The sequence below is a fragment of the Streptococcus sp. 27098_8_186 genome (assembly GCF_041432055.1).
Classification (GTDB): domain Bacteria; phylum Bacillota; class Bacilli; order Lactobacillales; family Streptococcaceae; genus Streptococcus; species Streptococcus dentalis.
Map to the genome: position 1 here is coordinate 1 of NZ_JAPVYV010000004.1, position 115,343 is coordinate 115,343.

At 41.5% G+C, this 115,343-nt stretch carries 113 protein-coding genes, 3 tRNA genes, 1 pseudogene and 1 riboswitch (1 of these 118 running past the window's edge); of the genes and pseudogenes, 41 read left to right on the top strand and 76 right to left on the bottom strand.

The features are described from left to right. The 19 genes and pseudogenes from O3602_RS05060 to O3602_RS05150 form a co-directional block, all read left to right on the top strand. A pseudogene (locus O3602_RS05060) lies at positions 1-253 on the top strand (ABC transporter ATP-binding protein); the annotation flags it as partial. Further along, complete coding sequence (locus O3602_RS05065; protein ID WP_151379372.1) at positions 243-1,070, top strand: ABC transporter permease; 828 nt, start codon at positions 243-245, stop codon at positions 1,068-1,070. The pseudogene O3602_RS05060 and the gene O3602_RS05065, both read left to right, overlap by 11 nt. A gap of 18 nt (positions 1,071-1,088) precedes the next feature. Further along, on the top strand, positions 1,089-2,519 hold the full coding sequence (locus O3602_RS05070; RefSeq protein ID WP_371611278.1) for a zinc-ribbon domain-containing protein: 1,431 nt from the start codon (positions 1,089-1,091) through the stop codon (positions 2,517-2,519). 108 nt (positions 2,520-2,627) lie between these two features. Further along, complete coding sequence (gene ylqF / locus O3602_RS05075) at positions 2,628-3,479, top strand: ribosome biogenesis GTPase YlqF (protein ID WP_371611279.1); 852 nt, start codon at positions 2,628-2,630, stop codon at positions 3,477-3,479. Beyond that, positions 3,466-4,233 (top strand): ribonuclease HII, encoded by a 768-nt coding sequence (locus O3602_RS05080; protein WP_371611280.1) that lies wholly within the window; start codon positions 3,466-3,468, stop codon positions 4,231-4,233. Before ylqF ends, O3602_RS05080 begins: the two co-directional genes overlap by 14 nt. A 3-nt stretch (positions 4,234-4,236) precedes the next feature. Then, a complete protein-coding gene (locus tag O3602_RS05085) occupies positions 4,237-5,166 on the top strand; it encodes an ROK family protein (protein WP_371611281.1) in 930 nt (309 codons plus the stop codon). 61 nt (positions 5,167-5,227) lie between these two features. Continuing rightward, complete coding sequence (dprA, locus tag O3602_RS05090) at positions 5,228-6,076, top strand: DNA-processing protein DprA (RefSeq protein ID WP_371611282.1); 849 nt, start codon at positions 5,228-5,230, stop codon at positions 6,074-6,076. A gap of 86 nt (positions 6,077-6,162) precedes the next feature. Further along, a complete protein-coding gene (gene topA / locus O3602_RS05095; RefSeq protein WP_003001546.1) occupies positions 6,163-8,244 on the top strand; it encodes a type I DNA topoisomerase in 2,082 nt (693 codons plus the stop codon). Between the two features lie 202 nt (positions 8,245-8,446). Continuing rightward, a complete protein-coding gene (gene trmFO, locus O3602_RS05100; protein WP_371611283.1) occupies positions 8,447-9,781 on the top strand; it encodes a methylenetetrahydrofolate--tRNA-(uracil(54)-C(5))-methyltransferase (FADH(2)-oxidizing) TrmFO in 1,335 nt (444 codons plus the stop codon). A gap of 93 nt (positions 9,782-9,874) precedes the next feature. Further along, positions 9,875-10,702, top strand: a complete 828-nt coding sequence (locus O3602_RS05105; protein ID WP_003010927.1) for an alpha/beta hydrolase — start codon at positions 9,875-9,877, stop codon at positions 10,700-10,702. Positions 10,703-10,740: 38 nt separating this feature from the next. Next, a complete protein-coding gene (locus O3602_RS05110; protein WP_003010966.1) occupies positions 10,741-11,481 on the top strand; it encodes an esterase family protein in 741 nt (246 codons plus the stop codon). A gap of 21 nt (positions 11,482-11,502) precedes the next feature. Then, on the top strand, positions 11,503-12,669 hold the full coding sequence (locus tag O3602_RS05115; protein WP_371611284.1) for an acetyl-CoA carboxylase biotin carboxylase subunit family protein: 1,167 nt from the start codon (positions 11,503-11,505) through the stop codon (positions 12,667-12,669). A 219-nt stretch (positions 12,670-12,888) separates the two neighbouring features. Further along, entirely contained in the window at positions 12,889-13,857 is a 969-nt protein-coding gene (locus O3602_RS05120) for a thiamine pyrophosphate-dependent dehydrogenase E1 component subunit alpha (protein WP_371611322.1), read from the top strand. A gap of 16 nt (positions 13,858-13,873) precedes the next feature. After that, entirely contained in the window at positions 13,874-14,866 is a 993-nt protein-coding gene (locus O3602_RS05125) for an alpha-ketoacid dehydrogenase subunit beta (protein ID WP_003011072.1), read from the top strand. A gap of 333 nt (positions 14,867-15,199) precedes the next feature. Next, on the top strand, positions 15,200-16,243 hold the full coding sequence (locus O3602_RS05130; RefSeq protein WP_371611285.1) for a dihydrolipoamide acetyltransferase: 1,044 nt from the start codon (positions 15,200-15,202) through the stop codon (positions 16,241-16,243). Between the two features lie 41 nt (positions 16,244-16,284). Then, positions 16,285-17,991 (top strand): dihydrolipoyl dehydrogenase, encoded by a 1,707-nt coding sequence (gene lpdA, locus O3602_RS05135; protein WP_371611286.1) that lies wholly within the window; start codon positions 16,285-16,287, stop codon positions 17,989-17,991. Between the two features lie 68 nt (positions 17,992-18,059). Then, complete coding sequence (locus O3602_RS05140) at positions 18,060-19,049, top strand: lipoate--protein ligase (RefSeq protein WP_371611287.1); 990 nt, start codon at positions 18,060-18,062, stop codon at positions 19,047-19,049. 170 nt (positions 19,050-19,219) lie between these two features. Beyond that, complete coding sequence (locus O3602_RS05145) at positions 19,220-20,110, top strand: C39 family peptidase (RefSeq protein ID WP_003011015.1); 891 nt, start codon at positions 19,220-19,222, stop codon at positions 20,108-20,110. Between the two features lie 115 nt (positions 20,111-20,225). Further along, positions 20,226-20,867, top strand: coding sequence for a hypothetical protein (locus O3602_RS05150; RefSeq protein ID WP_003011454.1), 642 nt, complete (start codon positions 20,226-20,228; stop codon positions 20,865-20,867). Between the two features lie 85 nt (positions 20,868-20,952). Here O3602_RS05150 and xerS read toward each other — a convergent pair whose 3' ends face one another. From xerS to O3602_RS05210, 12 genes are all read right to left on the bottom strand, one after another. Continuing rightward, positions 20,953-22,023 carry a tyrosine recombinase XerS gene (gene xerS, locus O3602_RS05155; protein WP_003011152.1) on the bottom strand — a complete coding sequence of 357 codons (1,071 nt, stop codon included), beginning with the start codon at positions 22,021-22,023 and terminating at the stop codon, positions 20,953-20,955. Positions 22,024-22,216: 193 nt separating this feature from the next. Then, positions 22,217-23,200 (bottom strand): acetylxylan esterase, encoded by a 984-nt coding sequence (locus O3602_RS05160; protein ID WP_024055637.1) that lies wholly within the window; start codon positions 23,198-23,200, stop codon positions 22,217-22,219. Between the two features lie 106 nt (positions 23,201-23,306). After that, positions 23,307-24,074 (bottom strand): alpha/beta hydrolase, encoded by a 768-nt coding sequence (locus tag O3602_RS05165; RefSeq protein WP_024055636.1) that lies wholly within the window; start codon positions 24,072-24,074, stop codon positions 23,307-23,309. A 65-nt stretch (positions 24,075-24,139) separates the two neighbouring features. Next, positions 24,140-25,711: a signal recognition particle protein gene (gene ffh / locus O3602_RS05170; RefSeq protein ID WP_371611288.1), complete on the bottom strand. Its 1,572-nt coding sequence runs from the start codon at positions 25,709-25,711 to the stop codon at positions 24,140-24,142. A 17-nt stretch (positions 25,712-25,728) separates the two neighbouring features. Continuing rightward, on the bottom strand, positions 25,729-25,944 hold the full coding sequence (locus O3602_RS05175; RefSeq protein WP_037615282.1) for a hypothetical protein: 216 nt from the start codon (positions 25,942-25,944) through the stop codon (positions 25,729-25,731). Between the two features lie 2 nt (positions 25,945-25,946). Continuing rightward, entirely contained in the window at positions 25,947-26,279 is a 333-nt protein-coding gene (locus O3602_RS05180) for a putative DNA-binding protein (RefSeq protein WP_003001435.1), read from the bottom strand. Between the two features lie 80 nt (positions 26,280-26,359). After that, complete coding sequence (locus tag O3602_RS05185) at positions 26,360-27,304, bottom strand: 3-oxoacyl-[acyl-carrier-protein] synthase III C-terminal domain-containing protein (protein ID WP_151379348.1); 945 nt, start codon at positions 27,302-27,304, stop codon at positions 26,360-26,362. 12 nt (positions 27,305-27,316) lie between these two features. Next, positions 27,317-28,582: a F390 synthetase-related protein gene (locus O3602_RS05190; RefSeq protein WP_151379347.1), complete on the bottom strand. Its 1,266-nt coding sequence runs from the start codon at positions 28,580-28,582 to the stop codon at positions 27,317-27,319. Then, positions 28,548-29,375, bottom strand: a complete 828-nt coding sequence (locus tag O3602_RS05195; RefSeq protein ID WP_371611289.1) for an MBL fold metallo-hydrolase — start codon at positions 29,373-29,375, stop codon at positions 28,548-28,550. The genes O3602_RS05190 and O3602_RS05195 overlap by 35 nt, the downstream gene beginning before the upstream one ends. After that, positions 29,350-30,327 (bottom strand): NAD-dependent epimerase/dehydratase family protein, encoded by a 978-nt coding sequence (locus O3602_RS05200; RefSeq protein WP_371611290.1) that lies wholly within the window; start codon positions 30,325-30,327, stop codon positions 29,350-29,352. Before O3602_RS05200 ends, O3602_RS05195 begins: the two co-directional genes overlap by 26 nt. After that, positions 30,324-31,601 (bottom strand): glycosyltransferase, encoded by a 1,278-nt coding sequence (locus tag O3602_RS05205; protein WP_371611291.1) that lies wholly within the window; start codon positions 31,599-31,601, stop codon positions 30,324-30,326. Before O3602_RS05205 ends, O3602_RS05200 begins: the two co-directional genes overlap by 4 nt. Positions 31,602-31,831: 230 nt before the next feature. Further along, positions 31,832-32,530 (bottom strand): GntR family transcriptional regulator, encoded by a 699-nt coding sequence (locus O3602_RS05210; RefSeq protein ID WP_003001401.1) that lies wholly within the window; start codon positions 32,528-32,530, stop codon positions 31,832-31,834. A gap of 128 nt (positions 32,531-32,658) precedes the next feature. On the opposite strand from O3602_RS05210, the gene guaA reads away from it, so the two are divergent. Further along, a complete protein-coding gene (gene guaA, locus O3602_RS05215; protein WP_003012033.1) occupies positions 32,659-34,224 on the top strand; it encodes a glutamine-hydrolyzing GMP synthase in 1,566 nt (521 codons plus the stop codon). A 331-nt stretch (positions 34,225-34,555) separates the two neighbouring features. Here guaA and O3602_RS05220 read toward each other — a convergent pair whose 3' ends face one another. From O3602_RS05220 to ptcA, 4 genes are all read right to left on the bottom strand, one after another. Continuing rightward, positions 34,556-35,368, bottom strand: a complete 813-nt coding sequence (locus tag O3602_RS05220) for a hypothetical protein (protein ID WP_371611292.1) — start codon at positions 35,366-35,368, stop codon at positions 34,556-34,558. A 102-nt stretch (positions 35,369-35,470) separates the two neighbouring features. Continuing rightward, the gene (gene aguA / locus O3602_RS05225; protein WP_003011725.1) at positions 35,471-36,583 is read right to left on the bottom strand and encodes an agmatine deiminase; all 1,113 of its coding nucleotides are present in this window, start codon (positions 36,581-36,583) and stop codon (positions 35,471-35,473) included. 39 nt (positions 36,584-36,622) lie between these two features. After that, complete coding sequence (locus tag O3602_RS05230; RefSeq protein ID WP_003011838.1) at positions 36,623-37,981, bottom strand: APC family permease; 1,359 nt, start codon at positions 37,979-37,981, stop codon at positions 36,623-36,625. Between the two features lie 63 nt (positions 37,982-38,044). Continuing rightward, positions 38,045-39,058: a putrescine carbamoyltransferase gene (gene ptcA, locus O3602_RS05235; protein WP_013903610.1), complete on the bottom strand. Its 1,014-nt coding sequence runs from the start codon at positions 39,056-39,058 to the stop codon at positions 38,045-38,047. Between the two features lie 223 nt (positions 39,059-39,281). Here ptcA and O3602_RS05240 point away from each other — a divergent pair, with 223 nt between their 5' ends. Beyond that, the gene (locus tag O3602_RS05240) at positions 39,282-40,253 is read left to right on the top strand and encodes a response regulator transcription factor (RefSeq protein WP_024055560.1); all 972 of its coding nucleotides are present in this window, start codon (positions 39,282-39,284) and stop codon (positions 40,251-40,253) included. A gap of 158 nt (positions 40,254-40,411) precedes the next feature. On the opposite strand, the gene O3602_RS05245 is transcribed toward O3602_RS05240, so the two are convergent. The 10 genes from O3602_RS05245 to O3602_RS05290 all read right to left on the bottom strand — a co-directional run bounded on the left by O3602_RS05245 (position 40,412) and on the right by O3602_RS05290 (position 49,085). Further along, the gene (locus tag O3602_RS05245) at positions 40,412-41,422 is read right to left on the bottom strand and encodes a DUF1002 domain-containing protein (protein ID WP_371611293.1); all 1,011 of its coding nucleotides are present in this window, start codon (positions 41,420-41,422) and stop codon (positions 40,412-40,414) included. A 167-nt stretch (positions 41,423-41,589) separates the two neighbouring features. Beyond that, entirely contained in the window at positions 41,590-42,435 is an 846-nt protein-coding gene (locus tag O3602_RS05250; protein ID WP_003011780.1) for an alpha/beta hydrolase, read from the bottom strand. Positions 42,436-42,596: 161 nt separating this feature from the next. After that, positions 42,597-43,199 carry a lysozyme family protein gene (locus O3602_RS05255; protein ID WP_003001568.1) on the bottom strand — a complete coding sequence of 201 codons (603 nt, stop codon included), beginning with the start codon at positions 43,197-43,199 and terminating at the stop codon, positions 42,597-42,599. Then, positions 43,199-44,173, bottom strand: coding sequence for a nucleoid-associated protein (locus O3602_RS05260; protein WP_023918106.1), 975 nt, complete (start codon positions 44,171-44,173; stop codon positions 43,199-43,201). Before O3602_RS05260 ends, O3602_RS05255 begins: the two co-directional genes overlap by 1 nt. An 8-nt stretch (positions 44,174-44,181) precedes the next feature. Further along, positions 44,182-45,438, bottom strand: coding sequence for a serine hydroxymethyltransferase (glyA, locus tag O3602_RS05265; RefSeq protein ID WP_003012205.1), 1,257 nt, complete (start codon positions 45,436-45,438; stop codon positions 44,182-44,184). Positions 45,439-45,476: 38 nt separating this feature from the next. Beyond that, the gene (locus tag O3602_RS05270; RefSeq protein ID WP_371611294.1) at positions 45,477-46,088 is read right to left on the bottom strand and encodes an L-threonylcarbamoyladenylate synthase; all 612 of its coding nucleotides are present in this window, start codon (positions 46,086-46,088) and stop codon (positions 45,477-45,479) included. Further along, positions 46,075-46,911 carry a peptide chain release factor N(5)-glutamine methyltransferase gene (prmC, locus tag O3602_RS05275; RefSeq protein WP_371611295.1) on the bottom strand — a complete coding sequence of 279 codons (837 nt, stop codon included), beginning with the start codon at positions 46,909-46,911 and terminating at the stop codon, positions 46,075-46,077. The genes O3602_RS05270 and prmC overlap by 14 nt, the downstream gene beginning before the upstream one ends. Next, the gene (gene prfA / locus O3602_RS05280; protein ID WP_371611296.1) at positions 46,911-47,990 is read right to left on the bottom strand and encodes a peptide chain release factor 1; all 1,080 of its coding nucleotides are present in this window, start codon (positions 47,988-47,990) and stop codon (positions 46,911-46,913) included. The genes prmC and prfA overlap by 1 nt, the downstream gene beginning before the upstream one ends. Before the next feature lie 9 nt (positions 47,991-47,999). Next, a complete protein-coding gene (locus O3602_RS05285) occupies positions 48,000-48,479 on the bottom strand; it encodes a GNAT family N-acetyltransferase (protein WP_003001556.1) in 480 nt (159 codons plus the stop codon). 21 nt (positions 48,480-48,500) lie between these two features. Beyond that, a complete protein-coding gene (locus O3602_RS05290; RefSeq protein WP_003001444.1) occupies positions 48,501-49,085 on the bottom strand; it encodes a thymidine kinase in 585 nt (194 codons plus the stop codon). A gap of 114 nt (positions 49,086-49,199) precedes the next feature. Between O3602_RS05290 and O3602_RS05295 the strand changes: the two genes are divergently transcribed. After that, positions 49,200-49,382 (top strand): 4-oxalocrotonate tautomerase, encoded by a 183-nt coding sequence (locus O3602_RS05295; RefSeq protein WP_001117401.1) that lies wholly within the window; start codon positions 49,200-49,202, stop codon positions 49,380-49,382. Positions 49,383-49,443: 61 nt separating this feature from the next. Here O3602_RS05295 and ilvD read toward each other — a convergent pair whose 3' ends face one another. From ilvD to nox, 19 genes are all read right to left on the bottom strand, one after another. Further along, entirely contained in the window at positions 49,444-51,162 is a 1,719-nt protein-coding gene (gene ilvD / locus O3602_RS05300) for a dihydroxy-acid dehydratase (protein ID WP_371611297.1), read from the bottom strand. Positions 51,163-51,288: 126 nt separating this feature from the next. Further along, complete coding sequence (locus O3602_RS05305; protein WP_371611298.1) at positions 51,289-52,632, bottom strand: MATE family efflux transporter; 1,344 nt, start codon at positions 52,630-52,632, stop codon at positions 51,289-51,291. Between the two features lie 117 nt (positions 52,633-52,749). Further along, complete coding sequence (locus O3602_RS05310) at positions 52,750-54,012, bottom strand: nucleobase:cation symporter-2 family protein (protein ID WP_155171814.1); 1,263 nt, start codon at positions 54,010-54,012, stop codon at positions 52,750-52,752. Then, positions 54,012-54,593, bottom strand: coding sequence for a xanthine phosphoribosyltransferase (locus O3602_RS05315; protein ID WP_003001484.1), 582 nt, complete (start codon positions 54,591-54,593; stop codon positions 54,012-54,014). The genes O3602_RS05310 and O3602_RS05315 overlap by 1 nt, the downstream gene beginning before the upstream one ends. 90 nt (positions 54,594-54,683) lie before the next feature. Next, positions 54,684-54,779: riboswitch (purine riboswitch) on the bottom strand. Then, complete coding sequence (gene guaC / locus O3602_RS05320; protein ID WP_371611299.1) at positions 54,769-55,752, bottom strand: GMP reductase; 984 nt, start codon at positions 55,750-55,752, stop codon at positions 54,769-54,771. (Overlaps the previous riboswitch by 11 nt.) Before the next feature lie 182 nt (positions 55,753-55,934). After that, entirely contained in the window at positions 55,935-56,660 is a 726-nt protein-coding gene (locus O3602_RS05325) for an alpha/beta fold hydrolase (RefSeq protein WP_371611300.1), read from the bottom strand. A 36-nt stretch (positions 56,661-56,696) separates the two neighbouring features. Further along, entirely contained in the window at positions 56,697-57,269 is a 573-nt protein-coding gene (locus O3602_RS05330) for a hypothetical protein (RefSeq protein ID WP_176744615.1), read from the bottom strand. Between the two features lie 53 nt (positions 57,270-57,322). After that, positions 57,323-57,916 (bottom strand): hypothetical protein, encoded by a 594-nt coding sequence (locus O3602_RS05335; protein ID WP_371611301.1) that lies wholly within the window; start codon positions 57,914-57,916, stop codon positions 57,323-57,325. Between the two features lie 59 nt (positions 57,917-57,975). Continuing rightward, the gene (locus O3602_RS05340) at positions 57,976-58,443 is read right to left on the bottom strand and encodes a hypothetical protein (protein WP_151379084.1); all 468 of its coding nucleotides are present in this window, start codon (positions 58,441-58,443) and stop codon (positions 57,976-57,978) included. A gap of 49 nt (positions 58,444-58,492) precedes the next feature. Next, the gene (locus O3602_RS05345) at positions 58,493-59,242 is read right to left on the bottom strand and encodes a PoNe immunity protein domain-containing protein (RefSeq protein ID WP_151379083.1); all 750 of its coding nucleotides are present in this window, start codon (positions 59,240-59,242) and stop codon (positions 58,493-58,495) included. Positions 59,243-59,301: 59 nt separating this feature from the next. Beyond that, a complete protein-coding gene (locus O3602_RS05350; RefSeq protein WP_151379082.1) occupies positions 59,302-59,781 on the bottom strand; it encodes a toxin-antitoxin system YwqK family antitoxin in 480 nt (159 codons plus the stop codon). A gap of 21 nt (positions 59,782-59,802) precedes the next feature. Continuing rightward, a complete protein-coding gene (locus tag O3602_RS05355; protein ID WP_371611302.1) occupies positions 59,803-60,531 on the bottom strand; it encodes a PoNe immunity protein domain-containing protein in 729 nt (242 codons plus the stop codon). A gap of 437 nt (positions 60,532-60,968) precedes the next feature. Further along, on the bottom strand, positions 60,969-61,166 hold the full coding sequence (locus O3602_RS05360) for a twin-arginine translocase TatA/TatE family subunit (protein ID WP_003007243.1): 198 nt from the start codon (positions 61,164-61,166) through the stop codon (positions 60,969-60,971). Continuing rightward, positions 61,166-61,885, bottom strand: a complete 720-nt coding sequence (gene tatC, locus O3602_RS05365; protein ID WP_371611303.1) for a twin-arginine translocase subunit TatC — start codon at positions 61,883-61,885, stop codon at positions 61,166-61,168. Before tatC ends, O3602_RS05360 begins: the two co-directional genes overlap by 1 nt. After that, entirely contained in the window at positions 61,872-63,557 is a 1,686-nt protein-coding gene (locus O3602_RS05370; protein ID WP_371611304.1) for an FTR1 family protein, read from the bottom strand. Before O3602_RS05370 ends, tatC begins: the two co-directional genes overlap by 14 nt. Next, positions 63,535-64,740, bottom strand: coding sequence for an iron uptake transporter deferrochelatase/peroxidase subunit (efeB, locus tag O3602_RS05375; RefSeq protein ID WP_371611305.1), 1,206 nt, complete (start codon positions 64,738-64,740; stop codon positions 63,535-63,537). Before efeB ends, O3602_RS05370 begins: the two co-directional genes overlap by 23 nt. A gap of 5 nt (positions 64,741-64,745) precedes the next feature. Then, positions 64,746-65,618, bottom strand: coding sequence for an iron uptake system protein EfeO (gene efeO / locus O3602_RS05380; protein WP_371611306.1), 873 nt, complete (start codon positions 65,616-65,618; stop codon positions 64,746-64,748). 110 nt (positions 65,619-65,728) lie between these two features. Further along, positions 65,729-67,273, bottom strand: a complete 1,545-nt coding sequence (locus O3602_RS05385) for a ClC family H(+)/Cl(-) exchange transporter (RefSeq protein WP_270298286.1) — start codon at positions 67,271-67,273, stop codon at positions 65,729-65,731. 358 nt (positions 67,274-67,631) lie between these two features. Further along, positions 67,632-69,008 (bottom strand): H2O-forming NADH oxidase, encoded by a 1,377-nt coding sequence (gene nox, locus O3602_RS05390; protein WP_369087589.1) that lies wholly within the window; start codon positions 69,006-69,008, stop codon positions 67,632-67,634. Between the two features lie 224 nt (positions 69,009-69,232). Between nox and O3602_RS05395 the strand changes: the two genes are divergently transcribed. The 3 genes from O3602_RS05395 to O3602_RS05405 are packed head-to-tail and all read left to right on the top strand — an operon-like array spanning position 69,233 to position 72,041. Then, on the top strand, positions 69,233-70,156 hold the full coding sequence (locus tag O3602_RS05395) for an FAD:protein FMN transferase (RefSeq protein ID WP_371611307.1): 924 nt from the start codon (positions 69,233-69,235) through the stop codon (positions 70,154-70,156). A gap of 25 nt (positions 70,157-70,181) precedes the next feature. After that, positions 70,182-70,787, top strand: coding sequence for an NADPH-dependent FMN reductase (locus tag O3602_RS05400; RefSeq protein ID WP_003011564.1), 606 nt, complete (start codon positions 70,182-70,184; stop codon positions 70,785-70,787). Between the two features lie 18 nt (positions 70,788-70,805). Beyond that, entirely contained in the window at positions 70,806-72,041 is a 1,236-nt protein-coding gene (locus O3602_RS05405) for an NAD(P)H-dependent oxidoreductase (protein WP_371611308.1), read from the top strand. A 37-nt stretch (positions 72,042-72,078) separates the two neighbouring features. Here the strand turns inward: O3602_RS05405 and O3602_RS05410 are convergent, their stop codons facing one another. The 3 genes from O3602_RS05410 to brnQ all read right to left on the bottom strand — a co-directional run bounded on the left by O3602_RS05410 (position 72,079) and on the right by brnQ (position 74,839). Next, positions 72,079-72,642, bottom strand: coding sequence for a TlpA disulfide reductase family protein (locus tag O3602_RS05410; protein ID WP_024055504.1), 564 nt, complete (start codon positions 72,640-72,642; stop codon positions 72,079-72,081). Positions 72,643-72,663: 21 nt separating this feature from the next. Continuing rightward, on the bottom strand, positions 72,664-73,371 hold the full coding sequence (ccdA2, locus tag O3602_RS05415; protein ID WP_003007221.1) for a thiol-disulfide oxidoreductase-associated membrane protein CcdA2: 708 nt from the start codon (positions 73,369-73,371) through the stop codon (positions 72,664-72,666). A 151-nt stretch (positions 73,372-73,522) separates the two neighbouring features. Continuing rightward, the gene (brnQ, locus tag O3602_RS05420; protein WP_371611309.1) at positions 73,523-74,839 is read right to left on the bottom strand and encodes a branched-chain amino acid transport system II carrier protein; all 1,317 of its coding nucleotides are present in this window, start codon (positions 74,837-74,839) and stop codon (positions 73,523-73,525) included. A 195-nt stretch (positions 74,840-75,034) separates the two neighbouring features. Here brnQ and O3602_RS05425 point away from each other — a divergent pair, with 195 nt between their 5' ends. Beyond that, positions 75,035-76,057 carry a YdcF family protein gene (locus O3602_RS05425; RefSeq protein ID WP_371611310.1) on the top strand — a complete coding sequence of 341 codons (1,023 nt, stop codon included), beginning with the start codon at positions 75,035-75,037 and terminating at the stop codon, positions 76,055-76,057. 47 nt (positions 76,058-76,104) lie between these two features. Here the strand turns inward: O3602_RS05425 and O3602_RS05430 are convergent, their stop codons facing one another. Beyond that, complete coding sequence (locus O3602_RS05430; protein WP_061455550.1) at positions 76,105-76,659, bottom strand: GNAT family N-acetyltransferase; 555 nt, start codon at positions 76,657-76,659, stop codon at positions 76,105-76,107. A 95-nt stretch (positions 76,660-76,754) separates the two neighbouring features. Here O3602_RS05430 and O3602_RS05435 point away from each other — a divergent pair, with 95 nt between their 5' ends. Then, on the top strand, positions 76,755-78,098 hold the full coding sequence (locus O3602_RS05435; RefSeq protein WP_061455549.1) for an MATE family efflux transporter: 1,344 nt from the start codon (positions 76,755-76,757) through the stop codon (positions 78,096-78,098). 72 nt (positions 78,099-78,170) lie between these two features. Here O3602_RS05435 and O3602_RS05440 read toward each other — a convergent pair whose 3' ends face one another. Next, positions 78,171-79,841: a formate--tetrahydrofolate ligase gene (locus O3602_RS05440; protein WP_371611311.1), complete on the bottom strand. Its 1,671-nt coding sequence runs from the start codon at positions 79,839-79,841 to the stop codon at positions 78,171-78,173. 175 nt (positions 79,842-80,016) lie between these two features. On the opposite strand from O3602_RS05440, the gene O3602_RS05445 reads away from it, so the two are divergent. From O3602_RS05445 to O3602_RS05470, 6 genes are all read left to right on the top strand, one after another. Next, the gene (locus O3602_RS05445; protein ID WP_371611312.1) at positions 80,017-80,694 is read left to right on the top strand and encodes a phosphopantothenate--cysteine ligase; all 678 of its coding nucleotides are present in this window, start codon (positions 80,017-80,019) and stop codon (positions 80,692-80,694) included. A gap of 10 nt (positions 80,695-80,704) precedes the next feature. After that, a complete protein-coding gene (coaC, locus tag O3602_RS05450; protein WP_151379071.1) occupies positions 80,705-81,244 on the top strand; it encodes a phosphopantothenoylcysteine decarboxylase in 540 nt (179 codons plus the stop codon). Next, positions 81,241-81,801, top strand: a complete 561-nt coding sequence (locus O3602_RS05455) for an ECF transporter S component (protein WP_049484044.1) — start codon at positions 81,241-81,243, stop codon at positions 81,799-81,801. Before coaC ends, O3602_RS05455 begins: the two co-directional genes overlap by 4 nt. Positions 81,802-81,951: 150 nt before the next feature. Continuing rightward, the gene (locus tag O3602_RS05460; RefSeq protein WP_151379070.1) at positions 81,952-83,667 is read left to right on the top strand and encodes a phospho-sugar mutase; all 1,716 of its coding nucleotides are present in this window, start codon (positions 81,952-81,954) and stop codon (positions 83,665-83,667) included. Between the two features lie 46 nt (positions 83,668-83,713). Beyond that, on the top strand, positions 83,714-83,899 hold the full coding sequence (locus O3602_RS05465) for a hypothetical protein (RefSeq protein ID WP_371611313.1): 186 nt from the start codon (positions 83,714-83,716) through the stop codon (positions 83,897-83,899). A gap of 25 nt (positions 83,900-83,924) precedes the next feature. Beyond that, positions 83,925-84,272, top strand: a complete 348-nt coding sequence (locus O3602_RS05470; RefSeq protein ID WP_371611314.1) for a thioredoxin — start codon at positions 83,925-83,927, stop codon at positions 84,270-84,272. 27 nt (positions 84,273-84,299) lie between these two features. On the opposite strand, the gene mutY is transcribed toward O3602_RS05470, so the two are convergent. The 5 genes from mutY to O3602_RS05495 all read right to left on the bottom strand — a co-directional run bounded on the left by mutY (position 84,300) and on the right by O3602_RS05495 (position 89,060). Beyond that, positions 84,300-85,454 (bottom strand): A/G-specific adenine glycosylase, encoded by a 1,155-nt coding sequence (gene mutY, locus O3602_RS05475; RefSeq protein WP_371611315.1) that lies wholly within the window; start codon positions 85,452-85,454, stop codon positions 84,300-84,302. A 246-nt stretch (positions 85,455-85,700) separates the two neighbouring features. Further along, complete coding sequence (gene pta, locus O3602_RS05480; RefSeq protein ID WP_371605250.1) at positions 85,701-86,675, bottom strand: phosphate acetyltransferase; 975 nt, start codon at positions 86,673-86,675, stop codon at positions 85,701-85,703. Between the two features lie 21 nt (positions 86,676-86,696). Further along, positions 86,697-87,590: an RluA family pseudouridine synthase gene (locus O3602_RS05485; RefSeq protein WP_151379067.1), complete on the bottom strand. Its 894-nt coding sequence runs from the start codon at positions 87,588-87,590 to the stop codon at positions 86,697-86,699. Beyond that, positions 87,587-88,405, bottom strand: a complete 819-nt coding sequence (locus tag O3602_RS05490; RefSeq protein WP_303660007.1) for an NAD kinase — start codon at positions 88,403-88,405, stop codon at positions 87,587-87,589. Before O3602_RS05490 ends, O3602_RS05485 begins: the two co-directional genes overlap by 4 nt. After that, positions 88,389-89,060, bottom strand: a complete 672-nt coding sequence (locus O3602_RS05495; protein ID WP_003011877.1) for a GTP pyrophosphokinase family protein — start codon at positions 89,058-89,060, stop codon at positions 88,389-88,391. Before O3602_RS05495 ends, O3602_RS05490 begins: the two co-directional genes overlap by 17 nt. Positions 89,061-89,155: 95 nt before the next feature. On the opposite strand from O3602_RS05495, the gene O3602_RS05500 reads away from it, so the two are divergent. The 6 genes from O3602_RS05500 (at position 89,156) to O3602_RS05525 (ending at position 93,216) form a co-directional block, all read left to right on the top strand. Further along, positions 89,156-89,713, top strand: coding sequence for a CYTH domain-containing protein (locus tag O3602_RS05500; protein ID WP_371611316.1), 558 nt, complete (start codon positions 89,156-89,158; stop codon positions 89,711-89,713). A 72-nt stretch (positions 89,714-89,785) separates the two neighbouring features. Then, on the top strand, positions 89,786-90,742 hold the full coding sequence (locus tag O3602_RS05505; protein ID WP_003007186.1) for a ribose-phosphate diphosphokinase: 957 nt from the start codon (positions 89,786-89,788) through the stop codon (positions 90,740-90,742). 9 nt (positions 90,743-90,751) lie between these two features. Next, positions 90,752-91,864, top strand: coding sequence for a cysteine desulfurase family protein (locus O3602_RS05510; protein ID WP_371611317.1), 1,113 nt, complete (start codon positions 90,752-90,754; stop codon positions 91,862-91,864). 9 nt (positions 91,865-91,873) lie between these two features. Then, positions 91,874-92,221 (top strand): DUF1831 domain-containing protein, encoded by a 348-nt coding sequence (locus O3602_RS05515; RefSeq protein WP_003003501.1) that lies wholly within the window; start codon positions 91,874-91,876, stop codon positions 92,219-92,221. Position 92,222: 1 nt separating this feature from the next. Further along, positions 92,223-92,438, top strand: coding sequence for a DUF4649 family protein (locus O3602_RS05520; RefSeq protein ID WP_003011989.1), 216 nt, complete (start codon positions 92,223-92,225; stop codon positions 92,436-92,438). A gap of 130 nt (positions 92,439-92,568) precedes the next feature. Further along, positions 92,569-93,216, top strand: coding sequence for a redox-sensing transcriptional repressor Rex (locus O3602_RS05525; protein WP_003012279.1), 648 nt, complete (start codon positions 92,569-92,571; stop codon positions 93,214-93,216). Positions 93,217-93,268: 52 nt separating this feature from the next. Here the strand turns inward: O3602_RS05525 and radC are convergent, their stop codons facing one another. The 4 genes from radC to gyrA form a co-directional block, all read right to left on the bottom strand. After that, complete coding sequence (gene radC / locus O3602_RS05530) at positions 93,269-93,952, bottom strand: DNA repair protein RadC (protein WP_003011667.1); 684 nt, start codon at positions 93,950-93,952, stop codon at positions 93,269-93,271. 54 nt (positions 93,953-94,006) lie between these two features. After that, a complete protein-coding gene (locus O3602_RS05535) occupies positions 94,007-94,285 on the bottom strand; it encodes a hypothetical protein (protein WP_003003299.1) in 279 nt (92 codons plus the stop codon). Positions 94,286-94,464: 179 nt separating this feature from the next. After that, positions 94,465-95,208: a class A sortase gene (locus tag O3602_RS05540; RefSeq protein ID WP_003003401.1), complete on the bottom strand. Its 744-nt coding sequence runs from the start codon at positions 95,206-95,208 to the stop codon at positions 94,465-94,467. 13 nt (positions 95,209-95,221) lie between these two features. Next, complete coding sequence (gyrA, locus tag O3602_RS05545; RefSeq protein WP_371611319.1) at positions 95,222-97,678, bottom strand: DNA gyrase subunit A; 2,457 nt, start codon at positions 97,676-97,678, stop codon at positions 95,222-95,224. A gap of 199 nt (positions 97,679-97,877) precedes the next feature. Between gyrA and O3602_RS05550 the strand changes: the two genes are divergently transcribed. Further along, positions 97,878-98,864 (top strand): L-lactate dehydrogenase, encoded by a 987-nt coding sequence (locus O3602_RS05550; RefSeq protein ID WP_003011805.1) that lies wholly within the window; start codon positions 97,878-97,880, stop codon positions 98,862-98,864. A 93-nt stretch (positions 98,865-98,957) separates the two neighbouring features. On the opposite strand, the gene O3602_RS05555 is transcribed toward O3602_RS05550, so the two are convergent. From O3602_RS05555 to parE, 9 genes are all read right to left on the bottom strand, one after another. Further along, positions 98,958-99,029, bottom strand: a tRNA-Arg gene (locus O3602_RS05555). Between the two features lie 76 nt (positions 99,030-99,105). Further along, the gene (gene rpsA, locus O3602_RS05560) at positions 99,106-100,305 is read right to left on the bottom strand and encodes a 30S ribosomal protein S1 (RefSeq protein WP_003011990.1); all 1,200 of its coding nucleotides are present in this window, start codon (positions 100,303-100,305) and stop codon (positions 99,106-99,108) included. Positions 100,306-100,473: 168 nt separating this feature from the next. Next, a tRNA-Gln gene (locus O3602_RS05565) sits at positions 100,474-100,545 on the bottom strand. Between the two features lie 49 nt (positions 100,546-100,594). Continuing rightward, positions 100,595-100,675: transfer RNA gene (locus O3602_RS05570), tRNA-Tyr, on the bottom strand. 52 nt (positions 100,676-100,727) lie between these two features. Further along, the gene (locus O3602_RS05575) at positions 100,728-100,958 is read right to left on the bottom strand and encodes a DUF2969 domain-containing protein (RefSeq protein WP_003003589.1); all 231 of its coding nucleotides are present in this window, start codon (positions 100,956-100,958) and stop codon (positions 100,728-100,730) included. Between the two features lie 235 nt (positions 100,959-101,193). Continuing rightward, on the bottom strand, positions 101,194-102,216 hold the full coding sequence (locus O3602_RS05580) for a branched-chain amino acid aminotransferase (RefSeq protein ID WP_003011844.1): 1,023 nt from the start codon (positions 102,214-102,216) through the stop codon (positions 101,194-101,196). Positions 102,217-102,391: 175 nt separating this feature from the next. Continuing rightward, on the bottom strand, positions 102,392-104,845 hold the full coding sequence (gene parC / locus O3602_RS05585; RefSeq protein ID WP_371611320.1) for a DNA topoisomerase IV subunit A: 2,454 nt from the start codon (positions 104,843-104,845) through the stop codon (positions 102,392-102,394). A 172-nt stretch (positions 104,846-105,017) separates the two neighbouring features. After that, on the bottom strand, positions 105,018-105,836 hold the full coding sequence (locus tag O3602_RS05590) for an aminoglycoside 6-adenylyltransferase (RefSeq protein WP_270298354.1): 819 nt from the start codon (positions 105,834-105,836) through the stop codon (positions 105,018-105,020). Positions 105,837-105,891: 55 nt separating this feature from the next. Continuing rightward, positions 105,892-107,841 (bottom strand): DNA topoisomerase IV subunit B, encoded by a 1,950-nt coding sequence (gene parE, locus O3602_RS05595; protein ID WP_270298356.1) that lies wholly within the window; start codon positions 107,839-107,841, stop codon positions 105,892-105,894. 187 nt (positions 107,842-108,028) lie between these two features. On the opposite strand from parE, the gene plsY reads away from it, so the two are divergent. Beyond that, positions 108,029-108,673, top strand: coding sequence for a glycerol-3-phosphate 1-O-acyltransferase PlsY (plsY, locus tag O3602_RS05600; RefSeq protein ID WP_049473029.1), 645 nt, complete (start codon positions 108,029-108,031; stop codon positions 108,671-108,673). A gap of 57 nt (positions 108,674-108,730) precedes the next feature. On the opposite strand, the gene O3602_RS05605 is transcribed toward plsY, so the two are convergent. The 8 genes from O3602_RS05605 to O3602_RS05640 form a co-directional block, all read right to left on the bottom strand. Continuing rightward, complete coding sequence (locus O3602_RS05605) at positions 108,731-109,141, bottom strand: hypothetical protein (RefSeq protein ID WP_003011841.1); 411 nt, start codon at positions 109,139-109,141, stop codon at positions 108,731-108,733. A gap of 56 nt (positions 109,142-109,197) precedes the next feature. Further along, on the bottom strand, positions 109,198-109,563 hold the full coding sequence (locus O3602_RS05610) for a hypothetical protein (protein WP_003003707.1): 366 nt from the start codon (positions 109,561-109,563) through the stop codon (positions 109,198-109,200). Between the two features lie 108 nt (positions 109,564-109,671). Further along, on the bottom strand, positions 109,672-110,457 hold the full coding sequence (locus O3602_RS05615; protein ID WP_003012044.1) for an L-threonylcarbamoyladenylate synthase: 786 nt from the start codon (positions 110,455-110,457) through the stop codon (positions 109,672-109,674). A 96-nt stretch (positions 110,458-110,553) separates the two neighbouring features. Continuing rightward, on the bottom strand, positions 110,554-111,144 hold the full coding sequence (gene leuD, locus O3602_RS05620; protein WP_003011923.1) for a 3-isopropylmalate dehydratase small subunit: 591 nt from the start codon (positions 111,142-111,144) through the stop codon (positions 110,554-110,556). Positions 111,145-111,155: 11 nt separating this feature from the next. Next, the gene (gene leuC, locus O3602_RS05625; RefSeq protein ID WP_270298365.1) at positions 111,156-112,538 is read right to left on the bottom strand and encodes a 3-isopropylmalate dehydratase large subunit; all 1,383 of its coding nucleotides are present in this window, start codon (positions 112,536-112,538) and stop codon (positions 111,156-111,158) included. A gap of 24 nt (positions 112,539-112,562) precedes the next feature. Next, positions 112,563-112,841 (bottom strand): DUF1294 domain-containing protein, encoded by a 279-nt coding sequence (locus tag O3602_RS05630; RefSeq protein ID WP_003012117.1) that lies wholly within the window; start codon positions 112,839-112,841, stop codon positions 112,563-112,565. A 1-nt stretch (position 112,842) separates the two neighbouring features. Further along, positions 112,843-113,880: a 3-isopropylmalate dehydrogenase gene (gene leuB / locus O3602_RS05635; protein ID WP_151379055.1), complete on the bottom strand. Its 1,038-nt coding sequence runs from the start codon at positions 113,878-113,880 to the stop codon at positions 112,843-112,845. Positions 113,881-113,892: 12 nt separating this feature from the next. Beyond that, positions 113,893-115,343, bottom strand: the 3' portion of a protein-coding gene (locus O3602_RS05640; protein WP_270298371.1) for a 2-isopropylmalate synthase. Its footprint extends 112 nt past the window's final position; only the last 1,451 of its 1,563 coding nucleotides appear in the window; the start codon falls outside the window, past its right edge; its stop codon occupies positions 113,893-113,895.

A 115,343-nucleotide genomic window follows, 5' to 3' on the forward strand; every position in this document is an offset into this window, starting at 1 on the left:
AATCTTATGTGTCATCACGCATACGCCCGATCGTATTCGTCATCTCTTTGACAAGGTCATGGTGGTCGGAAAGAGTTCGGAAGGCTGTGGTAGACTGTGTTACTTTGGCTCCGTAGACAATGCGCTAACAGTCTTTGCTGCTCAGAGTTTAGAAGAAATCGTTCATAAAATTTCAGGTGCTGAAAATGCAGCTCTTGTTGACCAATATGTTCAATGGTTTGAAAATGAAAGGAGAGGTGGCCATGCTGGATAAGAAGCAAGTCTCGATTTATTTTAGAAAATTCCTTCGACTCCTCATCAACAAGAAATCTCTATTTTTTGTCTTAGAAGCGATTCTTCTTCCTTTCATCATTTCGATCGCTTTTGATGCCAATGAAGTTTTTGATAAATACCATATTACGAGAACTTGTTCCATTATGTTTATTTCTGCAGCACTCTGGATTGGTCTCTTTAATTCAGTGACCAGTATTTGTAATGAGCGTAAAGTTATCAAGTTTGAGTACCAAATTAAAGGCTTGTCCTTGCCTTCTTATGTGACGGCGCGCGTGCTAACAGAGTTGGTGCTTTGTTTCGCGGAAGCGATCTTAATGATTGGAACCATTGTTGTGCGCTATCCACGTATCCAAGGAAACAGTAGCCAGATATTCCTTTTTGGGATCACTTTGTTTTTGGTGATCTTTACTTCAGATATGTTGGCCTTATTGATTTCAGCCTTTGTTAAAAAATCATCCCAAGCGATGACAGCCATGCCGCTTGTATTGATGGTTCAATTGCTGTTTTCCAATTTCCTCCAATCCTTGGATGAGAAAATTCCATTTTTAGTCTGGATCTCACATGCGACCATTACGAGATGGGGAACAACAGCCTTCTTCCGGATTGCAAACATGAATAATATGGTCCCCTCCCAAGGTCATACTGACTGGCAAGTTTATCAAAAAGATGGGGTAGGAACCTATGATTTTGATCTACTTGCGATTCTTGGAAATTGGGGTGTCTTGCTTGCTTTTGCAGCTCTATTTATAGTCGCAACTTCCCTCGTATTGACTTCTGTCCGTAAGGACGCTCGATAAAAAATAAGGAGATGATTTATGAAAAACTGTACCAATTGCCAGGCACCTATCAATGCTGGTGATGCCTTTTGTTCTAAGTGTGGAGCTAAAGTTCAAGTAGCTGCCCAAGCTGAACCAAAAGCTGTTACGTTTCAACCAAAGACAGTGCAATTAGGGCCAACTCCCACTCAAGCCCCAGCACCTAAAAAAACCAAAAGAAACATGAAAGGAATTTTAGCAGGGATTTTTGTACTTCTTGCTATCATTACTGTTGCAGGTTATTTCTTTTTAAACCGTGGTAGTAGTGACACCATTAATTTAGAGGACTATGTAAAGCTAAAATTTGAGGGGAATGATGGTGAAGGCTATATTGTTGAGAAGTCAGTTAGTTTGAACAAGGAAAATTTAGATCGGGATATCAAGAAAAAGATAGAAGCAGAAGGCTTGAATACTGAGAGTTCAAACTACAATATCGATCAGCTTGTTTCAAAAGTAGAATTTAGTGTTTATAAAGGGGATGAACTGATCGATGTAAAAGAACGCAAGAACCTAAACAATCATGATAAAATTACAGTCAAATTACTTTACGATAAAAGCGATCTTGAAGACATGATACCTGGCCTTCACTTTACTGGTACATCTGTAACTCAGGAGGCAGATCTTATCCCGCTTGTAGGGATTGACCCCTTTAAGGGTTTTTATCCAAAAATCAAGGGCATTTCTCCAAATGGAAGTTTATCAAAACCATCTAAATTTGAAGGAAAAGATCTAGAAATTATTGCAAAAGCAACCGCTAACTATGGCTTCCCATTTGATTATTATCTGAACGGTAAAGAAGTTTCAAGTAATGATCCCATTGCAGTTGGAGATGAAATCGAAATTCGTCTCAATGAAAGTGGTAAAAATGCATTGAAAAAAGAAGGTCAAACTGTTGAGAAAGGAAAAGATAGCAAGAAATACAAGGTCACCTTGGCTGATTTTGAGGAAGGGGCTTATGTGACTTCCTTGTCAAAAGTGGATGAGGATACACAAGAAGCCATCTCTAAAAATGTAGAGGATGCAGCAAAGGCTTATGCGGCTGACCGCAATTATAAAGACCTTCCAAAATTTGAAGGGATGGCTTTTGCGGCAATCAAAGATGGGGTTGATTGGGGAGGGACATTTGATTCCAAAATTCCACAAATGGTCTATGTATACTCTATTACCAATACATCTTATGGTAAATCAAAAACAAGTTATTTTGTCATTTCAAAGATAGCGGTTATTGAACAGGTCGAAAATCATGGAAAAGCCAACGTTCATAAAAAACCTGGAAAAACCATTCAAACCTTTGAGAAAAATGCTAAGAAGTACGACTTCAAAAGCATGTCTGATGAGAATGACTTGAAGAACTACTTTACTAGAAATATCGACACCTATACCTATACAATGGACGATCAATTGAAATCGTTGATAAATTGGACAGAATAGAAGAAAAAGAAGTTACTTCGGTAGCTTCTTTTTAGTATTTTATTAATCACAGTGATTCCAGAAAACATGGTATAATAGAGGAGATTGAACTGGAAAGGAAGTGAGATTATGGCAACTATTCAATGGTTTCCTGGACACATGTCCAAAGCTAGAAGACAAGTACAAGATAGTTTAAAATTCGTGGATTTTGTGACGGTTTTGGTAGATGCTCGTTTGCCCCTATCAAGCCAAAATCCTATGTTAACAAAAATTGTTGGTGATAAGCCCAAATTAATGATTTTGAACAAGGGTGACTTGGCAGATCCTGTCGCAACAAAAGAATGGCAGGACTATTTTGAATCTCAGGGGATCAAAACCTTGGCGATCAACTCCAAAGAGCAATCTACGGTTAAGAAGGTCACAGATGCTGCTAAGAGTTTGATGGCTGATAAAATTGCCCGTCAAAAGGAACGGGGGATTCAGATTGAAACCCTTCGGACCATGATCATCGGGATTCCTAATGCTGGGAAATCAACTTTAATGAACCGCTTAGCAGGGAAAAAGATTGCTGTTGTTGGAAATAAACCAGGGGTAACCAAGGGGCAACAATGGTTGAAAACCAATAAGGATCTCGAAATTTTGGATACCCCAGGGATTCTCTGGCCTAAGTTTGAAGATGAAGAAGTGGCCTTAAAGCTCGCTTTAACAGGCGCCATCAAGGACCAGTTGCTTCCGATGGATGAAGTAACCATCTTTGGTCTCAACTATTTTAAAGAGCATTATCCAGCTGTTTTGCAGGAACGTTTTAAACAAATGGATCTGGAACAAGAAGCTCCTGAAATCATTATGGAGATGACCCAAAAATTAGGATTTCGCGAGGATTACGACCGCTTTTACCAACTCTTTGTCAAAGATGTTCGCGATGGGAAATTGGGACGGTATACGTTGGATCGCGTAGGGGAAATTGATGGCAACCATTAAGGAAATTAAAGAGCAATTAGCAAACATCCAGCGGTTAGACGATCCTTTATTGACTGAATTGGAACAGGATAGCCGATCTGGGGTGATCCAAGCGATCGCAAAGCAAAAAAGAGAGATCCAAAAACGGATAGATGAAGATGAGCGCTTGGAAGGAATGCTGGTCTATGAAAAAGAATGCTATGCACGTGGGATTGATCTTATTGCAGGTGTGGATGAAGTGGGACGCGGCCCATTAGCGGGTCCAGTTGTTGGAGCTGCTGTGATCTTGCCGAAAGCTTGTAAGATTCCAGGACTCAACGATAGTAAAAAGATTCCAAAATCCAAGCACAAGGAAATCTATGAGGCTGTGCTCCAAGAAGCTATTGCGATCAGCATTGGCGTCAAGGACAATCACGTGATTGACCAAGTCAATATCTATGAAGCTACGAAGCTAGCCATGATGGAGGCCATTGGTCAGCTAGAGCCTCAACCCCAGCATCTTTTGATTGATGCTATGAAGTTAGATCTTCCAATTTCCCAAACTAGTATCATCAAAGGGGATGCTAACTCCTTATCCATTGCTGCAGCATCCATCGTAGCTAAGGTGACTCGGGATCAGATGATGGAAGAGTTTGATAAAGAATATCCGGGTTATGATTTTGCGCAGAATGCTGGCTATGGGACAGCTAAGCATCTGGCTGGCCTCGACAAGCTGGGAGTGACTCCTATCCATCGGCGTTCATTTGAACCCGTCAAATCAATGTGTGAGGATTAGGCTATGCTATTTACTATCGATATCGGAGGGACCTTTATAAAGTACGGTCTGATGGACGCAGACTATCAATTGGTTCATACAGACAAGATCCCAACACCACCTACGATTGAGGAGTTTTGGCAAGGTTTAGAAGGAATCGTTGCTCCTGTACGTGAAGAAATCGAGGGGATCGCCATTTCATGCCCTGGTGAGATCCAAAAGAGCCTTGGCTTTGTCTTTAGGGGAGGTCTCATTCCATATTTACGCGGCATTCCTCTAGCAAGTAGACTCGAACAAACATTTCAAGTACCTGTCACCGTTCTTAATGATGGAGAAGCTGCTGGTTTAGCGGAAGCAAGGCTTGGTAATCTAAAAGATTGTCCTTGCGGTACGACCTTGGTCTTAGGGACAGGAGTAGGCCTTGCTCTTCTTTCTAACGGCGACCTATTGAGAGGATGGCAACTGACAGAATACATTCGGTCTTTTGATAAGGCAGAAAGAACACCAGAAAATCGCCGCTTTCATCGCGAACTCTTTTTGCAAGGCATTTCCAATCTTTTGGAAAACACCGGTTCAGCTGTTCAATTTGTTGAGAAGGCTAGTCACATCTTGAACCTAGAAAAGACAGATGGTATAGCTGTTTTCAAGGCTCTTGATCAAGGAGGCCATGAGGAGCTGATATCCTTGTTTCAGGCTTATTGTCACGATATTGCTATTCTGATCCTTAACCTTCAGTCTTTGCTCTTGCTTGAAAAAGTGACGATTGGAGGGGGTATTAGTAGTCAACCACTACTGATCGATGAGATCAGTCGACAATACCATAACCTACTCTCTCAAAAGGGGCATAAACAATTTGAGGCCTTGCCGATCCAAGCGGCTCGCTTCCACAATGAAAGCAACTTGATTGGTGCGGCATCTTACTTTTATTCTTCGACACATCAAAAAAAGTTCTAGAAATAGGACTTTTTTTCTTTTCTTTTTCGAATTAATAAGTGAGAGGAAGTGGAAGGTGACCATGGAGAAATTTGAAATCTTTAAATTAAAAGAAGCCGGTTTATCAAATGAGCAAGTATTGAGAGTCTTGGACTACTGTAGGAAAGACCAAGTATTACCAAGCTTAGAAGTGATAGCAAGGATCGCTCGCTGTCGCAGTATTATTCATTTTGTAGACAAATACAGGCAACTGGATGAAGACCATTTACACAAGGAGTTTGAACGGTTCCCGTCTCTATCCATTTTTGATCCTGAATACCCTGAGGAATTGCTACAGATCTACAATCCTCCTGTACTCCTTTTTTACCAAGGAAATTTGCAACTGTTAACCAGACCGAAGATTGCAGTTGTTGGAGCTCGAGAGACCACGCGAGAAGGGGTGCGATCTGTAGAGAAAATTATTAAGGAACTTGGGAATGAACTGGTCATTGTTAGTGGACTTGCTAAGGGAATTGATGCGACAGCTCATTATGCCAGTATACGAAATGGTGGCAAGACCATCGGAGTGATTGGAACGGGACTAGATGTCTTTTATCCAAAGAGCAATCAAAGACTACAGGTGCATATGGGAGAACACCATCTGATCTTGAGCGAGTATGGTCCAGGGCAGGCCCCACTTAAGTTTCATTTTCCTGAGCGAAATCGCATCATTGCAGGTCTCTGTCAGGCAGTGATTGTGGCAGAGGCGCGACTCCGTTCAGGGAGTTTGATTACTTGTGAGCGTGCTATGGAAGAAGGCAGAGACGTTTTTGCTATTCCAGGAAATATTTTAGATGGAAAATCTGCAGGCTGCCATCACCTGATTCAAGAAGGCGCAAAGCTTGTCACATCAGGCCAGGACATTCTTGATGAATTGAAATACGAATTGTGATTTTCCTATAGGAGAAGTTCCTAGTTGACATCTTTCTTAAAATGTATTAAACTCAATGAGATTTATACAATACAGAGGGATAAAACGTGGTAACAAAAAAGAAAAGCAGTACAGCCAAGAAAAATTTGGTGATTGTGGAGTCTCCTGCGAAGGCCAAAACAATCGAAAAATACCTTGGTCGTAACTACAAAGTCATGGCTAGTGTGGGCCATATTCGGGACCTGAAAAAATCAACCATGTCGATTGACTTCGACAATAACTATGAACCGGAGTATATCAATATTCGCGGAAAAGGTCCTTTGATCAATGATTTGAAAAAAGAAGCTAAAAAAGCCAAACAAGTCTTTCTCGCAAGTGACCCGGATCGCGAAGGAGAAGCTATTTCTTGGCATTTAGCGCATATTTTGAACTTGGATGCCAAGGAAAAGAACCGTGTGGTCTTTAACGAAATCACCAAGGATGCCGTTAAAAATGCCTTCAAAGAACCGCGCCAAATCGATATGGACTTGGTCGATGCCCAACAAGCACGTCGGGTCTTGGACCGGATTGTAGGGTATTCAATTTCGCCTATTCTTTGGAAAAAGGTTAAAAAAGGACTTTCTGCAGGGCGCGTGCAATCAGTTGCCCTCAAACTAATCATTGATCGTGAAAACGAAATTAATGATTTCAAGCCGGAAGAATACTGGACCATTGATGGTGTCTTCAAAAAAGGGACCAAACAATTCCAAGCCAGCTTCTATGGGATTGATGGCAAGAAGATGAAGCTCAACACCAATGAAGAGGTGAAAGCTGTTCTTGAACGCTTAGAGGGTAAAGATTTTACCGTTGAGAAGGTGGAAAAGAAAGAGCGTCGTCGGAATGCGCCACTTCCATACACCACCTCTTCTATGCAGATGGATGCTGCCAATAAGATCAACTTCCGTACGCGTAAGACCATGATGGTTGCCCAGCAGTTGTATGAAGGAATTAATATTGGCTCTGGTGTTCAAGGTTTGATTACCTATATGCGTACCGATTCTACACGGATCAGTCCAGTTGCGCAAAATGAGGCAGCGAACTTTATCGTGGATCGCTTCGGTGAGAAATATTCCAAGCATGGAAGCCGCGTGAAAAATGCTTCTGGTGCCCAAGATGCCCACGAAGCGATTCGTCCATCCAGCGTCTTCAATACTCCTGAGAGCATTGCCAAATACTTGGACAAAGACCAATTAAAACTCTACACTTTGATTTGGAACCGCTTTGTAGCTAGTCAAATGACAGCTGCTGTCTTTGATACCATGAATGTCCGTTTGGGGCAAAATGGGGTTCAGTATACAGCAAATGGGAGCCAGGTGAAGTTTGATGGTTATTTGGCTATTTATAACGACTCAGATAAGAACAAGATGTTGCCGGATATGGTAGAAGGCGATATTGTTAAGCAAGTCAATAGCAAGCCGGAGCAACACTTTACCCAACCACCTGCTCGATATTCTGAAGCGACTTTGATTAAGACCTTGGAAGAGAACGGTGTTGGTCGTCCTTCAACCTATGCTCCGACCATTGAGACCATTCAAAAACGCTATTATGTGAAGCTGGTAGCTAAACGTTTTGAACCAACGGAATTAGGGGAAATCGTCAATAAACTGATTGTTGAATTCTTCCCAGATATTGTCAACGTGACCTTCACAGCAGAGATGGAAGGGAAACTCGATGATGTCGAACTTGGAAAGGAAGAGTGGCAAAAAGTCATTGATGCCTTCTACAAACCATTCTCTAAGGAAGTCGCAAAGGCTGAAGAAGAGATGGAAAAAATCCAAATTAAAGATGAACCAGCTGGTTTTGATTGTGAAGTCTGTGGTAGCCCGATGGTGATTAAATTAGGACGTTTTGGTAAGTTCTATGCTTGTAGTAATTTCCCAGATTGTCGTCATACGCAAGCCATTGTCAAAGAAATCGGGGTGGAATGTCCTGACTGTCATCAGGGACAAATCATAGAGCGTAAAACCAAGCGCAACCGTATCTTCTATGGATGCAATCGCTATCCAGAGTGTGAATTCACCTCTTGGGATAAGCCGATCGGTCGGGATTGTCCAAAATGTGGCCACTACTTAGTTGAGAAAAAAGTTCGTGGTGGCGGCAAACAAGTCGTATGTAGCAATGGCGACTACGAAGAAGAAAAAGTGAAATAAGCTTTTAAATGATTCAATGTCTATTATAACGGCAATTTTTATAAATGTCTGTTATAATAGACATTCGTTGGACAGGAAGGAAAAGCCTCCCTGTCTTTTTACTTGGCTTTTTGGTATAATGGACCAAGTAGAAAATTAGAAAGATTTGTGGGTGTCTAACAGTTCAGTGAGGTGTTTTGATACCCAAAGAGGTATTAGTGTCATGTCTCAATCTTATATCAATGTGATCGGTGCGGGCCTTGCTGGCTCTGAAGCAGCTTACCAGATTGCCCAACAGGGAATTCCGGTCAAGCTTTATGAAATGCGGGGAGTGAAATCCACTCCGCAACACAAAACAGACAACTTTGCTGAGTTAGTGTGTTCCAACTCTCTTCGTGGGGATTCTCTCACCAATGCTGTCGGGCTCCTCAAAGAAGAAATGCGCCGTCTGGGTTCTGTCATCCTTGAAGCAGCAGAAGCGACTCGTGTACCAGCTGGTGGAGCACTGGCAGTGGACCGGGAAGGCTTTGCTAGTCGGGTAACGGAGAAGGTGTCCCAACACCCTCTCATTGAAGTCATTCGCGATGAAATTACGGAATTGCCGACAGATGCCATCACAGTGATCGCAACAGGGCCTCTAACCAGTGATGCCTTGGCAGAAAAGATCCATGCCCTTAATGGTGGCGATGGTTTCTATTTCTATGATGCAGCAGCTCCAATCATCGATGTCAATACTGTCGATATGAACAAGGTCTATCTCAAGTCTCGTTATGACAAAGGAGAAGCAGCCTATCTCAACTGTCCCATGACCAAACAGGAATTTATGGATTTCCACGAGGCCTTGGTCAATGCAGAAGAAGCCCCGCTCAACTCTTTTGAAAAAGAAAAGTATTTTGAAGGTTGTATGCCAATTGAAGTCATGGCCAAACGAGGCATCAAAACCATGCTTTATGGCCCTATGAAGCCAGTTGGACTCGAGTATCCAGATGATTACAAAGGGCCACGTGATGGGGAGTTTAAGACACCTTACGCAGTCGTTCAGTTACGCCAAGACAATGCGGCTGCCAGCCTCTACAATATCGTCGGCTTCCAAACTCACCTTAAATGGGGCGAACAAAAACGGGTCTTCCAAATGATTCCAGGTTTGGAACATGCGGAGTTTGTCAGATACGGCGTCATGCACCGCAATTCCTACATGGATTCTCCAAATTTGCTAGAACAAACCTACCGTTCTAAGAAACAACCGAACCTCTTCTTTGCAGGCCAAATGACAGGTGTAGAAGGCTATGTTGAGTCAGCGGCCTCAGGTTTGGTAGCTGGAATCAATGCAGCTCGCCTTTTCAAAGGGGAAGAAGCAGCGATTTTCCCTGAAACGACAGCTATCGGAAGCCTGGCTCACTATATCACCCATGCTGACAGCAAGCATTTCCAACCCATGAATGTCAACTTCGGGATTATCAAAGAGCTGGAAGGTCCACGCATTCGGGATAAAAAGGAACGTTATGAGAAAATTGCCGAACGTTCTTTACAAGATTTGGCTCAGTTTATGGAAAAATAACCCAATAAAGGAAAAAGTTTGGAGAAAATCCAGACTTTTTCTTCTAAAAATGGTATAATGAATAAAATTTAGAATATAGAGAGTTTTCTGACAATGAACAAATCCTATTTTTATTTAGATATGAAGACACACGAGTTGAAAGTGCCTTATACCGGAAAACTCCGTCGTGTGCGAGTCTTATTACCTAAGAATTATGAAACGGATACAGATAGACGTTACCCTGTTATTTATTTCCACGATGGGCAGAACGTTTTGTATAGCAAGGAAGCTTATGCGGGTCATTCCTGGAAAGTCATTCCAGCCATTAAGCGGAATCCTGATATTAGCCGCATGATTGTCGTTGCGATCGATAATGATGGTTTCCAACGCATGAACGAATACTCTGCCTGGAAGTACAAGGAATCTAATATTCCTGGCATGCAATTTGGTGGCAAGGGAGTTGAGTACGGCGAATTTGTTATGGAAGTGGTGAAACCTTTTATCGACCAAGAATACCGGACTCTTGCTGATCGAGAACATACGGCCATGATTGGTTCTTCCTTGGGTGGAAATATTACCCAATTCTTGGGCATAGAGTACCAAGATCAAATCGGTTGTTTAGGGGTCTTTTCATCCGCTAACTGGCTACACCAAGATGCCTTCAATCATTATATCGAACGCAAAAAATTATATGCAGACCAACGGATCTACATCTATGTGGGGACTGAAGAGGCGGATGATACAGATAAAACTTTGATGGCAGGAAACATCAAGCAAGCCTATATTGATTCATCTCTTCGTTATTATCACGATGTTATCCAACAAGGAGTTGCTTTAGAAAATATTGCCATTCGGATTCAATCCGGCGCTATTCACCATGAAGAAGCTTGGGCCGAACATTTACCTGAGTGCCTTCGTTTTTTGGCAGAAAATTGGGATTAATAGACTGTAAATAAAGAAATAAAGGAAAGAGGGAACTTATGAATATTGAACATTTAAGCCACTGGAGTGGCCAACTCAACCGTGAAATGTATTTGAATCGCTATGGACACGCAGGGATTCCTGTTGTTGTCTTTGCTTCATCAGGTGGAAGCCATAACGAATACTATGACTTTGGTATGATTGATGCTTGTGCTCAGTTTATCGAAGAAGGACGGGTTCAATTCTTCACCCTTTCCAGTGTCGATAGTGATAGCTGGCTTTGTAATTGGAAAAATCCTCACGATCGTGCCGAAATGCATCGTGCTTACGAACGCTATGTGATTGAAGAGGCCATTCCTTTTATCAAACACAAAACAGGCTGGTTTGATCCGATGATGACGACTGGTTGCTCTATGGGAGCCTACCACGCGCTCAATTTCTTCTTGCAACATCCAGATGTCTTCAACAAAGTGATTGCCTTGAGTGGTGTCTATGACGCTCGTTTCTTTGTTGGTGATTTTGGAGGCGATGAAGCCATTTACCAAAACTCGCCATCTGATTATATTTGGAACCAAAATGATGGCTGGTTTATCGATCGTTACCGTCAGGCTGAGATTGTCGTTTGTACCGGTCTTGGCGCTTGGGAACAGGATGGCCTACCATCTTTCTACAAACTGAAAGAAGCCTTTGATCACAAAAATATTCCTGCATGGTTCGCTGAATGGGGACATGATGTCGCCCACGATTGGGAATGGTGGCGCAAACAAATGCCATATTTCCTAGGCCAAATGTATCTATAAGTAAAAAGGGAGGAGAGCTCAATGAATTATATCGTTATTTCACCATATTACCCACAAAACTTCCAACAATTTACAATCGAGTTGGCTAATAAAGGGATCACTGTCTTGGGAATTGGTCAAGAGCCATATGAACAGTTAGATGAGCCTTTGCGCAACAGCTTAACAGAATATTTCCGTGTTGAAAATTTGGAAAATCTGGATGAAGTGAAGCGTGCAGTAGCCTTTCTCTTTTACAAACATGGTCCAATCGATCGTATTGAATCCCACAATGAATACTGGTTGGAATTGGATGCGGCGCTTCGAGAACAATTCAATGTCTTCGGGGCTAAGCCAAAAGATCTGAAGAAAACCAAGTTCAAATCTGAAATGAAGAAACTCTTCAAAAAAGCTGGAGTCCCAGTCGTTCCGGGTGCAGTGGTTAAAGCTGAAAAAGATATCGACAAGGCCGTGAAGAAGATTGGGTTGCCATTGATTGCCAAACCTGACAATGGAGTAGGAGCAGCAGCGACCTTCAAGATCGAAACGCCAGAAGATGTGGACCATTTCAAGGCTGAGTGGGATGGCCATACCGAGTACTTCTTTGAGAAATTCGTCACTTCTAGCGAGATTTGTACCTTTGATGGTCTGGTCGATCGTGATGGCAACATTGTCTTCTCCACTACATTTGACTATGCTTATACGCCGCTCGATTTGATGCTCTACAAGATGGATAACTCTTATTATGTTCTTAAAGAGATGGATCCAAAATTGCGTCAATACGGGGAAGCGATTGTCAAAGCCTTTGGCATGAAGGAACGTTTCTTCCACATTGAGTTCTTCCGCGATGGGGATGACTATATTGCGATCGAGTACAATAATCGCCCTGCAGGTGGCTTTACCATCGATGTCTACAACTACGCTCACTCGATTGATTTGTACCGTGGCTATGCTGCCATCGTAGCAGGAGAACCCTTCCCAGCTTCTGAATTTGAGCCTCTTTATTGCTTGGCAACTTCACGACGTGCCAATGCAGCCTATGCTCTGTCAGAGGAAGAAGTTTTGGCTAAATACCATGATCAATTCCGTGTCAAGAAAGACATGCCAGCGGCCTTTGCGGAACTTCAGGGAGATTACCTCTATATGCTTACTACACCTAGTCGTGAAGTATTGGAACAAATGATTCATGACTTTGGTCAACGCCAATCATAAGATGATGACCGGTAGGATAGGATCCTATCGGTTTTTTTATATGTATAGCAAAGTCATGAGTGATAAGTTTGTGAAATATTGTATTTGGATTTTAAAAAGCTTATAAAACCATCTTCCAAGGAATAAAGTTTGTGAAATCATTTGAGCATTATTTTTGACAGTGCTTTCATTTTTGGCTAGAATGAAAGAGAATGAATAAATGCTAAGAAAGGCGAAATGATGGCAACATTAGATAAAAGTCTCTTATTGGAAATGTTCCGTAAAATGGAAGAAATCCGTCGCATGGACTTAAAAATTGCACAGTTAGTAAAAAAAGGGAAAGTGCCAGGAATGACGCACTTTTCTGTTGGGGAAGAAGCGGCAAACGTTGGAGCAATGTTAGCTTTAAACGACGACGATTTGTTGACATCTAACCACCGTGGTCACGGACAAGCCATCGCTAAAGGAATCGATTTGAATGGCATGATGGCTGAGATCCTGGGGAAATATACGGGTACTTGTAAAGGGAAAGGTGGCTCTATGCATATCGCTGACTTAGATGCCGGAAACCTTGGCGCTAACGGGATCGTTGGTGGTGGTATGGGAATTTCAGTAGGTGCTGCCCTTACACAACAAATGAAAAAGACTGGTAAGATTGTCGTCTGCTTTTTTGGGGACGGCGCAACCAACGAAGGTGTTTTCCACGAAGCAGTGAATATGGCTTCCATCTGGAACCTCCCAGTTATTTTTTACTGTATCAATAACGGTTACGGAATCTCTGCCGACATCAAGAAGATGACCAATGTCAAGCATATCCACGAGCGTAGTGCTGCTTATGGCATTCCTGGAATGTTTATTCCTGATGGAAACAACGTTATTGATGTCTATGAAGGATTTAAAAAGGCTGTTGAACACGTCCGCTCTGGTAAAGGCCCTGTCTTGATTGAAAGTGTTACTTATCGTTGGCTTGGTCACTCTTCATCTGACCCTGGTAAATACCGGACCCGTGAAGAAGTCGAAGAGTGGAAGAAGAAAGATCCAATCGAAAACCTTCTCAAGTATCTCCTTGAAAATGAGATTGCGAGCGCAGAAGAATTGGATCAGATCCAAGAAGAAGTAAAAGAAGCAGTTGAAGCTTCAGTGAAATTTGCGGAAGAAAGCCCATTCCCTCCACTCGAATCAGCTTTCGAAGATATTTACGCAGACTAAGGGGGAGTAGAGAATTATGGAAACTAAATTAATGTCTTTCCGCGATACCATTATCCTTGCTATGTCTGAGGAAATGCGTCGCGATGAAAATGTATTGTTGATGGGAGAAGATGTCGGAGTGTTTGGTGGAGACTTCGGAACTTCTGTAGGGATGCTGGAAGAGTTTGGTCCAGAACGTGTCCGTGACTGTCCGATTTCTGAGGCTGCGATTTCAGGTGCAGCAGCAGGGGCAGCCATGACCGGACTTCGCCCAATCGTTGATATGACCTTCATGGATTTCTCAGTAATTGCCATGGATGCTATCGTCAACCAAGCTGCTAAGACTCGCTACATGTTTGGTGGTAAAGGGCAAGTTCCGATGACCATTCGCTGTGCTGCTGGTAACGGAGTTGGATCTGCAGCTCAACACTCCCAATCCTTGGAATCATGGTTTACGCATATTCCTGGTTTGAAAGTTGTTGCTCCTGGTACGCCAGCGGATATGAAGGGACTTCTCAAGTCATCGATCCGTGATAACAACCCCGTTATCATTCTTGAATATAAATCAGAATTCAACCAAAAAGGGGAAGTGCCAGTTGATCCCGACTACACGATTCCACTTGGTGTCGGAGAAATCAAACGTGAAGGAACTGACGTCACTGTCGTAACCTACGGAAAAATGCTTCGTCGCGTGATGCAGGCAGCTGAAGAATTGGCAGAAGAAGGCATCTCAGTAGAAGTAGTAGATCCACGGACTTTGGTCCCACTCGATAAAGAAATCATCATTAATTCTGTCAAGAAGACAGGAAAAGTAGTCCTTGTCAATGATGCCCACAAAACAAGTGGCTATATCGGTGAAATTTCAGCTATCATTTCTGAATCAGAAGCATTTGATTACTTGGATGCACCAATCCGCCGTTGTGCGGGAGAAGATGTGCCAATGCCTTACGCACAAAACCTTGAAAATGCAATGATTCCAACAGTTGAAAGCATCAAAGATGCTATTCGTAAAACATATAACAAAGAATAATACATAACATAAATTATGTAATATCATTTGAATTAGACGAGGAAACTTTGTATCTTTTTAGGTACAAAGTTCTCTGCGTCCTTAATATCTTAGATTAGAGCACGGGCTAAAGTCTGTGTGAAAAAGATAAACTTTCCTAGAAACTAAAGTTTCTTCGTCAAGTTTCCTATTTTCACTTTGACTTTTGACGCCCTTAGTATCTTATAACTGAATCCGGACGGAGGACTGTGAAAAAAAGATAGATTTCCTTGTGTTCATCGAACACAGCGTCAATCTCCTATTTTTTCTTTGTCCTCTACGTCCTTGATATCTTATAATAGAATAGGAGAGGTCATGGCTGATGATAAGCTAAGAGCGACTCCTGCGGCTAGAAAATTAGCGGATGATCTAGGGATCAACCTCTATGATGTTTCTGGTTCAGGCGCAAACGGTCGTGTCCACAAAGAAGACGTGGAAACCTATAAAGACACAAATGTGGTTCGCATTTCACCACTTGCAAAACGAATTGCTTTAGAACACAATATTGCTTGGCAAGAGATTCAGGGAACTGGTCATCGTGGTAAGATCATGAAGAAGGACGTCCTTGCTTTCCTTCCTGAAAATATTGAGAATGAGACCATTAAGTCACCTGCTGAAATCGAGAAAGTCGAAGAAGTTCCTGATAATGTGACACCTTATGGTGAGATCGAACGGATTCCGATGACACCAATGCGTAAGGTAATCGCTCAACGGATGGTGGAATCTTACTTGACAGCACCAACCTTTACTTTGAACTATGACGTTGATATGTCTCAAATGTTGGCCCTTCGTAAGAAGGTATTGGATCCAATTATGGAGGCCACTGGCAAGAAAGTCACTGTAACAGATTTGCTTTCTCTAGCAGTGGTTAAGACCTTGATGAAACATCCATACATCAATGCGTCATTGACGGAAGATGGCAAAACCATCATCACTCACAATTATGTCAATTTGGCGATGGCCGTTGGGATGGACAATGGACTGATGACACCGGTTGTCTACAATGCTGAAAAGATGACCTTGTCAGAGTTGGTCGTAGCCTTCAAGGATGTTATCGGACGCACCTTGGATGGTAAGCTTGCTCCAAGTGAATTGCAAAACTCAACCTTTACTATCAGTAACTTAGGAATGTTTGGCGTTCAATCATTTGGACCGATTATCAACCAACCAAATTCTGCCATCCTTGGGGTTAGTGCAACGGTTGAAAAACCAGTTGTTGTGAATGGTGAAATTGTCATTCGTCCAATCATGAGCTTGGGCTTGACCATTGACCACCGCGTTGTCGATGGGATGGCTGGTGCCAAATTCATGAAAGACTTGAAAGCCTTGATTGAAGACCCGATTTCAATGTTGGTCTAATCAACGAGAGAGAATAGAAACAAGAAGAAGAGGGAAATAAAATGGCCTTAGAAGTAATTATGCCAAAAGCCGGCGTAGATATGACCGAAGGACAAATCGTTCAGTGGAATAAGAAAGTCGGCGAATTTGTAAAAGAAGGAGAAGTTCTCCTTGAAATCATGACAGACAAAGTCAGCATGGAGTTGGAAGCGGAAGAAGAGGGTTACTTGATCGCTATCCTGAAAGGAGACGGAGAAACTGTTCCTGTAACAGAAGTGATTGGTTACCTTGGTGAAGAAGGGGAAAACATCCCAACCGCTGGAGCAGTAGCACCAGAAGCGAGTCCAGCACTAGCTGCAGTAAGTGCTTCAAACGATGACAATAAGAGCGATGACGCTTATGATATCGTAGTGATCGGTGGGGGTCCTGCTGGTTACGTATCTGCTATTAAGGCAGCTCAATTAGGTGGTAAGGTTGCACTCGTTGAGAAATCTGAACTTGGTGGAACGTGCTTGAACCGCGGATGTATCCCAACTAAGACTTACCTCCACAACGCTGAAATTATCGAGAATATTGGTCATGCAGGAAACCGTGGTATTATCATTGAAAATCCAAGCTTCTCAGTGGATATGGATAAGGTTCTTGAAACCAAGAACAAGGTCGTAAATACCTTGGTTGGTGGTGTTGCGGGTCTTCTTCGGAGCTACGGAGTGGATGTTCACAAGGGTATCGGTACCATTACGAAAGATAAGAATGTCTTGGTTAATGGTTCTGAATTGCTTGAAACGAAGAAAATCATCCTTGCTGGTGGTTCCAAAGTCAGCAAGATTAACGTTCCTGGTATGGAATCATCCCTTGTCATGACCAGTGACGATATTCTTGAAATGAATGAAGTCCCAGAAAGCCTCGTGATCATCGGTGGTGGGGTTGTTGGTATCGAACTTGGTCAAGCCTTCATGACCTTTGGTTCAAAAGTTACGGTTATCGAAATGATGGACCGCATCGTTCCAGCTATGGATGCGGAAGTATCTAAGAACCTTCGTTTGATCCTTGAACGCAAGGGTATGACCATCTTGACGGATACTAAATTGCAAGAAATCATTGAGGAAGATGGTAAACTCCGTATCAAGGTTGAAGGTAAAGATGATATCATCGCGAATAAAGCCCTTCTTTCAATCGGTCGTGTTCCAGACCTTGAAGGTATCGGAGATGTTGAATTTGAATTGGATCGTGGACGGATCAAGGTTAATGAATACATGGAAACGTCTGTTCCAGGTATCTATGCACCAGGTGATATCAACGGTACTAAGATGTTGGCTCACGCTGCCTTCCGTATGGGTGAAGTAGCAGCTGAAAACGCCCTTAAAGGAAACCATGCTGTTGCCAAATTGAACTTGACGCCTGCAGCTATCTACACCCTTCCAGAAGTGGCGGCTGTTGGTTTAACCGAAGAACAAGCTCGTGAGAAATACGATGTTCAAATCGGTAAGTTTAACTTTGCGGCGAACGGTCGTGCCATTGCATCTGATGCGGCTCAAGGTTTTGTTAAGGTTATTGCAGACAAGAAATACGGTGAAGTTCTTGGGGTTCATATCATTGGTCCAGCAGCTGCTGAATTGATCAACGAAGCTTCAACCATCATTGAGATGGAAATCACTGTAGAAGAAATGCTCAAGACTATTCATGGTCACCCAACCTTCTCAGAAGTGATGTACGAAGCCTTTGCGGATGTACTTGGCTTGGCAGTTCACTCACCTAAGAAGAAATAGTATTTGAAATGATAGAATGGCTGGACAGCAAATGCTGGACCAGTCTCTATCGTATATAAAGGAATCTTATGAAATACATTATTAATTATTCAAATGATACTGCTTTTAATATTGCTTTGGAAGAGTATGCCTTTAAACACCTTTTAGATGAGGATCAAATCTTCCTTCTCTGGATTAACAAACCATCCATTATCGTCGGTCGCCACCAAAATACCATCGAAGAAATCAATCGCGACTACATTCGGGAGCATGGGATTGAAGTGGTTCGCCGGATCAGTGGTGGTGGGGCTGTTTATCACGATTTGAACAACCTCAACTACACCATCATTTCAAAAGAAGATGAAAACAAGGCCTTTGACTTCAAGAGCTTCTCAACTCCTGTGATCAACACCTTGGCTCAACTTGGGGTTAAGGCTGAATTCACGGGTCGTAACGACTTAGAGATTGATGGCAAGAAATTCTGTGGAAATGCCCAAGCTTACATCAATGGTCGGATCATGCACCATGGTTGCCTTCTTTTTGACGTTGATTTGTCAGTCCTTGCCAATGCTCTCAAGGTATCTAAAGACAAGTTTGAGTCCAAAGGGGTTAAATCAGTCCGTGCTCGTGTGACCAATATCATCGATGAGTTGCCAGAAAAAATCACGGTTGAAGAGTTCCGGGACCTACTTTTGGACTACATGAAGAAAGAATACCCTGAGATGACAGAATATGTCTTCTCGGATGAAGAATTGGCTGAAATTAATCGTATCAAGGAAACTAAGTTCGGTACCTGGGATTGGAACTATGGAAAGTCTCCTGAATACAATGTCCGTCGTGGCACAAAATTCCCAAGCGGTAAGGTTGAAATCTTCGCTAACGTCATTGAATCAAAAATCCAAGACATCAAGATCTACGGTGACTTCTTCGGTATCGAGGACGTTGCAGCAGTAGAAGAGGTCCTTCGTGGTGTCAAATACGAACGTGAAGACGTCCTCAAAGCCCTTCAAACCATTAATCTAGGTCGTTACTTTGCAGGAATCACTGCAGAGGAAATTGCTGAAGCAGTGGTGGAATAAAGTCAAAAGAGATTCGCAGTAGCGGATCTCTTTTTTGAAACTAGTTTCACATAGAAATTATTGTTTTACTAAGGATTTTGTAGTATAGTAAAGGTGGAAAAGTGTATTTGCTAATCCCTGTATCCTAATTTTATTTAGTCTCGTGATCGTTTTCTTGAAGGAGAAAAATCATGAAAATAGTTCATTTATTTCTTGTACTTCTAACTTTGCTTGGTTTATCTGGCTGTAAAGAGACACCAAAAGAAAGCCAAACAAGTCCTTCCAGCTCTCGTAAGGTCACATCCTCTTCATCAACAACAGTTACTGTAAAAACAAAGGAGCGTACAGAACCTAATCCACCAATGCCAGCAGAGGTAGCAGAGCGATTAAAAATTAAGGAAGGCAGCACTGAAGCCGGAACTCAGCAAACTTTGCCATCTTCAACCCAGGAACAAGCTTCATTGAAAGAGAATACGCAACCTTCTCAATCGCTCAAACAAGAAACATCGTCCAAAGAGAATCAAGGAATCCGAAAACTATTGCCTATTTCTTTAAAACTTCAAGAAGAATGGTATTTCTGTGCTCCTGCGACAGTCCATATGATGCTGGCTAGTCGAGGGGTTAGCGTTTCTCAACACCAATTGGCTAAGGAAATGGGGACTTATAACCCCTATGGGACTCATAATCGAGATGCCATTCGCGTCTTGAATCAGAATCTATTTGGCTATCCAGAACCAAGTGGAAACCAAGCAGGTTATCGACTAGCTACTGTAATAGACGCTCGTCCAGATTCTGAAGATATCCGTCTCTTTAAAGAACGCGTGCGCAAAGATATTGATGATGGCTATCCTCTCTATTACACCTTCAATGTGGCACAAATCTATCCTGGAAAAAGTGGGGAACATAATGTGATTGGAGTAGGCTATGAATTGACAGCAGATGGCAAGGACATCTCAGCAATCTATTATCTAGACCCCGATACACATGTACAGGATCCAACCTATGGAGGCTTGAAGAAACTGACCCCAGAGGAGCTGTTAGCAGCCATGGCTACATGCGGTGAAAAAAATTATGCTTGGTGAGGTGATATCGTAATAAAACGAAAGTTAGTTCATGACACGGCCTCTTTTCTTGATATTCAAAAATAATGAGAGTAGAATATAGAGGAAATATGAACAAAAAAGGGGATCATATTCGATGATGAAAATTCCAGTTGAAAATCTTGGTCTATTTGAACAGTTAGATCGTATAGTAGTGGCTTTTTTTAGCAAGCAACAACCTTCCAGTCCTTATGATTTGAATGTCAGTATTACACAAGGACACCTTGACCAGAAAAAGCAAGAGCTCGAACCATTAGGCTATCAAGCTGTCCAACTACCATTAGGAATGGCTTTAGATAATATCATCCAGCAACCTCATTATCAAAACTTAATCATTGGTGGACTTGCTCCCGACGAAATTATAGTCAGCAAAGAAGAATTAATGCCTTTGAAAGATATTGTAGATAGTTTTTGTATTATGTACGCTGCAGCGAATAACAGACTGGAAAATAGTAAGGCTTATGAATTAATGAAAGATAAGACGGTTTATTTTATTGGTAAACTATTTACAGATTTTCCAAAAGCTGGTGATGAAATTGCTTATTTAGGAATTGATCGAATGGCGAGCGATGGTAAACCATATGAAGCAGTTAAATGCTTTCTAACGGAAGAGAGTGCAGAGAAGTACAATGGTGAAAAAAGACCGGTCACCCCTGCAAACTTGGCTTATCTAAAATCATTCTGGGGAAAACCAGTCATTATTGAGCCACACCGTAACTATTGGATCGAGTTTTTATAGAAAGAATAAAAGAGCGTAAGATTCCATATAAAAATCTACGCTCTTTTTCTAACACTAAAACATTACATAATTTATATTATGTATCTTACAAGCTATCCAAGGCATTTTTCTGTTCATCATTAACAATATGGGTATATAAGTCGGTAACTTGTGTGCTGGCATGTCCCAGTTGGTGGCTGACCAAAACCTGTGATTTGGTTGCATCATAGAGACGCGTTGCTAATGTATGGCGAAGTTTGTGGGGAGTCACACGGACTTTAAAATCTTCTGAATACTTAGCCACCATTTTTTCAACGCTAGAAGCATCAATCCGGTTTGGAACACCTCGATACAAGGTCAGAAAGAGAGCTGTATCAGTCTTTTCTGTCTTGTAACGTTTGTCTCGAATAGCGAGATATTGTTCTAAATAAGGTTTAGCAAAGGCAGCAACATTGACTGAGTCTCGTTTTCCACCTTTTCGAGTAACGTCAATGACCATCATCTTAAGATTAAGGTCACGAAGGTCCAAGTTGACTGCCTCAGATAAACGGACACCAGAGGCAAGAAGGAGTGCTATAATGGCTAAATCTCGCTCTTTATTCTTATTAAAGGAGGATAAGGCGCGATTTGAGAGTGTTTGAGGATACTCCTGGTCGATATAGTTAAGAAAACCTTCTGTTTCATCTCCTAAAAAGAGTTTTTGTTTGATATTTTCAGCTCGGGCTGCCAAGGTTTCTTTCTTTTTCTTGGTAGCAACCTTCTTCATGACGTTGCGATAGAAATAAGGTTCTCCTTGCTTATTTTCAACTTCCTCAGTCAAATACTTATAAAGACTAGATAATGCAGAAAGGGTACGGTTAATAGTTGTTTGGGAAACCCCGTTTTTCGTTGTATTGGCATTGAGCAGAGGACGTTCACGTAAATAAAGAATAAAGGATTCCATGTCTTTCTTGGTCATGTGCTCCAGAACGTCTAAGGGGATCTCGGCCATGGTGTCAGCATCCGATATACCAGATTCCAAGACCCAGGTGAAAAATCGATCGTATTCCTTTAAGTATTCGTACAAGGTTGTAAAACTGTATGGAACGGCCAATTTTGATTGGTAGTATTCCAATACGTACCAGGGCATGACTTGTTTGAGTTTATCAATCCGTTCTAATAAGATCTCGCGTTTCATGTTTTTCTCCAAATCTTTCTATACTAGTAGTATAGCATAGCCAGATATATTTTTCAAGAAAATTATAGTTTTTCGGAAAGATGTTATAGGGGTTCTTTAGGACTGTTTTGTATTCCTTTCTATTCTCTATACCTTTTAACCACAATAAAATCAGCAAATCTCATGGATTTACTGATTGTTTTTCTTCTCTAACTTATTTTTCTACATATCGAAATGGAATCTTGCTACCACAGAGCCAATTATAGACTCGGTCATTGACTTGAACATTCATAGCTTCATGGGCATATTCTGGCATGATTAAATGCTCTTTTGGACATTCTAATCGATTATAAATGGCAAACTGCGTTTCTGGATAACAAACATCATCATCTAGTCCTGTAATCATGTGAACTTGTCCTTTGATACGATGGGCAAAGTTTTTTACATCAATATAGGCCAATGTCTGCATCAAACGATCTTCGGTTTCGTGGAATGGATCATGGAACTTGAAATAACGGAAAAGCTCGTCATAGGCCTCACTGGTGTTCCCGATCTCTAATACTCGTCTGAAGTCTGATAAGAATGGATAAATGGCTACCGTTCGTTGTATACGAGGATTCAATCCAGCAGCAACCAGGGCCAAGGCACCACCTTGTGAGGCTCCATAGCTGGCAAGTTTGCTGTCATCTACTTGAGGGAGGCTGGCTACAATTTCAATTAACTGGTAAAGATCTAAGTAGACATCCTTATAAAAGAGCTCATCCGGACCTTCCACGGCTCCGCGGATAATCTGTCCTTTTACCGTATTACCAAGTGGTGATCGATTTCCGTCCGTTGAAAAACCTGACTGGCCTCTCACGTCCATAGATACAACACCATAGCCGGCTACTGTATAAGCTAACATATCAGCCCAATCCCAACAACGTCCCATATAGCCATGAAAATGGAAAATCACTGGAACCTTTTGATCCGTTTTTGGAAGGATCATTCTTGAATAAACAAGCCCATCTCGTGTTCCTTTAAAGGTTAATTCATAACATCGAACATTTGGAATGCTGAAATCTCGTTCTTCGAGCTTGTATTCAGGCAGTTCAGTCATCTTTGCTAGGGCTTGATCCCAAAAAGCATCAAAATCTGCGGGAACCTCATCCCGTCCCTTGTAATCTTTCATTGTTTCTAATAATTTGGGATCTTTCATAAAATTCTCCTTAAGTATGTGTAATCGCTACCAAAAATGTACCATATTAATTTAATGATTGCAAGAGACAAATAAAAAATTACATAACCGAAATTATGTAATTTACTTATAGATTCAAAAATAGACTTAATTGTTTCACTAGATCCGGATTAGTGGGTAAAGCTGAATGATGAGCCTTGCGTCCTTTTAAATTTACTTCTGTAAAGGCTTGTTTCTCAAAAATAGATTGTGCTGCTTGTGCACTAGAAAGGGGGACGATCCCGTCTGATTTTCCAGCAAAGCTACCGACAAAGTTAAGGACCTCTACTTCTTTATCTAATCGATGCTTCCATTTTTGAAAATCGTCATACATCTCTTGATTGAATCGGTATGGACTTCCAATAATAGCGAGCTTGCTTACGGTCAGCTTTTTCTTTTCTAAAAAGCCGCTTTCCAGTAAACCAGTCAAAACTAGTCCACCATTGGAGTGCCCGACTGCCTTGAACTCTGTAAAATAATAGTGATCAAGGAGGTAGGTGATGGCGATCTTAAGGGATTCGATTTGCTGCTTGATATTGCTGTAGCCATCTCGATTGTTCTCGAAGCCAATCACAATCATCGGATTCGGCTCTTTCGTATTTAGTCTTCCCTCCATTTCTATAGAATGATCTTTATTGACTTTTATTTTTAAAAGACTCTGTTTTTTTCTAGAAAAGCGATGGAGCATGCGGATGGTTCCGTTGAATCGCTGGATACTGGCTGAACTCCCAGGTACAAAGATGATTGGTCTGATCGGTGGTTTCTTTGACCCTTTAGGAAATTCAAAGGGCTTTCTGTGCGAAGAAAACAGTCTTACAAAGAAACGAATGACTTGTTGAAATAGTTTTTTTAACATCTTTCCTCTTGTAGTAGTTTCTAAAAGAACCCAGAACAGTGTGTTCCAGGCCCTCTTAGAAACGATTATTTCCGTTTTTTCTTATTTTTTCGCATTTGTTTGGCCATCTTGTTCATCGCCCGTTTCATCATAAATTCACCGGCTTTTCCTTTGAGACCACCACCGAACATTTGGCTCATATCAGGCATTCCAGCGCCTCCGCCAAGAGCTGACAAGTCAGGCATGCCACCTTGTCCCATCATCCCTTCAAGAGCAGACATATCAGGCATTCCACCAGGCATATTCTTCGGCATATTATTTGGATTGAGCCCCATTTGTTTCATCATCTTGTTCATATCGCCAGAGAGGACACCTTGCATCATCTGCTTGGCTTGGTTAAAGTCCTTGATGAATTTATTGACTTCGACAAAGCTATTTCCTGAACCAGCAGCAATCCGACGACGACGGCTTGGATTTAACAAATCTGGATTTTCCCGTTCAGCTGGTGTCATGGATGATACGATCGCACGTTTGCGAGCAATTTCTCGTTCATCGACCTTGAGGTTCTTCATGGCAGGATTATTAGCCATACCTGGAAGCATCTTTAGCAGATCTTCCATTGGTCCCATATTTTGTACTTGGTCTAATTGATCAATGAAATCGTTGAAATCGAAGGTATTTTCCCGCATTTTCTCAGCGAGTTCAAGAGAGCGTTTCTCATCGTATTCTTGAGAAGCCTTCTCAATCAGTGTCAGCATATCCCCCATACCGAGGATCCGACCAGACATACGGTCTGGGTGGAAGGTTTCGATATCGGTGATTTTTTCACCAGTACCAGTGAACTTGATTGGCTTCCCAGTAATCTGACGAACAGAAAGGGCCGCACCACCACGGGTATCCCCATCGATCTTGGTTAAGATGACCCCGGTCACTTCGAGTTGTTCGTTAAACTCACGCGCCACATTGGCTGCTTCTTGACCAATCATAGCATCGACAACCAAGAGGATTTCATTTGGCTCAGCAAGGGCTTTGACATCACGCAACTCAGCCATGAGTTTTTCATCGATTTGCAGACGACCGGCCGTATCGATCAAGACATAGTCATTGTGGTTGGCTCTCGCCTGCTCCAAACCTTGACGAACGATCTCTACTGCAGGGACTTCTGTACCAAGTGAGAAGACAGGGACATTGATCTGCTGACCAAGAGTCTTCAACTGGTCAATGGCTGCTGGACGATAGATATCGGCCGCAATCATCAAAGGACGTGCGTTTTCTTCCTTGACCAATTTGTTGGCCAATTTACCCGCAAAAGTTGTTTTACCAGCCCCTTGAAGACCGACCATCATGATAATGGTTGGAATCTTTGGAGATTTGATAATTTCTGCTGTTTCTGAACCCAAAATCGCTGTCAATTCTTCATCAACAATCTTCACGATTTGTTGGGCAGGGTTCAAGGTTTCGATGACTTCATGACCTACAGCCCGTTCGCGGACCCGTTTGATGAAGTCTTTTACAACAGGAAGGGCAACGTCGGCCTCTAAGAGGGCAAGACGAATCTCTTTGGTTGCCTCTTGGACATCCGCTTCAGAGATTTTTCCTTTCTTACGAAGATTTTTAAAGACGTTTTGTAAACGTTCGGTTAAACTTTCAAATGCCATTATTTTCTCCTATTTTTTCAATTCAGTGGATATCGTCCGAAATGTTGCAAACATTCTAGTTCTTCGGGTGTGACTTCTTTCATGATTTCATTTGGATATCCCCAACAGCTAAAACCTATTTGCATAGCTTTGGAGATATCATTGGGCGAGATAATCTGTAGTCGAGTAGGAAATACTTCCTCTGCGACTAATAGTTTGCAAGGTATTCCTTGATAAATGACGAGACTGCCCATAATCACTCCCGATTGTCAATGCTTGATAAAATTTCAACCTGCTCTTGTAGAAAAGTATCTTCCGGATAGCGTTCTAAAATCTGATCAAAAATCTGGCTGCGTACAATGTAATCGGAATACATATGGAGTTTCATTTCGTAATCTTCCAAAATCTTTTCTGTACGTTTAATATTGTCATAGACCGCTTGACGACTGACCCCGAACTCTTCTGCAATCTCAGCCAAGCTGTAGTCATCTGCGTAATAGAGCTCGATGTAGTTCATCTGCTTGTCCGTCAAGAGCGCTGCATAAAACTCAAAGAGCGCATTCATTCGGTTGGTTTTCTCAATTTCCATACCTTTCATTATATCAAAAAAGCCCGCTAAAGACTAGCGGGACTTAATGCTTTTTGAGCTTGAAATAAGAGTATCTATCATTAGAGTTTCAGTGCCAACATATTGACCGACATCCCTGCTGCAGTTCCCATCAAAAAGATGGTATCTCCTTCCTTCACATAGCCATGATCCAGTGCATAGGCTAGGCCGAAAGGAACGGCTACCGAAACCATATTACCATAATCACTGATAATATTGAGGTACTTGTCTTTGCCGACGCCCAATTTGTCCATGACAAGTGGTAAGGCACGGCTTGCTTGGTGAGGAATAATATAGTCTACAGCATCTTTAGAAATGCCTGATTTCTCTTGGAATTCTTGGAACATTTCTGGAATAACACGGGCAGAAAGCAAAAGGATTTTCTTCCCTTTCATGTCAAACATGAAATCAGTCTTGGTTGCTTCAGAGTACAATTTCGGATGATACGCTGTCAAACCACCACGAATCTCGGTATCATGGGCTCCCTCAGACCAGGTACGTTGCATGCTAGCAATGATTCCTTTGTCTTCATGTGTTGCTTCAAAGATAAAGGCTGCAGCTCCATCACTAAACAATTCAAAGCTTTCTTTTTGTTTGGGATTCAGCCCTAGACTTCCTACTTCACTAGATACAATCAGAACCCGACGGTATTCACCACCTTCAATCAGATAAGAAACAGTGCTTAAAGCAGATACAAAACTGGTACAAGTGGTATTGATATCCATAGCAGGAATCGTCAGTCCCTTGGCCACGCGCTCATGGATCAGAGCAGCTGTACAAGGGATGGGCTGAACACCAACCGCACTAGCCGAAACCAGGCAGTCGATGTCTGTCATCTCAAGTCCCGCATGGTTTAAAGCCGCTTCAATCGCACGCGCTGCAAGATCAATCTGTGTTTCTTCTCCTTCTTTCACGCGGTAACGAGTTTGGTCTTTGAAAGTCACGGTATGAGCTGGGAGCGCTGTTCCATAGCCTTTAATTTGCAAATGTCTTTTTACAGTAGTCATAGGATTCTCCTTTTATTGAAGTCGTTGAACACGTTTTAATTTACGTGTTGGGTCCCATTGGTAATCGATAAATTGAATACTTGGGAGAATGAATTTTTTTTGCTGAGCTAAGAGTTCAAATTGAGCAAAGATCGCTTGCTCCATAGAATCTGTCCGGTGACTCAAGGCAATGATAATGGATCCATCTGCCAACTGAGTTACTTGATAGTCCTGAATATTTTCGACAAAGAGAATGCACCGTCGAATAAAATCCGGATAGATCATCTGGCTACTGCCATCTTCTTTTTTGAAATAAAAGATATCATCTGATCGTCCTTCGATCTTTTCGATTCGAGTAAAGACAGAACCACAAGGGCAAGGAGACTTTTCTTCCACCAAAATATCATTGAGGCGGTAGCGATAGATCGGTTGACTGGTCCGTTTGAAATCCGTAATAATCGGATAAAAGCGGCTATCATCAAGATACTCTTTTTCGACAGACAAAATATCTTCGTTGAGATGTAGATTGCCTTCTGAACAGGTACAAGCTAAATATCCCTCTGTCGCTTGGTAGACCTGATCAACCTTGTCTAGTTGAAAAGCTTTGGCGATTGTCTGAGCATCTCGATCTTCTAGGATCTCTGCGACAGAAACAACCTTGACAGGTTGGATCGCAAGTTGCTGATTGCTGACATAGTTAGCCAACTCAATCAAGGTTGAAGCTGGTGCGACCACAATGGTTGGTTGATAGTCTTTGAGACGCTCTAAATGCTCCTTGCTATCCTTGAAAATATCAAAATATTCCAAGCGAATCAGGCCTGAATTAATGGTTTGATAGAGTTCATTGTCCGCTCGTAAGAAAAAGGCAATGCGATGACCAAACAGTTTTCCTTTCGGTAGCATCTTGGCTAGAATCGCTGCAGCCCACATACTTCTCTCTTTTTCTGTGGTGACAAAGACACCTCGGTGGCCGGAAGTTCCAGAAGATAAGCCTACTGCTACTTCTCCATTCATCTCAGTAAAATCTCGTGTTTGTTCTCCGCGAATCGCCATCTCTAAAGCCTGATCTCGATCCACCCCTAGGGTATTGAGTTCATTGAAATGTGTCATCATGAAGGTTTTATCCATGGTTCCAAAGGATTCGGGAGAATGGGTTTTAAAATAGGGGGACTGAGAAGTAATAAAAGCATGGTAGCGTGCCAATTGCTTATCTTGGTATCGCTTCAAGGCCTCTTTTGAACGGAATCGGTGGCACCATCTGGTTTCAATAAAGGTTTTCAGAAAGACTGTTTTTTTCATTTAAAATCCTTTCAATCCGATCTTGCGGGTCGTGGCTGACCACAACTTGAATACCATCTTGCAAGAGTGTTTCCAGCAAATCAGCTCCTTTTAAATAAGCCTTCTTATCATCCTGAACCAAGGATGGAATGAGACGCATTTGCCGTGTGTAAGGCAAGAGCTCTACTCCCCAAGAAAGATCTGCTCCGATGAAGAGTTTGAACTCATCCATATAAAGACAACCTTGCCCTCTCGCATGCCCATCGATGGACGAAACAAGGATGCTCCCATCACCAAAAAGATCCGCAGTCGGGCGATAGGGGAAAGCAGGATGCCTTTGATCTGCTTTGAGACAGGTCACCCGATCTTTGAAATCAGCTGGCAAAAACTCTTTAAAAATCAGATCTTTAAATTTCGGTTTTTGGTACACCTCATAGACTTCCTGGGTAACAAAGAAATGAGCATTTGGAAAAAGGGCTGCTCCGCCGAGATGGTCCGGGTGCAGATGCGAAAGAATCACATAAGTAATTTCTCCCGGATCAATCCCCCGCTCTTGCAATAAATAATCGATTTGGTCTTCTTTTTTCATCTGCATTGGGGTGGCTAGACGGTACCAGAAATACCGAGCTCTTTTCTTAATCTCGTAGTGATAGCCGGTATCGTACAAAATATAGCCTTTTTCACGGTGGTGAATCAAAAAGACACCTGCTGGAAATTGCATTTTTTCATTCGGAATCCCTTTGAATAAGAGACCAGAATGACTGCTACAATAGCCAGCTGGAAAATAATCAATGCGCTTGATCATGTTGGACATAGTTGTCAATCCCTTCTTCAATGGTCATTTTTGGATAGTAGCCAAGTTCAGTTTGAGCCTTTTGGATATCGAGGGTTTGGCTATATCGAAGGAGATAATAGGTATAGCGAGTCAATGGGGGTTCGGCTTTCAGATGAAAGAATCGATATACTTCTTCCAGGCTATAAGCCGCACCTGCTACTAGACCCGCTGGAAGTTTCCGATAGCGAATCGGCTCTCCCAATCCCTTTAGTGTGGTTTCAATCAAATACTTAAAGGTCTTTGGTTCCCCATTTGTAATATTATATACTTGTCCGTGTGCGTCTTTGGCTTCCAGAGCCAAGCGAATGGCTAGGGCAACATTTTCCACACAGGTCATATCCATGAGCTGCTCTCCTCCTCGAATCAAAGGAATTCCAATTTTTCGACTGAGGCGTAAGACACGAGGCAAAATACTGGTATCCCCTACACCAAATAATCCTCTAGGACGCAAGGTGATACTTGGCACATCTGGATAGTCAGAAAAAAGTTTTTCAGACGCCAATTTACTTCGGATGTAATTGTTGAGGTGATTTTCTGTTGGAGCATCACTTTCCTTGATGTTTAATTGATCTTTTCCAGCTGCGTAAATACTGGGAGAAGATACGTAAACCAAGCGTTTTACTGCATATTCACGGCACAAGTCAAGGACATTTTGCGTGCCAACCACATTAGCCTGATAGAAGGCTTTCCAAGGTCCCCAGGCAGTGGATAAAGCTCCTGCATGAACTACAGCATCAACAGACTGAAAGGCTTGTCTTAATTCCTCAATAGAGCTCAAATCCCCTTTGATAAATTGGACGCGCTCACTTTCCAGAGCCTTCCCAATTTTTTCGTTTCGGCCAAAGGCTACAATGGAATAATCGTGAGCCAACAACTCATCGATCACATATTTTCCAAGGAAGCCAGTCGCACCTGTTACAAGAATTTTCATAGTTTCCCATCCGTTCCACGTCTTAATAATCGTTGAATCTCAAACTCCAAGGTATCCAACGGCTTGTAGGTTTTTGAAAGTTTGTTTAGTCTTTCTAACTTTTCCCAAGATTCTTTTTCTAATAGGGCATTGAAACCTGCTTGAATCTCTTCGATGCGATTGCGATGAGCCTGAAAGGCAATTCCTGCTTCTACTCCTCGAATCGCATAGTCAAATTGGTCATAATCATGTGGCAAGATCAAGGCTGGTTTCTTAAATTCGATACACTGATAAAAGATTCCAGCTCCTCCATGGTGAATAACATAGTCCATCTGTGGAATGTATTCTTTGTAGGGCAGATAGGAGACGACCGTCACATTTGGTGCTACTTCTTCTTCAGAGAATTCCTTTGCCCCATCTCCTAGAGTGACAATAAAGTGACATTCTGGATGCTCTTTGGCCAACTGCTTAGTTTGCTCTAGCAAGTTCTCTTTTGCCCAAGGCAACTGGGTTCCACAAGTCACGAGGACCTTCGTCTTGTCCTCGTAAGGACTGAGATCTACTGGATAATCTTCAGCTTTCTCAAGAGAGGTTCCTAAAGGGCCCATCCAAGCATATTGATGAGGGAAATGTGTCTTCAACTCTAGCTCCATCATACCAATTCCAAAGATGGCATAAGGAGAGTAAATAGACTCTACTCCATTTTGATTGTACAACTTGAAATTGTAACGTTTTAAGCGTTTGTGTAAGAGGAAAGCCACGCAGTATTTCCCAATACGCGTCAGTTTACGACATAGTGCTTGGATCTTCTCTTCCTTCTTCGTGCGCGCGATTCCCATCCCTCCGAAGAAGCAAGGAGGACCATAAGGAGTTTCGATTGCAAATTGGGTTGCCATGGTGGTGATCCAAGGGATTTCTAACTCTTCTGCCACAAAACCCGCTGATAGAGTGATAAAATCAGCAATGACAATATCCGGACGATTGACGCGCCACTCCTCTAGCAATTGATCCGATACATGATTAATCAAATCAAGACTCTTGGACAATTGCCGATAAGCTGAAAAGAGATTGAGTTTCTTATCGTTATTCGCCGCACGTTCAAACTCTTCTACTTTGTCCTCTAGAATTGGAACGACCGTGAAGCCGAGACTTTCTGCAACGGCCTTTTTCTGAGGTCCTGTGAAAACCCGAATCTCCATCGAAGGATCATCTAACAAGGGTTTAACGAGATTTAAAGTTGGGTACAGATGCCCACTCAAAGGAACAGCTACCACATCGATTTTAATTTTTTTCATTTTTTTCCTGCCTTATATCTCTTATTAAGCTTTAAAACCTGCTTCTATCTATTAATTCGTAAAAAAAATCAAAAATTGAAGAAAAAATAAAATTTTTTTTAAATTTTTCAATGTTGCCTTTACTATCACTATTTAGAAAGAATGACTTCAACCTAAAAAAGCTCCCAAATGCCAAAGAGATTGAGTCTCTCAAACATTTGAAGAGTTTTCTATTTTTACGATTTGCGAGCTTAGTTATTTTCCAAATAAAATTCGAACCGCTCGCCGACATACTGACTTTTTACATACTCAAAAGCCGTCCCATCTTCAAAATAGGAAACCTGTGTTAGACCTAAAATAGCTTGTCCTTTTGAAATCTGTAAATAGTCCGCAATCTTATCTTTGGCCAATCGCGCATAGATGGTCTGGTGCGACTTTCCAATCTTATAGCCATGACGCTCCAAGGTTTGGAAGAAATGGCTGGTAACCTCTTCGCGATTGAAATTCTTAATAAATTTCTGTGGAATAGAGGCCACTTCATAAACAACAGGGATCCCATCAGCATACCGGACGCGTTCCATCCGAATGATGGTCTCTGTCTTATCAATGCCCAATTTGTCCACTTCTTGGAGGCTAGGAATGGTTTTCCGATAAGAAATCACTTGGCTAGAAGGTTCCTTGCCTTGCGATTTCATAATTTCTGTAAAACTGGTTGTTCCCCGCATTTTTTCTTGGACGCGCGTGCTAGTGATAAAGGTGCCACTTCCTACCCGTCTTTCAAGCACTCCTTCTTCAACCAAAAGGGTAATAGCCTGCCTCAGCGTCATCCGACTCACCTGAAATTTCTCCGCTAGATCGCGTTCGCTGGGAAGACGCTCCCCGATTTTCCATATTTTTTGATCAATCTCAGACTTAATCTGATCATGAATTTGAATGTAAGCTGGAATCATAACTTTGCTCTTTCTCTGTGTTATCTCTATTGTAGCGTAAAATTCCTAATTCTTCAATCAGAGATTGGTAAAGACAAGGCTTTTGTGTTAGAATAGAGGAAAGTAAATTTCTTTATGAAGGGGATAAGATGACAAACCTATCAACTGATTTGCATGATGTTGAAAAAATCATCGTGCTTGACTACGGTAGCCAGTACAATCAGCTTATTTCACGGCGTATTCGTGAAATTGGTGTCTTCTCAGAGTTGAAGAGCCACAAGATTTCTGCTGATGAAGTTCGTGCAATCAATCCAGTTGGGATCGTTCTTTCAGGCGGACCAAACTCTGTATACGAGGAAGGTTCTTTTGATATCGATCCTGAAATTTTCGAACTCGGTATTCCAATCCTTGGAATCTGTTACGGAATGCAATTGTTGACCCATAAATTGGGTGGGAAGGTCGTTCCTGCAGGTGATGCTGGTAACCGCGAATATGGTCAATCTGAATTGACTTTGACAGAATCTTCTGCTCTTTTTGCCGGCACACCAGACAAACAATTGGTCTTGATGAGCCACGGGGATGCTGTTACAGAAATTCCGGCTGACTTTATCCGCACTGGTACTTCTGCTGACTGTCCATTTGCATCCATTGAAAATCCAGACAAGAAAATCTACGGAATCCAATTCCACCCTGAGGTTCGTCACTCTGTTCACGGTTATGATATCTTGCGTAACTTTGCCTTGAACATCTGTGGGGCTAAAGGTGACTGGACCATGGACAACTTCATTGACATGCAGATCAAAAAAATCCGTGAAACCGTCGGAGACAAACGTGTCCTTCTAGGTCTTTCAGGTGGTGTTGACTCTTCTGTTGTTGGGGTTCTCCTTCAAAAAGCCATCGGCGATCAATTGATCTGTATCTTTGTAGACCACGGTCTTCTTCGTAAAGGAGAAGCTGACCAAGTGATGGATATGCTTGGTGGTAAGTTTGGTTTGAACATCGTCAAAGCAGACGCTGCTAAACGTTTCCTTGATAAATTGGCTGGTGTGTCTGATCCTGAGAAAAAACGGAAGATCATCGGTAATGAGTTTGTTTATGTCTTTGATGACGAAGCAAGTAAACTCAAAGATGTGAAATTCCTTGCTCAAGGTACACTTTATACAGACGTGATCGAGTCTGGTACGGATACTGCTCAAACTATCAAGTCTCACCACAACGTGGGTGGACTTCCTGAGGATATGCAGTTTGAACTGATCGAACCACTGAACACTCTTTATAAAGATGAAGTTCGTGCCCTTGGTACAGAGCTTGGAATGCCAGACCACATCGTATGGCGCCAACCATTCCCAGGACCAGGTCTTGCTATCCGTGTTATGGGAGAAATCACTGAAGAAAAACTCGAAACCGTTCGTGAATCAGACGCTATCCTCCGTGAAGAAATCGCCAAAGCTGGTCTTGACCGTGATATCTGGCAATACTTCACTGTCAACACAGGCGTTCGTTCCGTAGGTGTTATGGGTGACGGCCGTACCTACGACTACACTATTGCTATTCGTGCTATCACTTCTATCGACGGAATGACAGCTGACTTTGCGAAGATTCCATGGGAAGTCCTCCAAAAAATCTCAGTTCGTATCGTAAACGAAGTTGACCACGTTAACCGCATCGTCTACGATATCACAAGTAAACCACCTGCAACTGTAGAGTGGGAATGATTTATAAACATGATTTGAAGTGAAATGGTTGTTTTAACAGCACTTTAGGTTATTATAAAAGGTTAAAAATCAATCAAAATTGATTGGTTCCCCACCAAAAGCCCCACCAGAAATTGATCTGATGGGGCACTTTTGTTTTAAGGATGTAAAAGCGCAAATTATAGTTTCTTCACTATAAGAAGAATGAAAAAATTCATCGTATCTCGTTTTGAGACTGGGAAATTAAACAATAATGTAGTAAATTGTGTCATAGAAATAAATCCCTTATAGAGTAATGTTTCGCAATTCTACTATAAGGAATTTATTTCTTTTTATGTTTACACAACTTCTCCTACACCATCTTAACTTTTGTTATAGCTGTTTCTACTATTGTTCCATCATCAATTATCAACAATTCTACAAAAGAAATCGCTAAATAATTTATATCTAAATCATATCTTTTTTCAAGTTTATTAGTATAATCAATGTTATCCTTTAAGATCATTTTTCTTTCTTTATCGTATACATAAATACCAATTATAGCACTTTTAGAATTTCCATTTAATAAACAATCAATTGTGATTGCCGATTTATTAAATTTTTGTTTATTTTCTAATGTAACATTAAAATCATATACATGTAGTTTAGGAGTACTATAAATAATACTTTCCGAAATTTTGTCTAAGATTGAATCTAACGTTGAATCTAGCATCATATTATTGTTTTGTTTTTCTTCTTCAATAGAGCATACCTTAATTATAAGTTCATTTTCATCTAAACGAAGTAAATTTGTAATTTCAAACTCTATAGACTGTTCAAGTCCCTTTGAAAATCCAACAAAGACCCCATTCATCCAAATATACACGGGAAGATTTAAGCTTTTCATTTTCAAGAAAATATTTTTAGTAATTAATTTATCTTCACCTTTAAAATGATTAAATAAAGTTAACAATGTAGATTCGACATCACCATTTTTTTCATTGAAATCTGATTTCGTGTAAGTCCAATTTCTGCTTAAGTGCATCTTATCTATTTGATAATAGTCTAGTTGATTTATATCTACATATTTATCAAAATAATAATGCTCAGAGTGTTCAGGCAATTGATTGACTCCTGTTATAGCAGAATTTTTCAACCAGCTATATTCCACTTTAATATTTTTCATCTCTAATACCTCTTTGTAAAGCAATTTATCTTCATATTCCTCCGTCTACTTAATGCGATATATTAGAAAAAACAGAGTCTGCTTTACCAGACTCTGCATATGTTATTTCGTTGCTGGTTGTTGCTGTGTAATACAGTGAATATTACCACCACCATATGCAATCTCTGTAGTTTCAACTCCAACAACTTTACGATCAGGGAACATTGCTTGCACTTGTTCAACCGCTAATGCATCGTTCTCATCACCATATTGAGGGAGAATAATTCCTCCATTCACTATTAAGAAATTCAAATATGATGCGATTGCAACTTCTCCTTCCTCTCTTGGGATAGCCCCTTCTGAAAAATCAATCGAATCTGCATCTTTTAGATAGCATGGCTTCTTAGTAACGCACATTTTATGTACTTTTAATTTTCTGCCTTTTGCATCTGTTTGTTCACTTAGGAATTCAAACGCAGCTTTTGCTTCCTTATAGAAAGGATGGTTTTCATCTTCAGTGTAAATACATGCAACTTCTCCAGGTTTTACAAAACATGCTACATCATCAATATGACCATTCGTTTCATATGGGTCAATACCATCTTTCACCCAAATTACTTTTTCACAATTCAAATAATCTTTTAATTTTTGTTCAATTTCTTCTTTTGACAAATGTGGGTTTCGACTTGGATGAAGAAGACACATTTCAGTAACCATCACTGTACCTTCACCATCAACGTGAATTGATCCACCTTCTAAAACGAAATCCTCTGTTTTATAAGAATCAGTATTTGTTAATTCACAAACTTTTCTTGCAACAAGCGCATCTTGATCCCAAGGGAAATAGAGTCCATCGACTAGACCTCCCCAAGCATTAAATTCCCAATCTACTGCACGACGTTCACCTTTATCATTTATAAGAAATGTAGGACCACAGTCGCGAATCCACGAATCATCATTTGTCATCTCAATTACTCTGATATTTTCGCAATTAAGAGCAGATACACGAGCTATAGCATTTTCAAATTGAAGAGGTGGTACACAAAGTGAAACTGGTTCAAATTCACTAATGGCTTTGGCAACATCTAAAAATGCTTTTTGAGCAGGTTTGGCTCCTAAACGCCAATTATCATTTCGCCATGGCCATAACATCCAAATTTGTTCTTGTTCTTCGAATTCTCCTGGCATTCGAAATCCATCTACTTTAGGGGTTGTCCCCACAATACGTTTAGACATCTCAAGTCCTCCTTTTATTGTATTGGTATTTAGTTACTATCATTTTTTGATTTTTTTCACACGAATAATAACTTCACCTAAGATAAGACAAACTAATGAACCGATAGTTACAGGTAATTTATCAGCTAATGTTACTTCATCAAAAGATAATGGGAACGCTGTAAATAAAAGCGAAATCAAAATCATAACAATTGGAATTACAACCATAATTTTTAAAATAAAATCACTTCCTCCTACTTTAAAAGGTCGAGGAGTTTCTGGATCTATTTTTCTTAACTTATAAAATGCTGGAAAAACTGGTATATAAGAAAGCAGGAACATAACAAGGTTTAATGAGAAGAAGGCCCAAAACAAATCCTGATTTGGTAGTATTGGTGCAATGACTACTACAAATGTCGCAACAAAACCATTTGCTAAAGCTGATCCAATTGGCATGTTATTCTTTTTACTACGTTTTGCAAAAAACTTTGGCATATCTCCGTTTTCTGCAGCATAACATGCCGTGTTATTCACTCCTAATGACCATGAAATCATATTTCCAAAAAGAGTTAGTAAGAATAGAAATGCCATTAAAATTATAAACCATCCATTTTCTGATCCGGTCAAAAGTTTAAAGCTGTCCATCATACCGCTACTAGTAGAAATTTTATCAACAGGAATCGCTACACCAATACCAAATGCAGAAAATATATAAATAGCCGCAATAACTAAACCTGCAACAATTATAGATTGTGGTATTTGTTTTTTAGGATTCTCCATATCATCTGCACACGTACAAATAACCTCAAAGCCAAGTAGATTAAAAATAATAACAGAAATAAATGATAGACTGTTTAAATCGAATGATGGTAAAAGTGAATCCAACGTAATTTTATTAGCCATTCCTTTTGTAAAGGCAATATATAATCCCAAGACTCCCACTAATAGAGCTAATATCATTTTTATAATTGCCGCACCATTGAGGATCCATACGCTATCACTTGCCGGATAAAAGCTTATCCATATAATTAACCAAATAAATACAAGTTCAATTAATAATGTCCAGAACGTTGAAAACTCAACTCCTGTTATCGTTGTCAACAACCCAGGAGTCATAACAGCTAGTGATGCTAACCACAATGGAAAATTAATCCAATAATACCAGGAGGTCCTTGAGCCCCATCGATGTCCAAACGCCTTCGTCACCCAATCATAGATTCCACCATCACCTATATAAGTAGTACCTAATTCGGCTGAAATCAATCCGTATGGTAACAAAAAAGCAATTAATAAAAATAACCACCAAAAGAATTGAGAATTCCCAATCGCTGCAACTGGAGCTGCAGCTTCTGCAACAAATACTACACATATTACAGTTAATACTGTAGTAAACAAACTAAATTTTTTCTTTTCTTCCATTTTTTTCTCCTTCCTTTAAGAGGAGAGTAATAACATCGTCAATTTAAAGCAAATTGGCCCTTTTTATTTTAAAAATGATTCCAGTTCTGCTTTAGCTACAGATTGTTTTTCAAGGTCATATGGATGTCGTTTCGCAAAATCACGAAGTAGATAAACTAAGATACCTCGCATTGAAGTTAAGCGATTTTCCGCCTCATCAAAACAAACTGAATTTGGGCCATCCATCACTTCATCAGATACTTCTTCGCCACGTGTAGCAGGTAAACAGTGCATGAATTTACAATTTTCTCCTGCTTTTGCCATCATCTCTGAATCAACATGATATTTAGGATAGAAAATCTTCATACGTTCTTCTTCTGATAATTCCGCTTCATATAGGCCATACCATACATCAGTGTATAAGAAATCTGCACCAGTAATTGAATCAATATCATCAGTTACTAAATATTTACCACCTGATAGTTTACAAATTTCATCATATTTTGACTTATGCATATCATTTAATTGGAATCCCTTCGGACCGAAGTGAACAAATTCCATACCCATTTTCAATGTTATTAATCCTAAAGAGAAGCATACTTGAGTTGCATCTCCTACAAATACTACTTTACAATCTTCTAATTTTTTTCCTTTCGGCAAGTTTTCAATAATCGTAATCAGATCTCCCAATTCTTGTGTAGGATGATTATAATCACTCATACCATTAATTACTGGTACTTGAGAAAATTTTGCTAAATCAACTACACTCTTATGACGCTCAACACGTGCCATTATAATATCTGTTAAGCGAGAAACCACGGTTGCTGTATCTTCTAGTGTTTCGTGTCCTCCTAGTTGAATTTGACCGGGTGCCAAATATTGTGCGTGCCCTCCAAGTTGAGTCATAGCGGTTTCAAAAGAAATCCGTGTTCTTGTAGATGATTGTTGAAAAATCATACCTAGAGTTTTATTTTTCAACAAAGGTGGGTAATACCCATTTTTAATACAAGCTTTAATCTTAAGAGATAGCTCAGCCATTTCTAAAAGTTGCTCTTTAGAGAACTCTTCTGTTGTAATATAATCAATTTTATTGCTCATAATTGAGACCTCCTGTGTTGTTATGCTTTGATGATATTGCAAAATTTTATAGTTTGCGATAAACTTAAAGGTGTAAACCCTCTTTTTTAAAAGTTTAAGTACTAAACCCAGTATTTATGCTTTTAAAAATGTAATGCTATTTTAAATATAAACTCCCTATTTTATTGCTTTTAAATAAAGTTTAGAGTTTTAATTAGTTTCACAGAATAAATGGAGGCTAAATATGATTGAAATAGTTTATATATACAATGTATTTTTAATTATACTGTATACTTTGACCCTTGGTATTGTATTGACCTATTCTTTAAACTCAGAAAAGGATAAAAAATACTTATTTTTTGTAGTCGGTTTATATCTTGTTTTTTTTATTTTTGATAATCTGATCCTATCAATGACAGAAATAATTAAAGATTTCGGAAACACATATAACCAACACTTTCTGGGAGTTCCATTTGTTAAAACTGTCATATATCTTGTTAATAATATTTGTCAGTTTTGGATAGTTGCTAGACTGAGGAAAGAAACACCTTTATTAACGCACTATTGCTTTATTTCTATTACTTTTATATGGATGGCTTTCCCAATTCTAAACAATTCTCCATTAAGAGTTTTTATGTACTATTTACCCAATCAGCTTCTTTTGATTTATACTGGTATATATGCGAGACGAAATCTAACATCTTTGAATATTAGTAGTCGAAATAAAAATTACTTAAAAACTATTTCAAATATCGGAGTGCTATTTGGCATTCTAATTATCTTAGAAGATTTATTTGTAATTTTTAACATAGATTCGTATGACTTGTTGAATCTGCGAATTCAAAATAGAAATATGTGTGAAGACATGTTTACTATTGCTGTTTGTTATTTAATAATCAAATATATTCTTTCTGACTGGAAAGCTATTTCGAATGTAGAAGAACAATTAAGTTCATTTGATAAATCACAAAAAATTGACAACCCCAGTACACTAGATCTATTCTCTGAAAAACTTCATTTAACTGAACGTGAAAAAGAAATTCTTCCTCTACTTCTTGAACACAAAAACAATCAGGAAATTGCGGATCAATTGTTTCTTTCAGTTGGAACTGTGAAGACACATGTACACAATATTTTTATAAAACTTGAGATCACTAAACGAAATCAACTTTTCGAAGTATATAATTCCTTTGAAAACGAACATCCGGATCAATAATTGTGTCATAGTCCCGACTTTCAAAGATAGAAATAAAAAAAGGTCCCAGTGGATCTTTTTTTATGAGCTTAACATAAAATTTCTAATTAAGTATAAAAATAGGAAACCACACACAAAAAGCACTCTGGCTTCTTGTCAAGAGTGCTTTCCTGCTATTTTTAGCCAACTAAACCACTAAAGAATTTGACAATGGCATTCCAGATGGCTCCGAAGAAGCCGGCAATGGCATTCCACGCATTTGTGAAGAAGTTTCCACTGTCTTTTAGAATAGCATTTGTATCAAAATTGAGATTGATATTATTAAAAGTATCGCCTGCCTTGTCTACGATACTATCTTTCAGATCCGACAAGGTTTTAGTAAAGCTTTTGCTACTGATAACGCTACTCTTTGAAAGATTCACAGCGAAATTCACGATCAAATTGATCTGATTACCTGTGACAGTTGTATCCAGCTTATAATTTTTCAGGGTTTCTTCGACGATCTTTCGAATATCATCTTTGCTTAAATCCTGATTGTTCTGTTTGGCATTGGCTACTGCTGTTTTAATGTCGGTCAATGCTACGTTTAACTTATCCGCATCGAAGTTTTTCTTTCCCGCGTTCTCTTCATTGATCCCGGATAGAGTCGTTAACTCTTCTTGGGCCAGATCTTTGCTTTCTTGAGAAACTTTGGCACCATTTTTTTCAAGCGAGTAATAGATCCCGGCTAAGGCACTTTCTCCGGTCACTTGGATAGGGGAAGCTACTGTAATTTGAGAATGCTCTAATCCAAGTGTAACGGCTGCATTACGATACATATCTGCAGTGACCTTGGTGATGTTTTGAGGTGTCACGATATTGACTTCTAGTGGCTTATTTTTACCTAATTTTTGAATTTTAACAGAGGAATAAAGTTCCAAACTATCATCGTTGGCAACGTTCATAATCGAAGAATAAACCTCTGGTGTCATGGTCTTCCATTCCTCTTTATCTTTTGAACCATCGTAGTTCAAGAGACTCAAGGTCTGTTCGATTTGACTTTGGTCTAGCGAATAGCCCAAAACATAGTCTGGCTTAACATAGGTTTCATCAATGACTTTCTGCACATTGCTATCTGCGGACACTCGTGGGACAGCTGTAAACAAAGCCAAAGTCGTCGTTACAAACAATGCAATCTTCTTTAATTTCATCTTTTTCTTCTTTCTAATTCAAATAAACTCTGGGCATCTCATATTACCTTTCTCACCTCACTAGAGATGAAAAAAGAAGTAAATAAATAGTTTACCCACTTCGATTTTCATTATACAGTTGATTTCTTAAAACTAGCTTACAGTTTTTTTAAGAATGCATGACATTTTTATTTTCCCCAAAGAAACTGGATCAACAGCTTATCTACTATTGGATTTTCATGAAGTTGGCTGTGCTGGGCATCTTTGCCATCAATCTTTTCTTCACGGTAGCTTTTTGCGCGCTCTGCTACTAGGTAACGAAGGGCTTTCGAAGAAACATTGAGAACCGATCCATCCGTCTCTCCACCGATATCACCATAGATATTCAGCACATCGATTTGATTTTCAGGATAGACTTCCCGAAGAGCTAAAAGATGCTGGTACTGCTCATTCATTGCGGAGGGTATACCAGTTTGCGTATCTAGAGTCAACCCCTGGGGTAGGTTCATCCCTTCGATTCCAGCAACATGGTTTGCAATGGCGACCTGCTTGATAATTTTTGGTAAATTCTCATCACTTCCATGTTCCAGAAGATAATATAAGACAGACATATTTCCCATAGAATGAGCGACAAGGTTCATCTCTTTAAAATGATAGGTCTCTTGAAGCTTTTTGACCACCTGATAGGCATAATTGCTGATGACTTTTGGATCTGGCGTGCGATTGTTTTGGTATTCCACTTTGATTATTGGATTGACTGCGCCTTTTGGAATGGTCCCTGTCAGCCTTACCTGCCCATCATCAGCCACGTTTGCAGTGATGACGGTTTGTGTCACCCCTGCTTTTTTTGCCGCATCTGTCATGTGTTTTTCTGCATTGGCACTCGATCCATAACCATGAAAAAATAAGGTAGGACGACTATTTTGTAGGTAATTCGTGTGGTCCAGCTGCGTTTTTTGTTGATACTTCCCCAAAAATGCGATACATAGGAGAATCAACCCCAAAAGCAGTCCGTAGAATGATTTTTTGTTCAATAGGAACTCCTCAAGATAATTTAAAACTAACTAGTATTTTATCATAGCTATTCAATGATTTCAAAATATTGAGAATGAAAGAGCCAAAATACACAAAAGATCGTACGACTAAGGAGAAAGATAAGAGGCCGGACTACTTGTCCGACCTCTGAATTGATTGATTAAAACCATGAAAATAACTTCATAATCGTCATATTGGTTTCTACTAAACGAGAATAATAAATGTTACCCCCATTAATGTAGAGTTCCATCCCGTTCAAAAGAGAGATAGGGTGGAGGTAAAGATAAGTTTCACCGGTTACATTGCCAAGACTTGGTGCTACTACATCCCGTGAATAAGCGCGGGCCAACTCTAGGGAATTTGTTCCACCGTGTTTTGCGACGTAATCGATGTAGTCTTTCCCGAAATTATAGGCTTGAACCGCAGTCCAGCCATCAACGCCTTTTTTCTTGGCTTCTTTTAACTCATCTGAAAGAGTTTGAATTCCTTGGCGAATGCTGGCCTTATTATCACTAATAGTATTGGTCTCACCACTTGCACTCTCACTCGCCTGCATGACATCGTCCTCACGGCCTTTGGTCTCAGTATAGATCATAGCAAGAATGAGATTTTCATTGGCCGTGGTGTCCTCTTCAGCAAGGACTTCTCTAACCAGGGAGCGGTACTGCATGACTTGTTTGACATCATGGTGGATCTGAATTCCCTTGTAGATTCCAAATATTAGTAAGATGAATAAGAAGATCTTCACTATACGTTTAATCATTATTTACTCTGTATATCCTCAATATTTTTGATCAAAATAGAATAGGTCCCGTTCTCGTTTAAAATAAATTCAACAGATTCTGCATCTTCATAGACATTATTCGGAACGATCAGTTCAATTCCATTTGACAATGACAATTTCTGATTTTCGAACTTCTTCAACTGGCGACTTGCATCAATTTCTTCAAAGGTGACAGGCTCTGGTACAGCTTCTTTAACTTGGTCAATAAAACTGAGGCGAGCTGTCAGATTGTCGTCGAAGAGATCATCCGCTAATTTCTCTGGAGAGAGTTTATTTTCTTCCTCAATATGGTTAAAAATAGCTGATTTAACCTTTGATTGAAATTGAAAATCATCTGTGTTAAAGCTTTCCGCAATCTTCTGGGCTGTTTTTTCTAGTGCCTTGATCGATTTTTTAGGAGAGATCTTGGGTTGCGCCTGCAACAGATTTTCAGAAAAATAGTTCAAGAACGTCCCATTGTACTTGATCCGTTTTTCAATCAAGTGGTATTTACGACTTTGAAGATTGATGACCAAGGCCTCATCAGCACCAGTCCCAAAACCAGGCAGATTATTTTGCGTCAGCTTAATCGGATTGTCAACTTCACCGCCAAGATGCGTCAAGGTTTCTCGTAAGGCGATTCGAAGAAAGGCAAAATGGTCCACCCCTTCTTTTGAGAATTGAATGAACACCAAATCATTGGTCTTTTGATTCTCAGAGACGACAAATTCTTCCTTCCAACGATTCGCTACTGCGACCGAGGTTTCTAATAGGTCATCTGAGATCATCTCAAGAAAAGGATTGTCCTCTTCGAAAATACCGGTTCTGGCTTCATCGGAGTAGACCCGTTCAATCTTCTTACGCAAGTATTCCTCGATTTTAGGCGTGATATTGAGAAATTTATCTGCCAAATAGAGATCGGTATCGTCTGGGCTAAATTGATGAATGATGGCTTTTTTTACGTAAATATCCATAAGATGGTCTAGTCCTCGTAAAGTGGAAAGGCGTCTGTCAAGGCTTTGACTTGGCTGCGCACTTCGTATAATACTTCTTGCTTGTCCGCATTCTTCAGCGCTTTGATCATGAGTTCAGCAACAGTGCGACTTTCTTTTTCACCAAAACCACGAGCAGTGATGGCTGCTGCACCAATCCGAATTCCACTGGTCTTAAATGGAGACAAGGTTTCATAAGGAATAGAGTTCTTGTTGAGGGTGATGTTGACTTCATCCAACAAATTTTGCGCCACTTTCCCATTTTCAACGACTTTAGTGACGTCGACAAGGAAAAGGTGGTTCTCTGTTCCGCCTGAAATAACGCGGAAATCAGGATCTTGCAAGAAGACATCAGCCATGGCCTGACTGTTCTTAATTACGTTAGCTGCATACTCTTTAAAGGCAGGATCTAAGGCTTCTTTGAATGCGACAGCTTTGGCTGCAATGACATGCTCCAACGGTCCTCCTTGAATACCAGGGAAAATAGCAGAGTTAATTTTCTTAGCTAATTCCTCGTCATTGGTCAAGATTAGGCCTCCACGAGGTCCACGAAGGGTCTTGTGAGTGGTCGTTGTCGTGATATGTGCATAAGGAACTGGACTTGGATGGAGACCTGCTGCTACGAGACCAGCAATATGGGCCATATCAACCATGAGCTTAGCTCCTACTGCTTCTGCAATCTCACGGAATTTTGAGAAATCAATGATATGAGAGTAGGCTGAGGCACCAGCGACGATGAGTTTTGGCTTCACTTCTTGGGCTTGTTTTAAGATGGCGTCAAAATCCAAGAGCTCTGTTTCAGGATCTACACTATAGGACACAAAGTTATAGGTTTGACCAGAGAAGCTCACAGAAGCTCCGTGCGTCAAATGCCCACCGGCAGCTAGATCCATCCCCATAACGGTATCACCAGGCTCAATCAAGGCCATATAGGCAGCACAGTTTGCCTGACTTCCTGAATGCGGTTGAACGTTGGCAAATTTAGCACCAAAGATTTCTTTGGCCCGTTCGATCGCGAGACTTTCGACCACATCGACCACATCTGTCCCGCCATAGTAACGACGACCAGGGTAGCCTTCGGCATATTTATTGGTTAGAATAGACCCTTGAGCAGCCATCACTGCTTTAGAGACGACATTTTCAGAAGCAATCAACTCAATATTGTTTTGTTGACGCTCTTCTTCTTTAGCGATCGCATTCCATAGGTCTGCATCATAGGCTTTGTAATCTTCTTTATCAAAAATCATGGGTCTACTCCTTTATAAAAAATTATTTATGTACATTATCACTGAGGAAGTTCATCTTCCTCAAAAGAAAGCTCTGGCACTTGTGCAAGCAAGTCAGCTTTCGTTATAGAACCTTGCCGCAAAATCCTGGCCTTGGAACCAGAGATATCCAAAATAGTTGAATCTTGTCCAGTCAGAAATTCATCATCCTCTATACCAGGAACCACTTGATCAAATTCGCATACAATAGCCTCATACTTTGTTCCACTTGCATGACCTGAAAGATTGGCCGAGGGACCAACTAAAGGACCGTATTTACGAATTAATTCCAACGTTTTTGGGTGAGCCGGAATACGGAAACCAACAGTATCAAATCCGGAATGAATCCAGTCTGGCACCTTGTCATTCGCTTGAAGAATAATAGTCAAAGGCCCTGGCAAAAATGAATCAATCAGTTTTGATAAATAGCCAGGTTGATTTTTCGAATAAAGTCGAATCACTTTTTCGTCGGCTACATTTAAATTCAGAGCCTTGTCTCTTGGTCTACGTTTTAATTCGTAAATATAATCAACTGCCTCTTGATCCAAAGCTTTAGCGAAAATACCATAGACTGTTTCAGTTGGCAGAATAACCGCACGTCCTGCTTCTAATTCTTTCTCAATGTGATCCATTGTCTACTACTACCATTCTATCTTGTCCAAATTGGTCTTTCAGAACGCGAACTTGTTTGTTGGGAAACGCCTCTTGAAAAAGTTCTTTTACCTTGCTTCCTTGCTTATAACCAATTTCTAGGTAAATTTTACCATCTGCTGTTAAAACACTTGGTGCTTGCTGGGCAATCTTTTCGTAGATGGCATATCCATTACGATCCGCAAAAAGAGCTAAGTGGGGTTCAGAGGCTAAAACATTGGCTCCGACTTCTTCTACATCATCATGAGAGATATAGGGAGGGTTGGACACAATCAGGTCATAAGGACCTTCTAGTTCGTCCAGTACATCTGACGACTTGAATTCAAGGACAGCTTCTAATTGCTTGGCATTTTTTTGAGCCAGGGCTAAAGCCTCTTCTGAGACATCACTAGCTTGAACCTGCCAGGTAGGTCTAGCGAGGGCTAGGCTAATGGCAATGGCCCCACTTCCTGTCCCAATATCCAGAACTCGTAAGGTCTCTCCATCATTTTCTTCCAGAATAAGAGCAACCAATTCTTCTGTTTCAGGTCGTGGGATCAGCACGCGCTCATCCACTGTAAAAACATGGCCACAGAATTCTGCACTGCCAATAATATACTGGGCAGGGACGTGATGTTTCAACTGCTCAAAGATGGATTCAAGCAAGGCCTGGTCCTCTGATTCTACTTCTTTTTGCAAGGCAAGGACAAAGTCTGTAAAGGTCCAGTTTTTTAAAGCACGATACGCGAAGGAGAGGCTTTCTGCTTCCTCTCCAACGGCTATTAATGCTTCTTCATACTGGGCCAATAATGGTCCCAACAACATTATTTGTTCAACTCTTCTAATTTTTGTGTTTGATCATACAAGACCAAAGCATCGACCACTTCGTCCAGTTTACCAGATAAGATGGTGTCCAGTTTTTGAAGGGTCAAGCCAATCCGGTGATCAGTCACACGGTTTTGAGGGAAGTTGTAAGTCCGGATCCGCTCTGAACGGTCACCAGTCCCGATAGTAGACTTCCGCTCAGCGTCTTGCTCGTCTTGGGCAATCTGAGAAAAGTGGTCAGCCACACGCGCACGGATGATCTTCATGGCTTTTTCACGGTTCTTCTGTTGCGTCCGTTCTTCTTGCATCTCTACCTTGATATTGGTCGGCAAGTGGACGATACGAACGGCTGTTGCGACCTTGTTGACGTTCTGTCCACCCGCACCAGATGCGTGGTAGATGTCGATCCGAAGGTCTTTTGGATCGATGTCGTACTCGACTTCTTCGATTTCTGGCATGACCAGAACTGTAGCAGTCGAAGTATGGACACGACCTTGGCTTTCGGTCACAGGAACGCGTTGTACCCGGTGGGCACCAGATTCATACTTGAGTTTTGAATAAACCGATTGACCAGAAACCATGGCTACGACTTCTTTGATCCCACCAACGCCATTGTAGGAAGCTTCCATGACTTCAAAGCGCCAGCCTTGGCTTTCCGCGTATTTTTGGTACATTTGTAAGAGGTCGCCAGCAAATAACTGGGCTTCGTCTCCTCCAGCTGCTCCACGGATTTCCAAGATAATGTTCTTGTCATCGTTTGGATCTTTTGGAAGAAGTAAGATCTTCAGTTTTTCTTCGTACTCTTCTTTTTCAGCCTTAGCATCTTTTAGCTCTTGCTTGGCCATTTCTTCCAAATCTGCATCGCCACCTGCTTCCTTGATCATTTCTTCAGCATCGACAATATTTTGAAGGACTTGTTTGTACTCTCGGTAAGCTGTCACCGTATCACGAGTAGAAGCTTCTTCTTTTGAAAGATCCATAAATCGTTTGGTATCGGAGACCACATCTGGGTCACTCAACAATTCTCCTAACTCTTCGTATCGGTCTTCTACAGCTTGTAGTTGATCATAGATATTCATGTTTGCTCCTTAATTCTTGGTTGTTAGATCATAGATTGCTACAATCTCGTCTTCTATGACTTCGCCAGTTTCTTTAAATCCATACTGGAGATAGCAAGATCTCGCTTGATTATTTTCCGGTTCATAAGATAGCCAAAGACTTGTTGCTTTTCCAGCTGGCTCTGTTCGAACAAAGTCAATGACTGCATCCATAGTCGGTTTAAAATAGCCTAAACCTTGAAATCGTTTATCGATCATAAAACGAAATAACAAGTAATTTCCCTTGCTGATCCCAATTTTCTGGTCATAGGCAATCATAACAAAACCAACTAATACTTCCTTATCATAAACTGCTAAGGGAGCTATAAAATCACCATTTTTATCATATACATAGGCTTCAGCTAAGCTAATGGAATTGGATGCAATAAAATTCCTTTGATTTGGATGAACTTCTAGATTTAAAACGTCAAAATAATTCTCTATCGTAATATCTTTTAAACAAATAGACATTATTATCCTCTCTAAAACGTTCTAGACGCTTTCAGTTGGAATGTCTGGATTAAAATAATGTTTGCGGCAAACGGAGATATAGGTCTCGTGTCCACCGATCTGGATCTGCTCTCCATCATAGACAGGTTTACCCGCTTGGGTACGCAAGACCATGGTCGCCTTGCGGGAACAGTATTGGCAGATGGTTTTGATCTCCTCGATCTTGTCGGCTAACAAGAGGAGGTGTTTAGAACCTTCAAAGAGTTCATTTCGAAAATCATTTTTGAGCCCAAATGCCATCACTGGCACATCCAGTTCATCCACGACTCTTGCCAGATCATAGACATGATGGCGTTTCAAAAACTGAGCTTCATCGATTAAGACACAGTAAGGTTTGATTGCTTGGTTTTTAATAAAGCCAAAGATATCCGTATCGTCTTCAATTGCAACGGCTTCCCGTTTCATACCGATCCGGCTAGAAACTACTCCCACTCCATCTCTGGTGTCGATTGCCGAGGTCATGATGACGACGCTCTTGCCTTGCTCTTCATAATTATGGGCCACTTTTAAGATCTCAATGGTTTTCCCTGAGTTCATGGTCCCATATTTATAATATAATTGTGCCATTTTCCTTCTGTTCTCTCTAAAATGTGTTTCATTATCATTTTACCATAATTTTGCTAAGCTTTGTATCCCAAAATGTGATAAAATAGTCCTATAAAAAATTTAGGAGGTGGCCATATGCCATTTGTACGAATTGACCTATTTGAAGGACGCACCTTGGAACAAAAGAAAGCCCTCGCTAAAGAAGTAACGGAAGCTGTTGTCCGCAATACTGGCGCTCCTCAGTCAGCTGTTCACGTTATCATTAATGATATGCCTGAAGGAACTTACTTCCCTCAAGGTGAAATGCGCACCAAATAATATTTCCGCTAAAAAAAGCCTTTCTTGCTTGTGATATCACATAGCAGGAAAGGTTTTTGTTTTATTTTTCTTGAGCTTGACGTTCTGCTTTCCGTTCTTCGAATTCTTCGTCACTCATCAAAGTTCCGCCAAGATTAGCTGATTTGGCAAAGGCTGTATAGCGACGCAACCAACCGCTGGAAATTTTTGATTTGAATGGTTTCAAATGTTTGCGACGTTCTGCAAGGGTTGCATCATCGACAAGCAAATCAATGGTACGATTTGGAAGATCGATCACGATTTCGTCCCCGTCTTCAATCAAGGCGATATTTCCACCTTCTGCTGCCTCTGGAGAAACGTGACCAATCGCAATCCCACGAGTGGCTCCTGAGAAACGACCATCCGTAATGAGTGCTACATCTTTACCAAGACCGCGTCCGACAATCTTAGAAGTTGGCGCTAGCATCTCTGGCATACCAGGACCACCCTGAGGACCTTCATAACGAATAACGACGACATGTCCCTTCTTAACTGTACCATTGTCAATCAACTCAAGGGCTTGATCTTGTGAGTCGCAACAAATAGCTTTACCACGGAAAGTGGTCACAGACGGATCGACCCCACCGACCTTGATAACAGCCCCATCTTGAGCGATATTTCCGTAGAGGATCGACAAACCACCTACAGGTGAAATAGGATGTTCGATTGGATGGATAATTTCTTCATTTTTGATTTCAGCACCAGCTACGTTTTCTTTCAAGGTTTTACCAGTAACTGTGATACGATCACCCTTAATGGCACCTTTTTTGATCAACTGATTGATAATGGCTGGTACACCACCAGCTTCATGCACATCATGCATCGTATAAACACTTGAAGGTGCAATCTTAGAGAGATAAGGTGTCTTCTTGGCAATTTCGTTGATATCTTTGAGATCATAGTCAATCCCTGCTTCACGCGCAATTGCGAGCGTATGAAGCACAGTATTGGTTGAACCACCCATGGCCATATCGAGCGCAAAGGCATCGTCGATGGCTTCTTTGGTCACAATATCCCGTGGACGGATATCCTTTTTAATATTCTCTACCAATTGTTTAGCCGCTTGGCGAACCAATTCACGACGTTCATCTGAAACCGCTAGGATGGTACCATTTCCAGGAAGAGCAAGGCCTAATACTTCCATCAAACAGTTCATGGAATTGGCAGTAAACATACCAGAGCAAGAGCCACAGGTTGGGCAGGCATTTTTTTCCAAGAAATCGAGCTCATCCATGCTCATATCACCAGCTTGATAAGTACCTACAGCTTCAAACAAACTTGAGAGCGTCGCCTGATGCCCCGTCATGTCAACGCCACCCTTCATGGGTCCACCAGAACAAAATACAGCAGGCACATTGGTCCGCATGGCTGCTAAAATCATTCCTGGTGTAATCTTATCACAGTTAGGAATATAGAAAACACCATCAAACCAGTGGGCATTGATGACCGTTTCAGCAGCATCTACGATCAACTCACGAGATGGCAAACTATAACGCATCCCGATATGGCCCATCGCAATCCCGTCATCGACACCGATGGTATTAAATTCAAAAGGAATCCCACCAGCCTCGCGAATAGCTTCCTTAGCAACATCTGCTAATTCACGCAGGTGAACATGGCCTGGAACGATATCAATATAGGAGTTACAAATGGCAATAAAGGGCTTTTGCATATCCTTTGCTGATTTTACTTGCCCTGTTGCATAGAGGAGACCACGCGCTGGTGCTCGGTCGATCCCCATTTTGATCATATCACTTCTCATCTTGTTCTCCTTCTAGTTCTTCATTTCTACCTCCTAATCTTACCACTTTGGCATCAATTGTCAAGAACTTTCAGAAAATTTATAATATTCACGGCACATAAAAAGCCTGGTTTCCCAGACTTCATTTTAGTTTGCCTGATTTTTTTCGATCTGCCAAAGCCAAAGCTGGTAACAAATTCCACTCACGACAAGGCTAGAAATAAGGCCGATCCAATAAGCATAGGGACCCAAGTTGGTCACATGATCAAGGAAAATCCCTAGTGGGATAGAAATGCACCAATAACTAAAGACACCTAATAAGAATGGAACGGTTGTATCCTTATAGCCCCGCAAAATCCCTTGTAGGGGTGCTGCAAAAGTATCAGCTACTTGGAAAAAGAGGCTATAGGTCATGAAAATCGCTGTTTGTTGCACAAAGATTGGATCCTTGCCATATAGTCCTGCTAGTTGAAAGCGAAATGTATAGAGAAAGACGAGGGTGACAATCGCAAACCCAAAGGCTGTCAGCCGGCCCAAACGGCAGTATTGTTTGACGACTTCTGGTCTTCCTGCTCCCAGTTCGTAAGATACGATAATCGCCATGGTACTGGAGATACTAACCGGGAAAGCATACATCAGGGTAGAAAAATTCATGGCCGATTGGTGGCTCGCGATGGTAAGTGATGGGAATTTTGCCATTAACAAACCAACGAGCGAAAAGATGATAACTTCTGCAAAGACAATTCCACCGATTGGAAGCCCAAGTCGCAATACTTCTTTCATCCCTTTAAAATCATAAGGTTGCGGCTTCCACAATTGGAAAGGTGCTACCTTAGGGTGTTTACACAAGATCAAAACTGCAATCACCAGCAGGACCCAGTAGGCCAGAGAGGTTCCAAGTCCCGCTCCTGCTCCTCCCATCTCAGGAAAACCAAATGCCCCATAGATCAGGATATAATTAAAACAAGCATTCAAAGGCAAAAGCAAGAGCATCAAGTACATGGATAGACGCGTCATGCCCAAGGTATCGAGGAAGGTCCGCACGATACTAAAGAGCAACAAGGGTAAGATTCCCAGAGAAAGGAAATATAAATAGCGAATAGCTATTTGGGCAACAACATTTTCTAAACCGATCTGCTTGAGAATCATGGGCGCAATCCCCCAGACAAAGCCTATTAAGAGAATGGCCATACCAAATGACATATAAAGGAATTGGTAAAAATCGCCAGCAATCCGTTCTTTATTTCCCTTGCCTAAATGATGCCCAACAATCGGTGTCAGCGCAGAGACAATCCCTGTCAGGAAAGTAAAAAATGGATTCCACAGACTGGTAGCTGTAGAAACACCAGCCAAATCAAGGGTTCGGTACTGACCAGTCATGGCTGTATCGACGAAACTGGCTGAATAATTGGCCAATTGGTAGATTAAAATCGGCAAAAATAGACTCAAAAACAAGCGCAAGCGCTCTTTAAAGTGATAGGTTACATACATGATTCTAACTCTCTTCTCATCAAATAAGAAATAAGATTTTCTCCTCTTCCACTCTACTATATGTTTCCTTAAAAGTCAAAAAAACCGAAGATCCAAGGACCTCCGGTGCATCTGTAATTAGTGTTTATTGCGGTTTAAAATAGCGTTGAGAACGATCGCTAAGACACTTGCAACGACAATTCCGTTCGCAAAGAACATTTGGAATCCTGTTGGAAGGCCATTGAAGAGGGTGCTGTTGTTCAAACCAACCCCTGCAGCAATCGATACAGCAGCGATCAAGAAATTGTGCTCATTGTGTTCAAAATCAACACGCGCAAGAATCTGCATCCCTTGAATCGATACAAAACCAAACATGACCAGCATCGCTCCCCCAAGAACTGGACTTGGAATGATTTGTGCTAAAGCTCCAAACTTAGGAAGGAGACCAAGAAGAACAAGGAAACCAGCCGCATAGTAGATTGGAAGACGAGTCTTGATACCAGACAATTTGACCAAGCCAACATTTTGTGAGAATCCAGTGTATGGGAAGGTATTGAAGATACCGCCGAGAAGGACGGCCAACCCTTCAGCGCGATAACCATTGCGAAGGCGCGTGCTATTAATTGGATCTTTGGTAATATCAGAAAGTGCAAGATAGACACCTGTTGATTCAACCATAGAAACTGTCGCGATGATACACATCATGACGATTGAGGTGATTTCAAACTTAGGAGCTCCAAAGAAGAAAGGTGTTGGAACGTGAACGACTGGTGCTTGAGCCACAGGTGTGAAGTCCACCAAGCCCATAGAAGCCGCAATAGCAGTACCTACGATCAAACCAATCAAAATTGAAATGGATTTAATAAACCCAGTCGTATAGATATTAACAACTAAAATGATGAGAATGGTCACCACAGCCAAAATCAAGCTTTGAACGGTTGGTTTTGGCGCATTATTTCCCATATTTCCAATCGCTACTGGAATCAAAGTCAAACCAATGGTTGTAATAACGGATCCCGTTACAATAGATGGGAAGAGATTGGCAATCTTAGAGAAGAAACCAGAGACAAGGATGACATAAATCCCTGAGACAATCAAGGCACCAAACATGGCACCACTCCCATGGCTAGCCCCGATCATGCTGAGAGGTGCCACAGACTGGAAGGCAACCCCAAGGACTACCGGAAGACCGATCCCAAAGTATTTATTGAGCTGCACTTGAAGGAAAGTTGCTACCCCACACATGAAGATATCTGTAGAGATGAGATAGGTTAGTTGATGAGCGTTATAGCCCAAAGCTCCAGCTATCATGATCGGCACCAAAATAGATCCCGAATACATGGCTAAAAGGTGTTGCAAGCCTAGAATGGCCGCCTGTGAATGGCTTTCTTGTTTTTGCATTAGATGTCTGCCTCCTTAAATACAACCTGACCATTTTCAAAACGGTCCAAACGTGCGAGGGATACAACTGGATATCCCAACTCTTCTAACAATCCCCGTCCATCTTGGAAGGATTTTTCAATCACGATCCCAATCGCTTCTACTTGAGCACCAGCTTGTTCGATGATTTGAATCAAGCCTTTGGCTGCTTGGCCATTTGCAAGGAAATCGTCAATGATCAAAACCTTATCTGATGGATCCAAAAATTTACCCGCAATCGAAACGGTGCTGGTGACTTGCTTGGTAAAGGAATAAACCTCAGCGGTCAAGATGCCCTCATTCATCGTGATGTTTTTAGCCTTCTTAGCAAAGATCATGGGAACATCCAAGGCTTCAGCTACATAAAGGGCTGGTGCAATTCCAGATGCTTCAATGGTTACGACTTTCGTCACACCAGCATCTTTGAACCGGTCTGCAAAAGTCTGACCAATTTCTTTCATCAATTTAAAATCCACTTGGTGGGTCAAAAAGGAGTCCACCTTGAGGATATTCTCACCTAAAACGTTACCATCTTTTAAGATGCGTTCTTCAAGTAATTTCATACTTCCTCCTACTTTTTAAAAAATCCTCTACTTCATTCACAAAACACAAAAAGGCCTGCTAAGCAAGCCTTGAAATCTCTCTAGAAAGAGAAATAATCCCGACTTACTTATTGTTAGGTGTTCCGGCACCTTGTAGAAACATCACGCCCATTCGTGAAATAAATAAGTAATTCAATTAGTGTGCATCGCCATTCCAGATAGAATTCTTAACGATCACATAGTCAACATGTTTCAAATCTGCTAATTTTCGGCCTCCTGCATAAGAGATCGAACTTTGCAAATCTTGTTCCATTTCTGTCAGGGTGTCTTGTAAATGACCCTTGGCAGGCAATAAAATCTTCTTCCCTTCGACGTTCTTATAAGCGCCTTTTTGGTACTCTGAAGCAGATCCATAGTACTCCTTGAATGACTCTCCATCAATCTCTATTGTTTTACCAGGACTTTCGATATGTCCTGCAAAGAGAGAACCGATCATGACCATAGATGCCCCGAAACGAATCGATTTGGCAATATCACCATGTGTCCGAATACCACCGTCCGCAATGATTGGCTTACGCGCTGCTTTTGAGCACCAGCGAAGCGCAGCCAATTGCCAACCACCTGTACCAAATCCAGTCTTAACTTTGGTGATACAAACCTTACCAGGACCGATCCCGACCTTAGTCGCATCAGCTCCCGCATTTTCCAATTCACGAACAGCTTCAGGTGTTCCAACATTTCCAGCAATGACAAAGGTATCTGGCAATTCTTTCTTGATGTGTTGAATCATCCGAATGACGCTATCTGCGTGACCGTGTGCGATATCAATAGTGATGTACTCAGGCGCATCTGCCTTTAATTGACTCACAAAGTCGTATTCGTATTCCTTAACACCAACCGAAATGGAAGCGATCAAACCTTGATCATGCATGCGTTTGACAAAAGGAATCCGACCCTCTTCATCAAAACGGTGCATGATGTAGAAGTATCCACCACGCGCCAACTGCTCTGCTACATTCTCATCCAAAATCGTCTGCATATTGGCTGGAACAACTGGAAGCTTGAAGGTATGGTTTCCAAATTGAACGGTTGTATCTGCTTCTGAGCGGCTATTGATGATACATTTGTTGGGAATCAACTGAATATCTTCATAGTCGAAAATAGGAAATTCATTTAACATAGATTGAAAAATCTCTTTTCTAAAAACTGACCTACCTATGCGCAAGCGCATCGCTACGTCTCTTGACGTTTCCTTGATAGATTATACCAAAGATACGGACCTAATGCAATGGGAATGATTTTATAGGAAATAATGTTCGGAAATTACAAGACAAAAACCCGTTTCAAAAAGAGAAACAGGTTTTATTTATGAACATTTTGGAGCCAATTGTTCACTTCTCTAGCTACAATTTCAGGCGCCTCTGTATACAGTTCGTGCCCCAAACCTTCTAGCAAGACTTGCTTGATCTGGGGATCTAGTTGCTTCAGAGCATCTTTTCTCCATTCAGGCTCTTCTTGGTACCGAGGTCCAATAAAAAGGACAGGCAAGTCTGCCAGTGGAATCTGGTAAGTATTCATCTGACGCCGTAGACACAATAAGGCCAAGATCTTTTCTAGATCCAGATTTAATTCATATTGTTCACTCACTGGATTCCAACGATAGCTAGCCTCTACTGCTTTTCGCGCTATAGGCGTCAGATCTGCTCCATCACCGAGTTCTGATAACACGGCTTCTTCTAAAGTTGCAAAGACTTGCTGCTGCATGAAGGACAAGGTGCCGTCTAGCTCTTCCTCAAGAGGCAGGATCTTTTCCATATCCAGATAGCCACCATCCAAGAGAATCAGAGCATGGATCTGAGGGAACTGAGCAGCCAGATAACGAGCCAAATCTCCACCCAATGAATGCCCTAATAAACAGATCTCTTCCGCCTGGCTAATCTGATCTTGAAACCAAACACGAAGATCGTTTTCTGTCTGAATCATTTCCCTATAGGGATCTAGAAAGGTCACAGGAAAGCCTAGCTCATCAATAAGTGGAGCCAGATGATAGCTATTGCTCCCTAGGCTACCGATAAAATAATACTGCATGTGTTTTGTCCTTTCTTTTTCATTCTATTTCATTGGCTAGCGCCATTCCCACTCATTACCTTTCCTAATTTCTGTATTATAGGCAACTTCTGCTTTTAGACTGCCTTTTTCACTTTTAACCACACCTTTTAGGTGACCATCATTGACAAGCGCTACAATATTTTCATCCATTGAGGGGTTGATTGTTAATTTAGCTTTTGGAGGTAAGCTTTTGTAATTCGTTATGTCAAGAAATTTACCATCTACATCAATTTCAATCACTTCCTCATCAAAACCATTAAAATCTAACCGTAGATCTCCTAAAAGACCGTAGCTTGCATATCCATGCTTACCAACCTTCCGCCCTAAATAAGCCTTATTCCCATGATTGTCATAAATTACGGGAACGATATTAGCATCGAACATAGTCTGCCCATCCCCACCTTGCACAAAAATTGGCGAAAACTCAATTTTACTAACACCAGAGTAGTGCTCTTTAATGTAAGTTGCCAGTTGTTCTTCCAACAAACGAAATCCTCGTTTGTAAAGTTTCACTCCTTTGTCGTCTAACACAGTACTCACGTTGTATGGATCTTTCTGCTCTTGCATCTTTTTGTTAAGATACAACATACTTGCAGCAAACAAAATAGCAAGAACTAAGGCAAGCCTAAAGAACTTCTTCTTCATTCTGCTCCTCCTTTATGGAGTTCCGTATTATAAACGATTTCTGCATCAGGGCTTCCTTTATCATCCTTTACGACTCCTATTAACTGACCATCTTCTACTAATAATTCGATATTTCCATCTACAAAAGGCTGTCTGGTCAGTTTAACTTCATTAGGTAAGTGTTGTTCATTGGAAACATCAATAAATGTCCCATTTGAGTCCTTTAATTCTATAACTTCATTCCCATCTCCATCAAAATCTACTATTATATGTGAGACGATACCAATGTCACTTGAGATTACATTTTTAACTTCAGTACCAAGAGTAGCTTCATTTCCATGCTTATCATAAATAGTGGGACGGATATAGACATTTGAGAAAGTTGATCCTTCCTCAGTAACGTAGATTGGGGAAAATTCAATCTTATCGATCCCAGTATAGTGGGCTTTGATGTAGGTTCCATTTTGCTCTTCTAGCAAACGAAAGCCATGCTGATAGAGTTTGGTTGTTTTATGTCCAAGGTCAGGTTTCGTTAGTTTATGAAAAACAAAGTAACTACCGGACAGGATTAAAAGGAAAATAGAAATGACCTTTACCCATTTTCTTCTCATCAGTTGCTCCTCCTTCTATCTACTCCTATATTTATCCTCTCTCTGTTCTTCAACTGTAATTAATCTTCACCGTATACATCGGTGCCACTAGTCAACCAGAATTTTTCTTCTTCTGGAATCTTATCCCAAAACGACTTATATTGGCCTTTCCATGGTTCTGAAACATATTCTTCGAATGATACGTATTCTGCGTACTGCGAGTACAGTTCCATCTCATCCATATCAATAAACAGGGAAGGTTTAAAATCATAAACCGCGTTCAATCTATCTTCCTGATACGATTTAGCAAATGCTTCTCCTAGCTCATTTCGATCACATTTGTATGCATCCATATCTTCTATGAAATATGGCAATGTTTCATGGGTCAGTTTCGAAGATCGTTTTCTCTCATCATACAGAGTATCAAGCGAATAGCGTGCCACCTCATAATCAATATACCAGAATTCTAAATCCGAAACATACCAAGTATATTTATTTTCATGTTTAAAAAGAACAACAATATTTTCACCGTACTTAGGTTCGATCATAATTTATTTTCTCTCTTTTTTAAATTTAATGACTCATGCATCACGAGACTTATTTTATTGTTCCACATTCCGCAATCAAGTCATATGGGAAATATGAAAGTCCTTTTAATTCCTTGTAGTCCAATCCCTTTATTTTGCATAGAGCACCTGACTCAAAGGACCAGTAGCCTACATGATTTTTTACATTTTGCTTGTGTAAATCATACCAAGCAGCGTCTCTGCTTCCTTGGTACCATTTGCTAATCAGATATTCTTTTAACAATTTTAGGGTCTGTTCAGAATTCTCTTCTTCAATGATTTTCCTAGTAAAGCCATAGGGTCTTGGGAAATCATAGTTTATCCAAATCTTCCACTCTGGATGACGAGACTGGATGAGGTAATCGATCAAATAGTCCTCCGGATCATCCTTTTTGACTAAGTCTACTAACTGATCAAAAATTTCCTCATCAATCTCTAACAGAATGCCAATAGAAAGCGCCCATAGCATTTGTTCGTAGCCCCATTCCTTACGCCAAATTGGAATTAGAAACGATACAAAGGAAATGTATTCCTTTTTAAATGCTGACAAAGAGGCTCCGCTAGAATAAGTTGCTAATAAAATGTCTGTCTGATAAGACAAAATAGTAGCTAAAGTTGACTGATAAACTTCGATCGTTGGCTTTTTATAGTTTTCTATTCCATTATCTAAATCACTTTGAAGTTTTCGTAATTTTTCTTGAAAATACAGTAAGGCTTCTCGATTTGAAATTAAGCCATCTTTATAATTCTCTTCTGTACTTAAAGTATCTCGTAACCCCATTTTGTGTCTCCTTTAAAAACGATTCGTTAAGTCAATCTGAGACCTAAAGCGATTTTGTTCTACTTCAAAGTCATGTCTCGTTTCGATAAATCAACACCCCACTTCTTTGCTCTCTCAAAATCTGCCTCAGTTGTTTCTAATTTTTCATCGATAATATGTCCACCCTCATCGTACTCAATATAAGTTACTCTTGCCCCTAAAACACAATATGTCTGTGATTTTAATGCGCCGTTTTCATAGTATTTCTTTTGAAGCCCATCAGCCGCACCGCAATCTTGAGGATTGATGCTTTCAATATTTCCATTAGGATAAAACCATACATTCATTCCATGACGGAACCCATCTTTAATATAACCATAATACTCTAATTTACCATCTGGGTATAAATCATAAGCTAAACCTGTAAATGGAATTTCTTCGCCAGATTCATTCTCACAAACAATCTGCTCACAATACCATCCACCCCAATCAAGCTCTTCTTCAAAACAAACACCATTTTGAAGCACTTCTTCTTTTGTTAAAATCTTATCTACCATCATTCTTCAACCTTAGAGTTTATTTTATAGCGTTCCTTCCGCAACCAAATCATATGGGAAGTACGGAAGTCCTTCTAATTCCTTATCATCCAATCCCTTCAATTTGCAGAGCGCGCCTGATTCAAAGGACCAATAACCATAATAATTATCAAGGTTGTACTTATGCAAGTCATACCAACCTTCATCTCTACATCCCTGATACCATCTTTTAGTCAAGTATTCTTTCAAGAGAGATACAGCCTTTTCAGAATTTTCTTCCTCTATAATCTTTCGAGTAAAGCCATAGGGTCTTGGGAAATTATAATTGATACGAATCTTCCACTCTGGATGACGAGACTGAATGAGGTAATCGATCAAATAATCCTCCGGATCATCCTTTTTGACTAAGTCTACTAACTTATCAAAAGTCGTTTCATCAATCTCTAACAAAACGCCAATAGATAGAGCCCATAGCATCTCATCATATCCTGAATTACTATGCCAAACAGGGACAAGGCTATCGACAAATATAAGGTACTCTTCTTTGAATTTTTCAATAGGATAACCTGCAGTGTAGGTAGCTATCATTTTCTTTTCTTGATAAATAGAAATATCTTCTTTAGTTAGCCTAATAACTTCTTCAATTGGACGTTTATAAGGATTAATTCCTTGGTTAAGTTGGTCTAACTCTTGTAACCATTCCTTAATCATCATTTCATTAAATTTAATGAGCTCATTAATTTTTTCTTCTATAAATATATTATCTCTTTTCACTGCTTATCCTCCAATAGTTATATAGAGCTTTTCATATGCATAACATAAAACAAAACAAACAAACCGTAAATCTATTATCTACTATCATACCGAAATACAGTTTGAAGTTCAAGTTAGTCACTAGCTAGGGGAATTGGATACACAAAAAGAGATTCTTGAGGTCTCTTACTATTTACTTCTAACTGAATGAACGAGAAACAAAAAATCCACTCACTCGGGGTGAAATGGATTGTTTCTTTATTAACGGTTCAACAAGAAATTGAACAATTTTTCGACAATTTTTACGACCAACCAGCATAAGAATCCGATATAGCTGAAATAGAAAATGAGTGACAAAATCGTAATAATCATGGTTTCCTCCTTCGTCGATTGCAAGTACTTGTCTTATTATACCTTTTTATGCAATCGAACTCAATAGAATTTTGAAAATTGTCTGATTATTCTTTTTCTTCTTTAGCTTCTTTGGTGTCTTGATCGGCTTCTTCACTGCCTTTATTGACAGCAGTCTTAAATTCAGCAAACATTTTGCCGATGGACTGACCCAACTCTGGCAGGCGTTTTGGTCCAAAAATCAAGAGGGCGCCCAGGATGATGATGATCAATCCTGGTGCTCCAATATCACGTAAAATTCCCATTAGTTTCTCCTTTTTCTTGAATAGATGACTTTACTGATGGCGACACTGACTTCAAATAAGAGGATCAAAGGGAGTGTCATGGCCAAGTCACTGATAAAGTCTGCAGGGGTTAGCACGACGGCTAAGACCAGCAGGACAAAGTATGCGTATCGTCGGTAGGTTATTAAAAACTGTGGTGTCAAGAGCCCAATCGAGGTCAGAAAAGCGACCAAAACTGGTAACTCGAACAAGACCCCTAAAGGCAAGGTGGTGTGCCATAAGAAGGTTAGATAATTTTGTGCCGTCAATTGGGTATCAAACAGCCCTTCTCCCAAGCGCATCAAGACCTCTAAAATAGCTGGGCTAACAAAGAAATAACCAAATGCAAGTCCCAACACAAAGCAAATAAAGCTAGCTGGGATGTAGGCAAAGACTGCACGCGCCTCCTTCTCCTTCAAAGCCGGCCTTACAAATTGCCAAATCTGGTAGACAATAAAGGGCAAGGTTAGGCTAAAGGCTGTGAGATTAGCCAGCGATACATAGATCCAGAGGATATCATTTGGTCCCAGTACCAGCAGTTTTTGATGCAGGCTAGCCGTCAAGGCTTGGTAGAGTTCTCCACCAAATACAAAGGCTACGATGAAGACGATAATATAACATAAGACCACTGCGATCAATCGTTTTCGAAATTCGACCAAATGTTCAACAATGGACATTTCATCTGCTCTACTCTTTGCCATGCTGTCTCACCGTGATAAGGGCGATCAAGGCCACAAACATTAACTGAGGAAGAAGAACTTCCCAGCTTGGATAGATGCCCGCCCAATCGATGGTTGGAAGTCCATTGACCAAATGGCTAGGGAGGATATTGGTCAACTGAAGGGCGTGGATACTGACACCGAGCATCTTGAAGGCCAAGGCATAAATCAACCAAGTCAAAATGAAAAAGATTCTATGAGGTTGGATAGCTTGACTAGCCTTGGTCATTGCCACTGCAATGATGATGAGAACAGCTATAGCAAGCCCGATTCCCAGTAAGAAATTCGCAGTTGTAATCCGCGGAATGATCCCGACATAAAAGAGAATGGTCTCAGCCCCTTCACGAAAGACTGCTAAGAAACTGAGAGCAAACATCGAGACAAAGCTTCCTGTAGCCGTCACGGTCTTCATTTGACGGTCCATAAAGGCATTCCACTGTTTGACAGAGGACTTGCTGTGGAGCCAAATTCCGATGAGAATCATCATGACTACAGCGAAAATCCCAACGCCACCTTCAATGATTTCCCGGTTAGCCCCCGAAGTAACGGCTGGAAAAGCTACTTGCAAAACAAGAGCGATCGCTGCACTGGCAAGAACACCAGCAATGGCTCCACCGTAGACCCATTTGAGGCCTTTCCTCATCTTAGCGGCCTTAAGGGTCGTCACAAGCGCCATGACAATCAGCAGCGCTTCTACTCCTTCACGCAGAAGAATCAACATGGCATCAAAAGCGTTGTAAGAAGCTGTCGTATCGATCGCAGACAGGTCCTTGATCAAGGCTTGTAATTTCTCTTGATAGGCCTTTTCTTTCCCCTTGACCATAATGACCGGGGATTCAATTTCTACGCGCGTGTAGAGACTGGGATTGGTCGTGCTAACATCCCCTTCGATAGTTGGCCAGATCGTGATGAACTGCTTCATAGTCGCTGCAGCAGACTTTTCATCCCCAGCTTGGAATTGGCTTTGCGCCTTCTCCAAAAGCTTGATCCCATCGTTCAGCGTCAAATCCGTACTGGCACTGCTAATGGCCTCTCCTTTTACAAAGGCATCAATCCCATTTTTGAGGTCGTCATAAGAGGACTGGATGTTGGTAAAATCGGTAGGCTCTGTTTCAATACTACTGCGCAAGAGGGAAATGGCCGTCTCGATTTTGCCATAGTAGGCTGTGCTGTGATCTCTTACCACTGCTTCGTTTCGCGTCCAGGTATTATTGAGATCGGCATAGGTTTGACGGGTTTTATCCAGATCCTTAGCTGTAATGGCATTTTGTAGGTTCTTAAAAGAAGGTGCGAGCCGACTCACGAGTTTGTCTTTTTCCGCCTCTAAATCGACCGGATTTTGCTCTTTTTCAAAAGCGAGCAAGGCTGATGAGATCTTGGTAAGATCCTCTTTGGTTGCCTCCCCTTTTATAGCCAGGGCTTGGCTAACTTTTTTCCCTGCCTTGGAATCATGGTGGTCTTTGGATTCAAAATCAGCCTGAATCTCAGCTATCAATTCCTTGGCCTTATCCTGATTCTTATTTTCTACAGCAGTTGTTGCATCTGTGATCTTGATAAAGAGATCGCTATAAGATTCCGCAGCTACTGGATGAGTCCAGAACAAGGCAAGAAGGCCTAACAAGATCAAGAATTTATTCAAAGAGTGCTTGACCAAGAAACCCTCCTTTCTCAACGCCTGCAAAGCAAGCAAAGAGTCCACTTCCGATATGGGTGATGTACTCGTTCATTTTGTCTACTGCGCCCAAGTTGGTTTGGATTTTGACAAAGCTGTTCGGATCCTTTTGAAAGGCGATAAAGATCAAGCCAGCATCAAATTGCCCAGTCTGTTCATTGATGCCATCCGAATAGGAATATGACCGGCGTAAAATCGGTCGATCGACTTCTTTGGCCAAACGGACATGTGAATCAACTGGTAGTTTAGATAAATCTACTTCATCAAATTCGTTGGTTTTACCAAATGGAGCACCGGACTCCTTGTAGCGACCAAAGGTATTTTCCTGCTCCTGCAAATTGGTTCGGTCCCAAGTTTCCAAGTGCATTTGCACTAGGCGAAGAGCCATATAAGAACCACCCTTCATCCAGTCCTTGCTGTCAGTCCAGACGACCTTGTCAAAATCCTTCTCAGTCGTGACATTTGCTGTTCCATCCTTGAAACCAAAGAGGTTGCGCGGCGTTTCTTTTCGGTCACCAATAGCTGCAAATCCTGATTTGCTCCACTTCATGGTGATGGTCTTGCGACCCTTACGAATCAGATTTCGTACCGCATGAAAGGCTACTTGCTCATCATCTGCACAGGCCTGAATGACGATATCGCCACCCGTATATTTGTCCTGCAACTGCTCCTTTGGAAATGGGGGTAAATCACGAAAGAGTTTCGGACGTTTGGCCTCCAAGCCCAGTTTCTTTAGAAAGGAAGCCGAAACCCCAAAAGTCAGGCTCAAGCGATAGGGGTTGAGTCCTACTGTTTCACCTGTATCTGTTGGAGGCAAGAGGGCATTGGAACCATCTTTTTTGACCAACTCTCCTTCGACTAATTTACTACTATAATCAGTCCAATCTTTAAAGAGCTGGATAACTTCTTTTTTGTCCGTCGTATGAAGATCTAACACAACCAAGTAGCAAGCCTTCTGCATGGCCGTCGTAATCCCTGCTTGGTGTTTGCCATAAAAGGAGATGTCTTCATCCCCATCATAAGCTTTTTTGCTGGAACTGTCTTGATTAGCGAAAAAAGCAGATGCACCAGAGAGACCCAGCGCTAGACCAGCCCCTCCAATACCTGCTTTTTTAAGAAATTCACGACGGTCCATTTTTTTATCTAAAAATTTGTCGTCAGCCATTTTTCTTATTTCCCATCTAAAATCACACCCATTTGAGACAAAGGTTCACCAAGTTTGGTCACAGCTTCTGCCAATTCCTTGGTATCTTCCTTGGATAAATCTGTGTAAGACTTATAATTTGAATCATCTGTCATATGTTTGTCCAATAAAGCATTAACATTCTTGAATTCTGATTCCAAGGTTTTAACCAATTTGGCATCTTTTTTCTCAATCAAGGGTTTAAAGAGAGAGAAGATCTTTTCAGCCCCTTCAATATTGGCACGGAAGTCGTAAAGATCTGTATGAGAGAAGACTTCTTCTTCACCCGTAATCTTTTGCGTTGCCACTTCATTGAGCAAATCGACAGCTCCAGTCAACATGATATCCGGTGTTACTTCTACTGTAGCAATTTTAGCTTTCAACTCCTTGATATCGTTCACCAGTTGGTCAGCGTATTTGTCTGTTCCATCTGTGGTATTGTTTTCCCAAAGGATACGCTCAATCCGGTGGAAACCTGACCAGCCATCTTCTGATTTATTTTCATCCACATAATCCACCAAGCGGTAGTCGATTTTGACATCCGATTCCCCGAAGGTTTCAGCAATCGGTTCAGAACGTTCATAGGCCATGCGGATCAAGGGGTATTGCTTTTTTGCTTCTTCCAAATTCCCGTCTTTTAACGTAGCTCGGAATCCTTCTGTATCCTTGAGCAATTGGTCAATTTGCATTTCAACAAAGTCTTTGTATTCAGCTGTCGCATTATCCAAGGTCTTCTGGTCAGCCTTTGACAACCGCACTGTTGAGCTGGTTTGCGTCTTCTGACTGGACTGTTTGCTAGTAGAATTTGCACACCCTGCTAAAAGAGCAACACTTAATAAGAGTAGACTATATTTTTTCATGAAAGACTTCTCCTCATTTGTTCTTGCCCTTATTTTACCAGATATTTTCTCATTTTTCAATAATTGTCTGAAAATTTAATAATAGAAAAACTTTTCTGAGAATCAGTCTTTTACAAAAGAATATCTTTGACTCGTCCGATTTCAGATTCTTTAACCACCACAAAGATACTATCCCCTAGATACAAGCGGGTTGCACCATTGACCGTATAGCTCTTACCACTTCGCATTTGCGTGGTGATCAAGATATCTTGAGGGAGGTGCAGTTCATGGACTTGCTTTCCTGCGATCTTTTCTGATACAGGGATCTCAATTAAAGTCAACTCTCCTTCTTCTTGCGCCTTATCCGGCAACAATTGCTCTAGCATGGCTTCATAGACTGGCGCTCCATGGAAGAGATCCATAATCATATAAGCTAGCAAGGTTACCATGCCTAGGGGCATTAAACTACGAATATCACCGACCATCTCTGTTACCAAGATCATCGCTGTTAATGGAGCTTTTGAAATAGCCCCAAAATACCCACTCATTCCTAAAATGATGAAAAGAGGCAGCTGATTTTGAGAGATAAAGCCAATGTTTTGGAGGAAGGTTCCAACGATGGCTCCTAAGAGAGATCCTAATGCTAGTATGGGCAGAAAAATTCCTCCCGGTAAACCACTACCATAGCTCAACATACTCCAGATGAAACGGATCACAAAATAGAGAAGGATGGTCAGCACTGGATACGGTACTCGAGCCAAATCCAAGACCAATTGATTTCCACCACCAAGAATTAGGGGAAGAAAATAGCCGATTGGAAGAATCAAGACAAAGGCAAATAAAGAAGAATAATGAGAAGGAACATGGAAAATCTTCTCAAGTAAGCGATACAATCGACCGATATTGAGAACCACTATTTCGTAGACATACCCTGCTGCCCCTAAAAAGACTCCAAGAAAAAGATAAATCCAGTACTGAGACAGATGGAGCGGTGGAATATTTTGTGGCATATGAAGCACTGGTGTTTGACCAAAGACATTGAGTGAAATAAAATTAGCCGTCAAACTAGCAGCCAAGGTAGAAATCCAAAAGAAACGTGAAAAATGATGGTAGACCTCTTCAACCACAAATAAGAGCCCCGCTATAGGTGCATTAAAGGCAGCAGCAAGGCCAGCAGCAGCCCCACTCGCAATCAAAGACCGCTCCTCAACCGGGCTGACCTTCAAATGACGGGCCACTCCTTTTCCACCCATTGCCCCTAATTGAATACTAGGACCTTCACGACCAAGCATCAAGCCACTTCCGATGGCCAAGACACCTAGAATATACTTCTTCCACAAGGTATCCCACCAGCTCACCGTCAAGAGACCCTTAAGCTCCGCTTCGACTTGCGGAATTCCTGATCCTTTGATATCCCGATTGGTGCGAATAAGGCGACCAGCAATCAGTACGATCACTCCATACCCTAACAGCATCGCCAGCAAATAAAGTGGTTGAGTCGGCATCTCCTTGTAGACGCCTTGAACAAAATGAAAAATATGTTCGATCAAAAAACGAAAACTCGAGACGATGCAGCCCACAACGATCCCAACCAGAACACCTCTGACAATATGGGCCACAATTGAACTAGAGGCAAATTGAAATTCATTTTTAAAGGCTTCTTCTTTAGCAGACATTCCCTAACTCCTTCAAACTCTTATCCTATTCATTATACCTTATTTTACTGCCTCTGAATACATGGAAAAACAGAAAAAAACAAAACTACCCTTGTTAGTTTTGTTTAGAATGTAGACAAACCATTTTATCAAGTAAAATAAGTTAAGAAATTCTACATAGAAATATAAATATGTTCTATTTATGGAACTAATAAAGAAAAGTCAAGACTTTCCGCTGTGAGAAAAGTGCCTGAAACTGTATTGTTTCAGGCACTCGGAATTATTGAGACCTTAGGCTCAATAATTAGTCATGGAACTTCTATGAAGTTCGCTGACGTCCGTACTCACCTAAGGAAAGTATTTAATATAACTTTAGCTATTATTCAGCAGTTAAAGCTGCCATTGTGATGTAGTTGTATGGTTTGTTGAAGTGTGGCAAGAAGAACAAGTCCGTCAAAGCCAATTTATCAATCGTCACGTGTTCTTGAATCGCAAGTGAGAACATGTGGATAGCCATTGAAATGGCGCTATCACGTGATACCATTTGAGCTCCAAGGATTTGACGAGTGTCTTTATCATAGACGATCTTGATACCAACTTCGTAGTTATCGTGTTTGATAAATTCAGGTTTTTGAAGGTCGTTGAAGCCAGTTTCAGTGGCACTGAAGCCTGCAGCTTTTGCTTTTTCAAGAGTCAAACCAGTTGAAACCATGTGAAGGCCGTAGATAGAGATACCGTTAGAACCTTGAACACCGATTCCTTCTAATTCATGACCAGTCGCATTGTAAGCACCGACAATACCTGAACGAACCGCATTAGATGCAAGAGCGATGTAGCTCATTTCGTTACGAGCGTTATCAAAGATAGTCGCACAGTCACCAACTGCGTATACACCTGGAAGTGAAGTTTCTTGTTTCTTATCAACAAGGAAAGCACCGTTGCGGAAGAGTTCGATCTTACCATCAGCAAGAGCTGTATTAGGACGGAAACCAACAGCCAAGATGACCATATCTACATCAAAGGTTTCTTTATCAGTTACGAGACGTTCTACCTTACCATCTCCTTCAACCGCTTGAACCGTTTGTCCAAGTGCCAAACGGATGTTGTGGTCTTCCAAGTTTTTCGCCATGATGTCTGTGAAGTCTTTGTCGTAGTAACCATTCAAGACAGTGTCCACGATATCCACCAAGACAACATCTTTACCAAGACGTTCGAAAGCTTCAGCAAGTTCAACACCGATGTAACCACCACCAACTACGGCGATACGGTTCAAGTGTTTGCTGTTATCTTTCAATTTTTCGATCACTTCTTCAGCGTTTTGGTACAATTTAACGAATTGAAGATTTTCAAGAGTTGCTTTGAATTCGCGGTTACCAGGTACGATTTCAACTCCTTTAATTGGAGGAATGATTGGTGTTGATCCAGTCGCAAAGATCAATTTTTCGTAAGATTCTTTGTGTTCTTTCCCATCAACTTCCGCTGTTACCACTTTGTTGTCATAGTCAATTGAAAGAACAGGAGAGTTCATGTAGACTTTCGCACCTTTTGCTTCCAATTTTTCTTTGTCAGAGTAGAAAAGACCTTCAGGACCATCGATTTGTTCACCGATCCAAAGCGCCATCCCACATCCAAGGAATGAAATGTTTGAGTTTTGGTCAAAAACCACAATTTCATTTTCATTTCCAAAATTATCTAACATAGTGTTGATACAAGCTGTTCCGGCATGGTTTGCCCCTACAACAACGATTTTACTCATAGAATAAATCCTACCTTTAATTTAATTTACTTCTTGAGTATATCATAAAAATGATATCGGTTACAATTATTTTGCTCAGAATTTGTGATCTTTTTTTCAATTTTCCAGAAAATCACATTTCACATGTTTCAAAAAATGTCAAATAATTTGACTGAAAGGATTGTGAAAACGGTCTCTTTCTGATATACTATAAATAAGTGAAAATAGGAAAGGATAGATTTTTAGTGGACCTAAGTAGTCGATCCGAACGTTTGATGGGAACAACCATCACTGTTTCAATCTGTCACCCACAAGCGAATGAACTCTTAGCCCGCTGCTTTGAACTTCTTCGCTCCTACGAACATCGCTTCAGTTCCAATGATGCAAGTTCTGAACTCATGGAGGTCAATCACCAAGCTGGTATTGCGCCAGTTCAGGTGCATCCAGATCTTTTTGAACTGATTGCTTTAGGAACCTTACATAGTCAAGCTCAAAACAGCCATTTAAACATTGCCATTGGTCCTCTTGTACAGACCTGGCGAATTGGATTTTCAGATGCTAGACGTCCCCAGCAAGGGGAAATTGATCAAGCCCTGGCCAAGATCGATCCTCACCAAATCCAGCTCGACCTAGAAAACCATACAGTCTTTCTGATGCGTCCTGGAATGAAGATTGATTTAGGAGCCTTGGCTAAGGGTTATAGTGCAGACTGCATTGCGACCTTTTTAAAGAGCCAGGGAGTAACAGATGCCTTGATTGATCTGGGAGGCAATATCCTCACTGTCGGTCAACACCCCATCAAACAACAGTCTTGGCGGATTGGTATTCAAAATCCAGTCGAAAAAAGAGGCCAGCACCTACTGGTCCTCTCAGTCAAGGATAAATCTGTTGTCACCTCTGGTATCTACGAGCGTCATTTAGAAGTTGACGGCCAGTCGTTTCACCATATTTTTGATAGTAAGACGGGCTATCCGGTTGAGACAGACTTAGCCAGTATCACCATCATATCTGATCGATCCGTAGACGGGGAGATATGGACTACCCGCCTGTTCGGGGAATCTCCTGCTTCTATCCTCAATACTGTTGAATCACTTCCTGGTATAGATACCTTATTGGTTTCTCAATCAGGCAAGATTGCCTATACAAGTGGGCTTCAATCTTATTTATAATTCTCCTATCAGAAAGGAATTTTCCATGATAAAACTTATTGCGATTGTGGGGACTAACTCCAAACGTTCTACAAACCGTCAACTGCTTCAATACATGCAAAAACATTTTGCTGATAAGGCTGAGATCGAATTGGTCGAAATTAAAGATATCCCTGTCTTTAACAAACCAGCTGACAAACAAGTGCCTGAATCCGTCTTAGAGATTGTTGCCAAAATTGAAGAAGCTGATGGGGTGATTATTGGGACTCCAGAATACGACCACTCTATTCCAGCAGTCTTGATGAGTGCTCTCGCTTGGCTCTCATACGGAGTCTTCCCATTGTTGAACAAACCAGTCATGATTACTGGGGCTTCATACGGTACGTTGGGATCTTCACGCGCCCAACTCCAACTTCGCCAAATCTTAAATGCTCCAGAAATCAAAGCGAATGTCTTGCCAGATGAATTCTTGCTCTCTCATTCATTGCAAGCCTTTGATCAAAATGGAGACTTGGTAGATTTGGATGTTATTCAAAAATTAGATGCCGTCTTTAATGATTTCCGTGTGTTTGTGAAAATCACAGACAAATTGCGCAACGCCCAAGAATTGCTTCGCAAAGACGCTGAAGAATTTGACTGGGAAAACTTGTAAGATAGGAGACAGAAAAGAATGAAATTTGTTGGACTTGTAGGATCGAACTACGATCAATCATATAACCGTAAACTTTTGGAATTCATTCGCCGCCAATTTAAGATCAAATTTGAATTGGAAGTTCTTGAAATCGACGAAGTTCCAATGTTTAACCAAGATGAAAAATGGGACGAAAGTTTCCAATTACGTCTCCTTAACAATAAAATTACCCGTGCTGATGGTGTGATTATCGCAACACCTGAACACAACCACACTATTTCAGCAGGATTAAAATCTGTTTTAGAATGGCTTTCCTATGAAGTGCATCCTTTTGAAAGCAAACCTGTCATGATTGTAGGTGCTTCTTACTACGACCAAGGTACTTCTCGTGCCCAAGTTCACCTTCGTAAGATTCTAGATGCTCCTGGTGTCAATGCCTATACCCTTCCGGGGAACGAATTCCTTCTCGGAAAAGCGAAAGAAGCTTTTGATGCAGACGGCAATATCATCAACGAAGGGACTGTAAAATTCCTTGAAACTTGTTTAGATAACTTTGTGAAATACGTAGGAGTCGTTTCTAAATTGAAAAAACCAAAACCAATTGAACCAGAAGATTTGGATTGCGGAAAACCAATCGCTACTACTGTTACCGAGGTTGATCCGGATGATCCAGATTGGGTAGAAAAAGTTGCAGAAATTACAGGGGCTGTATCTGGTGATACTTATGTCAAATTGGACCACGGTATCCTGACTGTTAATCAGATTGATATGTTCTTGAAAGCTATGCCTTTCGAATTGACGTACGCTGATGACAACAACCAATTCCTCTACTACAACAATGCCCACCAAGATCCAGATACCATGTTTGCGAAACGCGTGCCACCTCAATCAGGTAGCCGGATGTCAACCGTTCATGGCTCCCTACCACCAGCACGTATGAAAAACGTGGAATGGGTGATTGGTACCCTTCGTAACGGTAACCAAGACTATGTTCGGACCATTGTTCCAGGGTCTCCTGAAGGCGTGATCAATACTCACAACTACCAAGCTATGTACTATGAAGATGGTTCATACGCTGGTATCAATGAGATTGTCTTCAACTTCAAGCCATGGTTGGACTGGTACCTACAAACAACAGGACAACGTCTAGTTGGCGGAAGCGGTCCATTTGCTCCTGCTGGTGGCCATGGCGATTCAGATGCAACTTCTGGTGCTTCTGATGCTGGAGGACACAGTGATGGAGCTGCTGATGCTACATCTGGTGCAAGCAACTAAGAAACTAGAAAAAAATGAAGCTTCGTGCTTCATTTTTTTATTGTAACTCTTTGATGATCTTCTTAGCATCGTCGTTTGAAATAACACCTAATTGGACATGTCCAATTTTCCCATGACTGTCTATAAAGACTTCTGTAGGAATAGAGCGAACCTGATAATCTGCAAATGCAGAACCGTCTGGATTGTACAAGACCGGTACGGACTTGTAATCTTGTTGATCAAACCATTTAACGAATTCTTCTTCTGTTTTTTCACCTTGGAGTCCTGGCGCCATAATGGTTAGAATTTCAAAGTCTCTATCCGAATCCTTGACCAATTTCTCTAATTCAGGCATACTTTGCCGGCAAGGGCCACACCAGGTTGCCCAAAATTTCAAATAGACTTTTTTGCCTCTATAGTCTGAAAGTTTGACCGTATTCCCCTTCATATCCTTTAGTTCAAAGTCACTAGCGTCTTTTCCTACCAAAGGATTCTTATTCGTTGTTGTATTCATTGTTGGCTGATTGTCCATACTACTCTCACTGGATTGATTCATGGAACAAGCTGACAGCAAAGCTAGAGAAAGTACTGAGAAACAAGCGTATTTAAAACCTTTCATCATGCGTTAAACCTCCGGATTATTTTATGAAAAGATAGATGACAAACTGTTCAATTGTCCCAAAAGTAAGAGAATTCCCATCAGAATAATGATGGCTCCGCCGATTTTCTTCAGCAACAACAAATGGGGTTTGAGACGATTAAAGTAAGGTAGGACCAGACTAGATGCTAAGGCCAACAGTAAAAACGGAAGAGCCATTCCCAAGGTATAAACAAGGAGATAAATAGCTCCCATAAGAGCATCTTGCCCATCTGATGCTGCTAGAGCAAGAACTGATCCCAATACAGGGCCGATACAAGGCGTCCAACCAAAACTAAAGCCAAGACCAAGGAGAAAAGCTGAAAACAATTCATTCTTCTGTTTGTTGGCTCCAAAATCTACTGATTTTTGCTTTTCAAGGAAATGAAAATGAAAGACTTCCATTTGATGAAGACCAAGGATAATGATGAGGGCTCCCATCAGATAACGGAACCAATTGGTGTACATGATCTTTCCAAGCAAGCCCGCTCCAAAACCAATGAGGAGGAAAATAACAGAAATACCTGCAATAAAACAAAGGGTTTTCAACAAGCCATGCCAGCGAATTTTTTTCCCGAACAATCGGATAGCCTTTTCCTGATCACTTCCTAGCAAGATTCCAATATAAACCGGCAGCAAAGGAAAGACACAGGGAGAAAAGAAAGACAGAATACCCGCAAGAAAAACTGTCAATGAAAAAATGATTGGATTCATAGTTCACTCCGTATATTGATATGCTACATTCAGTATAACATTGATTGACCTATAATAAAAATTTCTGCTACGTTTTTTTAATATAATTTGGAATTGGATATTAGTTTCAAAAAAACTCTAAAGCACAAAACTTTAGAGTTTCTATCGTGACTTATTCTTCTGTAGTTTGTTTATTGGGTAATACAAACGATAAAAGAATCCCTATGACTACTGGCACCAACCATGGAAGAGATTGAGCTGCAAAAGGCAGTAACGCAATTCCCTTTTCTAATAGAGAAATTTTAAAGGTATTTGCCAGAACACTGGCAACAGAGACCAAGCTGGCCAAAAAAATCGTCAATTGCATCCCTGGTTTTGAAAGGGCCACAAATTTATTCACAATGACAATCAATACAATGGTAATGGTGATTGGGTAGAGGATCATCAAAACAGGCAATGAATAGGCAATAATGGCACTCAAGCCCAGATTTGCAATCGCAAAACCAATCAGAGTGAAGAAACTTGCATAGACTTTGTAAGAAATTTTAGGGAAAGTGTTATGGAAGAACTCCCCTGTCGATACGATCAAACCGGCTGTTGTGGTAAAGCAAGTCACCGTTACCATTCCTGCTAGGAAAATCTGAGCAACTGGGCCAAAAATAGCCTTGGTTGCTTCTGAGAGGACATAAACACCCTTATTGGCATCGGAAGCCATCACTTCTGCTGGAATTGGGAAGTGATTTCCAAGATAACCCAATCCAATATACAAAATACTAAAGCCAATGGCTACAACAATGCCGACAATCCAGATCGTTTTAATGTATTCTTTTTTGCTGGTGAAACCAAGTTGATTAAGAGTAGTCACTGCGATGACGCTAAAGGCTACTGAAGCCAGGGCATCCAAGGTGTTATACCCTTCAAGGAAACCTTGACCAAAGGCAGATACTCGGTAGGCTTCTGTTGCCGCTTGAGGCGCGTGTCCGCTGTACTTGAGAGCACCAAGAACAACGAGTACAACAATCAAGATAGCAAAGACAGGTGTTAAAATCCGACCAATACTATCTAGGATTTTAGAAGGATACAAGGCAATCAAATAGGCCAAACAGAAATAGATCAAGGTAAAAATGAAGAGACCAAGTCCTCCATTGGCTTTTCCTAACAAGGGGGCGATTCCAACTTCGTAAGAAACAGTAGCCGTTCTTGGAATCGCAAAGAAGGGACCAATAGACAGATACAAGGCTACCAGATAAACGATGGCAAACCAAGGAGCAATTTTTCGTGAAATCTCATGGATATACCCTTTAGGATTGAGTGTCCCAATAATCAAGGTGATAATCGCAATCCCTACTCCTGATAAGACAAATCCAGCAATAGCCGGCCAAAAATGGCTACCCGACTGGGCACCTAGCGCAGGTGGAAAGATCAAATTCCCTGCACCGAAGAAAATACCAAATAACAGCAAACCTGTTAAGGAACCTTTTCGTAACATGTGTTCTCCTTTACATTTGTAAATCTTTTCTAGTATAACAGCTTTTATCCACCACGGCAATTCTTTTTTTCTGAATCTATTGATTTTCTCAATTGGCAGTTAAAGCTTTTAACAACATTGAACGATTGTGGAGTTCATAAGCACCTTTTAGTCAATTGTGTTACAATTGAACTACTACTACATTTAGGAGTCATCATGTTTCTCTATCTATTCTGGTTGGTTCCAGCTACTATCTTTTTATTTTTCTTTATGAACGACCGCAGACGACTGATCAATGCTTACCTCTTTTCAATAAGTTTCGGCCTTTTCCTCCTAATTTCCGCCCTTCTACTAGTTGTTCGTACGGAGCTCTGGTTTAACCAAAAGGTTGCCATCATTATCTTTTCAGTACTTGCTGTCCTTGTTTTACTCAGTATTATTTTCTCAACTGTTTTTCTTCTTTTTAACGGCCGGCAAATGATATCTTTTGAAGGCAAAAGATTGGCAAACCTCCTCTCACTCCTATATGGGATCTTTATTATCGGCACCTTGGCGCTTCATTTCCTTCCTTATTTCCCAGGAAAAGACCTCTTGATTTATCCAACAGACTTTGCCCTCTTTTACTCGACTTTTCTTTATCTTTCTTATGTTTTATATGGGACTTTTTGCAATTACTTGCCCGTTCGTAAAGAGCCTGATGCTATCATCGTCCTTGGCTCCGGTCTAATCGGGGATAAAGTACCACCACTTTTGGCCCAGCGTCTAACTAAAGCAAAGACTATCTATGAGCAGTTCGAGGGACGATCAAAACTAATTGTTTCTGGTGGACAAGGTGCTGATGAGTTAACCTCAGAGGCGGAAGCTATGGCAAACTACCTGATGGAACAGGGGGTACCAAAGGATGCTATTCTAATCGAGAATCGTTCTCGAACGACTTTTGAGAATCTGACCTTTAGCAAGGCTATTCTTGAAGATCAGGGACTAGGAAAGAGTGTCCTTGTGGTGACCAATTCCTTTCACGCTCTTCGGGCTGGTGTCATTATGAGACGATTAAAAATCCCTGGACGCAGTGTCTGTTCAAAAACAGCTTTTTATTATCTCCCATCGGCTTGGATCCGAGAGACGGTTGGGCTAGTTTCTCTCTATTGGAAATGGCATGCTGCTTTCTTAGCTTTTCTATTTCTGCCTTGGTTCTTTTCACAAATCATGAGTATCGTGAACTATTTCTTTATTTACTAACCAAAAAAGTTCTCTGCAAATTAGCTGAGAACTTTTTTATATCATGTCTAATGATCACTGAAGCGTCGGTATTCAATACGGAAATCAAAGTAATTCTCTGCTTGCAGTTTATGGAAGATGTCCCGATAAGCCTCTTCATCAAATTGATCGCCTCGATAAAGAATCTCAAAACTCAGATCATCGTATTCTAAAAAAGCATTAGCAGTTTTAAATCCATTTCGCTTATAGAAATCCATCCGAGACTGACGCTGCTCTATATTGTCGCATTCTTCATCTAAACGTTCCACTTCAAGAATCATGGTCCTTTGGTAAAATTCCACCAATTTTTCAATGATTTCTTGACCATATCCGTGGCTTCTTAAATGTGGCATAATGGCAAAAAAACTGACATAAAAAGCTTTCTGATTATAGATTGAAAAAGCAAATCCGACAAATTCTTCCTCGTTATAAAAAGCAAAGAAATTGGCATCGTCATTGTCCGTATAACGTAAAAATTCTGACAAAGGAACACGCTCTTCTTCTGGAAATGCTTCGATATTCAGCCTTTCGACCTTATCCAGATCTGGAAACGTTTCAGTGATTAATTGGCTCGTTAAGCTCATAAGGCCTCCTTTTCTGACACGATTATATCAAAAAATGTAAGGGGATTCAACTACCGATGCTTGTCGCTAGTTACTGAAGTTGGTATAATGGCACTATGAAAAGAATTCAACGTGTGGACCTCATAGATGGTCCTATTTTACCTACTCTTTTAAGTTTTGCCTTTCCTATTCTTTTATCCAATATCTTCCAACAACTCTACAATACTTCGGATGTCATGATTGTAGGACGATTTTTAGGTCAAAAATCATTGGCAGCCGTTGGGGCGACCTCTGCTATTTTTGATTTGATTGTTGGATTTGCTGTCGGTGTTGGAAATGGGATGGGCATCATTATCGCGAGAAATTATGGAGCTAAAAACGATGACCAATTACGAAAATCTGTCGCAGCAACTGCTGTTATTGGCGGCATCCTCAGTCTCTTCGTGATATCTATTGGTGTTGTGGGTCTTTATCCCCTTCTCCAGTTTTTAGGGACCCCACCAGCTATTATAGCTCAGTCCTATCTCTATATCTCCACTATTGTCAATGGTGTAGCTGTGACCTTTGCCTATAATCTTTGTGCCGGACTTCTGAGAGCGGTTGGCGATAGCTTAGCGGCACTCTACTTCTTGATTATCGCTGCCGTTCTCAATATTCTTCTTGATCTTTATTTTATTACCCAACTCCATCTCGGAGTCCAATCCGCTGGGATTGCGACTATTATTGCGCAAAGTTTTTCTGCACTTCTTTGTTTCTTTTATATTCGCAAAAAAGTGCCTTTCCTCCTGCCAAATCGCAACGATTTTGTTTGGGATCAAAGACTCTATCAAGACTTAATCAGTCAGGGATTGACCATGGGGCTCATGTCTTCCATTGTCTCTATCGGAACAGTTATCTTACAATCAGCTATCAATAAGCTTGGAATGACCATCATAAGTGCTCAAATCTCAGCTCGTCGGATCATGTCCTTTGCCCTCCTGCCAATGGCTGCTATTTCCACTAGTATGACGACCTTTACCTCGCAAAACTTTGGTGCTAAACGCTTTCGACGGATTCAAAAAGGGGTCAAACAAGCTTGTCTTCTCTCCTTCGTTTGGTCGATCATTGTTGCCATCCTCCTCTTCTTTACAAGCCCGTTCTTAACAAACCTCATATCTGGATCTAGCGATCCTAACTTGATCGCAAATGCCAGTCTCTATCTGCAAATCAGCTCCTGCTTCTATCCGGTCTTAGGATGCCTCTTGATTTTAGGGAATTCCCTCCAAGGTATTGGTAGAAAATTGACCCCTTTGATTTCTAGCTTTATCGAGTTAACAGGAAAAATTCTCTTTGTACTTTTCATTATCCCTCATACAGGCTATATAGGAGTCATTCTTTGCGAGCCTCTCATTTGGGTCCCAATGACCCTCCAACTTTGGTTTACCTACCACAAAGCCAGTCATCAGCTTCTTGCACCATAGCATTCGACGAGTACATAATAAAACAACTTCTGCTCATTTGAACAGAAGTTGTTTTTTGTCATCAGACGTCTATTAGAACAAGCCAATAGCTGTTCCATCAGCAGCCACATCCATATTTAAAGCAGCTGGACGTTTTGGTAAACCAGGCATGGTCATGACATCCCCAGTCAAAGCGACAATAAAGCCTGCTCCCAATTTTGGAACCACTTCACGGATAGTGATTTCAAAGTTTTCAGGAGCTCCCAAGGCATTTGGATTATCAGAGAAGCTATATTGTGTTTTGGCCATACAGATTGGCAACTTATCCCAACCATTTTTCACGATTTGGGCAATTTGTGTCTTAGCTTTCTTCTCAAAGTTTACCTTGCTACCACGGTAAATTTCTGTAACAATCTTTTCAATTTTTTCTTCAACAGAAAGGTTGTTATCATACAAGCGTGTGTAGTTAGCTGGACTTGTTTCGATGGTTTTAACCAAGGTTTCAGCAAGGTCAACTCCACCGTCCGCACCATTCGCCCATACACTCGCAAGCTCAACTGGCACCTCAATTTCAGCACACAATTCTTTCAAAGCAGCAATTTCTGCTTCTGTATCTGTGATAAATTCATTGATAGCAACCACTGCAGGAATGCCAAACTTACGGATATTTTCAACGTGACGTTTCAAGTTGGCAAAACCAGCACGAACAGCCTCTACATTTTCTTCAGTCAAAGCATCCTTGGTCACTCCACCGTTCATCTTAAGAGCACGGAGAGTCGCAACAATCACAACCGCATCTGGTGATGTAGGCAAGTTTGGAGTTTTAATATCAAGGAATTTTTCAGCTCCAAGGTCAGCCCCAAAACCTGCTTCTGTAATCGTATAGTCAGCTAAATGAAGAGCTGTCGTCGTTGCTAATACAGAGTTACATCCATGGGCGATATTGGCAAATGGACCACCGTGAACAAAGGCAGGTGTACCATAGATGGTTTGAACCAAGTTTGGCTTGATCGCATCTTTGAGGATCAAGGCAAGAGCCCCTTCTACTTCTAAATCACGGACATAAACTGGACTACGATCATAGCGGTAACCAATAACAATGTTGGCCAAACGACGTTTCAAATCTTCAATATCTGTCGCCAAGCAAAGGATGGCCATGATCTCAGAAGCAACGGTAATATCAAAACCGTCTTCACGCGGAATCCCATTTAAAGGACCGCCAAGACCGACAGAAACATGACGAAGAGCGCGGTCATTCAAGTCCACTACCCGTTTCCAGATAATCCGACGTTGGTCAATTCCAAGCTCATTTCCTTGGTGCAAATGATTATCAATCAATGCTGAGAGGGCGTTATTAGCCGTTGTGATCGCATGCATATCCCCTGTGAAATGAAGGTTGATGTCTTCCATCGGTAGAACTTGGGCATAGCCACCACCAGCAGCACCACCTTTAATCCCCATAACCGGACCTAAAGAAGGTTCGCGAATGGCAATCATGGTTTTTTTACCGATTTTATTCAAAGCATCTGCTAGACCAATGGTAATGGTTGATTTCCCTTCTCCAGCTGGAGTTGGGTTGATCGCAGTGACTAAGATAAGTTTTCCTACTGGATTTTTCTCAACTTCACGAATCTTATCAAAGCTCAATTTTGCCTTGTATTTTCCATAAAATTCAAGATCATCGTCAACCAAACCAATTTTCTTAACAACGTCCACAATCGGTTGGAGTTCAATGCTTTGAGCAATTTCGATATCTGTTTTCATAAGGGACTCCTTTATATTTGATAGATCTATTATACCTAAAATTCGCGAAAATAACATAGTTTTTCCACCTTTTGAATCTAACGTTCGTTTTTTATCTAAATTCTATGGCTACACATAGCTAATCCTAATAGCTTCGGAACTTTACTTACGTATCTTTTTTGTGTAAAATAAGCATATGCATATTTTAATTACATCAGGCGGAACGAGCGAAGCCATTGATAGTGTTCGTTCGATCACCAATCATTCCACCGGGAGCCTAGGGAAAATTCTTGCAGAAACGGCTCTTGCAAAGGGATATCAGGTGACCTTGATCACAACGCCTTCTGCGCTTAAACCCGATCCTCACCCACACCTTCGTCTTCTATTGGTCAAGAATGTCGAAGAACTTCTCACACAAATGAAAACGGAAGTCCCTCAACATCAGGTTTTGATTCACGCTATGGCTGTTTCAGACTACACACCTGTTTACATGACAGGCCTTGAGGAAGTTGAGAAGGCTCAAGACCTTCATACCTTTATCCATCGCGAAAATCAGGAAGCTAAAATCTCTTCCAAAGAAGAATACCAAGTGCTCTTTCTAAAGAAAAATCCCAAGATTATCTCGCTCGTCAAAGAATGGAACCCTGCTATTCAACTGATCGGCTTTAAGCTATTAGTCGACGTTTCTTCTGAAGAGTTGATCCAGGTGGCGCGTGAAAGCCTCGTTAAAAATCATGCCAGCATGATCGTTGCCAATGATATGACCAAGATTCAGAATGGTCAGCATCAAGCCTATCTAGTGACAGATGATCAGGTCCTAGAAGCTTCTACGAAAACAGAAATCGCAGAGGCTATCCTACGTTATATCAAATAAAAAGGAACATATGACACACATTACTTTAGCGGTTACCGGTAGTATTTCCGCCTATAAAGCTGCTGATATTACCAGCCAACTAACCAAATTGGGCTTTGAAGTGAAGGTCCTCATGACTCCTTCAGCCCAAAAATTTATTACCCCTTTAACCTTGCAAGTTCTTTCAAAGAATCAAGTGGGGCTTGATGTTATGATGGAAGACGATCCACAGCGGATCGAGCACATCGACATTGGGAAAGAAACTGACCTCTTTCTTGTCGCGCCGGCCAGTGCCAATACCATTGCTAAATTGGCTATGGGACTTGCAGATAATATGGTCACAAGCACAGCTCTAGCCTTGCCTCAAAGGACAAAAAAATTACTGGCCCCTGCTATGAATACAAAAATGCTAGAACATCCCGCTACCCAACGAAATCTAAAGCTCTTACAAGACTATGGTTACCAGATGATCCAACCTCGTGATGCTGTTCTTGCTTGTGGGGACAAAGGTGCTGGAGCTCTAGCGACTGTAGAAACTATTGTTGAAGCTGTTAAGGAGAATTGTTTATGAGAAAGTCATCTTCTATTTCACGAATTGCCATCTTTTTTGCGGTTATGATTACCATTCACTTTGTGACATCCTTCATTCTGCAATTTGTTCCATCAGGAATTCAACCAACCTTGGTTCATATTCCTGTCGTGATCGCCTCTATCATATACGGTCCACGGATTGGAGCTATCTTAGGACTCCTCATGGGACTCTTTAGCCTCACTATGAATACCTTGGTTTTAACACCAGCCAGCTATCTCTTTAGTCCCTTTGTCCCTCACGGGAATCTCTACTCCCTTATCATTGCCATAGTCCCTCGGATTCTCATCGGGGTAACCCCTTACTTCGTCTATCGTTGGATTCGCAATCGTACTGGACTTGTGATCGCTGGAATTGTCGGCTCTATGACCAATACTGTTTTCGTTCTAAGTGGGATTTACTTCTTCTTTGGTAACAGTTTTGGAGGGGGGATTCAACATTTCCTAGCCTTGATTGTATCTACCAACTCTCTCATCGAAGTCATTGCGACAGTACTCATTACCAGTGCAGTCGTTCCATCTCTTGAAAAATTAAAATAACCTTTCAAGCCAAGACCAATTTATCTTGGCTTTTTTTGATGGTGAATTAGCTTTATTTTTTTGAAAAGATTTACAATTATCGCTAGAATTTTCTGAAAAAATTTGCTATAATGTAAGCGATTAAATTATAAGCAAAAAGGAGACGCTTGCATGACCTATCAAGAAAACTACCAAAAATGGCTCGACTTTGCTGAATTACCAGCTTACCTTCGTGATGAGTTGGTCGCAATGGATGAAAAAACAAAAGAAGATGCCTTCTATACCAACCTAGAATTCGGTACAGCTGGTATGCGTGGATTAATCGGTGCTGGTACCAACCGTATTAATATCTATGTTGTTCGCCAAGCAACTGAAGGGTTGGCCCAATTAATCGACTCAAAAGGTGAGGAAGCGAAGAAACGCGGTGTTGCGATCGCCTACGACAGCCGTCACTTCTCTCCTGAGTTTGCTTTTGAATCAGCTCAAGTTTTGGCTGCTCATGGCATCAAATCTTATGTATTTGAAAGCCTTCGTCCAACACCTGAATTGTCATTTGCTGTTCGTCATCTCCACACATTTGCTGGGATCATGGTAACAGCTAGCCACAACCCAGCTCCATTTAACGGATACAAAGTATACGGTGAAGACGGTGGACAAATGCCTCCAGCAGATGCTGATGCATTGACAGATTACATCCGTGCTATCGAAAATCCTTTCACTGTACAATTGGCTGACCTTGAAGAAAGCAAAGCTAACGGCTTGATTGAAGTTATCGGTGAAAACGTCGACGCTGAATACTTGAAAGAAGTGAAAGGCGTTAACATCAACCAAGACTTGATCAATGAATACGGACGCGACATGAAGATTGTCTACACTCCACTTCATGGTACTGGTGAAATGTTGGCTCGTCGTGCTCTTGCCCAAGCTGGATTTGAAGCTGTTCAAGTTGTTGAAGCTCAAGCTGTTCCAGATGCTGACTTCTCAACTGTTAAATCTCCAAACCCTGAAAACCAAGCTGCCTTTGCTCTTGCTGAAGAACTTGGTCGCAAAGTAGACGCTGATGTATTGGTTGCAACTGACCCAGATGCTGACCGCCTTGGTGTTGAAATCCGCCAACCAGATGGTTCTTACCTCAACCTTTCTGGTAACCAAATCGGAGCGATCATTGCTAAATACATTCTTGAAGCTCACAAAACAGCTGGTACCCTTCCTGCCAATGCTGCTCTTTGTAAATCCATCGTATCAACTGAGTTGGTGACTAAGATTGCAGAAAGCTATGGCGCAACGATGTTTAACGTCTTGACTGGTTTCAAATTTATCGGTGAAAAAATTCATGAATTTGAAACACAACACAACCACACTTACATGCTTGGTTTCGAAGAAAGCTTCGGTTACCTGATCAAACCATTCGTACGTGACAAAGATGCTATCCAAGCCGTTCTTATCGTCGCTGAAATCGCAGCTTACTACCGCTCACGTGGTATGACTTTGGCAGATGGTATTGAAGAAATCTACAAACAATACGGCTACTTCGCAGAAAAAACCATCTCTGTTACCCTTTCAGGTGTGGACGGAGCTGCTGAAATCAAGAAAATCATGGATAAATTCCGTGGCAATGCTCCTAAACAATTTAACAAGACAGACATTGCTAAGACAGAAGACTTCTTGGAACAAACAGCTACTACTGCTGACGGCGTTGAAAAATTGACAACTCCTCCAAGCAACGTGCTTAAATACATCTTGGCTGATGATTCATGGTTTGCCGTTCGTCCTTCAGGTACAGAACCAAAAATCAAATTCTACATCGCTACAGTTGGTGAATCTGAAGCAGATGCTAAAGAAAAAATTGCGAATATCGAAGCAGAAATTAATGCATTTGTAGGCTAAAACACGAGGCTGGGACAAAAGTCCTAGCCTCTCAATTATTTTTGGATTGTCGAGCAAGACGCAGTGGTTAAATGGACTCTACTACGCTGATTTCATCAGCTTTTATAGCCCTACTCAACTGTGCGGAGGTGGGACTACGAAATCGAATTCTAACGAATTACCGATTTCTGTCCCACTCTCTCTTTCTTTCGTAGCAAATACCAGCGATTTTATAGAAAATATGGCATACTAGACATAGAAGAAAGCGAGGTAATCTCATGGAACAATTTTTAGAAGATATTAAAGATCTTGAAGTGACAACTGTCGCGAGTGCGCAAGAAGCGATCGATCAAAAAGAAACAGCAACCTTCTTTATCGGACGCAAGACTTGTCCTTACTGCCGGAAGTTTGCTACTAAGTTAGCAACTGTCGTAGCTGAAACAAAAGCTCATATCTACTTCATCAATAGTGAAGAACCAAGTCAGCTAGATGCATTACAAGCCTTCCGCTCAACTTATGGCATCCCAACTGTCCCAGGATTTTTACATATCGAATCCGGTGAAGTCACTGTTCGTTGCGACTCATCTATGTCTGAAGAAGAAATCAAAGCATTCGCTCATTTATAAAAAAATTAGCTAGAGAATAATCTCTAGCTATTTTTCATTTTCCGAAAAAGTCGTCCAAATCTTCTGCTGAGGTTTAGCAAAAGGATAGTCCGAAAATTCTTCTGGTGTTAACCAAACCGTCGATTCACTTGCTAACTCTTCACCTTCTTTTACCAGACCATATCGGATCTGAACCTGCCACTTGCGATGCGAAAAGACATGCTGGACGATAGGATAAGATCTATCCTGCCAATCAATGGCCAAGTCATAGTCCTGTTCAAAGGAGAGAATTTCTGGGTTGCTCTCTGCTTCCCCCTTCCCATCCAATAGAGATAATTGGCCTAGGTTCAAAGAAAGGCTATCCACTTCGATCAAGGGGAAATGCCAGAAACCTGATAAAAGCCCCTCTCGCTCATTTTTCTCCAACAAATAGCGGCCTTGACTATCCTTGATAATAAAGGCTGTGAGATAGACAGGTACAGGTTTCTTCTTAGGAGCCTTAATGGGATAGCGATCCATGGTCCCATGTTGGTAAGCCGCGCTAAATTCCTTAACAGGACTCTCTTCGGGACGTGGATTGACTGGTGATTCAATATCGGAGCCCAAATCCATCAAAGCCTGATTGAAATCACCAGGACGAACCGGATCGATCAAGATTTCCATCATGGCTTGAAAAATCTTGCGATTAGTTGGAACTCCGATATCGTAGTCCACCTCAAACAAGCGGGCTAGAACACGCATGACATTGCCATCTACTGCTGGCTCTGCTAATCCAAAGGCAATACTAGCAATCGCACCAGCTGTATAAGGCCCAATTCCCTTCAGTTGAGAAATAGCTTCATAGCTTGATGGAAACACTCCTCCGTGATTTTCCATTATCTGCTGGGCAGCTTTCTGCATATTTCGAACACGTGAGTAATACCCCAAGCCTTCCCAAGCTTTTAAGAGTTTTTCTTCAGGGGCTTGAGCCAAATCAGCGACCGTCGGAAACCAATCTAAAAAGCGCTCATAATAAGGAATCACCGTATCGACACGTGTCTGCTGGAGCATAATTTCTGAGATCCAAATTTTATAAGGATCCTGGGTCCTTCTCCAGGGGAGATTCCGTTTATGGGCATCATACCAGGCTAATAACTTTTCTCGGAAAGAGGCGATTTTTTCCTCCTCCCACATGGTAATCCCGTAATCTTTTAAATCTAACATATTCCTAGTATACCATATAATGAGTTAGAGTTTAGAAATTCTGTTTTTATAAAGAAAAAGAGGCTGGGACAAAAGTCCTAGCCTCTCAATTATTTTTAGATTGTCGAGCAAGATGCAGTGGTTGAGTGGGCTCTACTACGCTGATTTTATCAGCTTTTACAGCCCTACTCAACTGTGCGGAGGTGGGACGACGAAATCGAATTCTAACGAATTACCGATTTCTGTCCCACGCTCTAAATGTATTTCTTATTGTTCCACAGCTTGAGCTGCTGTAATCAGGGTCAATTTGTAAACGTCATCTGCATTACATCCACGAGAAAGGTCGTTGACTGGTTTGTTCAAACCTTGCAAAACTGGACCTACCGCCGCAAAGCCACCAAGACGTTCTGCCATCTTGTATCCAATGTTACCTGCCTCAATACCAGGGAAGATAAAGACATTGGCTTGTCCTGCCACCTTGCTTCCTGGAGCCTTCAAGGCTGCAGTTGCTGGGACAAAGGCTGCATCAAATTGCAATTCCCCATCAATTTCAAGGTCTGGACGAAGTTCATGAGCGAGTTTAGTCGCTTCCACTACTTTATCAACACTTTCACCGAAACCAGAACCTTTTGTTGAATAGCTCAACATGGCGATTTTAGGATCAATCCCAAACATCTTGGCTGTGATAGCAGAGTTGATAGCAATTTCAGCCAAGCCTTCAGTATCTGGATTGATGTTGATGGCACAGTCCCCGAACAAGTAGCGTTCAGATCCACGAACCATGAGGAAAGCCCCTGAAGTCCGTTTGACATTTGGACGAGTTTTGATAATTTGCAAGGCCGGACGAACAGTTGCGGCAGTCGAATGAATCGCACCAGATACCATCCCATCAACGATTCCCATGTGAACCATCATCACACCGAAATAGTTAACGTCGTCTTTCAAGACTTGACGCGCTTCTTCTTCTGTCATTTTGCCCTTACGACGTTCTACCAAGGAAGCTACCATTTCTTCAAAACCTGGATAAGAATGAGGATCGATGACTTCATATCCATCCAAAACCCCTTCAATTTCAAGATAAATCCTAATTTTATCCGGATTACCAAGCAAGACAGGGGTTACCTCTGTCTCGTTTACAATACGTTTTGTCGCTTGGAGAATACGAGGTTCTTCACCTTCTGGTAATACAATACGTGCATTCTTACCAACGAGGTTGGCTTTGAGATTTTCGAAAACTTCCATGAGTCTTACTCCTTTTAATAATTAATAACTTGTTTGAAGCTGTGTTAATACAGCTTGGAAATCTGGAGGTAGTGGACTTTCTATGACCAATTCTTCCTCTAGAAATGGATGATAATAGGATAGACGATGACAATGAAGGGCTTGGCGCTCAATGCCGTCTTCTAAACTGCCGCCATAGAGATCATCTCCCAAGAGCGGAAAACCAATATGGGAAAAATGAACGCGGATCTGATGGGTTCGACCTGTGTGTAACTGAATATCCACAAGGTGGATATCACCAAAAGATTGAACAACCTGGTAGCTTGTATGAGCATACTTGCCACCTTTAGCTACCTTTCGGGTGATAATTGAATCTTCATCACGCGCAATCGGAGCAATAATCTCTCCGACAGGATCAAGCTTCCCAGATCCCTTGACCAAGGCATAATAGCGTTTCTGAATCGTTTTAGACTGCAATTGCTTATCCAAGCGGGCATGGGCATAGCCATGTTTGGCAAAGAGCATGACGCCACTTGTATCCTTGTCCAAGCGAGTGACAATGTGAACCTGCTGGTTCTCGTAGCCTTGTTTCACATAATAGCCTTTTACAAAATTGGCTAAGGTATTGGAATGAATCGCACTTGGAATAGAAGCAATCCCAAAGGGTTTGTTTAAGATCAAAAAATGATCATCTTCAAACAAAATATCCAAAGATCGATCCATGGGTTTCAGAGTTTCGAACCCTTCTTCTGCTGGAATATCAATGACCAAGCGATCCCCAATATCCAATAAATAAATTGCATTCTCCGGACGTCCATTGACAAGGATCTGGCCACCACGAAACTTAATCTTTGCTAAGAGACCCTTAGAAACCTCATGCTTTTTCAGGAAGGTCTTGACCTTGACATGCTCATCGACAATGAATTCAAATCTCATTCTCTATCATCTCCGATAAAGGCATCCTTGACCCGATTCCAGAAACTGGTATGACTGGAGCTTGCCACAAAATTAATCTTATGGTTGTCAATCTGGTATTCTACCTTTGCAATATTGCGGTAAGAATAGGTTGAATTGTCGACAGAGATAATGTGGAAGCCAGGTCTCGTCGGTGTAATCTCGATCTTATCCTTTTTAGGGACAATGACAGAAGAACCCAAGGTACGATAGACACGGTTGTTGAGACTGGCGATCTCAGCAATCTGCAGCGCCTCAATAGTTGGGTGAAGGACTGCTCCTCCTAAGGATTTGTTGTAAGCCGTACTTCCTGTAGGAGTCGAAACGGTAATCCCGTCTCCTCTGAAGCGCTCAAAATCCACTCCATTAATCGTGAGATCGGCAACCATGGTCCGGTCGCTTCTCTTAATCGTCGCTTCGTTCAACGCTCTCATAGTACGGGTTTCCCCATTATCAAAAGTAATTTTAACATTCAAAATAGGGTAAGAAACCTTGGCACCTGTATCATATTTTAAATTCTCAACCAGCTTATCGATTTCACTGTCTAAGTAATCCGTATAAAATCCTAAGTGTCCAGTATGGACGCCGATGAAGCGCACGCGATCCAACTGCTGTTCATACTTGTGAAAGGCTGATAGCAACATCCCATCACCACCAATTGAAATCACAATATCCGGATGCTTCTCCGTCAAAATAAAATTATTTTTTCGAAGCTTATAGCGCAACTGCTGAAAAACCTCTTCACTTTGACGCTTGCGATTACGAATAATGGATACTTTTTTACCTGTAGTCTTCATCTGTGTCATCACTATTTCCAACGCCATCATTTAACTTACGATGAAGTGGATCAAACAGGGCTTGAGCCTCCTGAATCGCATCCCGAATTGCCCCCATCTCTTCATCCAAGAGATAGGCCAGGTTTGCTGTCGTCTCTAAGCGTTTTTTGATCTCGTCTGGAAAGTCTCCTTTATATTTATAATTAAGCGAGTGTTCAATGGTTGCCCAAAAATTCATGGACAAGGTCCGAATTTGAATCTCTGCTAAGATCGTTTCATTTCCATCAATGGTGTCAACCGGATACTCGACCACGACGTGGTAACTCCGGTAGCCACTTGATTTCTTGTGGCGGATGTAGTCTCGCTCTTGGACCACGCGCATATCCTGTCGTTGTCTCAGAACCTCTAGGATCTCTTCGACGTCATCCACAAACTGGACCATGATGCGAAGACCAGCAATATCTTGCATATCTTGAGCCAGATTTTCTTCAGAAATATTTCTTCGGACCATCTTTTCGCGGATGCTTTCAATCGGCTTGACCCTTCCTGTGACAAATTCGATTGGAGAATGCTTTTGTTGCTTACGATATTGCTTACGAATCCCACGCAGTTTGATTTTTAATTCCCCAACTGCTTGGATATACGGATCTAAGAAGTTTTCCCAATCAATTGCCATCTTACCACCTTGTAATCTGAACCATTTTTGTATACAATAAACACATCTCATATTATATCATGAATCGCTTTCGAAAAAAAGCAAAGGACTACAAAATGAACCATTTAGAAATTGAATACAAAACCTTGCTAGATAAGGAGGAATACCAATCCCTCCTTCCACTTTTTGCTGATACAGAATTGGTTGTCCAAACCAATCACTATATCGATACACCTGACCAGCTCATCCGTAAGGAAAAAATGGCCTTGCGGGTGCGTACTTTCACAGATCAGGCTGAATTGACTCTCAAGGTTCCTGAAGCAGTTGGCCATTTCGAGTACAATCAAGACCTCAGCCCAGAAGAAACCGAGGAGATCCTTCAACACCAACAGTTTCCTGACGGAGAAATCAAAAACCTCTTGATGTTAAAAGGAATCCCCGTTGAACAACTGGCTGTTTGGGGGAGCCTTACAACAGAACGATTCGAAATAGAAACAGCTGCAGGCCTAGTGGCACTGGACCGCAGTCTCTATCTAGACACTGAAGATTATGAGTTGGAAATCGAGGTTGAAACTGCTGAGCAGGAAGAAAATTTCCATCAGTTCATGACAGAGCATGGAATCGTCTACAAAGCAGCAAAAAATAAAATCGCTAGATTGGCGGAAAGATTGTAAAATAGCTGAAATTATCGCAAATTTTTGCTAAAATAGTGCTAAGATCAAAAATCTAAATGAGGTTGGAATCACATGTCAGATAAAAAAAATATGAAGCTCTTCTCTCTCAATTCAAATCCAGAGATTGCGCAAAAAATCGCGGATCACGCTGGGGTTCCGCTTGGGAAAATTTCATCCCGTCAATTCTCAGATGGTGAAATCCAAGTCAATATTGAGGAAAGTGTTCGTGGATATGATATTTATATCATTCAATCAACCAGTTTCCCTGTCAACAATCACTTGATGGAACTCTTAATTATGGTAGATGCTTGCCAACGGGCCAGCGCAAATACTGTCAATGTGGTTATGCCTTACTTCGGTTATGCCCGCCAAGACCGGACTGCTGCTCCTCGCGAACCAATCACAGCTAAGCTCGTCGCAAACATGTTGGTCAAAGCTGGGGTGGATCGCGTCGTCACACTGGATCTCCATGCAGTGCAAGTTCAAGGTTTCTTCGATATTGCCGTAGATAACCTCTTTACCATTCCACTTTTTGCAGAACACTACATTAATAAAGGTCTAACAGGGCCTGATGTCGTAGTCGTCAGTCCTAAAAACTCTGGTGTCAAACGGGCTCGTAGTTTAGCTGAATATCTTGATGCACCGATTGCGATCATTGATTACGAGCAAGATGATGCGAACCGTGATTATGGCTATATTATCGGGGATGTCAAAGATAAGAAAGCGATCTTGATTGACGATATCCTCAATACTGGTAAGACATTCTCAGAAGCTGCGAAAATCGTCGAACGCGAAGGAGCTACTGAAATTTATGCTGTTTCAAGCCATGGCTTATTTGTGAAAGGAGCTGTCGAGTTATTAGACCAAGCTCCGATCAAAGAAATCTTAGTAACCGATTCTGTTGCTCCAAATGGGCCAACACCAAAAAATATTAACTATCTGACAGCTAGCGAACTGATCGCTGAAGCTATTGTTCGCATTCAAGAAAGAAAACCTGTTAGTCCTCTATTTGCCTACCACAAGAAATAAGGTCTTAATGTGATATATTTTGATAATGCCGCAACAACTCCCCTTCTACCTGAAGTCATTGATAAAATGTCTGAAACCATGAAGACCACTTTTGGAAATCCATCGAGCCTCCATGCTCATGGACGGATGGCTAGTAAACTTCTCCGAGAATCTCGCGAACAGATTGCTCAGTCTCTCCATACTCTTCCAAATCGTATTTTCTTCACTTCAGGTGGATCAGAAAGTAATAATACCGTTATAAAAGGCTACTGCTTGAAACACCAAGCAGATGGCAAACACATCATTACTACCGCTTTGGAACACCATGCGGTTCTAGAACCCATCGAATATCTTGTAGAACGTTTCGGATTTGAAGTTACGATCGTCCAACCAAGAGATGGACGCATTCAGTCTAGTGATATCAAGGCTGCACTTAGACCGGATACTATTCTTGTCTCTACCATGTTTGCCAATAATGAGACAGGCGATCTGTTACCGATTAAAGAAATCGGAGAACTCTTAAAAGATCATCCAGCTGCCTTTCACGTTGATGCTGTCCAAGCAATTGGAAAGGTCCCTGTCTATCCCGAAGAGTTGGGAATTGATTTTCTCAGTGCTTCTGCCCACAAATTCCATGGCCCTAAGGGAGTCGGCTTCCTTTATGCGGCCGTCAAAGATTTTGATAATCTCTTACATGGTGGGGATCAGGAAAGTAAGATGAGAGCCAGCACGGAAAATCTCATTTCAATTGTCGGGATGGCAACCGCGCTTCAGCAAGCTACACTTCATCAAGAAGAAAATTTCAACCAGGTTCAAAAACTCGGCCAAGAACTAGTCAATGGTTTAGCAGCCTACGACTACTACGTAAATGCGAATGATGATCATCTTCCATTTGTTTGGAACCTTGGCTTTCCGGGTGTCCAAAATGATGTATTATTGATGCGACTCGATCTTGCTGGAATTTCTGTCTCTACAGGTTCTGCTTGTACCGCAGGTACCATTCAACCCAGCCATGTCCTTGAGGCGCTCTATGGAAAAAATAGCTCACGCCTAAAAGAATCCCTTCGAATTAGTTTTTCAGAACTCAATACCATAGAGGAGGTTCAAGACTTCCTCACAAAACTTAAAGAAATTTTATCATAGGAGAACAATATGACTTTTGAAACTAGTATCACATTGAAAGACTGCAAATATACCTATAGTCTTCACCCAAATATTAAAAAATATACCTTACGTGACAATACATTTGCTGTTACAAAAGTTGGAAATTACGAGTTGAATCGTTTGCTCGAAGCTGTTCCAAATAGCGGTGAAGGTTTCCTGCTTAAAATTATCTTCAACAAAGACCTCACTGGTTTTAAAATCAATATTACAGATAAGTCAGGTCTTCGCCTGGTTAATATCTTTAAAAATCCAGAAAATGACATTATCCAACAAAAATTCTATTTCTTAATGGATAGTCTCGTTGAAAGAGAAATTTTCAACAAAACAGAGGTTTAATATGGTAACCCTAACTTATATCGACGCGTACCAAGTAGAACGAACGACTACTTATTCCGACCTTGCAGCCTGCATCCTAGATTTTTCAGGCTGTGTAACCTTACCTGACTCTTACTCAATCGTTTCCATTGAATACAAGGGTGAAAAACTTCCCTATACGGGGCGTGTCGATGGACTCTATGCTTTTTTGAAAAAATTAGAACAAGCTAAAAACTAAGCTGATGATGATGGAACTCTCCCATCGCCATCAGCTTTTTAGTTAGACAAATATATTTTTGAAAAATCGGTCTACATAGTTGATTTTTTCACAATCTTCCTATACAATAAGAGGGAAAGGTTGTGATATTGTGAAACATGATAAAAATACTCCAATTCCACGCGCAACAGCAAAACGCTTATCGCTCTACTACCGCATTTTTAAACGCTTTAACTCTGAAAAAATAGAGCGCGCCAATTCCAAGCAAATTGCGGATGCAATTGGGATTGACTCTGCCACTGTTCGCCGAGATTTCTCTTATTTTGGTGAATTAGGAAGACGGGGATTTGGTTATGACGTAAAAAAACTGATGAACTTCTTTGCCGATCTTTTAAATGATAATGCCATTACCAATGTCGCTATTGTGGGGATCGGGAATATGGGAAGTGCACTCCTCAACTATCGCTTCCATGAACGCAATAAGATGAAAATTGTCATGGCGTTTGATCTAGATGATCACGAACTGATCAATACCAAAAGTAAGGACGGAATTCCCATTTACGGTATTTCCACTATTAAAGAAAAGCTCAAACAAGAAGGCATTCAAACAGCTATTCTAACTGTTCCAAGCGTCAAGGCTCAAGAAGTGGCTAGCCTTTTGGTAGACGCTGGGGTTAAAGGGATTCTCAGCTTCTCACCAGTGCATCTGACAGTTCCTAAAGATGTCGTCGTCCAATATGTCGACCTCACCAGTGAATTGCAAACACTCCTTTATTTCATGCGAAGAAACGAAGAATAAAGATTTATACTTTAACAACAAAAAGGTTGGAACCAGAGGATTCCAACCTTTTTTAAACTAAATAATCTGTTTCTTCTCGATAACTATAGTAATTTTCTTCAGATACAATCAAGTGATCCAATAGGGTTAAACCCATCACTTCACAGGCCTCTAAAACTCGATGCGTTACTTCATCATCATTTTTACTTGGAAATACGGCACCAGATGGATGATTATGAGCCAAAATGATGGAGGTTGCCATGTGCTTCAATGCATAATGCAGGATTTCACGTGGCTCCGCAATACTTCGATTCACTGTTCCAATAAAAATGGTCTGTTGATGAATAATTTCATTCTGCGTATTCAAATAAAGGGCAACCAGGTGCTCCTGTTTCTTATGGCCGATTTCCTGTTGAATTTTATGGGCCAATTTCTGACTACTCATGATTTGTTCAGAACTCATCAATTCGTCTTTATGAATCCTTCGTCCAAACTCAATCACAGCCTGAAGTTCGATGGCCTTCACCCGGCCAATACCAGAGATTTCCTGTAGCTCCTCTAGGGTTAATTGACTTAACTCCTTTAAACTATTAACCGAACTCAAAAGACCTTGTGCAATCTCATAAACGCTTTTTTGCTTATTGCCTGTCCGCAAGAGAATGGATAACAATTCCTGATGACTCAGCTTATCTACACCTTCAGAAACCAAGCGTTCCCTAGGAAGCAAAGACGGTTCAATAAATGATATGTCGTACATAATTTCCTCCTCACTTATTAATTCGTAATAAGTAGAGAAAACGACGACCTTTCATTATTTGCAGGCAATTTCTTGCTTCAAATCATCTAACACTAAGACTTCATCTTTATTAAAACGGATCTGATAACCTGTTTGAACTTGTTCAAGCTCCTTTAAAAACTGTTGAATTTCACAGCGAATCAGGTACTCCTGACTCTGAGGAATGGCCTCTAAAGCTTGGTAGACCTGCTCTACTTCGTAGATTCCTTTCGTAATTAATCCATTTCGTGGAAAATCATTTACTAAGAGATTATAGAAATGATGCAAGAGATGATAAATTCGCTCTTTTGTCACTATCCTACCTCCTTATCATACTCTTTCTCCTCTATTATATACTGAATTTCACTCAATATTATGACAAGTTCCTTACATTATATTACCAATCTCTTACAATTTTACAAGAATTCTTCCCATTTTCTCCTAGATTCCTACACAGAAAAAGCCCCGGCATCTCTGCCTCGGGCTTTATTTTCTTAAAGTTGCATTTGATTATAAGACTTGCTGAATGAATTCAGGATGTCTTTTGGAGCCTTGTCATAGTCAACAGAGGTTTCCAAATTCCCTTTTACAATCGTACGGTAAGTCGCTGCAGCATCCTCACAAGTCACCAAGGTGATTTCATTGACACCTTCACGATCTTGAATGACATCTACACGGTCTGGAGTCACTGTCTCAACTGACGAGATAACATAAGTATAGATTTTTTCTTTATCCGTGATGTAGATCTTCATACCAGCCTTGGCTTTCTCTAATGGTGAGAACAACATGGCATTTGCACCAGTTAGGCCAAATACATGGTGACTAGCGAGAGAATAATTACCTTGCCCCATGACTTGATTTTCCTTCATGGTCCCTGCCCCATAGTAGAGGGCTACGTTTTCTAGTCCCTTAAAAATCGGAAGATTCATGTTCAATTCAGGAATCGAAATTCCCCCAATCACAGGAAGTTTCTGAGCCTTCCATTGGGCATTGATCACAGCTTCCGTCGAGAGTGACTTAACATGTTGGAAATCAAAGCTCGTTTTCACTTTTTTATTCTTATCAATGGTGTTTTTATCGACCTTGCTAACCTGGTATTGGTTGGTATGCCAAACCATAATCATATTTCTGATCGGAGCATTAAAAATTAAGAGAAGCGAGAGAATAATCAAAAGTGTTGCAACGATGTTGATAAGAGTATTGCGTAAACTCTTTTTCTTTTTTCTTCTGCGTGACATACTGTCCCCTTATCTATTCGTTTTCTTCCACTACTTCTTCATCTTTATCATCAGGCTGGACTGTTGTAAAGGTCACAATTTTCGCATCCTGATCCAGTCTCATAACTTTCACACCCTGAGTTGAACGACCCGTTTGAGAGATATTCCCAACATTTGTGCGAATCATGACTCCTGTATCGGTAATAATCATCAGATCTTCATCCCCTTTAACAGTTAAAAGACCAGCTAACGGACCATTTTTCTCTGTAATATTGGCTGTCTTGATTCCTTTACCACCACGGCCTTTGGTTGGGTATTCGCTAGCCATTGTACGCTTACCATATCCTTTTTCAGTGATGATCAATACTTCATCTTGATCCGTAACGACACTAGCCCCAACAACCTTGTCTCCTTCACGGAGATTCACACCACGTACACCTGTGGCAGAACGTCCCATATTCCGGACTACAGCCTCATTAAAGCGGACAGAATAACCATACTTGGTACCGATAATAACGTCAGTATTGCCGTCTGTAAGGAAGACATTAATCAATTCATCCTCTTCGCGCAGATTCAGCGCTTTCAGACCGTTCTGACGAATATTTGAAAATTCAGCTACATTGGTCCGCTTGACCAAACCTTTTCGCGTCGTAAAGAAGAGATAGGCTTCGTCACTGCGGTCTTGCTCCACATTAATAATGGTTTGAATCGATTCACCTTCGTCCAATTTTAAGAGATTGACGATTGGTAATCCTTTAGCTGTCCGACCATATTCTGGAATCTCATAACCTTTCAGACGATAGACACGTCCCTTATTGGTAAAGAAGAGCAAATGATCATGGGTGCTCGTAGATACCAGTTCACGAACAAAGTCATCATCTTTGACACCAGTTCCTTGAACCCCTCGTCCACCACGTTTTTGAGCCGTAAATTCCGCTTGGTCCAGACGTTTGATGTAGCCTTTATTCGAAAGGGTGATCAAGACATCTGTTTCTTCAATCAAGTCCTCATCTTCAAGAGAAAGGACTTCTCCGATCATCAACTCAGTTCGGCGAGCATCACCAAACTTGCGTTTGACTTCTTCCAATTCTTCTTTGATGATGGTAGCTACACGTTCTGGTTTAGACAAAATGTCAGCCAAATCAGCAATCAGGGCAACCAAATCATCATATTCACTTTGGATCTTGTCTCGTTCCAAACCGGTCAAACGACGAAGACGCATGTCCAAAATGGCTTGACTTTGACGTTCAGAAAGTTTGAACTTCGCCATCAATTCAGCCTGTGCTTCAGCGTCTGTCCGGCTATTGCGGATGATTCGGATCACTTCATCTATGTGATCCAAGGCAATCAGCAAACCTTCTAAAATATGGGCACGTGCTTCCGCTTTTTCTTTATCAAAGATAGTCCGGCGAGTTACCACTTCTGTTTGGTGCTCGATATAAGCACCTAAAATTTGACGAAGAGAAAGGATCTTTGGAACGCCATTTTGAATCGCCAACATATTGAAACCAAAATTGGTTTGCATTTGTGTCATCTTAAAGAGGTTATTCAAAATAACGTTAGCCGAAGCATCCCGGCGGACCTCAATGACAAATCGAACCCCTTCACGGTTTGACTCATCTCGTACAGCTGTAATCCCTTCGATTCGTTTTTCTTGCACCAATCGAACGATATGTTCGTGAACCTTGGTTTTATTGACCATATAAGGGAACTCGGTAACAACAATCCGTTCACGGCCACTCTTGGTCACTTCAATCTCTGTACGAGAGCGAAGGACGATCGATCCTTTTCCTGTTTCATAGGCTTTGTGGATACCTGATTTCCCCATGACCAAAGCACCTGTCGGAAAATCTGGACCGGGAAGAACTTCCATAAGTTCACGGGTCGTTACCTCAGGATTATCCATCATCAACTTCACCGCGTCAATGGTTTCTCCCAAATTGTGAGGAGGAATATTGGTTGCCATCCCAACTGCAATTCCTGTAGCACCATTAACCAGAAGGTTAGGGAAACGTGCAGGTAAGACCAAAGGTTCTCGCTCGCTGGCATCATAGTTATCAGCAAAATCAACTGTATTTTTGTTAATATCCCGCAACATTTCAAGAGCAATCTTACTCATACGGGCTTCAGTATACCGTTGTGCAGCGGCACCATCACCGTCCATAGAACCAAAGTTTCCATGACCGTCCACTAACATGTAGCGATAACTCCACCATTGCGCCATCCGAACCATGGCTTCATAAATAGAGGAATCTCCGTGTGGGTGGTATTTACCCATAACATCCCCTGTGATACGGGCTGACTTCTTATGTGGTTTATCTGGCGTAACACCTAATTCATTCATTCCGTACAAAATACGACGGTGAACAGGTTTCAAACCATCACGAACATCAGGGAGGGCACGAGCAACGATGACACTCATGGCATAATCGATAAAACTCGTCTTCATTTCTGATGTTAAATTCACATCAATTAGATTCTTATCCTGCATTCAAAAAATGCCTCTCTTTACTTAATTCACCATACTATTATAACACATTTTAGCCTATTTTTCTTCTTAGGAACACAAATGTAAAAACGTTTACATCAAAGGATTTATACTGTTTCAGATGACAAAGACTTTCAAAAGTGGTAGAATGAAGACGTATGAGAATCTATCTCAAAAAAATATGAAGGAGACGTTTAGACTCATGACTTTGACTAAACAACACAAAAAAGTTATCCTTGTCGGTGACGGTGCTGTAGGTTCATCTTACGCTTTTGCACTTGTTAACCAAGGAATTGCACAAGAGCTTGGAATTATCGAAATTCCACAATTGCACGAAAAAGCTGTCGGAGATGCGCTTGACCTTAGCCACGCCCTTGCCTTCACTTCACCTAAGAAGATCTATGCGGCTGAGTATGCTGACTGTGCGGACGCTGACCTTGTTGTAATTACTGCAGGTGCTCCTCAAAAACCAGGTGAAACTCGTCTTGATCTTGTTGGTAAAAACCTTGCGATCAATAAATCAATCGTAACACAAGTTGTTGAATCAGGATTTAACGGAATCTTCCTCGTAGCTGCTAACCCAGTTGACGTGTTGACATACTCTACATGGAAATTCTCTGGATTCCCTAAAGAACGCGTTATCGGTTCAGGTACTTCACTTGACTCAGCTCGTTTCCGTCAAGCTTTGGCTGAAAAATTGGATGTGGACGCTCGTTCAGTACACGCCTACATCATGGGTGAACACGGTGACTCAGAATTCGCTGTATGGTCACACGCTAACATCGCTGGTGTAAACCTTGAAGAATTCCTTAAAGACACTCAAAATGTTAAAGAAACTGAATTGATTGAATTGTTCGAAGGCGTTCGTGATGCTGCTTACACCATCATCAACAAAAAAGGTGCTACATACTACGGTATCGCTGTTGCCCTTGCTCGTATCACTAAGGCTATTCTTGATGATGAAAATGCGGTTCTTCCACTTTCAGTATTCCAAGAAGGTCAATACGGAATCAAAGACGTCTTCATCGGTCAACCAGCTGTTGTTGGAGCACACGGTATTGTACGTCCAGTAAACATTCCATTGAATGATGCAGAACTTCAAAAAATGCACGCTTCTGCTAAAGAATTGAAAGCAATTATTGATGAAGCATGGAAAAACCCTGAATTCCAAGAAGCATCAAAAAACTAATCTGATTAGAAAAGACTCTCAAATTTGAGAGTCTTTTTTTGAGCTATGAACTTAAGATAAAAAGGCTGAGAGACTTCTCAACCTTTCCTTCTATCCACCCTGAGGGAATCGAACCCCCATCTCAAGAACCGGAATCTTACGTGATATCCATTACACTAAGGGTGGCAACTGTTATAGTATATCAAATTCTCAAGGTTTTTACAAGTAAAAAAAGCTTACCCACAGGTAAGCTTTTTGCATATTACAATTCGATATCGCCAAACAAGTCAGCCATTGAGAATCCAGTTTGAGTTTCTGGAAGATCAAAGTCGCGTTTTTCTTGTTTTGGACGACGTGGGCGAGATTGACGTTTTTCTTGTTTTTCGCCTTCTTCTTGAGCTGGACGTTCTTCAAGAGCTTTGATAGAAAGTGATACACGCTCATCAGCAGCATTTACTTCAAGAACTTTAACAGTTACTTCTTGTCCAACTTTAAGAACATCTTTTGGATTTTCAACACGTTTGTGTGAAATTTGTGAGATGTGTACAAGTCCGTCGATACCTGGCAATACTTCAACGAATGCACCGAAGTCAGTCAAACGTTTAACAGTTCCTTCGATAACATCACCAGCAGCCAATTTTTGTTCAACGCCATCCCAAGGTCCAGGTGTTGTAGCTTTCAATGAAAGTGATACACGACCTTCTTCTTCGTTCAAGTCAAGAACTTTCACTTGGATTTCTTCACCAACAGTTACAACTGATTTAGGTGATACGTTGCGTTCGTGTGACAATTCTGTCAAGTGAACCAATCCATCAACACCACCAAGGTCGATGAAAGCACCGAAGCTTGTGATACGTGCAACTTTACCAGTTACAACATCACCAACGTTCAATTTACCAAATACTTCTGCGCGTGCTGCAGCTGATTCAGCTTCAACAACTTCACGACGTGAAAGGATAAAGCGGTTTTCTTTTGGATCTACTTCTTTAATTTTAGCATCAAATTCTTGACCTACGAAACGTTCAGTGTTACGTACAAAACGAGTATCAAGCATTGAAGCTGGAATAAATCCACGAAGTCCTTCAAATTCTACTGAAAGTCCGCCTTTAACAGCGCGAGTTCCTTTAACAGTAACAACTTCTTCTTCACGTCCGACCAATTTGTCCCATGCTTTGCGAGCTTCCAAACGTTTTTTAGATACAAGGTAAGTTACTGTATCAGTATCTTTACCAACTACTTGACGAAGAACAAGCAATTCAAGTGTTTCACCTGGTTTTACCAAGTCATTGATGTCAGCATCACGATCGTTTGTCAATTCGCGAAGAGTCAAAACACCTTCGACACCAGTTCCAGAGATTGCAACGTTAGCTTGGTTCGCGTCAACTGTCAATACTTCAGCAGTAACAACGTCACCTGGTTCAACTTGGCTAACACTGTTTAGCAAATCTTCAAATTCATTCATCTAAAAAATCCTCCAACAATCAAGTTTTCTAAAACTTGACATACTTATAATTATTTTTCCTAAGCAAGCACTCGCAACGAAATCAAAATGATCTACAACGACTTCTTCATATAAAGAAATAAAATACCTGAGTAGATATTTTACCACCTTATCTGATATTACCTAGAACTGGGGTAGCTGGATTCGAACCAACGCATGAGGGAGTCAAAGTCCCTTGCCTTACCGCTTGGCTATACCCCAAAAAGAGCGCTGACATTAGTCACTTTATCATCGTCAAAATGAACGCTAATGGAGAGAGAGGGATTCGAACCCCCGAACCCGAAGGAGCGGATTTACAGTCCGCCGCGTTTAGCCTCTTCGCTATCTCTCCATATAAATCAACAGGATCTATTATACCATTGATTTATTTTGATTGCAAGCCCTTATTTATTCAAATTATAATTTTCTATTAAAATTTCAACAGCTTTTTCAAGTTTTTTGTAAAGAGAATCCACATTTCCATTTTTGATAATGGCAAACTGACCTGCCATGTCTGCAATTTCCCCAATCGTTTTCTTTCCAATGGACAAAGTGAATCCATCAAAAGTGTCTTTTCCGACGGTTACTTTACTATCAACGATTTGAATCTCAATTTTCTTATCTTTTTTACTCATTTCAACCCTCTTTTCACTTTTTCTATTTTACAAAAATTCTCTTGATGACGCAAGAGAAAAGGGAGTGGGCAGAAAGAATTTAGTTCGAAATTCCTTCTTTATCCCACCCCCGCAAGAGTCATTCGGCACTCTTTTGAGCCTAAAAGCGAATGAAGAGACACATTAGCTACTGCGTTCTTTCGTTAAGACTCGTTCTCATTGAAGTCTTGACACTTTTGTCTCAGACGCTTTCGGTTTAATCGACTTTGACAATCCATCCTTCTGGCGCTTCGACATCACCAAATTGGATACCGGTCAACTCGTCATAAAGCTTCCGTGTGACAGGACCTACTTCTGTTTCAGAATAGAAGACATGGAAGTCATCCCCGTGTTGAACACCTCCGATTGGAGAGATCACAGCTGCGGTACCACAAGCTCCTGCTTCTACAAAGCGATCCAAGTCATTGATAAAGACATCCCCTTCAATTGGTGTCATACCAAGACGGTGTTCCGCAAGGTAAAGCAAAGAGTACTTGGTGATCGATGGCAAGATAGAAGGACTCAATGGTGTCACAAATTCGTTACTAGCAGTAATACCAAAAAAGTTTGCAGAACCTACTTCTTCAATCTTGGTGTGCGTCGCTGGATCAAGGTAAATCACGTCAGAGAAGTTACGATCATGCGCAATCTTACCTGGCAACATACTAGCTGCATAGTTCCCACCAACTTTTGCAGCCCCTGTACCATTTGGTGCAGCACGGTCATACTCATCTTGAATCAAGAAGTTCGTTGGAACCAAACCACCTTTAAAGTAGTTACCGACAGGCATTGCAAAGATGGTAAAGATATACTCATCTGCAGGTTTTACACCAATAATATCTCCAACACCGATCAACAGAGGACGAAGGTAAAGGGTAGCTCCTGTACCATATGGTGGAACATACTCTTCATTGGCTTTCACCACTGCCTTACAAGCATCCACAAACATATCTGTAGGAACTTGAGGCATCAGCAACCGATCAGCCGTGCGTTGCAAACGTTTAGCGTTTTGATCTGGACGGAACAATTGGACGCTTCCATCTTTTGTACGGTAAGCTTTCAACCCTTCAAAGGCTTGCTGACCGTAATGCAAACTTGGAGAAGATTCGGACAAATGCAAGGTCGCATCTTCTGTCAATTCTCCTTTTTCCCAAGCTCCATTGCGATAATGTGCCAAATAGCGATAGGGTAATTTCATATATGAAAAGCCAAGGTTTTCCCAATCAAGTGATACTGTCATGATAGTGCTCCTTTTTATTCTTTCTATTCCTTGTCGATCTGATGCAGGTCGATTCAGTTTCTCAATCTATGTACACTATTGTACACCATTTCATGAGAATTTCAAGCGAAATTTTCAATTTTCAGAAAATTTATTTTTAAAGAAAGTCAGTCCTATAATGGACCGACACTTTCTTTTATTTGATAGTAGCTAAAAAAACTTCTTGATCCGAAATGGTATCGTTGACAAAGGATCCATTGCTTGTTCTTTCAGAAATGCTTAATTGTGTCAAATCAACTTCTGTCACCTGACCTGTTGTAGAAGTGATCTGAAGGATTTGATCTTGTTCTGCCACTTCTTCTTGGCTCGTAAAGAGATCAAAATCTCCCTGGTCAGTAAAGACTGGACCTGCCTTGAAGACGCGATTTGGTTTATTTTTCAGCTCACGCAAGACCTGTAGTCCCCTTTTAGCTCGACTGGTCACAGGAATATCGTCTTGTAACATCCGTTTGAGGCTGCCTCGTTGAGTCAGAATGTACATGCTTGGAGTTGTCGACTTAAAGGCGGCAGCAACTTGATCTCCGTCTTTGAGGTTAATCGCTTTGACTCCTGCTGCTTTGGCTCCTACGACAGGAACCTCTTCAATATTGAAGCGCAACCCGTACCCATTTTTAGTAATGATCATGATATCTTCCAGGACAACTGGCGCAACCGCTACGATACGGTCGTCTTGGTCTTTGAGCTTAGCATACTTAGTCGATTTAGAACGATAAGTCCGCCATGGGCTCAATTCTTTGCGTTCAAAGCGCTTGATTTGTCCTTGTTGAGTTGCTGCAAAGTAGGTTACTCCCTCAAACTGATCCACAATCTCCGTAAAGAGAATTTCTTCCTCTTGCTCGAAATTGGTCAAGGTCTGACTGAGGTGCTCTCCGATATCCTTCCACTTGGTATCTGTCAATTCGTGAATTGGTCGATAAATGGCATTCCCCAAGTTGGTAAAGAGTAAGAGATGCTGAGTGGTCTTAGCAGGCTCTACGAAAATCAACTCGTCATCGTCCCGCTTACCGACTTCTTCCAGTGTTGAGGCATTAAAAGAACGAGGCGAGGTCCGTTTGATATATCCAGCACGGGTCACACTTACGAAGGTTTCCTCTTCAACAATGAGACTGGCTGTATCAATCTCGATCGTTTTAGCAGTGTCTTGCAATTCACTGCGACGCGGATTCCCAAAGAGCTTCTTGACTTCACGCAATTCCTTCTTCATGAGATTGAACATGGTCCGTTCATCCCCAATGATGGCTGCCAAGGTCGCGATTTGCTCCTTGAGACTAGCATGTTCTTCTTCCAAGGTCACGATATCTGTATTGGTCAAACGGTACAATTGCAAGGTAACAATAGCTTCTGCTTGTTCTTCCGTGAAATCGTAGCTGACCTTGAGGTTTTCTTTAGCATCTGCCTTATTATCAGAAGCACGGATCAAGGCAATCACTTCATCCAGGATGGAAATGACACGGATCAAGCCCTCTACGATATGGAGGCGTCGTTCTGCCTTTTCCTTATCAAAGCGCGAGCGAGCGACAATGATATCCCGACGGTGAGCAATGTAGCTAGACAGGATCGGTACAATCCCCACTTGTCGAGGGGTATAATTGTCAATCGCCACCATATTGAAGTTGTAGTTGACCTGCAAGTCTGTGTACTTGAACAAGTAGTTCAAGATTAGATCGGCATTGGCGTCTTTCTTCAGCTCAATGGCAATGCGAAGACCATCCCGGTCAGACTCATCCCGGACTTCCGCAATACCGGCCACCTTGTTGTTAACACGGACATCGTCGATCTTCTTGACCAAGACTGCCTTGTTGATCTCATAAGGGATCTCGGTAACAACGATTTGCTGCTTACCGCCTTTGAGCTGCTCGATCTCTGTCTTAGAGCGGACAACCACCCGGCCCTTACCAGTTTCATAGGCTTTCTTGATCTCATCCCGTCCCTGGATAATGGCACCAGTTGGGAAATCAGGCCCAGGCAGAAACTCCATGAGTTTGTCTACCTTGGCAAATGGATGGTCGATCATGTAGACCACGGCATCGATGACTTCAGCAAGGTTGTGTGGCGGAATATCTGTTGCATAACCAGCTGAAATCCCTGTAGCTCCATTGACCAAGAGGTTTGGAAAGGCTGCCGGCAAAACAGTTGGCTCTTTTTCTGTATCGTCAAAGTTCCAGGCAAATGGCACTGTATTCTTTTCGATATCTTGCAAAAGATAACCCGCAATTTCAGACAAGCGCGCCTCGGTATAACGCATAGCCGCTGGTGGATCACCGTCCATGGAACCATTGTTTCCATGCATTTCGACTAGGATCTCACGATTCTTCCAGTCCTGAGACATGCGGACCATGGCATCATAGATAGAACTGTCCCCGTGAGGGTGGAAATTCCCCATGATATTACCGACAGACTTGGCAGACTTGCGGTAGCCCTTGTCATGGGTATTCCCATCCTTATTCATAGAATAAAGAATCCGCCGTTGAACTGGTTTCAAGCCATCCCGAATATCAGGAAGAGCTCGTTCTTGAATAATGTATTTGGAGTAGCGACCAAAGCGCTCCCCCATGATGTCCTCCAAGGACATATTTTGAATATTAGACATAAGATACAAAGCCCGTAAAATACATAGTGAAAATAAGAAATTTATCTTTTTCACACAGCACTCAGGGCGTGTTCAACTCCTTTCAAAGAATGTTGAGTAGTCTTTTGTAGAAAAAGGCAATCGGTTACCACAAGCAACCAAAGGATCCTTTTTTTAGTTTAAAATAGATTCATTAACGATTAGAAAGTTTCTCTTTAGCATAAGAAATCATTTTCTCTGCAACTTCCATATCGTAAGTAAACCCCATCTTTTGAGCCAGAATTTGAGCTTCTCGATTGAATAGCCCCATGGTAGCAAATAAAGACTGAGTGATTTTATCGATACTAGATAAATCAAGCAGTGCTGAGAACTCCTTCTCTTGCCTGGCTGGTAGATACTGGAAGAGGTACTTGTAGTTCTTTCCGATATCAACTACTCCCCTATCGCTTGTCACCAGCCAAGCTAAGACCTTGAGGAGTTCTTGCTGACAAATGCCATAGAGGTGGTCGGTCGCATAGATAAGCTGATTTCTTCGAATGGCCTTGACAACATAAGCCGATACCCACCAAAATTCATTGCAGGATGCTGCAAATTCCTCTTCAGTAGGTGGAGCGGTCCAATAGCGCTTGGAATTAGGCTGATAGACTTCAAACAAACCTTTGTCGTCTTTTATAACTTCAAAATTTGCTTCGCTGTCCACCCACTCTTGGGTATACTCCTTGGGACAGAGGGTCAAATCGATACGGTTGCCATCTTCAAAGAGCATGAGATACAGACGACGGTGTCCAAGGACATTGTGCTGTTCAATCAGACGCATTCCAAACTGGTCTAGCCAAGATAAATCAGATAACAAGTCGTTCAGATTTTCAACAATATAGACCACATCATAATCTTGAAACTCGTCTTTGGGTACCTGAGGATTCGTTCGTGATCCGGATAAAGCAATTGCTTCTACTTCTAGAGTATCAGCTATTTGCAAAATCAGATTCATCATTTCTGTATCAGTTCTCATATCGATTCCTTACCATTTCTACATCCCAGCATATTTACTTTATAGTAGAAAGTGATTAAAATACTGTATTTTCTTCTAAGGTAAACTTAACGTTATCTTCGATCCATTGACGACGTGGTGCAGCCTTATCTCCCATAAGGACAGAGACGCGGCGTTCTGCACGCGCTAAATCATCAATGGTGACACGGATCAGGGTACGAGTTTCTGGATTCATGGTGGTTTCCCAAAGCTGATCCGCATTCATTTCCCCCAACCCTTTGTAACGTTGGAGGGTTGCTCCACGGCCAAAGGTCCGACGCAACTCTTCTAATTCGCTATCTGTCCAAGCATAGGCTACTTCTTCTTTCTTGCCTTTGCCTTTCGACATCTTATAAAGAGGAGGAAGTGCAATGTAGACATGACCTGCTTCTACCAAAGGGCGCATATAGCGATAGAAGAAAGTTAGGAGCAAGGTTTGAATGTGGGCACCATCCGTATCCGCATCGGTCATGATGATGATCTTGTCATAGTTGGCATCTTCCACTGAGAAATCTGCCCCAACGCCAGCACCGATGGTGTAAATCATGGTGTTGATTTCCTCGTTTTTGAGGATATCACTCATATTGGCCTTCTCAGTATTGAGCACCTTCCCACGAAGTGGAAGAATCGCTTGGAACTTGCGGTCCCGCCCTTGTTTGGCAGAACCGCCGGCTGAGTCTCCTTCGACTAGATAGAGTTCGTTTTTCTTAGGATTTTTAGACTGGGCTGGTGTCAATTTACCAGACAAAAGCCCTTTGTCCTTTTTGCTCTTCTTACCATTTCGACTTTCATCCCGCGCTTTTCGAGCGGCTTCACGCGCATCCCGGGCTTTAATAGCCTTACGAATGAGATTAGAAGCCAACTCCCCATTTTCCATGAGGAAGAAGGTCAATTTATCAGAAACAATGCTATCGACGACTGGACGAGCTAAGGGACTTCCTAATTTGTCTTTGGTTTGTCCTTCAAACTGTAAATGGGCTTCTGGAACCAAGATCGAAAGAACCGCTGACAAACCTTCGCGGTAGTCTGATCCTTCCAGATTCTTGTCTTTTTCTTTGAGGAGTCCTGTCTTTCTTGCATAGTCGTTCATAGCCTTGGTAATGGCTGTCTTCAGACCCGTCTCGTGGGTTCCCCCATCTTTGGTGCGGACATTATTAACGAAGGACAAGATATTATCTGAGTAACCATCATTGTATTGCATGGCCACTTCTACCTGAAAACCATCTGATTCGCCACTAAAGTAAAGAACCGGTGTCAAAGTTTCCTTGTCTTCGTTCAAGTACTCTACAAAATCTTGGACACCATTTTCATAATGAAAGGCCACATGGTTATCTTCTTCCTTGCGGAGATCGGTCAGCGTCAGCGTCACGTCCTTAAGCAAGAAGGCTGATTCTTTGATCCGCTCAGCAATGGTATTGAATTTGAAATCCGTCGTTGAAAAGATGGTTGGATCTGGCATGAAAGTGACCTTGGTCCCTGTCTTAGACTTGGGAGCAGAGCCAATCTTTTCGAGGGTTGTAACTGGTTTTCCCCCATCTTCAAAACGTTGCTTGTAGACAGATCCATCACGCGTAATTTCTACCTCTAACCAGCTAGAAAGGGCATTGACGACAGAAGATCCCACACCGTGAAGACCTCCAGATGTCTTATAGCCTCCTTGACCAAACTTTCCTCCGGCGTGGAGGACCGTAAAGATCACCTCAACGGTTGGTTTACCCATAGCATGCATCCCAGTCGGCATTCCACGTCCCTGGTCTTCTACCGATAGTGAACCGTCTTTATTAATCGTGACATCGATTTGTGATCCAAAGCCAGACAAGGCTTCATCGACCGCATTATCTACGATCTCCCAGACCATGTGATGTAAGCCATTTCCGTCAGTCGATCCGATATACATCCCTGGACGTTTTCGAACTGCATCCAACCCTTCTAGTACCTGAATGGCATCGTCATTATAATTATTAATATTGATTTCCTTTTTTGCCACAAGGAACCTCCTGTTTGTTCATCTTTTCTATATTACAGTTTTTTAGGAAATTTTGCAAAATTTTTTCTCTTTATATGGAGATTTCTATATCCCAGTAAAAAATGTTGGCAAGGAATTTTCTTCAGATGTCACAATTGAACTCCAGAAATTGCTTTTTCTATCGTTGGCTTTTTGATATAATGAAACTATGATAAAAGAAATAAGTGTTTTAATTTTAGCCTATCTGTTAGGCTCCATTCCTTCGGGATTATGGATTGGGAAAATCTTTTTCCATATTAATTTACGGGAACATGGCTCGGGCAATACAGGAACGACCAATACCTTTCGGATTTTAGGGAAGAAAGCTGGGATCATTGTCTTTGCAATTGATTTCTTGAAAGGAACTTTGGCCGTTCTCCTTCCGACTTTCTTTGGAATTCAGGGGATCTCGCCGATGGTCTTTGGTCTCTTAGCTGTTTTGGGACACACTTTCCCAATTTTTGCTGGATTCAAGGGTGGAAAAGCAGTGGCGACGAGTGCTGGTGTCTTACTTGGTTTCTCGCCTATCCTGCTACTCATTTTAGCTGTTTATTTTGTAGCCAGCCTGTATTTGACCAGTATGATTTCGTTTTCGAGTGTTACCGTTGCGCTACTCGCAATTCTTTCAGTCCTCCTTCTTCCTTTAACTGGATGGATCTTGCACAGCTATGATCCGCTTTTTACAGTCATTGTCTTGGCCCTAGCGACCTTGATCATTCTTCGACACAAGGACAATATCCAACGGATCAAAGAGAAAAAAGAAAATCTCATCCCTTGGGGAAAGAACATCACCCATCAACAACCAAAAAACTAGAGCGCATGCTCTAGTTTTTTTGATTGAATTCCCCTTATACTTTTGAACAGATCCTCATTATAAAGCATCGACTAGGTCCATCAGTATTTCCATAGGTGTTTTTTTCCTACGACCATTAACAGTTTCGATAAGATGATAAACTTTTAAACGATTGTCATTGCTAAATACAAACTCAAAGCGGAATTCTCGTCCGTTGGGTGCCACTGTATCAAATTTCGTTTTATATTTATCATGAACGGGGCTAACTGGAAATTTATGGAAGAGCATGCGTCGCTTATCTCCTGCTTCTTTTAGACAGTTTTCTAGTTCTTGACAATAGTCATAAAACAGCTGATAGAGGTCTTCTTCTGAAATTCTTCTTCTCCGAACCAATGATGTAAAATCCGAAAAACTTCTGCGAGGAATTTCAATGCTAAATGAGAAGCCCTCTTGGTTGATTCTTTCTAAAAATGCATCTCTTGAAATCATAGAACCACTCTTTCTTTTATCAATCTGTAATGAACCCTTATTGTTTCTATATATCGTCAATCCATTATGTAATCAAGCAGATCCATCAGGGTGAGTTTCTTACGACCATTGACGGTCTCAAATAAATTATAAACTCTTAGTTCTTGATTCTTTTTAAAAGAAAACTCAAAGCGGAACTCGCGGCCATTACATGCCGCTACATAAAATCCGGTCTGATATTTCCTCTTATCCGCTACTACTTGCATTTGCTGGTCTTCTACCTCTCTACAAAGTAAAAGAAAGATCTGATAGAGTTGCTCCTCAGAGAGCCTTTTTCTCCAAACCAATGACTTGAAGTTATTGTACGTCCACCATGGGATTTGGATGTTGAAGGAAAAACCTTCCTGATTGGCTTTATCGATAAATGCTTTTCTGGAAACCATACCAATTTCCCTTCTATTGGAACATCTGGAACATCGTTTGACTCTATTATACCATCTTTTATCCTTTCACAAAAAAAGCATCCCAAATGGAATGCTTTTTTCTGTTTCTTAATAGTATTCCCCTTGGCGGTAGTTCCAAGAGTTGAAATGATCAGATAAGTGCATCATGATCTTATCGATATCCAATCCTTTACGGATGACAACTGGACAAGTATTGACAGAACGGCTACCTGCCCCTTGTTCTGGAATCAATTTTCCTTCGGAATCAACCATAGAGACCATTACCCCTTGTTCATAGCGTGTTTCAATGGTCTTGTCTGGTTGGATAGAGGCTACATAATCATCGGCTTCGATGACCAAGTCAACAGCACCTTCGATACGCTCACCAATTCCTTCAACCTTCCCACGGTTTCCTTTACCGGATGGGTTAGCTGAAGAGGCGTAAACCATCTTGCCTTCTTTTTCCCACATTTCCTTGGCAATTTGCTCACCAGCTTTACCAAATTTAATGACAAAACAGCTGGTTCCACGAACATCTGTCATGAGTTCCTCGCGTCCATCTCCGAAGGCTTGTAATTTTGCATAGGCATCTTCACGCCATGGAAGGATACAACCAAGCAAGATATCTTCATCCCAATGTTTTTGGTAGAAGGCTTCGATTTCAGGATTCAATTGCGCAAGGGCACGAAGTTCATCCATGCTTCCACAAAGAACTACACCAGGTTTGTTGCGGTTGCGTTCTTTGGCTTCAAACTTCCGTTCCAAGCCAGCCTTGTCGCTAGTCATGATGATGTAGCCAACTTTGGTAGGGCAGACGATACAACCACCCTCGCCTTTAAGAATGTCAAATCCTTCTTGTGAAAGTGTACCGTCCCATTGAATGTGTTTTGTCATAAATTTCGTCCTCTTCTATTTCTTTTTTTCTATTCTATCAAAATTCCCAAAAAGCTTCAATATATTTTCTGAAAATTCTTAATTAACTATACAATTTTATTGCCAATAGGCGGGCCGATTCTTCTCATAAGCAGCAATCAAGTCCTCGTATTGGAGGGTAATCCCAATGTCATCTAGACCGTTGAGTAATTTGTGCTTCCAATCCCTATCAATCTCAAAGCTGAATTCTCCAACAGGCGAGATGATCTTCTGCTCTTCCAAATCCACCGTTACCTCATCTGTCGGCTTCAAGCTTGCCAGCTTATGACGAACCTCTAAAGGCTGGACTATTGGTAGCATCCCATTATTGAGTTCATTATTGTAATGGATATCTCCAAAAGAGCCGGCGATAACAACTTTAAAGCCATAATCAGCTAAAGCCCAGGCTGCGTGCTCCCGAGAAGAACCAGCCCCAAAATTGTCGCCAGTAATCAAAATGGTGGCCTGACGATATTCTGCTTTGTTAAAGATAAATTCTGGATCCTCGGAGTATCGATCATCCAAGTAGCGCCAAGCGTACATGAGGTACTTTCCAAAGCCTTTTTTATCAATCAGCTTTAAAAATTGCTTGGGGAGGATTTGGTCGGTATCGATATTATCGTTCATCAAGGGAACCGTAGTTCCCGTATAAATGGTAAATTTCTCCATGATTCCTCCTTTTACTGGACTTCTGGCATTTGGCGTACATCGACAAAGCGACCGGCGATTGCTGCTGCTGCCGCCATTGCGGGGCTACAGAGATGGGTCTTAGCCCCAAATCCTTGGCGGTCTTCAAAGTTCCGGTTGCTAGTTGACGCACAGTGGACTCCATCCGGCACCTTGTCCGGATTCATTCCTAGACACATGGAGCATCCTGGATCACGCCATTCAAAGCCCGCATCCATGAAGATCTTGTCTAAGCCTAATTTTTCGGCAGCTTGCTTAACCGGACGAGAGCCAGGTACCACAATAGCAGTTAAGTTGGGCGCAATTTTTTTGCCTTTCACAAACTTAGCTGCCAACTCCAAATCGCTGAGACGCGCATTGGTACAAGAACCGATAAAGATATAGCCTAATTCAATGTCTGCTGGTTTTTGGCCAGGTTCTAGATCCATATAATGATAAGCCCGTTCATCATTCATGTCGCGAATGTCTGGAAAAGGAGTCTCAAAGTCCACTCCCATAGAAGGATTGGTCCCCCAAGTCACCATCGGAGCAAGATCAGATACATCCATACGGATTACTTTGTCATAAACGGCATCGTCATCACTAACCAGAGTCTTCCAATCAGCCACTGCAGTCTCAAAATCATCTGGCACACATTCACGTCCCCGGAGGTAGTCAAAGGTCGTCTCATCTGGATTCATGATCCCCATTTTGGATCCAAACTCGATAGACATGTTACAGATGGTCATGCGTTCTTCCATGGTCAAGCGATCAATTGCTTCTCCCCGATACTCTACGACGTAGCCAACTCCACAAGCAACACCGTAGCGCGCTATTAAAGCTAGGATGTAATCCTTTGAATAGATCCCTTTTTGTGGGGTTCCGGTGAATTCAACCAACATTTTCTTTGGTTTGACTTGCCAGATGGTTTGGGTGGCAAAGACATGCTCCACTTCACTGGTTCCAATCCCAAAGGCAATGGCACCAAAGGCTCCGTGTGTTGCGGTATGGCTGTCTCCACAGACAATAAATTTTCCAGGCTGGGTCCGACCGGTTTCAGGGCCCACCATATGAACGATTCCTTGCTTGGCAGAACCATGGGCAGCATGATCAATCCCAAAGTCCACCACATTCTCAGCTAATTTATCAATCTGGGCTTTTGAAATCACATCTCGAATATCAAAAATATTGACCGTTGGAACATTGTGATCAAAGGTTCCAAAGGTTAAATCAGGTCGTCGGACCTTGCGTCCTGCATCCCGTAATCCTTGAAAGGCTTGCGGACTCGTCACTTCGTGGATGTAGTGTTGATCCACATACATGAGCTGGGGTTGTCCTTCCACTCCTGTAATCACGTGGCGGTCCCAAAGTTTATCAAAGATAGATTTTCCACTCATCGTCTTTCTCCATTTATCTTCTTGCTAGGAAATCCATTGAAGGATTAGAAAGAGGGCACCTGCTAAAAAAAGGCTACTGCCCCACCAGGTAGCTTGAAAATACCATTTCCGCACCTTGTGGTGAAAGAGATATCCACCTAGTAGAGCTCCGAATCCACCAAGCACCCAGCTCTCGAGTAACAGGACCTTTTCAGGAATCCGCCACCTGTTTTGGATAGCTTTTCGTTTATCTAAACCATAGGTCAGAAATACGATACTATTCCAAATAGCAATAACAACTAAACAGCGATCTCTCCAAGTCATCTTAGAGATTCCCAATAATGGCTGCAGTCATCTCAGCAGTAGAAGCCTGACCACCTAGATCTCGCGTCAAGATTCCTTGATTCAAGGTTTGATTGACAGCTTCTTCGATCATTTCTGCACCTGCTGTTTCTCCAAAACTGTCTCGGAGCATCATGGCAACGGACAGGATCATGGAAATCGGATTGGCAATGCCTTGACCAGCAATATCAGGTGCTGAACCATGAATCGGTTCGTACATGCTTGGTCCTTGATCAGAATGACTGGCAGATGGCATCACGCCAAGTGTTCCAGGAAGGACGCTCGATTCGTCAGATAAGATATCTCCGAATAGATTCTCTGTCACTACAACATCAAAGCGGGCTGGATTGGTAATCATGATCATGGCCGCACTATCGACAAGCTGGTGCTCTAAGGTCACATCTGGAAATTCTTTAGCAACTTCTTCTGCCACTTGGCGCCACAATTTAGAAGTTGCAAGGACATTTTGCTTATCGATACTGGTCACTTTCTTACCACGTCCTTGCGCGATCTTGAAGGCTTGGCGCATAATCCGACGGATTTCTTCTGTACTGTAATCATTGATATCGCGTGCTGTATCTTCTTTTAAGATATGGTCTCCGAAGTAAATCCCACCTGTCAATTCACGTACGACCACAAAGTCGACACCCTCGATACGCTCTGGTTTCAAAGGAGACAAGTGTTTCAAGGCATCAAAAATCCGTACAGGACGAATATTGGCAAAGAGATTTAATTCCTTGCGAATAGCGAGCAGGCCTTGTTCTGGACGAACAGGAGCATTGTCATACTCAGGACTCCCGATAGCTGCGAGAAGAATAGCATCCGCTCCTTTAGCTGCTTTTAGAGTATCTTGGGGAAGTGGGTGGCCAGCGGCATCAATCCCAGCACCCCCAAAAGGTTTGTCTTCTAGACTATAATCAAAGCCGATTTTGGGAGCAACGGCTGCGAGGACCTCTAGTCCAGCTGCCATGATCTCAGGGCCAATCCCATCTCCTGCAAGTGTTACAATTTTCTTTGTCATGTTTATTTCCTCTTAGGCTTGTAGAAGGTCGCGGTAGGAGACAGCTCGTCCCATCTCACCCGCATTCTCTTTTTGAACCAGCGTGTTGGCATTGATATAAGCGATGGCAGAGGCTTTCAATACGTCGAAGTCCAAACCAGAAGCATTGAAAATCGTATCTGTATCGACATTTTCCACGGATACCAAGACACGGGCTTGGGCATCGATCCCATCAGTCACTGCATCGATATTATAAGATGTCAAGCGAACAGTTTGGTTGAAGAATTTATCAATCGCATTAAAGATCGCTTCAACCGACCCTTGACCATTGGCAAGGAACTCAAGCACTTCCCCTTCTTCATTTCGGAGGCTAACCGCTGATGTAATCGTTTCGTCTGCATTGGTGGTTAAGCGGAGATCATTAAATTGGAATCCTTCTGGATTTTCCACTGCTGTACCGGCAACAAGGGCGCGGATATCGGCATCAGTGATCTCGTGTTTCTTGTCTGCCAGAGATTTGAACTTAGCAAACAACGGCTTGATGTCCTCTTCTGTAAATTCCAGTCCCAACTCATGCAGTTTTTCGACAAAGGCATGGCGACCAGACAATTTTCCAAGAGGGAGACTATTGCTCTTAACACCCACCAACTCAGGGGTAATGATTTCGTAGGTAAGAGGATTTTTAAGAACTCCATCTTGGTGAATACCAGACTCATGTGAGAAGGCATTGCCACCAACAACTGCCTTGTTTTTAGGAATTGGAATCCCAGAGTAACGAGAGACCAACTCAGAGGTGTTGATGGTTTCATTAAGGACAATCGGACTTTCAACTTGGTAATAGTCTTCACGGATATTGAGAGCAACCGCTACTTCTTCAAGTGCCGCATTGCCGGCCCGTTCACCGATTCCATTAATGGTTCCTTCGACACGACGGGCACCATTTTTAACAGCAGCGAGGCTATTCGCGACGGCCATACCTAGGTCATCATGGCAATGAGGGGAATAGATAATCTCGCGGTCTGTCTTGACGTGGTCGATCAAGTATTTGAAAATGGCACCGTACTCTGCTGGTGTCGTGAAACCGACTGTATCAGGAATATTGATGTAGCTGGCACCAGCATCGACTGCAGTCTGTACGACTTGCAAGAGGAAATCCAACTCCGTCCGTGTCGCATCTTCTGGTGAGAATTCAACAATCTCAAATTTTGAGCGAGCGTAAGAAACGTGCTCTTTGATCGCTTCAAGAATTTCTTCCTTGGTCTTGTTGAGTTTAAACTCCCGGTGAATCGGACTCGTTGCGATAAAGACGTGAATTTGTGGATACTTAGCATCCTTCAAAGCTTCATAACAAGCATCGATATCGGATTTAACGGAGCGAGCCAAACCTGTCACAGCAGACTTGGTCAAGACTTTTGCAATCTCCTGCACAGCTGTGAAGGAATCCGGACTAGCTGCAGGAAAACCTGCTTCAATAGCAGAAATAC

Coding starts and splice junctions, on each gene's coding strand:
- O3602_RS05610 (WP_003003707.1), bottom strand. CDS start 109,563: ATGGTTTCCAGAAAAGCATTTATCGATAAAGCCAATCAGGAAGGTTTT.
- O3602_RS05140 (WP_371611287.1), top strand. CDS start 18,060: ATGAAATACATTATTAATTATTCAAATGATACTGCTTTTAATATTGCT.
- O3602_RS05230 (WP_003011838.1), bottom strand. CDS start 37,981: ATGGAAGAAAAGAAAAAATTTAGTTTGTTTACTACAGTATTAACTGTA.
- efeB (WP_371611305.1), bottom strand. CDS start 64,740: ATGGCTGACGACAAATTTTTAGATAAAAAAATGGACCGTCGTGAATTT.
- xerS (WP_003011152.1), bottom strand. CDS start 22,023: ATGAAACGCGAGATCTTATTAGAACGGATTGATAAACTCAAACAAGTC.
- O3602_RS05335 (WP_371611301.1), bottom strand. CDS start 57,916: ATGAGAAGAAAATGGGTAAAGGTCATTTCTATTTTCCTTTTAATCCTG.
- O3602_RS05615 (WP_003012044.1), bottom strand. CDS start 110,457: ATGACAAAACACATTCAATGGGACGGTACACTTTCACAAGAAGGATTT.
- O3602_RS05210 (WP_003001401.1), bottom strand. CDS start 32,530: ATGATTCCAGCTTACATTCAAATTCATGATCAGATTAAGTCTGAGATT.
- O3602_RS05270 (WP_371611294.1), bottom strand. CDS start 46,088: ATGGATCACATTGAGAAAGAATTAGAAGCAGGACGTGCGGTTATTCTG.
- O3602_RS05240 (WP_024055560.1), top strand. CDS start 39,282: ATGATTGAAATAGTTTATATATACAATGTATTTTTAATTATACTGTAT.
- O3602_RS05330 (WP_176744615.1), bottom strand. CDS start 57,269: ATGTTGTATCTTAACAAAAAGATGCAAGAGCAGAAAGATCCATACAAC.
- ptcA (WP_013903610.1), bottom strand. CDS start 39,058: ATGAGCAATAAAATTGATTATATTACAACAGAAGAGTTCTCTAAAGAG.
- O3602_RS05435 (WP_061455549.1), top strand. CDS start 76,755: ATGAAAAGAATTCAACGTGTGGACCTCATAGATGGTCCTATTTTACCT.
- O3602_RS05350 (WP_151379082.1), bottom strand. CDS start 59,781: ATGATGGTAGATAAGATTTTAACAAAAGAAGAAGTGCTTCAAAATGGT.
- O3602_RS05360 (WP_003007243.1), bottom strand. CDS start 61,166: ATGGGAATTTTACGTGATATTGGAGCACCAGGATTGATCATCATCATC.
- guaC (WP_371611299.1), bottom strand. CDS start 55,752: ATGTTAAATGAATTTCCTATTTTCGACTATGAAGATATTCAGTTGATT.
- O3602_RS05160 (WP_024055637.1), bottom strand. CDS start 23,200: ATGAAAGATCCCAAATTATTAGAAACAATGAAAGATTACAAGGGACGG.
- O3602_RS05455 (WP_049484044.1), top strand. CDS start 81,241: ATGAGAAAGTCATCTTCTATTTCACGAATTGCCATCTTTTTTGCGGTT.
- O3602_RS05065 (WP_151379372.1), top strand. CDS start 243: ATGCTGGATAAGAAGCAAGTCTCGATTTATTTTAGAAAATTCCTTCGA.
- plsY (WP_049473029.1), top strand. CDS start 108,029: ATGATAAAAGAAATAAGTGTTTTAATTTTAGCCTATCTGTTAGGCTCC.
- O3602_RS05440 (WP_371611311.1), bottom strand. CDS start 79,841: ATGAAAACAGATATCGAAATTGCTCAAAGCATTGAACTCCAACCGATT.
- O3602_RS05470 (WP_371611314.1), top strand. CDS start 83,925: ATGGAACAATTTTTAGAAGATATTAAAGATCTTGAAGTGACAACTGTC.
- O3602_RS05605 (WP_003011841.1), bottom strand. CDS start 109,141: ATGATTTCAAGAGATGCATTTTTAGAAAGAATCAACCAAGAGGGCTTC.
- O3602_RS05485 (WP_151379067.1), bottom strand. CDS start 87,590: ATGAGATTTGAATTCATTGTCGATGAGCATGTCAAGGTCAAGACCTTC.
- gyrA (WP_371611319.1), bottom strand. CDS start 97,678: ATGCAGGATAAGAATCTAATTGATGTGAATTTAACATCAGAAATGAAG.
- O3602_RS05430 (WP_061455550.1), bottom strand. CDS start 76,659: ATGAGCTTAACGAGCCAATTAATCACTGAAACGTTTCCAGATCTGGAT.
- O3602_RS05110 (WP_003010966.1), top strand. CDS start 10,741: ATGAATATTGAACATTTAAGCCACTGGAGTGGCCAACTCAACCGTGAA.
- O3602_RS05125 (WP_003011072.1), top strand. CDS start 13,874: ATGGAAACTAAATTAATGTCTTTCCGCGATACCATTATCCTTGCTATG.
- O3602_RS05175 (WP_037615282.1), bottom strand. CDS start 25,944: ATGGGCAGTCTCGTCATTTATCAAGGAATACCTTGCAAACTATTAGTC.
- O3602_RS05505 (WP_003007186.1), top strand. CDS start 89,786: ATGTCAGATAAAAAAAATATGAAGCTCTTCTCTCTCAATTCAAATCCA.
- O3602_RS05255 (WP_003001568.1), bottom strand. CDS start 43,199: ATGATTAAACGTATAGTGAAGATCTTCTTATTCATCTTACTAATATTT.
- brnQ (WP_371611309.1), bottom strand. CDS start 74,839: ATGTTACGAAAAGGTTCCTTAACAGGTTTGCTGTTATTTGGTATTTTC.
- O3602_RS05145 (WP_003011015.1), top strand. CDS start 19,220: ATGAAAATAGTTCATTTATTTCTTGTACTTCTAACTTTGCTTGGTTTA.
- O3602_RS05130 (WP_371611285.1), top strand. CDS start 15,200: ATGGCTGATGATAAGCTAAGAGCGACTCCTGCGGCTAGAAAATTAGCG.
- glyA (WP_003012205.1), bottom strand. CDS start 45,438: ATGATTTTTGATAAAGAAGATTACAAAGCCTATGATGCAGACCTATGG.
- O3602_RS05105 (WP_003010927.1), top strand. CDS start 9,875: ATGAACAAATCCTATTTTTATTTAGATATGAAGACACACGAGTTGAAA.
- ilvD (WP_371611297.1), bottom strand. CDS start 51,162: ATGAGAAGTGATATGATCAAAATGGGGATCGACCGAGCACCAGCGCGT.
- leuC (WP_270298365.1), bottom strand. CDS start 112,538: ATGAGTGGAAAATCTATCTTTGATAAACTTTGGGACCGCCACGTGATT.
- O3602_RS05550 (WP_003011805.1), top strand. CDS start 97,878: ATGACTTTGACTAAACAACACAAAAAAGTTATCCTTGTCGGTGACGGT.
- O3602_RS05195 (WP_371611289.1), bottom strand. CDS start 29,375: ATGTCCAACATGATCAAGCGCATTGATTATTTTCCAGCTGGCTATTGT.
- O3602_RS05345 (WP_151379083.1), bottom strand. CDS start 59,242: ATGGGGTTACGAGATACTTTAAGTACAGAAGAGAATTATAAAGATGGC.
- O3602_RS05290 (WP_003001444.1), bottom strand. CDS start 49,085: ATGGCACAATTATATTATAAATATGGGACCATGAACTCAGGGAAAACC.
- tatC (WP_371611303.1), bottom strand. CDS start 61,885: ATGGCAAAGAGTAGAGCAGATGAAATGTCCATTGTTGAACATTTGGTC.
- O3602_RS05285 (WP_003001556.1), bottom strand. CDS start 48,479: ATGTCTATTTGTTTAAAAGATATTACGATAGAGAATTATTTTGACGTT.
- rpsA (WP_003011990.1), bottom strand. CDS start 100,305: ATGAATGAATTTGAAGATTTGCTAAACAGTGTTAGCCAAGTTGAACCA.
- aguA (WP_003011725.1), bottom strand. CDS start 36,583: ATGTCTAAACGTATTGTGGGGACAACCCCTAAAGTAGATGGATTTCGA.
- O3602_RS05315 (WP_003001484.1), bottom strand. CDS start 54,593: ATGAAATTACTTGAAGAACGCATCTTAAAAGATGGTAACGTTTTAGGT.
- O3602_RS05400 (WP_003011564.1), top strand. CDS start 70,182: ATGATAAAACTTATTGCGATTGTGGGGACTAACTCCAAACGTTCTACA.
- O3602_RS05120 (WP_371611322.1), top strand. CDS start 12,889: ATGGCAACATTAGATAAAAGTCTCTTATTGGAAATGTTCCGTAAAATG.
- O3602_RS05340 (WP_151379084.1), bottom strand. CDS start 58,443: ATGATCGAACCTAAGTACGGTGAAAATATTGTTGTTCTTTTTAAACAT.
- O3602_RS05495 (WP_003011877.1), bottom strand. CDS start 89,060: ATGGCAATTGATTGGGAAAACTTCTTAGATCCGTATATCCAAGCAGTT.
- O3602_RS05150 (WP_003011454.1), top strand. CDS start 20,226: ATGATGAAAATTCCAGTTGAAAATCTTGGTCTATTTGAACAGTTAGAT.
- lpdA (WP_371611286.1), top strand. CDS start 16,285: ATGGCCTTAGAAGTAATTATGCCAAAAGCCGGCGTAGATATGACCGAA.
- O3602_RS05580 (WP_003011844.1), bottom strand. CDS start 102,216: ATGACAGTATCACTTGATTGGGAAAACCTTGGCTTTTCATATATGAAA.
- O3602_RS05460 (WP_151379070.1), top strand. CDS start 81,952: ATGACCTATCAAGAAAACTACCAAAAATGGCTCGACTTTGCTGAATTA.
- O3602_RS05590 (WP_270298354.1), bottom strand. CDS start 105,836: ATGAGAACTGATACAGAAATGATGAATCTGATTTTGCAAATAGCTGAT.
- O3602_RS05520 (WP_003011989.1), top strand. CDS start 92,223: ATGGTAACCCTAACTTATATCGACGCGTACCAAGTAGAACGAACGACT.
- guaA (WP_003012033.1), top strand. CDS start 32,659: ATGACAAACCTATCAACTGATTTGCATGATGTTGAAAAAATCATCGTG.
- O3602_RS05540 (WP_003003401.1), bottom strand. CDS start 95,208: ATGTCACGCAGAAGAAAAAAGAAAAAGAGTTTACGCAATACTCTTATC.
- O3602_RS05445 (WP_371611312.1), top strand. CDS start 80,017: ATGCATATTTTAATTACATCAGGCGGAACGAGCGAAGCCATTGATAGT.
- pta (WP_371605250.1), bottom strand. CDS start 86,675: ATGGAAGTTTTCGAAAATCTCAAAGCCAACCTCGTTGGTAAGAATGCA.
- O3602_RS05405 (WP_371611308.1), top strand. CDS start 70,806: ATGAAATTTGTTGGACTTGTAGGATCGAACTACGATCAATCATATAAC.
- O3602_RS05305 (WP_371611298.1), bottom strand. CDS start 52,632: ATGTATGTAACCTATCACTTTAAAGAGCGCTTGCGCTTGTTTTTGAGT.
- parC (WP_371611320.1), bottom strand. CDS start 104,845: ATGTCTAATATTCAAAATATGTCCTTGGAGGACATCATGGGGGAGCGC.
- O3602_RS05325 (WP_371611300.1), bottom strand. CDS start 56,660: ATGCAGTATTATTTTATCGGTAGCCTAGGGAGCAATAGCTATCATCTG.
- O3602_RS05630 (WP_003012117.1), bottom strand. CDS start 112,841: ATGACTTGGAGAGATCGCTGTTTAGTTGTTATTGCTATTTGGAATAGT.
- O3602_RS05410 (WP_024055504.1), bottom strand. CDS start 72,642: ATGATGAAAGGTTTTAAATACGCTTGTTTCTCAGTACTTTCTCTAGCT.
- dprA (WP_371611282.1), top strand. CDS start 5,228: ATGGAGAAATTTGAAATCTTTAAATTAAAAGAAGCCGGTTTATCAAAT.
- O3602_RS05190 (WP_151379347.1), bottom strand. CDS start 28,582: ATGAAAAAAACAGTCTTTCTGAAAACCTTTATTGAAACCAGATGGTGC.
- O3602_RS05115 (WP_371611284.1), top strand. CDS start 11,503: ATGAATTATATCGTTATTTCACCATATTACCCACAAAACTTCCAACAA.
- O3602_RS05515 (WP_003003501.1), top strand. CDS start 91,874: ATGACTTTTGAAACTAGTATCACATTGAAAGACTGCAAATATACCTAT.
- O3602_RS05200 (WP_371611290.1), bottom strand. CDS start 30,327: ATGAAAATTCTTGTAACAGGTGCGACTGGCTTCCTTGGAAAATATGTG.
- O3602_RS05575 (WP_003003589.1), bottom strand. CDS start 100,958: ATGAGTAAAAAAGATAAGAAAATTGAGATTCAAATCGTTGATAGTAAA.
- coaC (WP_151379071.1), top strand. CDS start 80,705: ATGACACACATTACTTTAGCGGTTACCGGTAGTATTTCCGCCTATAAA.
- O3602_RS05080 (WP_371611280.1), top strand. CDS start 3,466: ATGGCAACCATTAAGGAAATTAAAGAGCAATTAGCAAACATCCAGCGG.
- leuB (WP_151379055.1), bottom strand. CDS start 113,880: ATGACAAAGAAAATTGTAACACTTGCAGGAGATGGGATTGGCCCTGAG.
- prfA (WP_371611296.1), bottom strand. CDS start 47,990: ATGAATATCTATGATCAACTACAAGCTGTAGAAGACCGATACGAAGAG.
- nox (WP_369087589.1), bottom strand. CDS start 69,008: ATGAGTAAAATCGTTGTTGTAGGGGCAAACCATGCCGGAACAGCTTGT.
- O3602_RS05220 (WP_371611292.1), bottom strand. CDS start 35,368: ATGAAAAATATTAAAGTGGAATATAGCTGGTTGAAAAATTCTGCTATA.
- leuD (WP_003011923.1), bottom strand. CDS start 111,144: ATGGAGAAATTTACCATTTATACGGGAACTACGGTTCCCTTGATGAAC.
- O3602_RS05295 (WP_001117401.1), top strand. CDS start 49,200: ATGCCATTTGTACGAATTGACCTATTTGAAGGACGCACCTTGGAACAA.
- O3602_RS05165 (WP_024055636.1), bottom strand. CDS start 24,074: ATGTTAAAAAAACTATTTCAACAAGTCATTCGTTTCTTTGTAAGACTG.
- ccdA2 (WP_003007221.1), bottom strand. CDS start 73,371: ATGAATCCAATCATTTTTTCATTGACAGTTTTTCTTGCGGGTATTCTG.
- ffh (WP_371611288.1), bottom strand. CDS start 25,711: ATGGCATTTGAAAGTTTAACCGAACGTTTACAAAACGTCTTTAAAAAT.
- O3602_RS05180 (WP_003001435.1), bottom strand. CDS start 26,279: ATGGAAATTGAGAAAACCAACCGAATGAATGCGCTCTTTGAGTTTTAT.
- O3602_RS05245 (WP_371611293.1), bottom strand. CDS start 41,422: ATGAAATTAAAGAAGATTGCATTGTTTGTAACGACGACTTTGGCTTTG.
- mutY (WP_371611315.1), bottom strand. CDS start 85,454: ATGTTAGATTTAAAAGATTACGGGATTACCATGTGGGAGGAGGAAAAA.
- efeO (WP_371611306.1), bottom strand. CDS start 65,618: ATGAAAAAATATAGTCTACTCTTATTAAGTGTTGCTCTTTTAGCAGGG.
- O3602_RS05425 (WP_371611310.1), top strand. CDS start 75,035: ATGTTTCTCTATCTATTCTGGTTGGTTCCAGCTACTATCTTTTTATTT.
- O3602_RS05260 (WP_023918106.1), bottom strand. CDS start 44,173: ATGGATATTTACGTAAAAAAAGCCATCATTCATCAATTTAGCCCAGAC.
- prmC (WP_371611295.1), bottom strand. CDS start 46,911: ATGTTGTTGGGACCATTATTGGCCCAGTATGAAGAAGCATTAATAGCC.
- O3602_RS05500 (WP_371611316.1), top strand. CDS start 89,156: ATGAACCATTTAGAAATTGAATACAAAACCTTGCTAGATAAGGAGGAA.
- O3602_RS05185 (WP_151379348.1), bottom strand. CDS start 27,304: ATGACTACTGTAAAAAGACATTTGCAAATTAAAGGCTATGGAACAGCG.
- trmFO (WP_371611283.1), top strand. CDS start 8,447: ATGTCTCAATCTTATATCAATGTGATCGGTGCGGGCCTTGCTGGCTCT.
- O3602_RS05490 (WP_303660007.1), bottom strand. CDS start 88,405: ATGAAGACTACAGGTAAAAAAGTATCCATTATTCGTAATCGCAAGCGT.
- radC (WP_003011667.1), bottom strand. CDS start 93,952: ATGTACGACATATCATTTATTGAACCGTCTTTGCTTCCTAGGGAACGC.
- O3602_RS05070 (WP_371611278.1), top strand. CDS start 1,089: ATGAAAAACTGTACCAATTGCCAGGCACCTATCAATGCTGGTGATGCC.
- O3602_RS05310 (WP_155171814.1), bottom strand. CDS start 54,012: ATGCAAAAACAAGAAAGCCATTCACAGGCGGCCATTCTAGGCTTGCAA.
- O3602_RS05085 (WP_371611281.1), top strand. CDS start 4,237: ATGCTATTTACTATCGATATCGGAGGGACCTTTATAAAGTACGGTCTG.
- O3602_RS05205 (WP_371611291.1), bottom strand. CDS start 31,601: ATGAAAAAAATTAAAATCGATGTGGTAGCTGTTCCTTTGAGTGGGCAT.
- O3602_RS05385 (WP_270298286.1), bottom strand. CDS start 67,273: ATGTCTGCTAAAGAAGAAGCCTTTAAAAATGAATTTCAATTTGCCTCT.
- ylqF (WP_371611279.1), top strand. CDS start 2,628: ATGGCAACTATTCAATGGTTTCCTGGACACATGTCCAAAGCTAGAAGA.